General features: G+C 41.2%; 109 protein-coding genes, 1 pseudogene, 1 riboswitch and 2 other annotated features (2 of these 113 running past the window's edge). Of the genes and pseudogenes, 35 read left to right on the forward strand and 75 right to left on the reverse strand.

Annotated elements, in window-relative coordinates:
- Positions 1–463 carry the beginning of a DHH family phosphoesterase gene (locus ACSVDJ_RS13325; protein WP_439169869.1) on the reverse strand. Its footprint begins 482 nt before the window's first position, so 463 of the gene's 945 nt are visible here — the first part of the coding sequence; its start codon is at positions 461–463; its stop codon lies off the left edge, out of view.
- Between the two features lie 100 nt (positions 464–563).
- Between ACSVDJ_RS13325 and ACSVDJ_RS13330 the strand changes: the two genes are divergently transcribed.
- A complete protein-coding gene (locus ACSVDJ_RS13330; RefSeq protein ID WP_439169868.1) occupies positions 564–866 on the forward strand; it encodes a YtpI family protein in 303 nt (100 codons plus the stop codon).
- A gap of 35 nt (positions 867–901) precedes the next feature.
- Here the strand turns inward: ACSVDJ_RS13330 and ACSVDJ_RS13335 are convergent, their stop codons facing one another.
- Both ACSVDJ_RS13335 and ACSVDJ_RS13340 read right to left on the reverse strand, forming a co-directional pair.
- Positions 902–2,212 (reverse strand): DRTGG domain-containing protein, encoded by a 1,311-nt coding sequence (locus ACSVDJ_RS13335; protein WP_439169867.1) that lies wholly within the window; start codon positions 2,210–2,212, stop codon positions 902–904.
- Between the two features lie 308 nt (positions 2,213–2,520).
- Positions 2,521–3,201 (reverse strand): metal-dependent hydrolase, encoded by a 681-nt coding sequence (locus tag ACSVDJ_RS13340; RefSeq protein WP_439169866.1) that lies wholly within the window; start codon positions 3,199–3,201, stop codon positions 2,521–2,523.
- Between the two features lie 142 nt (positions 3,202–3,343).
- On the opposite strand from ACSVDJ_RS13340, the gene ACSVDJ_RS13345 reads away from it, so the two are divergent.
- The 3 genes from ACSVDJ_RS13345 (at position 3,344) to ACSVDJ_RS13355 (ending at position 7,576) form a co-directional block, all read left to right on the forward strand.
- Positions 3,344–4,438, forward strand: a complete 1,095-nt coding sequence (locus ACSVDJ_RS13345) for a M24 family metallopeptidase (RefSeq protein ID WP_439169865.1) — start codon at positions 3,344–3,346, stop codon at positions 4,436–4,438.
- 83 nt (positions 4,439–4,521) lie between these two features.
- Complete coding sequence (locus ACSVDJ_RS13350; protein WP_439169864.1) at positions 4,522–4,971, forward strand: universal stress protein; 450 nt, start codon at positions 4,522–4,524, stop codon at positions 4,969–4,971.
- Between the two features lie 409 nt (positions 4,972–5,380).
- The gene (locus tag ACSVDJ_RS13355) at positions 5,381–7,576 is read left to right on the forward strand and encodes a choice-of-anchor I family protein (RefSeq protein ID WP_439169863.1); all 2,196 of its coding nucleotides are present in this window, start codon (positions 5,381–5,383) and stop codon (positions 7,574–7,576) included.
- 18 nt (positions 7,577–7,594) lie between these two features.
- Here the strand turns inward: ACSVDJ_RS13355 and argH are convergent, their stop codons facing one another.
- Positions 7,595–8,989: an argininosuccinate lyase gene (argH, locus tag ACSVDJ_RS13360; RefSeq protein WP_439169862.1), complete on the reverse strand. Its 1,395-nt coding sequence runs from the start codon at positions 8,987–8,989 to the stop codon at positions 7,595–7,597.
- Positions 8,986–10,194 carry an argininosuccinate synthase gene (locus tag ACSVDJ_RS13365; RefSeq protein WP_439169861.1) on the reverse strand — a complete coding sequence of 403 codons (1,209 nt, stop codon included), beginning with the start codon at positions 10,192–10,194 and terminating at the stop codon, positions 8,986–8,988. Before ACSVDJ_RS13365 ends, argH begins: the two co-directional genes overlap by 4 nt.
- A 228-nt stretch (positions 10,195–10,422) precedes the next feature.
- Between ACSVDJ_RS13365 and ACSVDJ_RS13370 the strand changes: the two genes are divergently transcribed.
- Positions 10,423–10,719 carry a hypothetical protein gene (locus ACSVDJ_RS13370; RefSeq protein WP_439169860.1) on the forward strand — a complete coding sequence of 99 codons (297 nt, stop codon included), beginning with the start codon at positions 10,423–10,425 and terminating at the stop codon, positions 10,717–10,719.
- A gap of 64 nt (positions 10,720–10,783) precedes the next feature.
- Here the strand turns inward: ACSVDJ_RS13370 and ACSVDJ_RS13375 are convergent, their stop codons facing one another.
- The 3 genes from ACSVDJ_RS13375 to phaQ all read right to left on the reverse strand — a co-directional run bounded on the left by ACSVDJ_RS13375 (position 10,784) and on the right by phaQ (position 12,818).
- Positions 10,784–11,626, reverse strand: coding sequence for an EcsC family protein (locus ACSVDJ_RS13375; protein ID WP_439169859.1), 843 nt, complete (start codon positions 11,624–11,626; stop codon positions 10,784–10,786).
- Positions 11,627–11,747: 121 nt separating this feature from the next.
- Positions 11,748–12,263 carry a polyhydroxyalkanoic acid inclusion protein PhaP gene (gene phaP, locus ACSVDJ_RS13380; RefSeq protein WP_439169858.1) on the reverse strand — a complete coding sequence of 172 codons (516 nt, stop codon included), beginning with the start codon at positions 12,261–12,263 and terminating at the stop codon, positions 11,748–11,750.
- 132 nt (positions 12,264–12,395) lie between these two features.
- Entirely contained in the window at positions 12,396–12,818 is a 423-nt protein-coding gene (gene phaQ / locus ACSVDJ_RS13385; protein WP_439169857.1) for a poly-beta-hydroxybutyrate-responsive repressor, read from the reverse strand.
- A gap of 269 nt (positions 12,819–13,087) precedes the next feature.
- On the opposite strand from phaQ, the gene ACSVDJ_RS13390 reads away from it, so the two are divergent.
- From ACSVDJ_RS13390 to phaC, 3 genes are all read left to right on the forward strand, one after another.
- Complete coding sequence (locus ACSVDJ_RS13390; RefSeq protein WP_439169856.1) at positions 13,088–13,585, forward strand: poly(R)-hydroxyalkanoic acid synthase subunit PhaE; 498 nt, start codon at positions 13,088–13,090, stop codon at positions 13,583–13,585.
- Between the two features lie 94 nt (positions 13,586–13,679).
- The gene (gene fabG / locus ACSVDJ_RS13395; RefSeq protein ID WP_439170034.1) at positions 13,680–14,420 is read left to right on the forward strand and encodes a 3-oxoacyl-[acyl-carrier-protein] reductase; all 741 of its coding nucleotides are present in this window, start codon (positions 13,680–13,682) and stop codon (positions 14,418–14,420) included.
- 70 nt (positions 14,421–14,490) lie between these two features.
- Positions 14,491–15,555, forward strand: a complete 1,065-nt coding sequence (gene phaC / locus ACSVDJ_RS13400) for a class III poly(R)-hydroxyalkanoic acid synthase subunit PhaC (protein ID WP_439170033.1) — start codon at positions 14,491–14,493, stop codon at positions 15,553–15,555.
- A 2-nt stretch (positions 15,556–15,557) separates the two neighbouring features.
- Here phaC and ACSVDJ_RS13405 read toward each other — a convergent pair.
- The 16 genes and pseudogenes from ACSVDJ_RS13405 to ACSVDJ_RS13480 all read right to left on the reverse strand — a co-directional run.
- A pseudogene (locus tag ACSVDJ_RS13405) lies at positions 15,558–15,707 on the reverse strand (IS3 family transposase); the annotation flags it as partial.
- 422 nt (positions 15,708–16,129) lie between these two features.
- Positions 16,130–16,381 carry a copper ion binding protein gene (locus tag ACSVDJ_RS13410; RefSeq protein WP_439169855.1) on the reverse strand — a complete coding sequence of 84 codons (252 nt, stop codon included), beginning with the start codon at positions 16,379–16,381 and terminating at the stop codon, positions 16,130–16,132.
- Between the two features lie 102 nt (positions 16,382–16,483).
- A complete protein-coding gene (locus ACSVDJ_RS13415; RefSeq protein ID WP_439169854.1) occupies positions 16,484–18,916 on the reverse strand; it encodes a heavy metal translocating P-type ATPase in 2,433 nt (810 codons plus the stop codon).
- 72 nt (positions 18,917–18,988) lie between these two features.
- A complete protein-coding gene (gene copZ, locus ACSVDJ_RS13420; protein ID WP_439169853.1) occupies positions 18,989–19,195 on the reverse strand; it encodes a copper chaperone CopZ in 207 nt (68 codons plus the stop codon).
- A 104-nt stretch (positions 19,196–19,299) separates the two neighbouring features.
- Positions 19,300–19,632: a metal-sensitive transcriptional regulator gene (locus ACSVDJ_RS13425; protein WP_439169852.1), complete on the reverse strand. Its 333-nt coding sequence runs from the start codon at positions 19,630–19,632 to the stop codon at positions 19,300–19,302.
- A complete protein-coding gene (locus ACSVDJ_RS13430) occupies positions 19,632–19,817 on the reverse strand; it encodes a hypothetical protein (protein ID WP_518619067.1) in 186 nt (61 codons plus the stop codon). The genes ACSVDJ_RS13425 and ACSVDJ_RS13430 overlap by 1 nt, the downstream gene beginning before the upstream one ends.
- A 202-nt stretch (positions 19,818–20,019) precedes the next feature.
- The gene (locus tag ACSVDJ_RS13435) at positions 20,020–21,012 is read right to left on the reverse strand and encodes a class I SAM-dependent methyltransferase (RefSeq protein ID WP_439169851.1); all 993 of its coding nucleotides are present in this window, start codon (positions 21,010–21,012) and stop codon (positions 20,020–20,022) included.
- A gap of 63 nt (positions 21,013–21,075) precedes the next feature.
- Positions 21,076–21,576, reverse strand: coding sequence for a thiol peroxidase (tpx, locus tag ACSVDJ_RS13440; protein ID WP_439169850.1), 501 nt, complete (start codon positions 21,574–21,576; stop codon positions 21,076–21,078).
- Positions 21,577–21,685: 109 nt separating this feature from the next.
- Entirely contained in the window at positions 21,686–22,141 is a 456-nt protein-coding gene (ytfJ, locus tag ACSVDJ_RS13445; RefSeq protein WP_439169849.1) for a GerW family sporulation protein, read from the reverse strand.
- 21 nt (positions 22,142–22,162) lie between these two features.
- Positions 22,163–22,819 carry a DUF2953 domain-containing protein gene (locus ACSVDJ_RS13450; RefSeq protein ID WP_439169848.1) on the reverse strand — a complete coding sequence of 219 codons (657 nt, stop codon included), beginning with the start codon at positions 22,817–22,819 and terminating at the stop codon, positions 22,163–22,165.
- A gap of 102 nt (positions 22,820–22,921) precedes the next feature.
- On the reverse strand, positions 22,922–23,449 hold the full coding sequence (locus tag ACSVDJ_RS13455; RefSeq protein ID WP_439169847.1) for an RDD family protein: 528 nt from the start codon (positions 23,447–23,449) through the stop codon (positions 22,922–22,924).
- A 15-nt stretch (positions 23,450–23,464) separates the two neighbouring features.
- Entirely contained in the window at positions 23,465–24,463 is a 999-nt protein-coding gene (gene sppA / locus ACSVDJ_RS13460; protein ID WP_439169846.1) for a signal peptide peptidase SppA, read from the reverse strand.
- Between the two features lie 120 nt (positions 24,464–24,583).
- On the reverse strand, positions 24,584–25,504 hold the full coding sequence (rarD, locus tag ACSVDJ_RS13465) for an EamA family transporter RarD (RefSeq protein ID WP_439169845.1): 921 nt from the start codon (positions 25,502–25,504) through the stop codon (positions 24,584–24,586).
- Between the two features lie 95 nt (positions 25,505–25,599).
- The gene (mbcS, locus tag ACSVDJ_RS13470; protein ID WP_439169844.1) at positions 25,600–27,180 is read right to left on the reverse strand and encodes an acyl-CoA synthetase MbcS; all 1,581 of its coding nucleotides are present in this window, start codon (positions 27,178–27,180) and stop codon (positions 25,600–25,602) included.
- Positions 27,181–27,330: 150 nt separating this feature from the next.
- Positions 27,331–28,530 (reverse strand): tRNA uracil 4-sulfurtransferase ThiI, encoded by a 1,200-nt coding sequence (gene thiI, locus ACSVDJ_RS13475; RefSeq protein WP_439170032.1) that lies wholly within the window; start codon positions 28,528–28,530, stop codon positions 27,331–27,333.
- A 5-nt stretch (positions 28,531–28,535) separates the two neighbouring features.
- Positions 28,536–29,672 (reverse strand): cysteine desulfurase family protein, encoded by a 1,137-nt coding sequence (locus ACSVDJ_RS13480; RefSeq protein ID WP_439169843.1) that lies wholly within the window; start codon positions 29,670–29,672, stop codon positions 28,536–28,538.
- Positions 29,673–29,838: 166 nt separating this feature from the next.
- Between ACSVDJ_RS13480 and brnQ the strand changes: the two genes are divergently transcribed.
- Complete coding sequence (gene brnQ / locus ACSVDJ_RS13485; RefSeq protein ID WP_439169842.1) at positions 29,839–31,188, forward strand: branched-chain amino acid transport system II carrier protein; 1,350 nt, start codon at positions 29,839–29,841, stop codon at positions 31,186–31,188.
- A gap of 39 nt (positions 31,189–31,227) precedes the next feature.
- On the opposite strand, the gene ezrA is transcribed toward brnQ, so the two are convergent.
- On the reverse strand, positions 31,228–32,913 hold the full coding sequence (gene ezrA, locus ACSVDJ_RS13490; RefSeq protein WP_439169841.1) for a septation ring formation regulator EzrA: 1,686 nt from the start codon (positions 32,911–32,913) through the stop codon (positions 31,228–31,230).
- Between the two features lie 192 nt (positions 32,914–33,105).
- Between ezrA and hisJ the strand changes: the two genes are divergently transcribed.
- Positions 33,106–33,897 (forward strand): histidinol-phosphatase HisJ, encoded by a 792-nt coding sequence (hisJ, locus tag ACSVDJ_RS13495; RefSeq protein WP_439169840.1) that lies wholly within the window; start codon positions 33,106–33,108, stop codon positions 33,895–33,897.
- A 91-nt stretch (positions 33,898–33,988) separates the two neighbouring features.
- Here hisJ and ACSVDJ_RS13500 read toward each other — a convergent pair whose 3' ends face one another.
- The gene (locus ACSVDJ_RS13500) at positions 33,989–35,812 is read right to left on the reverse strand and encodes a sensor domain-containing diguanylate cyclase (protein WP_439169839.1); all 1,824 of its coding nucleotides are present in this window, start codon (positions 35,810–35,812) and stop codon (positions 33,989–33,991) included.
- 368 nt (positions 35,813–36,180) lie between these two features.
- Between ACSVDJ_RS13500 and rpsD the strand changes: the two genes are divergently transcribed.
- Positions 36,181–36,783 (forward strand): 30S ribosomal protein S4, encoded by a 603-nt coding sequence (rpsD, locus tag ACSVDJ_RS13505; protein ID WP_439169838.1) that lies wholly within the window; start codon positions 36,181–36,183, stop codon positions 36,781–36,783.
- A 302-nt stretch (positions 36,784–37,085) separates the two neighbouring features.
- Positions 37,086–37,292 (forward strand): aspartyl-phosphate phosphatase Spo0E family protein, encoded by a 207-nt coding sequence (locus ACSVDJ_RS13510; protein ID WP_439169837.1) that lies wholly within the window; start codon positions 37,086–37,088, stop codon positions 37,290–37,292.
- A 68-nt stretch (positions 37,293–37,360) separates the two neighbouring features.
- On the opposite strand, the gene tyrS is transcribed toward ACSVDJ_RS13510, so the two are convergent.
- From tyrS to acsA, 3 genes are all read right to left on the reverse strand, one after another.
- On the reverse strand, positions 37,361–38,620 hold the full coding sequence (tyrS, locus tag ACSVDJ_RS13515) for a tyrosine--tRNA ligase (RefSeq protein ID WP_439169836.1): 1,260 nt from the start codon (positions 38,618–38,620) through the stop codon (positions 37,361–37,363).
- A gap of 63 nt (positions 38,621–38,683) precedes the next feature.
- Positions 38,684–38,901 (reverse strand) — a binding site (T-box leader).
- Positions 38,902–39,322: 421 nt separating this feature from the next.
- A complete protein-coding gene (locus tag ACSVDJ_RS13520; protein ID WP_439170031.1) occupies positions 39,323–39,835 on the reverse strand; it encodes a GNAT family N-acetyltransferase in 513 nt (170 codons plus the stop codon).
- Positions 39,836–40,112: 277 nt separating this feature from the next.
- Positions 40,113–41,831, reverse strand: a complete 1,719-nt coding sequence (gene acsA, locus ACSVDJ_RS13525) for an acetate--CoA ligase (protein ID WP_439169835.1) — start codon at positions 41,829–41,831, stop codon at positions 40,113–40,115.
- A gap of 193 nt (positions 41,832–42,024) precedes the next feature.
- Between acsA and ACSVDJ_RS13530 the strand changes: the two genes are divergently transcribed.
- From ACSVDJ_RS13530 to ACSVDJ_RS13540, 3 genes are read left to right on the forward strand one after another with little or no spacing between them, the layout of a single operon-like run.
- Positions 42,025–42,657, forward strand: coding sequence for a GNAT family N-acetyltransferase (locus ACSVDJ_RS13530; RefSeq protein ID WP_439169834.1), 633 nt, complete (start codon positions 42,025–42,027; stop codon positions 42,655–42,657).
- Positions 42,658–42,677: 20 nt separating this feature from the next.
- Positions 42,678–43,325 carry an acetoin utilization AcuB family protein gene (locus tag ACSVDJ_RS13535; protein WP_439169833.1) on the forward strand — a complete coding sequence of 216 codons (648 nt, stop codon included), beginning with the start codon at positions 42,678–42,680 and terminating at the stop codon, positions 43,323–43,325.
- Entirely contained in the window at positions 43,322–44,479 is a 1,158-nt protein-coding gene (locus ACSVDJ_RS13540) for an acetoin utilization protein AcuC (RefSeq protein WP_439169832.1), read from the forward strand. Before ACSVDJ_RS13535 ends, ACSVDJ_RS13540 begins: the two co-directional genes overlap by 4 nt.
- A gap of 73 nt (positions 44,480–44,552) precedes the next feature.
- Here ACSVDJ_RS13540 and motS read toward each other — a convergent pair whose 3' ends face one another.
- From motS to ACSVDJ_RS13560, 4 genes are all read right to left on the reverse strand, one after another.
- Entirely contained in the window at positions 44,553–45,272 is a 720-nt protein-coding gene (gene motS / locus ACSVDJ_RS13545) for a flagellar motor protein MotS (RefSeq protein WP_439169831.1), read from the reverse strand.
- Positions 45,269–46,078: a flagellar motor protein MotP gene (motP, locus tag ACSVDJ_RS13550; RefSeq protein WP_439169830.1), complete on the reverse strand. Its 810-nt coding sequence runs from the start codon at positions 46,076–46,078 to the stop codon at positions 45,269–45,271. Before motP ends, motS begins: the two co-directional genes overlap by 4 nt.
- 59 nt (positions 46,079–46,137) lie before the next feature.
- The gene (ccpA, locus tag ACSVDJ_RS13555) at positions 46,138–47,136 is read right to left on the reverse strand and encodes a catabolite control protein A (RefSeq protein ID WP_439170030.1); all 999 of its coding nucleotides are present in this window, start codon (positions 47,134–47,136) and stop codon (positions 46,138–46,140) included.
- A gap of 75 nt (positions 47,137–47,211) precedes the next feature.
- Positions 47,212–48,288 carry a bifunctional 3-deoxy-7-phosphoheptulonate synthase/chorismate mutase gene (locus ACSVDJ_RS13560; RefSeq protein WP_439169829.1) on the reverse strand — a complete coding sequence of 359 codons (1,077 nt, stop codon included), beginning with the start codon at positions 48,286–48,288 and terminating at the stop codon, positions 47,212–47,214.
- Positions 48,289–48,550: 262 nt separating this feature from the next.
- On the opposite strand from ACSVDJ_RS13560, the gene ACSVDJ_RS13565 reads away from it, so the two are divergent.
- Positions 48,551–50,701, forward strand: coding sequence for a cell division protein FtsA (locus ACSVDJ_RS13565; RefSeq protein ID WP_439169828.1), 2,151 nt, complete (start codon positions 48,551–48,553; stop codon positions 50,699–50,701).
- Between the two features lie 288 nt (positions 50,702–50,989).
- On the opposite strand, the gene ytxJ is transcribed toward ACSVDJ_RS13565, so the two are convergent.
- From ytxJ to ACSVDJ_RS13615, 10 genes are all read right to left on the reverse strand, one after another.
- Complete coding sequence (ytxJ, locus tag ACSVDJ_RS13570) at positions 50,990–51,304, reverse strand: bacillithiol system redox-active protein YtxJ (protein WP_518619080.1); 315 nt, start codon at positions 51,302–51,304, stop codon at positions 50,990–50,992.
- A gap of 95 nt (positions 51,305–51,399) precedes the next feature.
- Positions 51,400–51,924, reverse strand: coding sequence for a YtxH domain-containing protein (locus ACSVDJ_RS13575; RefSeq protein ID WP_439169826.1), 525 nt, complete (start codon positions 51,922–51,924; stop codon positions 51,400–51,402).
- A gap of 19 nt (positions 51,925–51,943) precedes the next feature.
- Entirely contained in the window at positions 51,944–52,423 is a 480-nt protein-coding gene (locus tag ACSVDJ_RS13580; RefSeq protein WP_439169825.1) for a DUF948 domain-containing protein, read from the reverse strand.
- 221 nt (positions 52,424–52,644) lie between these two features.
- Complete coding sequence (gene murC, locus ACSVDJ_RS13585; protein WP_439169824.1) at positions 52,645–53,949, reverse strand: UDP-N-acetylmuramate--L-alanine ligase; 1,305 nt, start codon at positions 53,947–53,949, stop codon at positions 52,645–52,647.
- Between the two features lie 155 nt (positions 53,950–54,104).
- The gene (locus ACSVDJ_RS13590; protein WP_439169823.1) at positions 54,105–55,205 is read right to left on the reverse strand and encodes a nicotinate phosphoribosyltransferase; all 1,101 of its coding nucleotides are present in this window, start codon (positions 55,203–55,205) and stop codon (positions 54,105–54,107) included.
- A 124-nt stretch (positions 55,206–55,329) separates the two neighbouring features.
- A complete protein-coding gene (locus ACSVDJ_RS13595) occupies positions 55,330–57,837 on the reverse strand; it encodes a DNA translocase FtsK (RefSeq protein ID WP_518619084.1) in 2,508 nt (835 codons plus the stop codon).
- 111 nt (positions 57,838–57,948) lie between these two features.
- Positions 57,949–58,746: a DUF1444 domain-containing protein gene (locus ACSVDJ_RS13600; RefSeq protein ID WP_439169822.1), complete on the reverse strand. Its 798-nt coding sequence runs from the start codon at positions 58,744–58,746 to the stop codon at positions 57,949–57,951.
- Positions 58,747–58,810: 64 nt separating this feature from the next.
- Positions 58,811–59,122 carry a thioredoxin family protein gene (locus ACSVDJ_RS13605; protein ID WP_439169821.1) on the reverse strand — a complete coding sequence of 104 codons (312 nt, stop codon included), beginning with the start codon at positions 59,120–59,122 and terminating at the stop codon, positions 58,811–58,813.
- Positions 59,119–60,141: a PTS sugar transporter subunit IIC gene (locus ACSVDJ_RS13610; protein WP_439169820.1), complete on the reverse strand. Its 1,023-nt coding sequence runs from the start codon at positions 60,139–60,141 to the stop codon at positions 59,119–59,121. The genes ACSVDJ_RS13605 and ACSVDJ_RS13610 overlap by 4 nt, the downstream gene beginning before the upstream one ends.
- Positions 60,142–60,326: 185 nt before the next feature.
- Positions 60,327–61,400 (reverse strand): M42 family metallopeptidase, encoded by a 1,074-nt coding sequence (locus ACSVDJ_RS13615; protein WP_439169819.1) that lies wholly within the window; start codon positions 61,398–61,400, stop codon positions 60,327–60,329.
- A gap of 213 nt (positions 61,401–61,613) precedes the next feature.
- On the opposite strand from ACSVDJ_RS13615, the gene ACSVDJ_RS13620 reads away from it, so the two are divergent.
- Positions 61,614–61,934, forward strand: coding sequence for a PepSY domain-containing protein (locus ACSVDJ_RS13620; RefSeq protein WP_094834304.1), 321 nt, complete (start codon positions 61,614–61,616; stop codon positions 61,932–61,934).
- A 42-nt stretch (positions 61,935–61,976) separates the two neighbouring features.
- Here the strand turns inward: ACSVDJ_RS13620 and ACSVDJ_RS13625 are convergent, their stop codons facing one another.
- The 6 genes from ACSVDJ_RS13625 to thpR all read right to left on the reverse strand — a co-directional run bounded on the left by ACSVDJ_RS13625 (position 61,977) and on the right by thpR (position 68,597).
- The gene (locus tag ACSVDJ_RS13625) at positions 61,977–62,828 is read right to left on the reverse strand and encodes a YtnP family quorum-quenching lactonase (RefSeq protein WP_439169818.1); all 852 of its coding nucleotides are present in this window, start codon (positions 62,826–62,828) and stop codon (positions 61,977–61,979) included.
- Between the two features lie 145 nt (positions 62,829–62,973).
- A complete protein-coding gene (gene trmB, locus ACSVDJ_RS13630) occupies positions 62,974–63,612 on the reverse strand; it encodes a tRNA (guanosine(46)-N7)-methyltransferase TrmB (RefSeq protein WP_439169817.1) in 639 nt (212 codons plus the stop codon).
- A gap of 120 nt (positions 63,613–63,732) precedes the next feature.
- Positions 63,733–64,509, reverse strand: a complete 777-nt coding sequence (locus tag ACSVDJ_RS13635; protein WP_439169816.1) for a phosphotransferase — start codon at positions 64,507–64,509, stop codon at positions 63,733–63,735.
- 396 nt (positions 64,510–64,905) lie between these two features.
- Positions 64,906–67,050, reverse strand: coding sequence for a type I pullulanase (pulA, locus tag ACSVDJ_RS13640; protein WP_439169815.1), 2,145 nt, complete (start codon positions 67,048–67,050; stop codon positions 64,906–64,908).
- Positions 67,051–67,064: 14 nt separating this feature from the next.
- On the reverse strand, positions 67,065–68,045 hold the full coding sequence (locus tag ACSVDJ_RS13645) for an NERD domain-containing protein (RefSeq protein ID WP_439169814.1): 981 nt from the start codon (positions 68,043–68,045) through the stop codon (positions 67,065–67,067).
- A 15-nt stretch (positions 68,046–68,060) separates the two neighbouring features.
- A complete protein-coding gene (gene thpR / locus ACSVDJ_RS13650) occupies positions 68,061–68,597 on the reverse strand; it encodes an RNA 2',3'-cyclic phosphodiesterase (protein WP_439169813.1) in 537 nt (178 codons plus the stop codon).
- A 176-nt stretch (positions 68,598–68,773) separates the two neighbouring features.
- On the opposite strand from thpR, the gene cysK reads away from it, so the two are divergent.
- Positions 68,774–69,700, forward strand: coding sequence for a cysteine synthase A (gene cysK / locus ACSVDJ_RS13655; RefSeq protein ID WP_439169812.1), 927 nt, complete (start codon positions 68,774–68,776; stop codon positions 69,698–69,700).
- Between the two features lie 49 nt (positions 69,701–69,749).
- Here the strand turns inward: cysK and pepV are convergent, their stop codons facing one another.
- Positions 69,750–71,174: a dipeptidase PepV gene (gene pepV, locus ACSVDJ_RS13660; protein ID WP_439169811.1), complete on the reverse strand. Its 1,425-nt coding sequence runs from the start codon at positions 71,172–71,174 to the stop codon at positions 69,750–69,752.
- A 318-nt stretch (positions 71,175–71,492) separates the two neighbouring features.
- Here pepV and ACSVDJ_RS13665 point away from each other — a divergent pair, with 318 nt between their 5' ends.
- Positions 71,493–71,714, forward strand: coding sequence for a DeoR family transcriptional regulator (locus tag ACSVDJ_RS13665; protein WP_439169810.1), 222 nt, complete (start codon positions 71,493–71,495; stop codon positions 71,712–71,714).
- Positions 71,715–71,774: 60 nt separating this feature from the next.
- On the opposite strand, the gene ACSVDJ_RS13670 is transcribed toward ACSVDJ_RS13665, so the two are convergent.
- The 3 genes from ACSVDJ_RS13670 to ACSVDJ_RS13680 all read right to left on the reverse strand — a co-directional run bounded on the left by ACSVDJ_RS13670 (position 71,775) and on the right by ACSVDJ_RS13680 (position 75,087).
- Entirely contained in the window at positions 71,775–72,485 is a 711-nt protein-coding gene (locus ACSVDJ_RS13670) for a pseudouridine synthase (protein WP_439169809.1), read from the reverse strand.
- 27 nt (positions 72,486–72,512) lie between these two features.
- Complete coding sequence (locus ACSVDJ_RS13675) at positions 72,513–73,406, reverse strand: DMT family transporter (protein ID WP_439169808.1); 894 nt, start codon at positions 73,404–73,406, stop codon at positions 72,513–72,515.
- Between the two features lie 61 nt (positions 73,407–73,467).
- Positions 73,468–75,087, reverse strand: coding sequence for a putative polysaccharide biosynthesis protein (locus tag ACSVDJ_RS13680; RefSeq protein WP_439169807.1), 1,620 nt, complete (start codon positions 75,085–75,087; stop codon positions 73,468–73,470).
- A 247-nt stretch (positions 75,088–75,334) separates the two neighbouring features.
- On the opposite strand from ACSVDJ_RS13680, the gene ACSVDJ_RS13685 reads away from it, so the two are divergent.
- The 7 genes from ACSVDJ_RS13685 to ACSVDJ_RS13715 all read left to right on the forward strand — a co-directional run bounded on the left by ACSVDJ_RS13685 (position 75,335) and on the right by ACSVDJ_RS13715 (position 83,661).
- On the forward strand, positions 75,335–76,591 hold the full coding sequence (locus ACSVDJ_RS13685; RefSeq protein WP_439169806.1) for a hypothetical protein: 1,257 nt from the start codon (positions 75,335–75,337) through the stop codon (positions 76,589–76,591).
- A gap of 2 nt (positions 76,592–76,593) precedes the next feature.
- The gene (locus ACSVDJ_RS13690; RefSeq protein WP_439169805.1) at positions 76,594–77,640 is read left to right on the forward strand and encodes a HEAT repeat domain-containing protein; all 1,047 of its coding nucleotides are present in this window, start codon (positions 76,594–76,596) and stop codon (positions 77,638–77,640) included.
- Positions 77,640–79,061, forward strand: a complete 1,422-nt coding sequence (locus ACSVDJ_RS13695) for a glycosyltransferase family 2 protein (RefSeq protein ID WP_439169804.1) — start codon at positions 77,640–77,642, stop codon at positions 79,059–79,061. The genes ACSVDJ_RS13690 and ACSVDJ_RS13695 overlap by 1 nt, the downstream gene beginning before the upstream one ends.
- A gap of 30 nt (positions 79,062–79,091) precedes the next feature.
- On the forward strand, positions 79,092–80,165 hold the full coding sequence (locus tag ACSVDJ_RS13700; protein ID WP_439169803.1) for a hypothetical protein: 1,074 nt from the start codon (positions 79,092–79,094) through the stop codon (positions 80,163–80,165).
- Positions 80,162–81,865, forward strand: a complete 1,704-nt coding sequence (locus ACSVDJ_RS13705) for a hypothetical protein (RefSeq protein ID WP_439169802.1) — start codon at positions 80,162–80,164, stop codon at positions 81,863–81,865. The genes ACSVDJ_RS13700 and ACSVDJ_RS13705 overlap by 4 nt, the downstream gene beginning before the upstream one ends.
- A 70-nt stretch (positions 81,866–81,935) precedes the next feature.
- A complete protein-coding gene (locus ACSVDJ_RS13710) occupies positions 81,936–82,142 on the forward strand; it encodes a hypothetical protein (protein ID WP_439169801.1) in 207 nt (68 codons plus the stop codon).
- A 268-nt stretch (positions 82,143–82,410) separates the two neighbouring features.
- Positions 82,411–83,661: a BaiN/RdsA family NAD(P)/FAD-dependent oxidoreductase gene (locus ACSVDJ_RS13715; protein ID WP_439169800.1), complete on the forward strand. Its 1,251-nt coding sequence runs from the start codon at positions 82,411–82,413 to the stop codon at positions 83,659–83,661.
- A gap of 41 nt (positions 83,662–83,702) precedes the next feature.
- Here ACSVDJ_RS13715 and ACSVDJ_RS13720 read toward each other — a convergent pair whose 3' ends face one another.
- The 4 genes from ACSVDJ_RS13720 to ACSVDJ_RS13735 all read right to left on the reverse strand — a co-directional run bounded on the left by ACSVDJ_RS13720 (position 83,703) and on the right by ACSVDJ_RS13735 (position 88,367).
- Positions 83,703–83,858, reverse strand: coding sequence for a YpzG family protein (locus tag ACSVDJ_RS13720; RefSeq protein WP_094835982.1), 156 nt, complete (start codon positions 83,856–83,858; stop codon positions 83,703–83,705).
- Positions 83,859–84,118: 260 nt separating this feature from the next.
- Positions 84,119–84,424: a rhodanese-like domain-containing protein gene (locus tag ACSVDJ_RS13725; RefSeq protein WP_439169799.1), complete on the reverse strand. Its 306-nt coding sequence runs from the start codon at positions 84,422–84,424 to the stop codon at positions 84,119–84,121.
- A 16-nt stretch (positions 84,425–84,440) separates the two neighbouring features.
- Complete coding sequence (leuS, locus tag ACSVDJ_RS13730) at positions 84,441–86,852, reverse strand: leucine--tRNA ligase (RefSeq protein WP_439169798.1); 2,412 nt, start codon at positions 86,850–86,852, stop codon at positions 84,441–84,443.
- Positions 86,853–86,908: 56 nt separating this feature from the next.
- Positions 86,909–87,124 (reverse strand) — a binding site (T-box leader).
- 52 nt (positions 87,125–87,176) lie between these two features.
- The gene (locus ACSVDJ_RS13735; protein ID WP_439169797.1) at positions 87,177–88,367 is read right to left on the reverse strand and encodes an MDR family MFS transporter; all 1,191 of its coding nucleotides are present in this window, start codon (positions 88,365–88,367) and stop codon (positions 87,177–87,179) included.
- Positions 88,368–88,537: 170 nt separating this feature from the next.
- Here ACSVDJ_RS13735 and mnmL point away from each other — a divergent pair, with 170 nt between their 5' ends.
- Positions 88,538–89,497 (forward strand): tRNA modification radical SAM protein MnmL/YtqA, encoded by a 960-nt coding sequence (gene mnmL, locus ACSVDJ_RS13740; protein WP_439169796.1) that lies wholly within the window; start codon positions 88,538–88,540, stop codon positions 89,495–89,497.
- Between the two features lie 30 nt (positions 89,498–89,527).
- Here mnmL and ACSVDJ_RS13745 read toward each other — a convergent pair whose 3' ends face one another.
- Together ACSVDJ_RS13745 and ACSVDJ_RS13750 are read right to left on the reverse strand one after the other, a co-directional pair.
- Entirely contained in the window at positions 89,528–90,133 is a 606-nt protein-coding gene (locus ACSVDJ_RS13745) for a DUF4241 domain-containing protein (RefSeq protein WP_439169795.1), read from the reverse strand.
- 29 nt (positions 90,134–90,162) lie between these two features.
- Positions 90,163–94,113, reverse strand: coding sequence for a C39 family peptidase (locus ACSVDJ_RS13750; protein ID WP_439169794.1), 3,951 nt, complete (start codon positions 94,111–94,113; stop codon positions 90,163–90,165).
- 162 nt (positions 94,114–94,275) lie between these two features.
- On the opposite strand from ACSVDJ_RS13750, the gene mnmM reads away from it, so the two are divergent.
- Entirely contained in the window at positions 94,276–94,848 is a 573-nt protein-coding gene (gene mnmM, locus ACSVDJ_RS13755; protein WP_439169793.1) for a tRNA 5-(aminomethyl)-2-thiouridylate-methyltransferase MnmM, read from the forward strand.
- A gap of 219 nt (positions 94,849–95,067) precedes the next feature.
- Positions 95,068–95,670 carry a DUF6366 family protein gene (locus ACSVDJ_RS13760; RefSeq protein ID WP_439169792.1) on the forward strand — a complete coding sequence of 201 codons (603 nt, stop codon included), beginning with the start codon at positions 95,068–95,070 and terminating at the stop codon, positions 95,668–95,670.
- Positions 95,671–95,896: 226 nt separating this feature from the next.
- Here the strand turns inward: ACSVDJ_RS13760 and tbcS are convergent, their stop codons facing one another.
- Both tbcS and ACSVDJ_RS13770 read right to left on the reverse strand, forming a co-directional pair.
- Positions 95,897–96,985 (reverse strand): tetraprenyl-beta-curcumene synthase, encoded by a 1,089-nt coding sequence (gene tbcS, locus ACSVDJ_RS13765; RefSeq protein WP_439169791.1) that lies wholly within the window; start codon positions 96,983–96,985, stop codon positions 95,897–95,899.
- A 9-nt stretch (positions 96,986–96,994) separates the two neighbouring features.
- Entirely contained in the window at positions 96,995–97,804 is an 810-nt protein-coding gene (locus ACSVDJ_RS13770; RefSeq protein ID WP_439169790.1) for an alpha/beta fold hydrolase, read from the reverse strand.
- A gap of 132 nt (positions 97,805–97,936) precedes the next feature.
- On the opposite strand from ACSVDJ_RS13770, the gene ACSVDJ_RS13775 reads away from it, so the two are divergent.
- Positions 97,937–98,452: a gamma carbonic anhydrase gene (locus ACSVDJ_RS13775; protein WP_439169789.1), complete on the forward strand. Its 516-nt coding sequence runs from the start codon at positions 97,937–97,939 to the stop codon at positions 98,450–98,452.
- 36 nt (positions 98,453–98,488) lie between these two features.
- Here ACSVDJ_RS13775 and metK read toward each other — a convergent pair whose 3' ends face one another.
- On the reverse strand, positions 98,489–99,688 hold the full coding sequence (gene metK / locus ACSVDJ_RS13780; RefSeq protein ID WP_439169788.1) for a methionine adenosyltransferase: 1,200 nt from the start codon (positions 99,686–99,688) through the stop codon (positions 98,489–98,491).
- A gap of 140 nt (positions 99,689–99,828) precedes the next feature.
- A riboswitch (SAM riboswitch) is annotated at positions 99,829–99,954 on the reverse strand.
- Positions 99,955–100,206: 252 nt separating this feature from the next.
- On the opposite strand from metK, the gene pckA reads away from it, so the two are divergent.
- Positions 100,207–101,793, forward strand: coding sequence for a phosphoenolpyruvate carboxykinase (ATP) (pckA, locus tag ACSVDJ_RS13785; protein ID WP_439169787.1), 1,587 nt, complete (start codon positions 100,207–100,209; stop codon positions 101,791–101,793).
- Between the two features lie 67 nt (positions 101,794–101,860).
- Here the strand turns inward: pckA and ACSVDJ_RS13790 are convergent, their stop codons facing one another.
- The 4 genes from ACSVDJ_RS13790 to ACSVDJ_RS13805 all read right to left on the reverse strand — a co-directional run bounded on the left by ACSVDJ_RS13790 (position 101,861) and on the right by ACSVDJ_RS13805 (position 103,763).
- Positions 101,861–102,103, reverse strand: coding sequence for a DUF2584 domain-containing protein (locus ACSVDJ_RS13790; protein WP_439169786.1), 243 nt, complete (start codon positions 102,101–102,103; stop codon positions 101,861–101,863).
- Positions 102,082–102,894, reverse strand: a complete 813-nt coding sequence (locus ACSVDJ_RS13795; RefSeq protein WP_439169785.1) for an alpha/beta hydrolase family protein — start codon at positions 102,892–102,894, stop codon at positions 102,082–102,084. The genes ACSVDJ_RS13790 and ACSVDJ_RS13795 overlap by 22 nt, the downstream gene beginning before the upstream one ends.
- Complete coding sequence (gene ytkD / locus ACSVDJ_RS13800) at positions 102,891–103,364, reverse strand: RNA deprotection pyrophosphohydrolase (RefSeq protein ID WP_439169784.1); 474 nt, start codon at positions 103,362–103,364, stop codon at positions 102,891–102,893. Before ytkD ends, ACSVDJ_RS13795 begins: the two co-directional genes overlap by 4 nt.
- A gap of 84 nt (positions 103,365–103,448) precedes the next feature.
- Entirely contained in the window at positions 103,449–103,763 is a 315-nt protein-coding gene (locus ACSVDJ_RS13805; protein ID WP_439169783.1) for a hydrolase, read from the reverse strand.
- A 160-nt stretch (positions 103,764–103,923) separates the two neighbouring features.
- Between ACSVDJ_RS13805 and ACSVDJ_RS13810 the strand changes: the two genes are divergently transcribed.
- Positions 103,924–104,172: a DUF6154 family protein gene (locus ACSVDJ_RS13810; RefSeq protein WP_439169782.1), complete on the forward strand. Its 249-nt coding sequence runs from the start codon at positions 103,924–103,926 to the stop codon at positions 104,170–104,172.
- 71 nt (positions 104,173–104,243) lie between these two features.
- Here the strand turns inward: ACSVDJ_RS13810 and ACSVDJ_RS13815 are convergent, their stop codons facing one another.
- A complete protein-coding gene (locus tag ACSVDJ_RS13815; protein ID WP_094836577.1) occupies positions 104,244–104,426 on the reverse strand; it encodes a putative motility protein in 183 nt (60 codons plus the stop codon).
- Between the two features lie 24 nt (positions 104,427–104,450).
- Positions 104,451–104,891: a Dps family protein gene (locus tag ACSVDJ_RS13820; protein ID WP_439169781.1), complete on the reverse strand. Its 441-nt coding sequence runs from the start codon at positions 104,889–104,891 to the stop codon at positions 104,451–104,453.
- A 154-nt stretch (positions 104,892–105,045) separates the two neighbouring features.
- On the opposite strand from ACSVDJ_RS13820, the gene ytzI reads away from it, so the two are divergent.
- Positions 105,046–105,204 (forward strand): YtzI protein, encoded by a 159-nt coding sequence (gene ytzI, locus ACSVDJ_RS13825; RefSeq protein WP_439169780.1) that lies wholly within the window; start codon positions 105,046–105,048, stop codon positions 105,202–105,204.
- 6 nt (positions 105,205–105,210) lie between these two features.
- The gene (gene yidD / locus ACSVDJ_RS13830) at positions 105,211–105,450 is read left to right on the forward strand and encodes a membrane protein insertion efficiency factor YidD (RefSeq protein ID WP_439169779.1); all 240 of its coding nucleotides are present in this window, start codon (positions 105,211–105,213) and stop codon (positions 105,448–105,450) included.
- 4 nt (positions 105,451–105,454) lie between these two features.
- Here yidD and menC read toward each other — a convergent pair whose 3' ends face one another.
- The 6 genes from menC to ACSVDJ_RS13860 form a co-directional block, all read right to left on the reverse strand.
- On the reverse strand, positions 105,455–106,564 hold the full coding sequence (menC, locus tag ACSVDJ_RS13835) for an o-succinylbenzoate synthase (protein ID WP_439169778.1): 1,110 nt from the start codon (positions 106,562–106,564) through the stop codon (positions 105,455–105,457).
- Positions 106,561–107,994, reverse strand: a complete 1,434-nt coding sequence (locus tag ACSVDJ_RS13840; RefSeq protein WP_439170028.1) for an o-succinylbenzoate--CoA ligase — start codon at positions 107,992–107,994, stop codon at positions 106,561–106,563. Before ACSVDJ_RS13840 ends, menC begins: the two co-directional genes overlap by 4 nt.
- A gap of 403 nt (positions 107,995–108,397) precedes the next feature.
- Complete coding sequence (gene menB, locus ACSVDJ_RS13845) at positions 108,398–109,216, reverse strand: 1,4-dihydroxy-2-naphthoyl-CoA synthase (protein ID WP_094836583.1); 819 nt, start codon at positions 109,214–109,216, stop codon at positions 108,398–108,400.
- Positions 109,217–109,231: 15 nt separating this feature from the next.
- The gene (gene menH / locus ACSVDJ_RS13850; protein WP_439169777.1) at positions 109,232–110,041 is read right to left on the reverse strand and encodes a 2-succinyl-6-hydroxy-2,4-cyclohexadiene-1-carboxylate synthase; all 810 of its coding nucleotides are present in this window, start codon (positions 110,039–110,041) and stop codon (positions 109,232–109,234) included.
- Positions 110,032–111,792, reverse strand: a complete 1,761-nt coding sequence (gene menD / locus ACSVDJ_RS13855) for a 2-succinyl-5-enolpyruvyl-6-hydroxy-3-cyclohexene-1-carboxylic-acid synthase (protein ID WP_439169776.1) — start codon at positions 111,790–111,792, stop codon at positions 110,032–110,034. The genes menH and menD overlap by 10 nt, the downstream gene beginning before the upstream one ends.
- The gene (locus ACSVDJ_RS13860) at positions 111,785–113,194 is read right to left on the reverse strand and encodes an isochorismate synthase (protein WP_439169775.1); all 1,410 of its coding nucleotides are present in this window, start codon (positions 113,192–113,194) and stop codon (positions 111,785–111,787) included. The genes menD and ACSVDJ_RS13860 overlap by 8 nt, the downstream gene beginning before the upstream one ends.
- Positions 113,195–113,490: 296 nt before the next feature.
- Between ACSVDJ_RS13860 and ACSVDJ_RS13865 the strand changes: the two genes are divergently transcribed.
- The gene (locus ACSVDJ_RS13865; protein WP_439169774.1) at positions 113,491–114,414 is read left to right on the forward strand and encodes a 1,4-dihydroxy-2-naphthoate polyprenyltransferase; all 924 of its coding nucleotides are present in this window, start codon (positions 113,491–113,493) and stop codon (positions 114,412–114,414) included.
- Positions 114,415–114,465: 51 nt separating this feature from the next.
- On the opposite strand, the gene ACSVDJ_RS13870 is transcribed toward ACSVDJ_RS13865, so the two are convergent.
- Positions 114,466–115,343, reverse strand: the 3' portion of a protein-coding gene (locus ACSVDJ_RS13870) for a glycogen/starch/alpha-glucan phosphorylase (protein WP_439169773.1). Its footprint extends 1,540 nt past the window's final position; 878 of the gene's 2,418 nt are visible here — the last part of the coding sequence; the start codon falls outside the window, past its right edge; the stop codon is at positions 114,466–114,468.

The following is a 115,343-nucleotide window of genomic DNA, read 5'->3' on the forward strand; positions in this document are numbered from 1 at the left end:
CGACAATACCCGCAAACAATAAGCGAGCCGCCTCCTCACTCATTTTCAAGCCATCCTCTTGACCGCTTTTGTATAACTCATAAATCATTTCACTAGCGGAGCTTGCTGATGTATTAACCCAAAGTAAGTCCCCGTAAGCATCTTCATTCGGATGATGGTCAATTTTGATCCATTCTTTTCCTAGCTTATAGCGATCATCACAAATTCTCTCCTCGTTGGCTGTATCACAGACGATGACAAGCGCTCCTTCAAACACTTGATCATCAATGACATCCAATGTGCGTAAAAAGCGAAGCGTTGGTTCTTCCTTTCCGACTGTATATACCTTTTTCTCCGGAAAGGATGCTTTAATAATTTCTGCTAATCCTCCTTGTGATCCATAAGCATCTGGATCTGGGCGAACATGTCGGTGAATAATAATCGTGTCATATTGTTTAATCTTTTCAATGATTTGTTTTTTCATCTGCTTTTCTCCTTTGCACTAGACAAGCTTTTGAGGTGGAATTTCTCTCCTTTTCTCGGTACAATGAAAAGTAGCCAAAGAATTATATGGAGGAAATCACATGCCTGTTTTAGTGTTTGTTATTGTTGTATCGTTCTCTTTCTATATCATGTATAAAGTGCAATATGTGAGAAGCCGACGACCGATGGAAAGAAAATGGGTATCAGCTAAATCTAGTATGGCTCTCGGCCTTTGTGTCGGATGCTTCGGAATGAACACACTGTTCATTCAACAAACGACGGTTTCTTATATCGTAGCCGCTATATTTATGCTTGTCGGTTTTGGTAGCGTTTGGGCCGGTGCGAAAGCCTATCGACATTTCCTGCCGTATGCTCGCAAAGAAGCGGAAGAGCTTAATCATTAATCACTCCGACATCGCTCCTAGATTAGAGCGGTGTTTTAATTGCGTTCAATCACTTGACACATCATTAACGCCTTTCCGACAAGAGTACCATTATTGAATACTTCTACATCGACCTTTCCAAACTTCCGACCGACTTCTAGTACTTTCGGATGAATTTCTAACATACTTTCCATTTGAACAGGCTTAATAAAGTAAATCGTGATATTTTCAATGACTAAATCCCCTTTTTTCTGCGCCCGCATCGCTTGATTGGCCGCTTCCGTCACAAGTGTAGTGAACACGCCGTAAGAAATCGTTCCCAGTTGATTCGTCATTTGTGGCGTCACTTCGAATGTATATACATTTCGGCCTTTACCTGATAAATCGATCTGGTTCGTGATCGTGTCATTTAATGTTTCGCCCATCTGTGGTTGACGTTGCGTCATTTGTAACGCCTTTAACACATCTTGTCTACTGATAATTCCTTGAATACGATTATGGTCATCAACAACTGGCAAGAGTTCAATCCCTTCCCAAATCATGATATGGGAAGCAGACGCAACACTTGTTTTCAAACTAACAGTGATCGGGTTCTTCGTCATCACCTTTTCAATCAGCCCGTCTTTTTCCTGTCCCATAATATCCTTTGCTGTAACCATCCCCTGTACCTTCAACTGCTCATCAATGACCGGAAAACGGCTATGCAACGTTTCTCTATTTTTTTCTAGCCAATCACTGACTGTATCATGAACAGATAAGGCGACTGTTTGATCAAAAACAGTCAAAATATCACCGACAAGGACAATCTCTTTCTTAATCAATTGATCATAAATCGCTCGGTTAATCATCGTTGCAACTGTGAATGTATCATAACTAGTGGAGATGACAGGAAGTTCAAGCTCATCAGCTAGCCTCTTTACGTCCTCTTCCGTATCAAACCCGCCGGTAATTAACACTGCCGCACCTGCTTGCAAGGCGTGTTCGTGAGCTTGCGTTCGATTGCCGACGATTAATAGATTACCTGGACCGGTGTATCTCATCATCGCTTCAAGCTTCATCGCACCGATCACAAATTTATTTAACGTTTTATGAAGCCCTGCTCGACCACCGAGTACCTGTCCGTCGATAATTTTCACGACTTCTGCAAATGTCAGCTTTTCAATATTTTCTTTTTTCTTCTGCTCGATCCGAATCGTGCCCACTCGTTCAATCGCCGACACTAACCCTTTCGTTTCCGCATCTTTAATGGCTCGATAAGCTGTGCCTTCACTTACGGAAAGTGCTTTCGCAATTTGCCTAACCGAGATTTTTTCACCAATTGGCAAACCTTCAATATATTGTAAAATCTGTTCGTGTTTCGTTATCAACTGTTTCACCTGTTCCTTTCCGATCCTCTAATACAGTTATTATAAGATGAAAAGGGGCTGGATTCAATTTTCGGGAGAATATTTAGAAGAAAGAAAAAAATCGCCTCGTAAAGTGAAACTTCACTCAGTGGGGGTTTTCTTCATCCCCCACTGAGTGTTAGTTGAACCAATCGGGCATTTACGGGCTGTTGATCCCCCCACCTACATATCTGCGCTTCTTTCTGCCATGTTGAGGTAGGGGTCTTACAGCCCGTTAATGCGGGATAAATGGACTCATCTCCTTTATGAGACGATTTTCTTCTAGATAACTACAACTCGACCACTTCACCTGGCTCTAATACGAGACCATTGTTCGCTTCAAGCTGGTCAATAAAAGCGTGAGGATTTTGCTTAATAGGTGGGAACGTGTTGAAATGGATCGGAACGACTTGCTTCGCCTGTAGAAACTGAGCAGCAACTGCGGCGTCTTCCGGTCCCATTGTGAAATTATCACCAATCGGCAAGAAAGCAAGGTCAATCGGATGACGTTCGCCAATTAATTTCATATCAGAAAATAGCGCCGTATCTCCCGCATGATAAATCGTTTTTCCTTCAATCATTAATAACACACCGGCTGGCATGCCCATATAAAGAAATGTGCCGTCTGGCTGTTGCAACCCAGACCCGTGAAATGCTGGTGTGAATTTCACCTTCCCGAAGTCAAATTCAAAGCTACCACCGATATGCATCGGATGCGTGTTCACTCCTTGGTGAGCTAAATATACAGCCAATTCATTCACCGCAATCACTAAAGCCCCGCTCTTCTTCGCTAACTCGACCGTATCGCCGACATGATCACCGTGACCATGCGTTAAAACGATGACATCTGGCTGCTCCTCTTCGACCTTTAAATCGGTTAATCCATTTCCGGTAATAAACGGATCGATTAAGATCACTTTTCCTTTCGTCTCTACTTTTACAATGGAATGTCCATGATAAGATACTTTCACTAGTACAAACCCCTTTCACACAAAATATCACCTTACTAACTATCTATTCGCCTCCACAATCCCTTTTCCTTTTTTCCTTTGAGGTTAAATGATAAACTTTTATTGAAATAATTTTCTCACGCTTGCTAGGAGGCAATTAACCATGAATGAACGATTAACAAAGTTAATGGATTGGATGAAAACAGAGGATATTCCTTTCTCCTTTATTACTTCTACTGAAAATGTTTTTTATTTAACAGGCTTTAGAAGCAATCCCCACGAGCGCCTGCTCGGTGTCGCTGTCTTTCAAGAGGCAGAGCCCTTTCTAGTGTGTCCTAAAATGGAAGTGACTGATGCCAAAAACAGCGGCTGGGCATACGAAGTCGTTGGCTATACCGATATCGAAAATCCGTGGGAAATGATTCAATCTCGAGTAAACAATCGAATCAATGAAGTTTCACGTATAGCGGTCGAAAAGCAGCACTTGAATGTGGAGCGCTATGAAGAATTGGCTACACGCTTCCCTGCTGTCGTCTTCGTTTCAGCAGAAGCTAAACTGGAACAACTACGAATGATTAAAGATGAACAAGAGTTAGCTCATTTGAAAAAAGCAGCCGAGTACGCTGACTATGCGATTCAAGTCGGAACTGAAGCGATTCAAGAAGGAAAATCGGAGCTTGAAATTTTAGCAGAAATTGAATTTGAAATGAAGAAAAAAGGCATTTCGGAAATGTCCTTTTCGACGATGGTGCTAACCGGAGTAAATGCCGCTTCCCCGCACGGCATTCCTGGAGCGACGAAAGTTCAAAAAGGCGATTTAGTATTATTCGACCTTGGGGTTGTTTATGAAGGCTATTGTTCAGACATTACGAGAACGGTCGCTTTCGGAGAGATTAACGACCAACAGCGTGATATTTACGAAACAGTGCTTAAAGCAGAACAAGCGGCGATCGCTGCCGTTAAACCTGGCGTAACAGCAAAAGAAATCGACCTTATTGCAAGATCCATCATTGCGGATGCTGGCTATGGCGACTACTTCCCGCATCGCCTCGGTCATGGACTCGGTATTAGCGTACATGAGTTCCCGAGCATCACTGAAACAAACGAACTCGTTCTTCAAGAAGGCATGGTGTTCACGATTGAGCCAGGCATTTATGTTCCCGATGTCGCTGGCGTTCGCATTGAAGACGATATTTATGTAACAAGTAACGGAAGCCAAATTTTAACTTCATTTCCTAAAAACTTATTATTTGTTTAGGAAAACTTCACATTTACAAGTAAAATTTTACTGATAGAATGCTATAATTGTTGTACAATACAATTATTAAGGGGGAATGACAAATGGGTATGAAATATGAACATATTCTTGTAGCTGTTGACGGTTCTAAAGAAGCAGAATGGTGCTTTAAAAAATCCATCGAGATTGCGAAACGAAATGGGGCAACATTAAACTTAGTACACGTGATTGATACTCGTTCATTTGCAGCAATTGAAGCTTATGATCGTTCAATCGCTGAACGTGCTTCTAAATACGGTAACGACCTATTAGCAGAGTACAAAACTGAAGCTGACAAAGCTGGAGTGAAAACGGTTAACACATTTGTTGAATACGGCTCACCTAAAGTCATCATTCCTAAAGATATGGCGAAGAAAGTTGAAGCTGACTTAATCGTTTGTGGAGCGACTGGACTAAATGCAATGGAGCGCTTCTTAATCGGAAGTGTATCTGAACACATCACTCGTGCCGCTAATTGCGACGTACTAGTTGTTCGTACAGACAAAGGCGAATAAGATTGAAAACTGTCCTCAAACTTTGGGGACAGTTTTTTCTTTTCTTTAATAGAATGCCTCTGGCGGGATTCGAACCCGCACTCACAATCGTTAAGCATAGGCTAAGGGAGAACACGCTTCCCTACGGAATTTCACCTGCCTCAGCTAATTTGCTTTTCGGTGCTTCTGAAACCTTTGCCTTGCGACCCGGTAGCTACAATGTTTTCCGGCGCTCTTCCCTTCTAAAGCTACAAAGGCAAATATGATGATTAAGCATAACAGAGTCAGGCGCATCCTTGCAAAATATATACTTAACTCTCCCCTCATTACTTCCTTCATTTTTACACTTATTAACACCCTCTTAATTATCCTTTTACAATCTACAAGTAAAATTAAAGATTGATATATTATTCCACAAGGGGGATTTTTTGTGAACTTTAAAAAGACGATCATCGCTGGAATCACTGCCACAGGACTATTATTCACTAGCAACGCTCCGTACAACGCCATGGCAGAAGCACCACCCTTTTATCAATATGAAGAAAAAGATTTTCCGGTACAACAAATTGCTCAATATGACAGTCTTGCAGGTGCTGGCGGAACTGAAATACTCGCTTATGACACTACGTCTAAACAAGCATTTGTCACAAACGGCGCCAAATCTGGTTTAGATATTCTTGCTTTTGATAATCTCAAATCGGGTTCATTTCAAAATGTTCCATCCAAGAAAAGAATTTTGGTGAAAGACTTTGGAATTGAGCAAGCGAAGGATATTACGAGTGTTGCTGTCCACCCTACGAAAGATATAGTCGCTTTATCGGTTGTTAGCGATCCGAAAACCGACCCGGGATTTATCGTTTTCTTAACGAAACAAGGCGAATTTTTAACGAAAGTTCAAGTCGGTGCTTTGCCGGATATGGTGACATTTACACCAGACGGTCAAAAGGTGCTCGTTGCTAATGAAGGCGAGCCGAACGATGATTATTCGGTTGATCCTGAAGGCTCGATTTCCATGATTGATATTTCTAAAGCTGTAAAAAAGAACGAAACATTGACAGCCAAAACGTTAACATTTACTAACGTGCCATTGGATGATAACGTTCGTGTCACCTCGAAAGGGACGGTCCTTCAACAGTTAGAACCAGAATACATTTCGGTGACAGCAGATAGCAAAAAAGCGTTCGTTTCCCTCCAAGAAAACAACGCCATTGCTACGATCGACCTTGAAGCGAATAAAATCGTTAATGTAAAGGGACTCGGTGTGAAAGATCACTCGATAGCGGGAAATGAACTCGATGGAAAAAAAGATAAAAAAATCAACATCGAGAAGCTTCCATTGTTAGGTTACTATATGCCGGATGCGATTGATGTCTACACAACGGGCGGAAAAACATATATTTTAACTCCAAATGAAGGCGATGCTCGCGACTATGAAGCGTACTCAGAGGAAGCGAAAATTAAAGATATTCAAAAAGAAATCAAACTAGATGCCAAGCATTATCAAGGCTATACACAGGAAGAATTAGACAAACTCACTGCTGATGGATTACTTGATCAGTTAGCGGATACGAATATTACGATAGAGAACGGAAAAGTCAATGAAACGTATGAAGCTCTTCATACATATGGAGCTCGTAGCTTCTCCATTTTTGACGCCGAAACGATGGAGCTCGTATTTGACAGCGGCTCTCAGTTTGAAACGATCATTGCTCAAGCGCAACCTGAATACTTTAACACAACAAATGATGAAATCGCTTTTGACAAACGAAGCTCTGCCAAAGGGCCTGAGCCAGAAACTGTCGTAAAAGGAAGGATCGACGGCAAAAATTATGCTTTCGTCGCTCTTGAACGTCAAAGTGCTATTATGGTTTATGATATTACTAATCCAAAACAATCTAAGTTTGTGACGATGATTTCAAGCCGCGACTTTAGCGCAGATGTGAAAGGTGATGTCTCGCCTGAAGGACTTCAATTTATTGCCGCGGACAAAAGTCCAACCGGTCACCCTTTATTAATGGCGACTCATGAAGTATCAGGTACAGTGGCTGTTTATGAATTCGGAACAAAGCAAACGAATAAGCTACTTCCTTTTAAAGATGTCGATCAAAATCATTGGTCTTACTCTTACATCCTTGATTTATACGAAAAGAATGTCATTCAAGGAAAAACCGAAACAACCTTTGCGCCAGGAGAAACGGTCACTCGCATTCAATATGTTGCGATGTTAAGTAGAGCGCTAGACTTAAAGCCTTCATCCAACAAGATGACATTCAAAGATGTTCCTGCTTGGGCAGCAAAAGATGTTCAAGCCGCTTTTGAAGCAGGGATCATCAACGGAGAAACAGCTACTACCTTTGCACCATATGAGCTGATCACTCGTGAACAAATGGCGGCAATGTCTATTCGAGCTTATGAATCTAAAGGTGGGGAACCAATAAATGGCCCATTTGAAGATTTCAAGGATGCTGAAAAAGTTAACACCTACGCTAAAGCGTTCGTTCAGAAAGCTTCGCGTCTAGGAATCATGGAAGGAAAAACAAACGGTGAATTCGGACCGAAAGAAGCTTCTACTCGTGCACAATCAGCGAAAGTTCTTTCCATTATGCTTGATCAATTAGAAAAATAAGAGCAAAAAAACAAGCCCTTACTTCTTAAGGGCTTGCTTAGCATTGATCAAGTCTTTTGCTACACCGATTTGGAGCTGGACTTGGTCGAATCCAGTACCGCCTAAAGACTTCCTTCTTTTGACGGCTTCATATGGTGACAGCACTTGATAAATGTCTTCTTCAATGACCTCAGACGCAGCCTTTAGCTCCTCTAAAGGCAGGTCAGCGAGATAGCATTGATTTTGAATGCAGTGAAGCACTAGTTTTCCAACTATTTCGTGTGCTTCGCGGAATGGAATGCCTTTTGATGCTAAGTAATCAGCCAGCTCCGTAGCATTGGAGAAATCATTGTGGACAGCTTCTCCTAAGCGGTCCTCATTCACCTTCATTGTTTGAACCATCCCTGCAAAAATTTTCAAGGAACCAATAATCGTATGTACGGTATCAAACATACCTTCCTTGTCCTCTTGCATATCTTTGTTATAAGCAAGCGGTAAACCTTTTAATACCGTTAACAAGCTGAACAAATTGCCATACACTCGGCCTGTTTTTCCACGGATCAACTCTGCCATATCAGGATTTTTCTTCTGAGGCATAATGCTTGATCCGGTAGAGAACGCATCATCCATTTCAATAAACTGAAATTCTTGACTCGACCAAAGAATCATCTCTTCTGCCAAGCGAGACATATGCATCATTAAAATGGAAGAAGCACTTAAAAACTCAAGAATGAAATCCCGGTCACTGACCGCATCCATACTGTTGGCATATACGCCTGAAAAACCGAGCAGCTTAGCGGATAATTCACGATCAATCGGGAAAGTCGTTCCGGCAAGGGCGCCCGCACCTAAAGGCGAAACGTCCGTCCGTTTTAATCCCTCTTGAAAACGCTCTTTATCTCTTTGCAGCATCCAGAAATACGCCATTAAGTGGTGTCCGAATGAAATCGGCTGTGCTCTTTGCAAATGGGTGTAGCCAGGAGCGAGTGTTTCCACATGTGCCTCGGCTTTCTCCACAATTGCTGCTTGAAACGCTTCAATTAAACCAATGATTAGCTTGACTTGCTTCTTCAAGTACAAATGCATATCAGTGGCTACTTGATCGTTACGGCTACGGCCAGTGTGAAGCTTACCACCAACCGCTCCGATTTCCTCGATCAAGAATTTCTCTAAATTTAAATGGATGTCCTCTTGGGCAACCGAAAAAGCTAATTCACCTTTTGAAGCTTTCTCCTTTAAAGCTTCAAGGCCGCCCGTGATTTGATCCGCTTCCTCTTTCATTAAAATGCCTGTTTCACCAAGCATTGTGACGTGAGCAATACTTCCTTCTAAGTCTTCAAACACTAGCTCTTGATCAAAGTGGATGGATGCTCCAAACTCATCTACCCATTGTTCAGCTGACTTTTGGAAGCGCCCTCCCCATAATTTTTTCATACTTGAACCTTCTCTTTCTCCTGCTGCACCATTGAATTTACTTTCGTCGGAAGACCCCATAGTTGGATAAATCCTACAGCTGCATCATGGTCGAATTCATCTTCTGTTGTGTAAGTTGCTAATTTTTCGTTGTATAAGGAATACTCAGATTTTCTTCCTTCGACAATCGCATGACCTTTAAATAATTTAACGCGAACCGTTCCAGTGACAAACTTCTGCGTTTCTTTTAAGAACGCTTCAAGTGGTGCTCTTAATGGGGAGAACCATAGTCCATCATAGATCAGCTCAGTTATTTTCTTTTCAATGATTGGTTTAAAGTGAGCGACTTCTTTCACTAACGTTAAATCTTCCAGCTCTTTATGCGCCTTGATTAATGTCATCGCACCTGGGCACTCGTACACTTCTCTTGATTTAATTCCAACAAGACGGTTTTCTACATGGTCAATTCTTCCCACGCCATGCTTACCAGCTACTTCATTTAAATGAAGGATCAGTTCAGCGACAGAATACTGTACGCCATTTACTGCCACTGGCACACCTTCTTTAAAATCAATTTCGATGATTTCAGGTGTATCTGGCGTGTTTTCTAAAGCGGACGTTAATTCGTAAGCTGCTTCTGGCGGTGCCGCCCAAGGATCTTCTAAAATACCGCACTCATTGCTTCTGCCCCAAAGGTTTTGGTCGATGGAGAATGGGCTATCTAAATTAATCGGAATTGGAATATTGTTTTGTTTTGCGTATTCAATTTCCTCTTCCCGTGACCATTTCCACTCACGTACTGGAGCAAGAACTTCAAGATCTGGATTTAACGCTTTAATCGATACTTCAAAACGAACTTGGTCATTTCCTTTTCCGGTACATCCGTGAGCTACCGCGACAGCATTTTCTTTTTCAGCTACCTCTACTAACTTTTTCGAAATAAGCGGACGTGATAACGCGGATACTAGTGGATATTTACCCTCATATAACGTATGAGCTTGAAGAGCGATTAATGCATATTCTTTTGCATATTCTTCTTTCGCATCGATCATGTAGCTCGCTACCGCTCCAACTTGAAGCGCCTTTTCTTTTACAAACTCTAAATCCTTTCCTTCGCCAACATCTAAGCAACAAGCGACGACATCATAGCCTTTATCCTTTAACCACGGAATCGCCACCGATGTATCTAATCCCCCTGAATACGCAAGAACTACTTTTTTACCCATGATTTATTTCCTCCTCTAAGATGATATCTATTAGTATAAATATTCATTTTTATTAATTTTTATTCTCTTAACATGAATAAAGAATAACATGTTCTTTAGGAGCTTTCAAGTAGTTTATTCAAAAAAAGTGTATTTTTTTTCTTTTGTATGAATAAATAATCACTCATCGTTGGATTTTTGCAGAAAACAACGGAAAAAGGTAAGATGGAGAAAAAAGAGAGGTAGCTTATGTACTTTCAAACAAACGAACGTCTTGGAATCGATGTGCCTCATTTACCGAAAGAGTGGAGCCTTTATTCGATGAACGAGCAAGCCACCATCCTCCACCAATGGGAATCGATTCGCGGCAGCATTCCCGATCGAATTCAAGAGATAGAAGAAAAAATTAACGAACGCCAAACACAACTAGATCATGAAGAAAGCTTTGATCGCTCTTGCTTACTTAATGAAGAAATTAGTGAGCTTGCTTCTATTATTAATGATCTTTGGCTATGGTTTCGAACTTCTCCTTCTGTGGAGCAATAGACCTGTACATCATTTTTAGCATTCACAAAAACCGCCGCATACTTTTTTCGTATGCGGCGGTTTTTTATTCACTGTCGGCTTTCTTCTCTTGTAACAAGCGATATTGATAATATTTTTCTGCAAAGGTCGTAACCGTTTTCGTTAAACGATAATTCATACCCGCTCCAATCGCTAAGCTAACGAGCGGTAAATTGGACATTTTTTTATTTTTGAATACCGTAATGGCCATCAGTTTAAACAGTTGCTTAATCGGCCCCTCCAGCCAAGTCGTGTCTGTTAATTGAGCCGACTCCTGATAAAAGAAGGGGTGCTCCTGTTCTTCAAGTTCCAATAGAAGCTCTTGCCAGCCGATTACTTTCAGACGATCCGGCATTGTCGCCGCATGAAACACTTTCAAGGAAGCCATCATTTCAAATGGCGTTTGCGGATCATAACCATAAGACATCGCTGTTATCTGAACCGCTCGCAAATTAATTAGGATCATAGCGAGAAAATCGGTGCTAACCGGCACCGCTCCACCCGTTCCTGTGACTCCTCCTTGAATGAGAGAATACAGCCGCTGTCTAGATGCTTGCTGATGATTCAAATAAGCTAACTGGTCGAGCGTCAGCTTTTTCATATCAGAAATGGTATGGACTTCTTCATTAAACACTCGAGCAGAAGTTAAAATTCTCTCACGCGCTTCATTTTGAAATTGCGATCCTTGTAGTAGAGAATGCATTTGAAAAAGCGCATTATCCAGCTGATTAAAAAAAGTAGCCGTCGTCTCCTCCGGTATGGCCTCAAACGCCGTATGTAACCACTTGGAATATGTATATTGCAAATCATTTCCTTCAATACTTGCGAGCGATTCCTCCCAAGCTATAATCTCGTCCCACATCGCTGCATCCCGCTCTGTCCAAGCCATGCCAAGTCCCTCCTCATTTCACTGCTTCTTGTCTTTTTATTCTCTATGATCCTTTTGAAATTGTCAAAGAGAAAGCCAAAAAGCCAACTCAGTCATCCTGAGTTGGCCCAATCATCATTTATTACTTCGCGATTAATTCAAATGATTGAAGCATTCCTTTTTGTGTTTGCTTCAATTGATTAATTAAATCCTCACAAGCTTTTAATACTTCCGCACGGTTTTGCTGCTGTGCTTCAAGTGCATTTTTATATGTTTCTTCTAAATGAGCTTGAGATTTAGATAGCATTTCAACAGAAGCTTTCCCTGGACTCATTGCTAGTTCTTGAGTCGTATAGCTAATTTCCTCTAACTGATCCACCCATTCAGCTAAGTTTTTGCCACCAAGTTCTTGTTGATTCCAGGAAGAGTTCATCATACCCGTCTTCCATTCTGAAGACAACTTTTTAGAGTTTTCTTCTAACTTAGAGATTTGCGCACGACTAGAATTGATCCAATCCTTTTGTCTTTCAAACACTTGTAATGTTCTTTGCTCTAATCCATCTTGAGAAGAGTAGAATGTCTTAAATCCATTAAACCAACCGTCCCAAAACACATCGATTACGTCAATAGACTTGTTTGTTTCTTTTTTATTTGTCACTTTAAAGCCCTCCATTTAATTGAATTAAGGTCAAGTAGACCTTATATAAAAACTTATACAATCGCCAAATTATTCCTTTGTCAATTGCAAAGCTTTACAAAAATTATGCTGTCTGCACTGAAGAGGTCTCGTCTATTTTTTCGATTGATCGTCTTTATTCGTTGTGAATCCTGGTGGCATAAAAAACTGGCTGTATACATTGAAAAACTGATCAAGCATTTTTTGATACTGCTCTAGTGAAGCGGCCCACATCTGTAAATATTGCTCCCCTGCCGATGTAATCGAATAAATTCGCTTAGCAGGGCCTCCTGATGATGTATCCCACTCAGAAGTGACAAACTCATCCTTTTCCAATTGCCTCAATGTTCTATAAAAATTCCCTTGATCAATGGAATGAAACCCAAATTGAATAAGTTTTTGCATTAATTCATATCCGTGGGCATTCCAATCTCGTAAAAGAAGCAAAAGGACAGGAACCATAAAATTTTTCGGTGCGCCTGCTACATTTTTTTTCCCGTCTTTATCTTCTTTAGAGCTACGTCGGTTGGCAACCATCGCTATCACCTACTATATCTTTAATATTGCTTATATGTGTAATTTACACCTATATGCATTTTAAGTCAAGCGTTTCATTACCTACAAATATTGACAAAACCCATCTAAATCGACAACATCTGTAAAAAATATTGTCAGAATTATGGGATTATGAGTAGAATTTCACGTTTTTTTTTGGAACAAAAGATGGCTCATGTGTATTATCCTAAATATATAGCAATAGTTTTAAGATTTTCAAAAAACAAAAAATTAAAAGGAGTTAACGCGTAATGACCCAACAAACATTGCCAGACCCATTTACTGTGTGGAAAAGTTTTTACGAAAAAACAGAAGCTAGTTGGAATGATGTTCTCCACGAAACGATGCAGCAAGAGGCTTATGCTGAATGGATGGGCCAAACGCAAAACGCTTATTTGCAATTTCAGGAACTCATCCAAAAGACAACAGATGCATATTTAAAGCAAATGAATATGCCAACTCGTGAAGAAATTTCTAGCGTAGCCTCTTTAATTATTAATGTAGAAGAAAAAGTAGAAGAGCTGGATCAAAAAGTGGAAGATGAACTTTTAAACAGCCCTACTTTAGCTGAAATTAGCAAATTAAAAACAACGGTGGCTAGACTAGATAAAAAGATGGATCGAGTTTTAAAAGCATTGCAGCAAGTAGAGGAAGCAGCAACTGCACCGGAGCAACCGGAAAAAACTTCTGCTTCAACGGAAGCGGCTCCACCAAAAACAACACCACCCGCTTCACAACAAAAGAAATAAAGCGCTTAATCACACGTTATCTTCTAAAAACCTACATAAGGAGTGTATATAAATGGCAATCATTGAAAAGGAACTCATCCAAAAGAATGAAGATTTGTTAAGTTTAAAAGGGAAAGTTGTTATTGTAACAGGCGGCTCTCGCGGAATCGGTGCTACAATCGCGAAAGAACTAGCAAAAAAAGGGGCTAATGTTGTCATTAACTATAACTCAAGTTCAGATGCAGCTAAAGCTGTCGTAGAAGATATTGAAGGCTTTGGCGGGTCAGCAGTAGCTTTCAAAGCAAACGTTGCAAGCTTAGAAGAATCTCAACAATTAATTGAAGAAACGAAAAAGCAATTTGGCAAAATTGACATTCTTGTCAATAATGCTGGAATTACAAAAGATCGTTCATTCAAAAAGCTTAGTGAAGAAGAGTGGTACGATGTTATTAACATCAATTTAAATAGCATTTATCACACAACGTCTGCTGTTATCCATACAATGCTTGAGCAAAAATATGGTCGCATTATTAACATTAGCTCCATCGTTGGACAAGCAGGCGCCTTCGGTCAAACAAACTACTCTGCTTCAAAAGCAGGAATGATCGGCTTTACTAAATCTTTAGCTTTAGAAACAGCTAAAAATGGAATTACAGTGAATGCGATTTGCCCTGGCTATATCGAAACGGAAATGTCTGCAGCCATTCCAGATAATATTCTAGAGCAAATCGTGTCAAAGATTCCTATGAAACGCTTAGGGAAAACTTCCGAAGTAGCAGAAGCGGTTCTATTCCTCGCAAACAGCGATTACATTACAGGTCAATGCATCAACGTAAACGGTGGCGCATATATGTAATCAAAGCAAAATCGTTTGCTTGTAACATTTAAAAAGGGGGAATGCGATCGTGTACGCTACGACGAAAGAAATGGAAGCTTGGGTTAATACGTTACCGGAAAATATCCAAAAAAGCTATTATCGCTTTAAACGAGTATCCGAGGTGTTAACAAAAGAACCGGAACCACAAGTCGGTCTAACACCTAAAGAAGTCATTTGGACAAAAAATAAAGCCAAGCTATACCGTTACCAACCGGCAAAAGAAAAGACAAATAAAGTGCCGCTATTAATGATTTATGCGCTGATTAATAAGCCATATATATTAGACTTAACGCCCGGCAGTAGCTTAATCGAATATTTAACGGATCAGGGCCATGACGTTTACTTATTAGATTGGGGTACGCCTGGTTATGAAGATCGTCATATGAAATTAGATGATTACATGTTAGATTACATCCCTCGTGCCATTCAAAAAGTATTGCGAACTTCCGGTGCCAATGAAGTAAGCCTACTAGGCTATTGTATGGGTGGAACGATGACAGCTATTTCTGTCGCTCTTCATCCTGATTTACCTATTCGTAATTTAATCTTCTTAACGAGTCCTTTTGACTTCAAGGATACTGGCTTATTTACAAATTGGCTAGATGATCGTTATTTCAATTTGGACAAGATGGTTGACACGCTTGGAATTATTCCACCGGAGACGATTGACCTTGGCAATAAATTATTAAAGCCGCTCGTTAACTATATTGGACCTTTTGTCACGTTAGCGGATCGCGTCGATAATGATCAATTTGTGAAAAGCTGGTCGTTAATGCAAAAGTGGGTACACGACGGTATTCCATTCCCTGGTGAAGCCTTCAGACAATGGATTGGTGAGTTTTATCAACAAAACAAACTCATTAATGATGAACTGGTGATTCGTGGTCAACATGTGCAACTAAGTAATATTAAAGCAAACCTTTTAAATATTGCCGCTCAACGTGACCATATTGCTGCACCAGAGCAAGTAAAACCGTTAATGCAAAAAGTATCTAGCCAAGATAAAACGTATCATGTCATGCCTACTGGTCACGTGTCAGTAGTCGTTGGTGGAAATGCGGTAAAACGTACGTATCCAACGATTGATCAATGGTTAGTTGAACATTCAAAATAATTTTAGGCAACTATTAAGACTTGAGTTCGGTATTCTACTGGGCTCAAGTCTTTTAATTTTGCTTTCATTCGTTTGTGGTTGTAATACTCAATATAGTCTTCCAACTCTATTTCAAAATGCGCCATACTCTCAAACTTTTGTAAGTAAGGAAAATGCAATACAAAAAAAATCCCAACCTCTCAATTTAATGCTGAGGTTTGGGATTTAGTTACTCCAGATAAGCGTCCGATTGCTGCGTATTGACTAACTTCTTTGCTTTTCGCTGAATTTTGAGGTAAGGATCTTACTGCCCGTTAATACGGGATAAAGTGAAACTTCAATCAGTGGGGGGGTTCTTCATCCCCCACTGATTGAAAGAGGAACAAAGGCTAAAATCGCAACGTCCTGTTGCAACGCCTTTGTAACCTGCATCGTGCAGGCCCGAACCAATTGGGTTTTTACGGGCTGTTGATCTCCCACCTACACGTCTGCGCTTTTTCTGCCCTGTTGAGGTGGGAGTCTTACAGCCCGTTAATGCGGGATAAAGATACAAAATCACCCAATCACCCCAAAATTAACACGATCCTTTTCTAAATTAATGGCAGCATGAGCACCCGGGACCATCTTCTTTAGCAGATTCCTCCATAACCTCATACCCTGTAGCTTTAATAGCAGCTTTAATTTCTCCCAAATCAACTGCACTTTCATTAAATGTTACATCTACTTTACCTTCAGAAAATTGAACTTTGACAGATTCAACTCCATTTAATTTACCTACATTTCCCTCGATTTTATTCACGCAAGATCCACATGACATTCCTTGTACATTAAGTGTTACTTGTTTCATATAAATTCCTCCTTTTTAATTATCCACCCTACATCAGTAGGGTATATGTTTTACTGATATGAGACCTGCCACTAAGTATAGTGACAGGTGATATCGACTATTTTATTTTTCTAATTTCACTCTTTGTAAACGCAATGCGTTTAACACGACTGAAATGGAGCTAAATGCCATTGCCGCGCCAGCTACCCATGGTGCAAGTAACCCTACTGCAGCAATTGGAATCCCAATCGTATTATAGGCAAATGCCCAGAATAAGTTTTGTTTAATATTACGCATCGTTTTGCGACTCATTAAAATCGCATCAGCAATACTATTTAAGTCGCCGCGAATCAGTGTAATATCTGCAGCTTCCATGGCAACATCTGTACCTGTACCAATGGCCATACCAATATTAGCTGTTGCAAGTGCAGGTGCATCATTAATACCGTCACCAACCATTGCCACTTTTTTGCCCTGTTGTTGCAGCTTTTTCACTTCTTCTGCTTTCCCTTCAGGAAGCACTTCCGCAATAACTGCATCAACGCCTACCTCTTTACCAATTGCTTGAGCTGTACGTTCATTATCACCTGTCATCATGATCACCTTGATGCCCATTTCTTGTAATCGATGTACAGCTTCACTAGAGGTATCTTTAATCGTATCTGCTACTGCAACTAGACCTGCATATTGGCCGTTAATTCCAGCTATCATCGCCGTTTTTCCATTTCGCTCTAATTCCTCCATTTTAGGAAGGATGGACTGAATATCAATCCCATATTGTTGCATGAGTTTCCGTGTTCCAATGACAACCCCTTGACCTGAAACTGTTGCTTGCACCCCATAACCTGGGATCGCTTCGAAGAATTGGACGTCACCTAGTTCGATCCCTTTCTCTTGAATCCCTTGAACGATAGCTTCTGCTAATGGGTGCTCAGACTGTTTTTCTGCAGCACCGATCAATGATAAAAATACATCTTCATGTTGACCTTCTGCTAATAAAACATCTGTTAATACAGGTTTACCATGTGTGACAGTACCTGTTTTATCCACTACGACTGTGTCAATGCTTTGTGTTTGTTCTAAATGCTCGCCACCTTTGAACAAAATACCAAATTCCGCTGCACGACCTGAACCAGCCATAATGGAAGTTGGTGTCGCTAAACCAAGTGCACATGGACAAGCAATCACAAGAACGGCAATTAACACTTCAAGTGCTGGTGTAAACTCACCCGGTCTGACCCAGATGATCCATACTAGGAAGGTAAGGACAGCAATCCCTACTACGATAGGGACAAAAACACCTGAAATTTGATCCGCCATCCGTTGGATCGGTGCTTTTGAACCTTGTGCATCTTCTACTACTTTAATAATTTGAGCTAACGCTGTGTCGCGCCCAACTTTTGTCGCTGTCATTTTGATGAAACCATTTTTGTTAATCGTTGAGCCGTATAATACGTCACCTGCTTTTTTATCCACTGGTAAACTTTCACCTGTTAACATCGATTCATCAACAGCTGTTGTTCCTTCTAATACTTCACCATCAACAGGAATTTTTTCACCCGGTTTCACTAAAATAATGTCACCAATGACGACTTCTTCTAATGGGACTTCTTTTTCAACTCCATCACGTACGACAATAGCTGTTTTTGCTTGAAGACCCATTAATTTTTTTATCGCTTCTGATGAACGACCTTTTGCCTTCACTTCAAATAATTTACCTAAAAGAATAAGTGTAATCAGTACCGCACTAGTTTCAAAATATAAATGTGGACCGTGGTGTGTTCCAACTGTAACAATCGCTTGATATACGCTATAGAAATAGGCTGCTGAAGTACCCATAGCAACGAGTACATCCATGTTTGCACTACCATTCCGAAGTGCTTTATAGGCACCTACATAAAACTGTTTCCCGATTATAAATTGTACTGGTGTTGCCAATAACATTTGGAACCATGGATTCATTAAGATATCTGGTACATATAAAAACGATGTAAATGAAAAGTGCGCGACCATTGTCCACAATAATGGTAATGATAAAATTGCTGAAATAATGAATTTACGTTGTTGATCTTTAATGTGCTTTTCACGGTGATCTACTTCTTCCTTTTCGTCTTGCTTTTGGTGAGCACCGTAACCTAGCTTCTCTACCTTTGTAATAATGTCTCCAATCGATATTTCTGAAGGATTAAAGTCGATCGTTGCCTTTTCAAGCGCTAAATTAACGTTCGCATTTGCAACACCTTCCATTTTGTTTAACCCTTTTTCAATACGTGTCGCACACGCTGCACAAGTCATTCCGGTAATATCAAATTCCGCCTTTTGTTTTACAACCCCGTAGCCAAGTGCTTCAATTTTCTTTTCAACATCAGCTTCACTCAGTTTTGACGGATCATATTTAATCGTAGACTTTTCAAGTGCTAAATTGACGGTTGCCTGTTCGACACCTTCCATTTTATTTAGCCCTTTTTCAATACGTGTCGCACACGCCGCACAAGTCATTCCAGTAATTCCAATACTCGCTTCTTTAGAAGCTGCACTTTGCGCTGCTGTACTCATGAACTTTCCACCTCTCTTATACCTATAAGGGGTATATTTATTTGAAAATGAGAGAGTGCCACGATAGCACTCTTATTCTACATCATATCCTTGGTCTTCAATCGTTTCTTTAATTCGATCAAGGGATACTTGGGATTCATTAAATGTTACTTCAACTTGAGCCTCATCTAATTTTACATTTACTCCATTGACACCTTCTAATTGACCAACGTTACTTTCGATTGCATTTACGCAATGCCCACATGACATGCCTTGTACGTTTAATGTTATATTTTTCATGTTTTTTCTCTCCTTTAAATGAAATGTTATCTACTGTAATATACAATATAGGGGTATAAAAAAGATAAAAAATTCTTTTATTCCCTATCAAGCTATATAGTTTTTTATTTTTTCATTAGCTTATGAATCGTCACAACTAATTCATCTAACACTTCTTCATCACCTTCTGAAAGGCGATCTACGACACAGCCCTTTAGATGACCTTCTAAAAGAATTTTGGCTACGCTATTTAAAGCAGATTGTGTGGCAGAAAGTTGTGTAATTACATCATCACAGTAAACGTCTTTGTCTATCATTCCTTTAATGCCTCGAATTTGGCCTTCGATACGATTTAATCGAGTTGTTAAATCTTTCTTTACACGTTCTGGATGGTGGCTTTTACGACAAGACGTAACCTCCTCTGTATGGCAAGCTACTTCTTCCACTTTGTTTTCCATCAGCTCAACCTCCTATCTTGATTGTATATTACCATACCCACACTAGGTATGTAAAGGGATAAACTAATTTTTTTATCAGTATGGCTAAAAAGGGCATTTAAACCACTTATAATTGACCAAATGTGTACATCCTGAACACTTTGAACACTTGCCGTTTTTTTAATTGTTTGAATGACATCGTTCATATCTATATTTTGCAGTGTATCTTCCATTAATACATGTACCTCAGATTTTGTTCAGTACAGCGACGATCATACTTACTAATGGATCTGCCCATCCTTAGCCAAAAAACATGATTAGCAATGGTCATAGTTTACTTTGCCACTGACTGGAATTACCTCAATAAGCATAAAACAATCCCCTCACACGTATGTGGAGGGGATTGTTTTATGCTTTGCTTTCTTTAAACCATTGATTCATTTTCATCATCATCGATTGCATCGCTTTCGGGTCTTTCATCGATGGCAAATTCGCTAGGAAGACTTGTTTCGGTGGTTGAGTGTCTTCTGCTTGCTTTTGTAAAATTAAAATGCTTTTGGCTGCTTGTTTATTTTTAAACAAAGAGGATGGCAACTCGATCACTCCTTGAATATGGACGTGTTGCTGGAAGAAGCGGTGTAGTTTGTCCGCACCAGTAGCTTCAAACAAACCATTCGGTATAAGGAAAAATAAATAGCCACCTGGCTTTGTATGTTTAATGCTTTGCTCCATAAATAAGAAATGAGCATAAGAATGACCCTCTTCCGCACACAGCTCATACTCGACGGCACGGACATCATTCGGATAATAACCAACCGGTAAATCACAAACAATGACATCGGATGGATCGATTAACAACGGCTCTAATGAATCTTGGCTATACAATTGTACAGGATGCTCAAGTAAGTTCGCTCCGCACCAAGCAAGCTTCAACAGCAAATCGTCAATATCAACCCCAACAGCCGATAGCTTCTTGTCCGATAAATGATTTAGCACCGTAAATAATAAGTTTCCTGTTCCAATAGCCGGGTCCATAATCGTAAATTCGTTTTTGTCCTTCATAAACTGGCCAAGCAAATAGCCGATAAATAGCCCCATCGAGTCTGGTGTCATTTGATGATTTGGCTGGACATTTTGCTGCATCCCTTTTAAAATCGCCAGCTGATACGCTTTACGAATGTCTTCTTTCGAAAATTGATCGAGCTGAATGTCTTCATACTTCTTGGATATATTCTTTTTCGCCACATCACTTAATTCCTCTTGCAAGATTTCATTTTGGAATAAGTTTTCAGCCGTTTCTGCCAAAGCATCTAAATAAGTACATGACAATTCATTTTGAAGAATAGCCGCTGTTTCATCGAAGGTTTTGAAAAGTTTTTCGATCGGGGAAAATTCATTCATATGTGGTTCCTCCTTAAATATTACTAAAAAAGCTGACCCTTTCGTTAAGGGTCAGCCTACTGATTATAAAGCAGCTTTTACAGCTTCAATTGCTTTTTCATAGTCTGGATGATTTGTTCCCTCACTTACATACTCAACGTAAGTAATTTTATCATGACTGTCAATGACAAATACCGCACGCGCTAATAAACGTAGCTCTTTCATGTGAACGCCGTATGCTTCAGCGAAAGAAAGGTTGCGATGGTCCGAGTATGTTTTCACGTTTTCTAAGCCATTAGCTGCACACCAACGCTTTTGGGCAAATGGTAAGTCCGCAGAGATCGTTAATACTTCGACATTTCCCACTTTAGATGCTTCTTCGTTAAAGCGACGTGTTTGTGCATCACATACACCCGTGTCAATAGAAGGGACGACACTAACTAAGCGAACTTTCCCTTTAGAATCAGCTAGCGTCACTTCTGACAAATCATTAGCTAGCACAGTAAAATCCGGTGCTTGATCCCCTACTTTCACTTCGTTTCCTAGTACAGTCATTGGATTTCCTTTAAACGTTACTTGAACCATTCCGAATCCCTCCTTGATATCATTACACTTCCTATTTTACTGAAAAAATTAGCAAAAAAGCAAAGAAAAACCCCTGCCGAATTTCAGCAAGGAAGATATGACAGCTTTCTTAAATAGAAGGGTCTTGTGCCGCTCCACAACTATCTGTCTTAGGTTGATCATTTTTTTTCATCATACTTTGAATTTTATCAACAACACCTGGTGCCATGTCGAGCACTTTATCAATTAAATGAGTATTTTCATCTAAATGAAGCATTCGAACGTCATTACCTTTCACAATTAAAAAAGCGATCGGTGTGATCGAAACTCCTCCACCGCTTCCGCCACCAAATGGACTTTTCTCCTGCTTCGACTGGGAATTTCCCGTTGTTCCACCACTTGGCGGCTTGTCAATTGAAAATTCACTTCCGCCTGCCGCAAAACCAAAGCCCACTTTCGATACGGTCATAATGACGCTTCCATCAGGTGTTTCTACCGGATCACCAATGATTGTATTGACATCAATCATTTCTTTCAAATTTTCCATTGCCGTTGTCATTAAGCCTTCAATTGGATGTTCACTCATTTTTTTGCCTCCCGATTATACTTATTTATTAATCGCTGACGCCCTCCACTTTCTTTTGTGGCCGCGCCAACGAGAAAGAATTTGAATAACAGCAACTATAGCTTGCCCGGGACGGAAGGCAATCATACATGAAAATTTTATTTGTAAAACAGATTGACCAAACACAGGCTGGATGACGATTTCCGGTTCTGATGTCATCCTCATTAAAAAGCTTGTAACAGATATGGCACTACTTTTTACAGCCCAAAGAGAGCCTGTCGCCATTCCAGTCCAAGCAGCATCCTTCATTCCAATAATGGTCTCCCAATGAATATCATCAATCTCCACTTTTTTCAAAAAGGAGCGGACGACTGTTTGCAATGATTCGACTTGTTGGATCAACCTCTTAGTATCCTCTAGTATCTGCTCAAACTCGGAGTAGCTAATTTCTTTTTCAACAGCCTTATTCGTCTTTTGCTCAAACAAAAGACTCGGCGGTTTTTTCCCCCGGTTCGTCAGCAGCTTAACAAACGGAACTTTCACTGTATAAGAGATGAGTCCTTTCCATAACTCCAATCGAACGGTAAAATCTACATTCCCTTTTTCAACAAAAGAATCAATAAAAATGCGTAGCTTAGATAAACAAACGATCACTACTAAAAAAAACAATAAGCCGAGTATCCACCAAACATATACCATTATTTCCCGCCCTTTCCGTTAGCATTGTACCCGAAAGAAACGAAGCCTATTCATATGGAGGTTGAAAAAAGCCATCGGACAATGCCCGATGGCTACTTACGCTTATGAATAAGCAGGTGTTTGTTGGATCGTAAGTGTATTTTCGTGAATTACAGTCGTATCAGCAAACAGATCATGTACACCTTGTTTTTTTGATAAAAAGGCAGCGAGTATATATGGAATGAAAAGCGTTGCAGCGATATAACGCCCTAGCAACTCCCTCACTAATACCGTTTGCCAAGAGAGCTGAGGATCGTTTAAGGACACTACCTTTAACCCTAAGACCATTTTGCCAACGGTTTGCCCCAAATACTTCGTGAAAATAATAAAATATAGATAGAAAACAGCTGCTGTTGCCACATTGATTGGGGCAAACATGCCACTCGCATGAATGTCTACCTCAAGCAACCGAAAGACCGGATAAATGACCAGCCTTGAAATACTGCCAATGACGATTAAGTCAATTACATACGCCCAAACTCTCATCCAGAAGCCCGCATAATGAGGTGTTGTGACGTAAGGAGGCTTTTCTTCTATTAGTGGCTCAGTAACTAACTGTTCTTCTGTTTCTTTATTGAACTCATCGTTCATTTCGCCATCCCTCCTTTATTCTGCATATAAGTACATTAATCGCGGAGAATTTGGATGTGACAATAGCTTCATTAAAGTACTAACATCATCGTTGCCACCAAACATTTGCTGTGCTTTCATTGAGAAATATGAAGGCCATCCTAAGTCCGATTCATACGTAACGACTTGAGCACCTTTTAATTTAGCATCCTTTTTCAGCTGTGCAATCACATCATCTAAATAGCCAAAATCGTCAATTAAATTATTCTCTTTCGCTTGTCGGCCATCGTAAATACGACCATCTGCAATTTTTCTGACCTCAGCATCTGACATGCCTCGTCCTTCAGCAATGACTTTGACAAAACCATCATAAGAATTGTCGATCATCTCTTGCATAATTTTCTTTTCTTCGTCTGTCATTTTTCGAGTTGGACTCATAATGTCTTTATGCGGACCGCTTTTAATTGTGACAAAATCCACGCCGTATTTTTTAGCGAGTTCCGAATAATTGACGCTTTGCATAATAACACCTAAGGAACCCGTTAATGTTTCCGCACTCGCAAAGATTTTGTCTGCTGGTGCCGATATGTAATAACCACCTGAAGCCGCAATCGATCCCATCGATACATACACGGGCTTTTTCGTTTCTTCCTTAATTTCAATAATTTTTTTATGAATTTGGGCGCTTTCGACTACGCCTCCACCTGGAGAATTAACTTGAAGAATGATTGCTTTCACCGCATCATCCTCTTTTGCTTTATCCATTTTTTCCATAAATTCTTGATGATTGTAGCCTGGTGAAGCCATGAACGGTTGCGCTGCTCCCGTATCTTGAATGACTCCATCTACTGGAAGAATCGCAATTTTCTCCAATGGGTTTCCATCTTCTTTCACGTTCTCAGTGAATCCTTCTGTTCCTAATGCTGTCTTCCAGTTGGAACTAGAATCTTTAGCTGAAGACGAAAAGTTAATAATTACCGATACAATAAATAAAGCAGCCGCAGCCGCAAGGGCGATACTTCTTTTTGCGTTCACGATTTCCTCTCCTCTCATGTTAAAAACTAGTTGCTCATAGTATGCATATTATAAGCTATCCCTATTTTACCAAAAATCCGCTTTTCTACCTACCAATAAATGAAATGATGAAATTTTCGGTTAATGATGATCGTTTTTCAACATGAATGGCTTCTGTTGATACCACTTTGTTTGCGACAAAGAGAATAGTAGTAAGGCTGTCCAAATAAAGGAGAAGGCGGTCAGTTGTACGGACGTAAATGGTTCATTATAAACAAAAATTCCAAGCAACAAGGTCATGGTTGGAGTCACATACTGTAAAAAGCCGATCATATAAAGCGGAATTTTTTGCGCTCCTTGAGCAAATAATAATAACGGAATCGCTGTCACCGTTCCACCAATTATAAGTAATAAATCCGTTGATACAGAATAAGAAAAAAGAGATACATCCCCATTTACATAAGTAAAAACTAAAAATACTAATGCGATCGGTGTTACAACAGCAGTTTCTAACGTTAAACCAACCGCTGCGTCCACTTGGATCATTTTCTTTGCCAGCCCATATAACGCAAACGTGACAGCTAGACCGAGAGAGATCCATGGAAATTGCCCATAGGAAACGGTCAACACAAGTACGCCGCCCATCGCTAACATAAAAGAGAAAATTTGTGCTTTTGATAGCGATTCTTTTAAAATAAACACACCTAATAACACGGTCATAAGCGGATTAATGTAATAACCGAGACTCGTTTCAATAATGCGATCGTGATTGACGGCCCAAATAAATAAGAACCAATTGAGGCTGACTAATAAAGAAGCGACGATTAAAATGACGGCTTGTTTCGGCTTCCTTCGCATCGCTTGTAAAGTTGCTTTCAACCGTCCTATTTTTCTTGTAAATAATAGAAATAACACCATCGAAACAAATGACCAAAATATTCGATTCGCTAAAATTTCATCCGCTGCAACATGCTCCAGCCATTTCCAATAGATCGGAAACAATCCCCATACTAAATAGGCGCTACCTGTATACATAATGCCTACTTTCGTTGACTCTTTCATATGCTCCCCCACTTCCTTCTAGTCACGAAATACTTTCATTATATCGCTCTTTTCAAAAAAAGAAACCCGCCTATTGAACGGGTTCCTAACATGCGTTAGTTTTTCACTTCTAATTCTGCTTGGCGTAATTCTATGCGCCGAATCTTTCCTGAAGTCGTTTTCGGTAATTCTTTAATAAATTCGATTTTACGAGGGTATTTATATGGTGCTGTCATGTCTTTCACATGATCTTGTAATTTTTCTACAAGACCCGCTTCATTCTCATCGACACTATCTTGAAGAACGATGAAGGCTTTCACGATATGTCCGCGAATTTCATCTGGACTAGCGACGACCGCACATTCTTTCACATCCGGATGCTTCACTAACGCATCTTCTACTTCGAACGGCCCGATCGTATAGCCGGAGCTAATAATAATATCATCGCCACGCCCTTCAAACCAGAAATAGCCATCTTCATCTTTTTTCGCTTTATCCCCTGTGAGGTAATAATCTCCACGGAATTGCATCGCTGTTCGTTCTGGATCTTTATAGTAATTTTTAAATAAAGCCGGCGTATCAATACGGACAGCGATATCACCTACTTCTCCAGCACCAACCGGCTCTCCATCTTCATTAATGATTTCTACACAATTGCCAGGTGTTGGTTTCCCCATCGATCCTGGCTTTACTTCCATTCCTTTTAATATACCGATCACGAGCGTGCTTTCTGTTTGACCATAGCCATCGCGTACTTCTACATTAAAATGCTTTTTAAACGTGTCGATAACTTCGCGATTTAATGGTTCTCCAGCTGATACAGCGGAATGTAAATGCTCCAAATTATATTCATCAAGATTGTCTACTTTCACCATTAAGCGGTATTCAGTTGGCGTACAGCATAATACGTTAATTTGATTACGATCAAGCAGCTCCAAATATTTTTTCGGCTCAAATTTGCCGTTATAAACGAATCCTGTCGCTCCTGAACCAAGGACAGATAAGAACGGGCTCCATATCCACTTTTGCCAGCCTGGTCCGGCCGTTGCCCATACGACATCCCCATCTTCAATTGCAAGCCAGTTTGGAGCCGCTGTTTTCAAATGAGCGTACCCCCAAGCATGCGTATGAACAACCCCTTTTGGATTGCCTGTTGTACCAGATGTATATGGCAAGAAGGCGATATCATCTTTAGACGTATCGGCGATTTCTAGCTCATCTGACGCTGTCTCCATTTTTTCTTCTAAGTCCATCCATCCCTCGACTTGACCACTAAAGGAAAATTTAATCATGTCATTAATCTTATCTGCTCGATTAAACTCTTCTGTAAAAGGAGCATAAGAAACGATTCCTTTCACTCCTGCATGTTCAATACGATAATTTAAATCTTTCGTTCTTAATAACTCCGAACTCGGGATGATGACTAAGCCTACTTTTAACGCCGCTAAAAATACTTCGTATGCTTCAATAAGCCGCGGCACCATGATTAAGATCGGGTCTCCCTGTTTTAACCCCGCCTCAAGGAAAGCGTTTCCAATCTTGTTCGTTGCTTTCATTAGCTCCGAATATGTAACCTCTTTTTGTTCCCCTACTTCGTTCTCCCATTTCAAAGCGACACGATTCGGATCTTTCGCAAATTTCTCCACTTCCATCACGATATTATACTTTTCTGGTGCTAATAAATCTTCACGCTTCATCCTAATTCCCCCCTTGTCCGATTTAATCTGATTATACTAAATTATTAAAACTTTTAAAATATTTATCTGAAAAAAATTTCCTTTCACGTCGTAAATGTGAACATTTTTTCAGAATAAAGAGGAACCCTTCTTGAGCTCCTCTGTAAATCCTTATAATAACTCGGCTAAGCGAGCATCTGTTTTTTCTTCTGGTAAGCGAATTGTGACGGTATTGTCTACCGCTTCTTCCATCAATTGTTCAAAATCAACAAAGCTTTCGAAAAACTCCACTTTATCGAGTTTCGGGCGAGTTTTCGGAGCAGGTGGTGTAAAGATTGTACAGCAATCTTCATAAGGTAAAATCGAAATATCATGAGTGCCAATTTTTTGAGCTACACTAATAATATCTAATTTATCCATAGCGATCAGCGGACGTAAAATTGGCGTCGCTGTCACCGCATTGATCGCAAGCATACTTTCAAGCGTTTGACTCGCTACTTGCCCTAAGCTTTCTCCCGTAACAAGGGCTAATCCTCCCTTTTTTTGACGGATTTTATCAGCGATGACGAGCATCATCCGACGAGTTGATGTCATCGTATAGTTTTCTGGTACTTGCTCTTGAATCTTTTGCTGAATCGCTGTGAATGGGACAATATGAACGTTAATCGGTGTACCAAGTTCCGTTAATTTCGTTGCTAAGTCGAGTACCTTTTGCTTCGCTCGTTCACTCGTATACGGCGGGCTATGGAAATGAATCGCTTCAATAGCTACTCCTCGCTTCAGCATGAAATAGCCGGCAACTGGGCTGTCAATTCCGCCAGATAGCAACAGCATCGCCTTGCCGCTCGCACCGATTGGCAACCCTCCTGCTCCCTCATACTTTTCGCAAGATAAAAAGACGCCTTCCTTCCGCACTTCCACTAGCAAATTAACATCAGGCTGTTTAACATCTACCTTTAATTCCTGAATGTTTCTTAATACGTGAGCGCCAATTTCATAGTTGATTTCATTTGTTTCTAGTTCAAAGCTTTTATCTGAACGTCTCGTAGATACTTTAAACGTACAGCTTTCCGTCACATTTTTTTGAACAAGGGCGAGCGCCGCTTCTTTCATTTCTGGAAGCTCTTTCGCTGTTCGTACAACGGGACTGAACGATTGAATACCGAATATTTGCGTCAGTCGTTCCTTCACTTTTTCAAAAGGAGTCTCATTTAAATGAATGTACATCCGGTCACGCCCGGTCTCGATTCGAATATCATATTCTCTTAAAGCTGTTCGAATATTGTTTTTTACTTTATTAATAAATTGATTACGGTTTCGTCCTTTTGTCGATAATTCTCCGTAACGGACGAGTACACGATCATAGTTCATCATCGTCACCTCTGGACTTTCGTTAATTTTGGTAAAACATGCGCTAGCTGTTTAATAAATGTTTTCGCTTCTTCTAAAGAATTATCGTAAGCAAGACTTAGACGGATGCTGCTATCGGCTTCCGCTTGTGAGATTCCCATCGCGCTCAGCACGGTGCTCGTTTTCTTCTGCTTCGAGGAGCAAGCGCTTGTTGTGGAAATGAAACAATCCTTTTCTTCTAGGGCATGAACGAGCACTTCGCCTTTGACGCCTTGAATAGAAAGGTTCAGTATATGGGGCGCACAGCCTGTTAATGGGGTATGAATGGTCACCTCGTTCATTTTCTCTAGTTCTGTTCGTAAAAATGTTTGGATGCTTTTCATACTTGAACTTGCTTGCGCTCGTTTCTCCTCGGTCATTCGCAACGCTTTCGCCATCGCCACGATGCCACCTGTATTTTCGGTTCCGCTTCGGACTTTATCCTCTTGCTCACCACCGGATAACAGTGGAGATAACTGGACACCTGTTCTTTTATATAGTACTCCTGTTCCTTTCATCCCATGAAATTTATGAGCAGAGAAAGAACATAGATCTATATTTCGTAAGTCGAGCGGCACCTTTCCAATCCCCTGTACATCATCTACATGAAACAGCACTTTCGGATAGCGAGTAAGTAGCTTGCCGATCTCTTCAATCGGTTGAATCGTTCCCGTTTCATTGTTAACATGCATAATAGAAACTAAAATCGTTTCATCGGTTAATGCTTGCTGAAGAGTGGGAACCGATACACGTCCTTCATGATCGACTGGCAAATAAGTGACTTGAAAGCCATACTCCTCTAGCTGTCTGCAAGCTTGCAAAACAGATGGATGCTCCGTTTGCTCGGTAATGATATGCCTTCCTCTGCCTTTATAGGCGAGTGCCGCTCCTTTAATCGCTAAATTATTCGATTCGGTTCCTCCAGATGTGAACAGAACCTCTTCTAGCTTGACCCCTATTAAAGAAGCAACTTGGCGACGAGCGCCCGTCAATAGCTGTTCTGCCTCTAATCCAAGCTGATGAAGGGAAGAGGGATTTCCAAAAAACTGTTCATTCACCTTCAAAAAAGTAGCTAAAGCTTCTTTATATGGTTTTGTCGTAGCACTATTATCAAAATATATCATGTAGGCACCTGCTTTTTTCCGTTTGTTCAACAGCTATCATAACATAGCCGCTTTTTGATGAAAACTTCATCTGAATTTTCAAATTTTTAATTTTATTAACATAAGGTTTATTTTTTATGATATGATTTTTCCTTGTGAATAGATTTAGATTTCAAGGAGGTTCTTTATGGCTAATAAAGCCTTAACGGCGAAAGAAATATTTGCTGTTGGATTGATGCTTTTCGCTCTATTTCTCGGAGCAGGAAATATGATTTTCCCCCCTTATCTCGGTCAGCAAGCAGGAGAGAATGCTTGGTTAGGTACCGCAGGATTTTTAATTACAGGAGTCGGTTTGCCTTTACTTGGTGTCATTGCCATTGCGCGAGCTGGAGGTAGTGTACAAGCGATTGCTGGGCGAGTTTCACCATTATTCGGTGTCATATTTACGGTCGTAATGTACTTAGCGATCGGACCTTTTTTTGGTATCCCAAGAACCGGTACTGTAGCTTATGAAATTTCTATATCGCCATTTTTATCAGAAAATTTAAACAAGAGTCCGTATGCCTTGTTCATTTTTACGGCATTGTTTTTTTCTTTCACAGGGTGGCTCGCATTAAACCCGACGAAGCTTGTTGATCGAATCGGTAAAATTTTGACTCCATTGCTTCTACTAGTATTAGCGATCCTTGTCGGTAAAAGTGTGATTACTCCGATGGGAGAGATTCAGCCACCTCATACAAATTATGCATCTGCCCCTCTCTTTAAAGGGTTTATTGAAGGATATTTAACGATGGATACCATTGCGGCTCTTATCTTTGGGATCGTTGTCATTTCAGCGATTATGAATAAGGGGGTAACGGAAGAAAAACAGGTAGCGAAAGTGTGTATTCAAGCAGGCTTTATTGCTGCTATCGGATTAGCTCTTGTCTACTTATCGCTTTCTTTTATCGGCGCAACGAGCACAGAAGCGATTGGCATTCAAGAAAACGGTGGCGCCATTTTATCCAAGTCCGCCACTCATTTATATGGTGAGGCCGGGACGATTATTTTAGCGCTAGCGATTTTCTTCGCTTGTATTACGACATCGGTAGGGCTCGTGTCAGCGACAGCTCAATATTTCAGTCGGTTATCATCTAAGTTATCCTATCCGATGTTAGTAATGATTATGTCGCTATTTAGTATGGCCATCGCCAACGCTGGTTTAACGAAATTAATCTCCATCTCTTTACCAGTATTGATCATGATCTACCCATTAGCGATTGTGATATTATTGTTATCCTTTGTTGATCCGCTATTTAAAGGGTATTCAGCGGTCTATATCGGTGCATTGTTACCTACTGCTTTAATTAGCCTGCTCGATGCTCTTCACGTAGCTGGTGTCGATGTGTCGGCTGTTGTTGATGCATTAAAGTTCATCCCTTTCCTCTCTGCTGGGCTCGGATGGCTAGTTCCTGCGATACTAGGAGCGATGATCGGTTTTCTATCCGCTTCCTTACTAGGCTGGAAAAAAGTGCATCATCCTCATGTTAAATCATAAATAAAAGGGGCGTCCTTAACGGATACGCCCCTTTTATTATTAACTATTCATCATTTTTTCAAGCTTTTTTAACCCTTTTGGATCGACTTTATCAATAGCCGTCGCCGCTTCTTCTAACGCTGCCCGATAATCATAATTTCTAAAAGCGAGCTCCGCTTGATTAAGCTGCGAGCTAATCGCAGGATGTGAACGTTTATAACGATTTCCATATTGAATAATTCTCTCAGCTAGTTCGGCTTGTTCAATTATTTCTTCTGTCTTCTTCTCTAGATGCTCTACTGATTGTAGCGCTTCGCGTAGCTTGTCCTGAACCTGCTTCATGTTTAAAGGCTTTTCATTCAAACAATCCACAACTTCATCGACTCGTCCCTTCGCTTCTTCCGTTAAAGATTGATAAAAATCTGGTACACCTGGCATATTGCTTTTTTGAATCGTCCGGAAAATATCATTCACCTTTCTCCGAAGTTCCAGCAGTTGATCACGTGCCTCCATCTCATCTTTGCGTAGCGTCTGCAAAAAGTGAGTAAAGCTCGTTTGTTCTTTTTGCAATTCTTTTAGCTGATCATGGATTTCTTTTAACTCATCATGTAAAAAGGAGTAAGTGGTTTTTTGCTGAACGATTCTTGATTCAAGGTTGTCATATTTTTTGACCACTCGAAAAAGTTCTTCCTCAATCTTACGAGGGAGACCCGCTTCTTCCTCAACTAGCTGATAGCTTTGGCGAACAGTATCTGTTTCATCTTGTAATTGTTCATTCGCTTGTTGTAGTTGTTCAATCTTCTCTCTCGTTGATTCGTTATGTTCGATAATAAAAAGTTTTGCATCGACTTCTTTTTCTAGCAAATCGTAGAAAAAGTCAATGCTATCTTTCACATCACGAATCGCTTCTTCTACTTCATGTGTATCTGTTTTAATAATGTAGCCCTTAAACTGCTCAAGCTGTTCGCGCAAATCAGTAATTTCTTTCTCAATATGTAAATGATCAAGTAAATAACCGCTTCTTTTCATCTCTCGATAGCCTGACTGAATTTCATCAAGTTGCGAAGGTAACAAGTTCGTCGTTTCCGATAGCAACACAGGAACTCGCTCCATTTTATGTAGAATTAGATCCATATCTTCTTGCAGCTTAAGAATCGTCTCTCTTGCTTCTAAATAATTTCCTTCATTTGTTAACTCTTCAAATTTATCAAATTGTGAAGATAAGGCATCTAATTGCACTTCAAATATTGGGGCTGCTTTTCCAAATGTGTGACGGTGAGCAAGTAGCTGCTTTCTTGCTGCTCGTTGCTTCTCTTTCATGTCTTCACTTTCTTTTCTGTTTTGTTCTTCACTACCGATCAGCACTTTCAGCTCAGCTAAAATCGTATTCACTTTCTCTTCCGATTGCTCCAATTGATACGAAACCTCTTCATTGATCTCTCTCGTTTTACCAAAACGATATTTATTTAACCATTCCTCGGCTTCGAACAATTTTTCGTCCACGTTCGGAAGTTCTTCCGCTAACACTTCATCCCACATTGCACGCCAGCGGTCAAATAATTCTTCCGTCTGACCAGTCATGTTTAATTGCTTCACTTGTGTCAATTCATCGGATATAGGTCGATTCATTAACTCGATTTTCTTTTGTTCAAGCTCATCAATTTGCTTGAATAGCTTCCTTCTATTTATGTAGGCAATAATTAAAAGTATGGCTACTAATAATATTCCGCCAATTACATATTTCATGTTAAGCCCCCTGTTCTTCTATCAAAAAATCAATCTATACATTCTCTACGATCCATTTAAACAATTCGCTCTCAATACTACTAATGATATCATGTATTTGACTTTTTTTAATGACAAAATTCGTTTTTTTCGCCTAGTTTCAAAAAAATTTGTTACACTTATTTAGCAAGTAGATAATCTGGAGGAATAATAATGAAAAGAGATGGGCATATTCACACACCCTTTTGTCCGCATGGGTCAAAGGATGCTTTAAACGATTATGTAGAAACCGCTATCCGTCAAGGCTTTCGTGAAATGACCTTCACTGAGCACGCACCGCTGCCAGAAGGATTTATCGATACAACTCCGACAAAGGATAGTGCTATGGAACTTTCTGTTATGGAGGAATATTTCCATACTATTCAACAGCTACAAAAAGAATACAAACAAGATGTGACCCTCCACCTCGGATTAGAAGTGGATTATATTGAAGGCTTCGAGAAGGAGACGACACAATTCTTAAATGAATACGGCCCCTATCTCGACGACTCAATTCTTTCCGTTCATTTCTTAAACCATAAGCAAAATTGGTACTGCCTCGACTATAGTGCTGACGTATTTGAAGAGATGATCGCCATGTTCGGCTCGGTGTCAGCCGTTTATCAAGCCTATTTTCACACCGTATACCAATCGATTTTAGCGGATCTTGGTGCGTATAAACCGAAACGCATCGGACATATGACGCTTGTCCATAAATTCCAACAGAAATTCCCTTGTACGAAAGATTTCAGCGCTGAAATTAATGAAATTTTACAAAAAATGAAACTTAATCACTATGAACTTGATTATAACGGAGCTGGTGTCGTCAAGCCTTTATGCGGTGAAACGTATCCGCCAGCCGAAATAGCTGCCAAAGCAACAGCGTTAGGAATTCCATTAGTCTATGGATCAGATGCTCACTCCGCTAAAGGAATCGGTCAAGGAAGCGAACAGATTCAACTGTAACTTCTGACTAAACATACGAAAAAAACCTATCCTTACCATCAAATGAGCCCTAAAAGGTAGCATTCATTTGATGGAAGGTAGGCTTTTCACGTTATTGATCATTTGAACAAATGATCACTTTGTTCTTCCCGGTTTTTTTTGCTTTATAGAGCGCTTCATCCGCTTGATTAAATAAAACCTTCACGCTGCTTGTCTGTTCTTTAGACCAATAAGCTACACCACAGGAAATCGTCACCCTTGGGTTCGTTGAATGAGCGACACTTTCTACTAATTTCTCAGCAATCACCACTCCTTCTTCCAAAGACTTCTCCGGAAAATAAAGGGCAAGCTCCTCCCCTCCCCAACGAGCGGCAATATCGTTCTCTCCTGTTGTTTTTCTAATGAGATTGGCCACTTGAATAATTGTTTCATCGCCTGTTTGATGACCATATGTATCATTAACAGCTTTGAAATCGTCAATATCTATCAATAAAAATGTTCCTTCTTCATCTTGTGCAATCGATTCGGAAATAGAACGATCTAAATAATTTCGAGAAAACAACTTCGTCAAATGATCGGTAATAACAAGCTTCTCTAACTCCTCTCGTAACATCGCATTCGTTAAGCCGAGGGTTGAGTGATGAATTAACGATTGTAACAACTTGTACATATCAAACGTGAATCCATAAGCTTCCTGTTTCAAAACGATACAAAAGCCTTTCAACACACTTCCGTGAACCATCGGCACAACCATGAGGGAATGGTAAGGAAGATGCTCTTCTAACTTCCCTGCTAACTCTCCAACAAAAAAAGAATCCTTTTCTTTTTGAATTCGTTTCCAAGCATAGTCAATGTATCGTTGTCCTTCATGCTCATAGAAAAATCTACTGCTACCTGGAAGTATTTCCATCTTTTCATCATCTATAAACATAAACCCAACCGCCGAAGCTTGAAAGAAACGCGCGATTTGATCATTCAAGTATTGGGTCGTATCAGTAAAGCGAAATGTCGAATTCAGTTGGTGCGACGTTGCATTAATTAACTGTAAATCAGCAATCAATTTCCGTGACTGCTCATACAATTTCGCTTTTTCGATTGCACTCCCACCTGTATTTGCCAAAATCCGAATAAAATCTTTTTCACTTTCCAATATCTGTCTTTCGGCTGGGATCTTCACTTGTAAAACCCCATACACACCTTGCTTGCCCATCAATGGAGCATAAAGAATAGAAGCTTTTCTTCCTGGACGTTGCTCTAGCTGTACTTTTCCGTTGATATAAGCGGACATCGCTTCTTCACTGGCCCGTTCAAAGTTAAAATGCTCCGTCGGTAATTCTTTGTACCGGTCATCAATCGCTAATAGGAAGTGATACGTGTATTGAGGAAACACCCGTTCAAGTGTCGATAATATTTCGCCAAGTACGTATTCAATATCTAAAGACGAATGAAACTTCTCCGTCACATTAAATAATTCTTTATATCTTTTTTCATTATTTGTTCCAAAATTCATTTGTTTGATAAAGGTGATAAATTCATTCGTTGCTTGCACAAAGGAACTCAATTGCTCATCGGTGAATTCTTCAAGTAATTCTTCCGGTACTTGCAGAAATAAATATAGCTCACTACCATCCGAAAGTTGAAAGCTAAGATTTCCTTTCTTAGGCAAGTTTCTCCCTTTGAGGAATGGAACCGTAAATGCTTGATAAATGGTGTCATACTCCTCGTTTGCTATTTTTTCTACGTCAATCCATCCGGAATATAGGCGTTCTCCCCGATATAACGCGAGCTGGTCTGTTTTAAATAGCAAACGAACGAGATCGAGCCACTCCTGCACAAGCTGATCTGGAGTTATTAAACTTTTTTGACTTTGAATGATTAACTGAAATAGCATCGCTTTATAGTTCACTAACCATTCAACTTTATCATTACTATCCATCTTAATCCCACCTACATTTCTTTTCGGATAGAGACCTTCTCATATTTAATCGGTGAATCACCAGCCACCCTTGATGATTATAACATATTTACTCCGACTAAAGTTTTATAAAACGGTTTTATTCTCAAGACAATAGATATTGACATGTATAGAATAAAATTATATACTATTCTTTGTGTAAAATAAATGCAGCCTAAGTGAACACTTTTACGAATTTATTTTGTTCCTTGATCTAAAGTGATCTAAGGGGCATCGCGTAACCCTCTGCTGCTGGGGCGATGGTGCATGAAAACAAAATGACCGAATTGCTGTCTCACCCGGTTTTTATTTTACAACAAAATAAAAACATTTAAAGGAGGAGCTATATTATGGCTCGTTATACTGGCTCAACATGGAAATTATCCCGCCGCCTAGGAATCTCTCTTAGCGGAACAGGAAAAGAATTAGAAAAGCGTCCTTACGCACCTGGACAACATGGTCCAAACCAACGTAAAAAGCTTTCTGAATACGGTTTACAATTACAAGAGAAGCAAAAGCTTCGTCATATGTATGGAGTAAATGAGCGTCAATTCCGTAACCTATTCGTAAAAGCTGGTAAAATGAAAGGTGTATACGGCGAAAACTTCATGATCCTTCTTGAAGCTCGCTTAGATAACCTAGTTTACCGTCTTGGTTTAGCTCGTACTCGTCGTCAAGCTCGTCAGCTTGTTAACCACGGTCATGTAACGGTTGATGGTCAACGCGTTGATATCCCATCTTACCAAGTAAAACCAAACCAAGTGATTTCTATTCGTGAGAAATCAAGAAGCCTTGAAATCGTTAAGGAAGCAATCGAAGTAAACAACTTCGTTCCTGAATACTTAACTTTCGATGCTGACAAATTAGAAGGTACATTCACTCGCCTTCCTGAGCGTGCTGAATTATCAGCTGAAATCAACGAATCTCTAATCGTAGAGTACTACTCTCGTTAATAAATCGGGTTGTAAACTCGACTTCAAAACCCGCAAAACATTGTTCATTCAATGCTTTGCGGGTTTTTTGTTTGTTTTAAGATTGGACTCTTTTCACAAAAAAAGGACTGATGATCCCATCAGCCCCGACTGCAAATGACCAGTCAATGTGACCTAAGGTGCTACCTCCAGTCTTATATATAATATGAAAAGCGAAAGACAAGTGCTCCTCATCCAGTCTAGTTCTTAAAACCTACGAAAAAACACTTCCATTTACTCTCAAAATTGTGTATATTATTACCTGTTGGGTTTTCAAGTTAAAAATGATTAATGGGAGAGATTGTAAGTTGGAAACACAAAAGACTTGTCACCATTTATTGAGCCAAATAGATTCTAAGCGAGATTTAATGATTTCAACAGGAATAATGAAAGGTCTGGGGAATTCAGAAACGATACGATATAGCCAAGAACTCGACCAACTCATTGTTCACTTCCAAAAGAATTGTAATTGTTGGAATAAATGTTTATGAATAAACTAATTCATATCGAAAAAAACAGGCTAATGAGAAATGCTCGATAGCCTGTTTTGATTTTGCCATTAGTATTTAATTAAGAAATATTTCTTTTTCCCGCGACGAATGATCGTGAATTTGCCTTCCATTTTATCGGCTTCAGATAAAACGTAGCTTGTATCTGTCACTTTGTCACCGTTAATGGATACCGCTCCATTTTGAATGTCTTCACGCGCTTGACGCTTCGATGGCGAAATACGAGCAGAGACAAGCAGTTCAACAAGTGCTAACTCTTCTTCGTTCGCCGGTTCATAGGATGGCACATCTTTAAAGCCTTGTGCGATTTCAGCCGCCGTTAAGTTTTTCACATCGCCGCTAAATAGTGCCGCGGAGATTTTGATCGCTTGTTCTAGCGCCTCTTGGCCATGAATTAAGCGTGTCATCTCTTCCGCTAATGCTTTTTGTGCTTTTCTTAAATGTGCTTCTTCTTGCATCGACGCTTCTAGTGCTTCAATTGTTTCCGGTGTTAAGAAGGTGAAAATTTTCAAGTATTTCACGACATCGGCATCCGCTGCGTTAATCCAGAATTGGTAAAACTCATACGGAGATGTTTTTTCCGGGTCCAACCAAATCGCGCCGCTCTCTGTTTTACCAAATTTCGTTCCATCTGCTTTTGTCACAAGTGGAATTGTCATGCCGAATGCCTTTTCTCCTTCAGGATTCATTTTGCGAATCATTTCTAAGCCAGTCGTAATGTTACCCCATTGGTCACTTCCGCCAATTTGCATTTTGCAGTTATGGTTTTCGTATAAATGATAGAAATCCATCGCTTGTAAAATCGTGTAAGCAAACTCGGTGAAAGAAATACCAGAGTCTAATCGTGAAGAAACAATGTCTTTCGCCAGCATGTAGTTAACGCCGATGTTCTTACCAAAGTCGCGTAAGAATGTCACCACATCCATTGAGCCAACCCAATCATTGTTATTAACTAACTTCGCTCCATTCTCACCTGAGAAATCGAAAATCTTCTCTAATTGCTTTTTAATGCATGATACATTGTGCTCCACCATTTCAGTCGTTTGCAGCTTTCTTTCTTCACGCTTCCCGCTCGGGTCACCAATCATCCCTGTCGCTCCACCAACTAATACAATTGGACGATGGCCATGATTTTGAAAACGACGAAGCGTTAAAAATGGCAGTAAATGTCCGATATGCATACTATCTGCGGTCGGGTCCACTCCACAGTATAGGGAAACACTTTCTTTGTTTAACAGTTCTTTCATACCTTCTTCATCCGTTTGTTGGTAAACAATCCCACGCCATTCTAATTCCTGCATTAAATCCATTGATCATCTTCCCTTCTTTTTTATTAGCGTTTTTCACAAATACAAAAAACGCCCCTGCAATTATGCAGGGACGCTATATGTATGCGCGGTACCACCCAAGCTTGAGAACATCTATTTCTCCACTTCATTGAAATAACGGCCAGGCCGTTTGCTGCTACTAAAAGGTTCGCAACAAAAGCTACAGGGGGTAATTCATTCAACTATTTGTACTGGTTCTCACCAACCACCAGCTCTCTGAACAACAGGGATAGTGAACTACTAAATCCTATCAACGCTTTAAGTATATTTAAATGTTATAAGTCATATTGTAAACAAATAACGGAGAGAATGTCAATTAAGTTTTTTTAAAGTGTCAAATCAGGCGTTTTGATTATCCATATTTATACAGATTCACCCTATGAAAATTAAAGTGCGCATACAAAAAGCCCGCCATCCCGGAAGCCTAGTCCGGCGGCAGTTCACCTTCCGGGAGCCGGCGCTGAAATGAAAGACAGCTGTGTAAACATGTTCTACTTCGTGCAATCAAACAGCCATTTTTCTTATGTCTATTTACGGAGTTTTTTGGCTAATCAACACGCGTGATATTATTTTTCAACTGACTTTATTGTGAATTAAACAAGTTTATTAGCTTTGTACACTTGAAACTAGTCCCTTTAATCGTAACATCTATAAAAAGGTGTTTCTGAAGAGCTTCCATAAATTTCATTCCCACTCTTCTTTCAGGATAGCGTAATAATACTCGTCCCACCAATCATTTCCATCAGGAATACATTTCTTGAAAAACCCTTCTCTTCTCATTCCGATCTTCTCCATTACTTGGTATGATGGTATGTTTTCAGGTTGACAGGTGGCAACAATCCTATGTAAGTTTAGTTTATTGAAACCATATTCTAAGACGCCCTTAGCTGCTTCGGGAGCATATCCTCTTCTTTGAAAAGAGGGATTGAATACCCATCCAATTTCATATGTGTGATTACCAAAGTATTTATGAAAAGCTATATGTCCAATTAGGATATTTGTTTCTATCTCTACAACAGGAAAGTGTTCAGCGTGAGCACCTATGTTTTTGTTTATAAATTTTTTCGTTTCCTCTCGCGTGTGTACACCACCGGGTATATACTTCATAACGTCTTGCTTCGAGGTGTATTCATATACTGCTTCCAAATCGTCCACTTGAAATTCACGCATCAATAATCTATTTGTTCTTATATTCATTGTAAATTCTCCTTTGTAAAATCGCCGAAATGGAGCATTGGGAGCTACCTTTAATGCTGTTAATTCTTCATCGGAAATAAACTTTTGAATCAAATTCGGGAACATGGTATTCTCTTTCATAAGGACGCCTCTTCTCGTTAATGTTTGGTGGTACTTACATTTTACAAGCAGGCGGCCCTTTTTGTTGTCTGTTTATGGAAGATTATACATAATCAATACGCGTGGTGTAAAATAACACCTAAAAAAGCGACCCAATTAAGGTCGCTTTCTTCTACTGTCAATCTTCCATTGTCGATAAATCACCTGTTGGGAGGTCGAGTTCCCAAGCTTTTAACACGCGACGCATAATTTTTCCGCTACGAGTTTTCGGGAGCTTGTCACGGAATTCGATTTCGCGCGGTGCCGCATGCGCCGCTAATCCTGTTTTCACGAATTGACGAATTTCTTCCTTCAATTCATCAGAAGGCTCGTAGCCGTCCAGTAATGCGACAAACGCTTTAATGATTTCCCCACGGACAGGATCAGGTTTCCCGATGACTCCTGCTTCGGCGATCGCCGGATGCTCAAGAAGCTTGCTTTCTACTTCAAACGGACCGACACGCTCCCCCGCTGTCATAATGACATCATCGACACGCCCTTGGAACCAGAAGTAGCCGTCTTCATCCATATAAGCAGAATCTCCAGATACATACCAATCACCTGGCATAAAATAAGATTCATATTTTTCACGGTTGTTCCACACGGAAACCATCATAGATGGCCAGCCTTTTTTAATCGCTAAGTTGCCCATACGATTTGGTGGAAGTTCATTACCTTGGTCATCAACAATCGCCGCTTTCACTCCTGGAATTGGTTTCCCCATTGATCCCGGTCTAATTTCCATACAAGAGTAGTTACAAATCAGTTGTGCGCCTGTTTCCGTCATCCACCACGTATCATGAATGCGCAAATCAAACACTTTTGCTCCCCAACGAACTACTTCTGGATTCAACGGTTCTCCGACGCTTAAAATGTGGCGAAGAGCGCTTAAATCGAATTTCTTCACTAATTCATCGCCAGCACCCATCAGCATCCGAAATGCCGTTGGTGCACTATACCACACCGTTACACCATACTCCTCAAGCGTTTTGTACCAATTTTCCGGGCTAAAACGACCACCAACGACGACGTTCGTCGTCCCCGTTAACCATGGTCCGAAAATACCATAGGCTGTACCTGTCACCCAGCCCGGATCGGCTGTGCACCAATATACATCGTTCTCTTGTAAATCAAGCACCCATCTAGCTGTTTGGTATTGTTGAATCATTGCCCGATGCACATGCAAAATCCCTTTAGGCTTTCCTGTAGAACCTGATGTATAATGTAAAATCACGCCATCATCAAGATCCATCCATTCTATCTCAAAAGAACGATCTGCATTTTTCATTTTGGCGTTAAAATCAACAAACTTCCCTTCTGTTTGTACATTGTCCCCAACAAGAAAAATAGTTTCTAAAGCTGGAAGCTCGGCCACAGGGACACGCTCTAATAATTCAGGTGTTGTCACAAGCACTTTCGCTTCACTATCCTCTAAGCGATCACGAACAGCTCCTTCCATAAAGGCTTCGAATAATGGACCAACGATAGCTCCGGCTTTCATTGCCCCCAGCACAGCAAAGTAAAGCTCCGGCGATCGTGGCATAAAGACAAACACGCGCTCCCCTTTTTCAACACCGCCAAATTGCTTTAGAACATTCGCTGCCTGATTCGAGTAGTCTCTCATATGTTCAAACGTATAGCTTTCCTGACGTTCCGCATCACGATAATATAAAGCTACTTGATCTTTGCGCTCGGATATTGCATGACGGTCAATCGCTTCATAGGCAATGTTTACTTTCCCTGTTTCCGCCCAAGAAAAGTGCTGTTCTGCTTCCTTCCAATCAAAAGACGAATACACCTCATCATAGTTTTTCAGATTAAAATGCCCTGATTTCACTGTTAGCGCTTCCAACTTCATTGACCGACTCTCCTTTTTATGTAAGAATTTGTTTCTATGATACTATCATATTTGTATTTTCTCAATTTTTCAACAATTTTATTCCAAAAAAAGAAATCCCTTTTCCCACGATGTGAAAAATTAGATGAAAACGCTTTACATATCCAATTTTTATGTATAATGAAGATAGGGAAATAATCAAGGCGGTGACTAAATGGAGCATATAAAAAGGTTTCATTCAAAAGAATTAGAGACGAAAGAAGGAACGTTAATCATCGAAGGGCCTGTTTCTTCAGAATCGTTGGCAGGCATGACTTTTCATGAAGGACTCGTTGCCTTTAGACAGCCTGAACAACAACATCAAGCCATTGTAGAAATTGCTGCATTACCTGAAGGACGAATTATTATTGCTAGAGAAGGAAGCGTTATTGTTGGATATGTCACATTTCTATACCCTGATCCGTTAGAGCGCTGGTCAGAGGCCAACCTTGAAAATATGATTGAGCTAGGAGCTATTGAAGTCATTCAAAAATACCGCGGCGCTCATGTCGGGAAAAATTTATTACGCCTTTCTATGCTTGATGACGCGATGGAAGACTATATCATTATCACGACAGAATATTACTGGCACTGGGACTTGAAAGGAACAGGCCTGAATGTATGGGAATATCGAAAAATTATGGAAAAAATGATGAACGCTGGGGGATTGGAATGGTACGCAACCGATGATCCTGAAATTAGCTCTCATCCAGCTAACTGTTTGATGGTACGGATCGGCCAAAGAATCGACCAAGCATCTATTCAAAAGTTTGATCAAATTCGCTTTATGAATCGCTTTATGTATTAAATTTAAAGGAGGACGTGACTATGTTATTAGAAGAGATTATGAAATCGGAAGTACATACACTATCTCCAAACGACCAAATTGGCACCGCTTTAAACCTTTTAAGAAAACAGAAAATCCGCCATATTCCTATCGTAGATGAAACAGGGCTTCTTGTTGGTCTAGTAACGGATCGTGATGTGAAAGAAGCCACTCCATCTATTTTACAAAAAGAGACGAGTGAAAGTGAACTAAATAAACCATTAAGTCTCATTATGGAGAAAGATGTCATCACTGGTCATCCCCTTGACTTTGTTGAGGATGCAGCCGCTACATTGTATGAATATAACATTAGTTGCTTGCCTATTGTCCAAGGAGAAGAACTCGTCGGCATCATTACTGAAACAGACGTGTTACATACGTTTGTTGAGCTAACGGGAGCCAATCAAATAGGCTCAAGAATTGAGGTTAAAATACCAAACAAGACGGGCATGCTATTTGAAGTCGTCAACGTACTGAAAAAAAGACGAGCAAACATTCACAGCGTACTTGTTTATCCAGATAAACAAGACGATCAATTCAAAATTGTCGTCCTTCGTGTACGAACCATGAATCCAATCGGGGTGATTGATGATCTGAAAAAGGAAGGACATATTGTTCTATGGCCTAATATGCCCGGAGTCTCTCTATGACGAAACAAGCTGTATTTGTGCACTCGGACCAATCATTAGCTTATCGCTTTTCAGAAAGTCACCCCTTTAATCAGTTTAGACTGACGTTAACGATTGACCTATTAAAACAAATCAACGCCCTTCAAGATGAGGATATCATTCCTCCTCGTATGGCCACCGTTGAAGAACTAGAACTAGTTCATGACCCAGCATATGTGAAAGCTGTCCAACAAGCTGGACAAGGCCAGTTGTCGCTTGATGTCGCTGAAGGATACGGACTTGGCACAGAGGACACCCCCATGTTCGAAGGAATGCACGAAGCAAGTGCTTACCTTGTCGGTGGGACATTAACTGCAGCTGATGCAGTCATGCAAGGGATGGCGAAATATGCCCTTCACTTAGGAGGAGGGCTACATCATGGATTCCGTGGCAAAGCTTCAGGCTTTTGTATTTACAATGACAGCTCAGTTGCGATTAAATATTTACAAGAGAAATATAATGCGAGAGTTCTTTATATCGATACAGATGCTCATCACGGAGACGGTGTTCAATGGTCCTTTTACGATGACCCCAATGTTTGCACACTCTCGATCCATGAAACAGGTCGCTATCTTTTCCCAGGAACGGGAAATGTCAATGAACGTGGGCACGGAAAAGGCTACGGCTATTCATTCAACATCCCGCTAGATGCCTTTACCGAAGATGAATCTTGGCTAGAGGCCTATGAAACATCCATTTGGGAAGTCGCTGATTTTTTTAAACCCGATGTTATTTTAACGCAAAATGGAGCTGATTCTCATTATTTTGATCCGTTGACACATTTATCTGCTACTATGGAGATTTATCGTCAGATTCCACGAATTTCAAGAGAAATCGCGGATAAGTATTGCGAAGGACGCTGGATTGCCGTTGGTGGTGGTGGTTATGACATTTGGCGTGTCGTTCCTCGAGCTTGGTCAAGAATCTGGTTAGAAATGACTGAAAAGTCCCATTTTTCAGGCCCCTTACCAGCACAATGGCTAGAGCATTGGCAGCCGAAAGCTCCTGCTCCGCTTCCTCTTTCATGGGAAGATCCAAAAGATCTATATCCACCGATTCCGCGTAAACCGGAGATCGAAGAAAAAAACCGAATTACGTTAACTAAAGCGCTGTATCCATTACGCAAACATCCCTAGTTTCTCCCCTACAAAAAAAGCTGACTTCCCACACTTTAGCCTCTAGCATGAGTGTTAGGAAGTCAACTCTTTATTATTGACTTTCTGTATACTTCGGGTCTGTAATAATGATTTCGACTCGTCGATTTTTTTGCATATTATCAGAATTTGTATTCGGCACGAGCGGTCTTGTATCCCCGTAACCAACCGCAATAAAGCGCTTGGCGTCAATCTCGTGATTAGCGCTTAAAAAGCGAATCACACTACTAGCTCGCGCGCTAGAAAGTTCCCAGTTTGAAGGGTAATAATTATTTTTAATCGGACGATTGTCCGTATGTCCCTCTACTTTAATAATATTCGGCTTCGATTCAAGCATTTTACCGATTTGATTTAAAAAGGAATGGGCTTCATCTACCACGACAGCATCTGCCGTATTAAAAAGAATTTTCTCTTGCAAGACAAGAACGACGCCTCGTTCTGTTCGATTAGCCGTTGCGACATCCTCTAGCCCATTCTCTTTTAAATACTGTTGAACTTCTTTTGCTAGCTTATTGAGTGACTCTTCTTCTTTTTGTCCTTGCTCTTTTTTCATTTCCTCCGATGGATATTCTCCAGGAACGATGGAGGACTGATTTTCAAATGCTGCTTGTTGTCTAAATGACTGAGCTATCGCTTTAAATTTAACAATATCAATTTGCGACATCGAAAATAATAAAATAAAGAACACGAGCACGAGTGTGACAAGATCGGCAAATGTCACCATCCACTTCGGAGCACCCTTTGGCTTTTTGCGCGGACGACGTTTGGTGATCATGCTTCAACCGCCTCGCTTGAGCCTGCATTTCCACTAGCTCTTCTTTCTTCAGTTGATAAGAAGGCTGCTAACTTTTCTTGTAAAATTTTCGGGTTTTGTCCTGCTTGTACGCCGACAACTCCTTCTATGATGATCTGACGATAAAATACTTCATTTTCTGTTTTCAGTTCTAATTTCGCCGCCATCGGTAGAAACACAAGGTTAGCAAGTAGCGAGCCGTAGAAAGTAGTCAGTAGTGCCACTGCCATATTGGGTCCTAATGTTGTCGGATCATTTAAATTTTTCAACATTAAAACTAACCCAATTAACGTACCAATCATTCCCCAAGCCGGAGCATATTCTCCAGCTTTCTCCAATAAGCTTCTTCCTTTACGATGACGCTCCTCAAGAGCGACGATTTCCGCATTCATAATATCTACTAACATTTCCTGCTCAATTCCGTCTACCGCTAGTAGGATACCTTTTTTCAAAAATTCATCTTGCCCATCATTCAAGCTTGTCTCAAGTGATAATAACCCTTCACGTCGTGCCTTTTCAGACAGTTTCACGAACTGTTGAATTAATCCTTCTATATCCGTTTCCTGTTGCTGAAAAGACTGTCTCATCACCGTAAACATATGTTTAATGTCTTTCAACGGAAAATTGATTAATAAAGCAGCGGTTAATCCACCAAACACAATTAGTATAGAGGGTAAGTGCATAAAAGATGAAAACCCCTCGACACCTCCGCTTGTAATGATCGCAAAGGCTAATAAAATGAATCCGATAACAATTCCTATTGGTGTCAATGCATCAAGCTTTTTCATGGTTCCTCCCCTATTTCAAGAAAACATACTCGTATTTATCTTTAATATCGGTGGAAAACTTACTTTGTTGACCCTCTTTTTTCAATTCGATGCGGTAAAACGACAATGGAGCTTTCTACTTCTTCTTTATTCATATATTTTGTTAATAATCTCATCGCTACAGCACCGATATCATACAATGGCTGAATGACAGACGTGAGCTGCGGTCGTACCATTAAAGACAAGCGCGAGCTATCAAAGCTAATGATTTCAATATCCTCTGGAATATTCACTCCACTATCCTGTGCTCCATGAACAACCCCTAGTGCCATTTCATCATTATTAACGAATACAGCTGTTGGTTGAGACGACAACTGCTGAATCTTGTTCCATGCTTCCAATCCAGAATCGTACGTATAATCACCTTCAATGATGAAGCCTTCTTCCACCGGCAGGCCGGCTTCTAGGAGCGCCTTCTTATACCCTTTCATAACATACTCTTTGTTAATCGTATCATTTAAAGGACTCGCAACGTAGGCGATCTGCTTATGCCCTTCATCAATGAGTAGCTTCACCGCATCATAAGCAGCTTCTTCGTAATTCGTATTGACAGAAGGGATCTGTCCAGACATTTCAACCGACCCAGCTAATACAACCGGCACAGGTGAGCGTTTAAATTCTTCTACATGCTCCTCTGTAATTTGGCCTCCCATAAATACAAGACCATCCACTTGCTTGCCTAACATCGTATTAATTAAGTGCAACTCTTTATCTTTATTTTGATCGGAATTACTTAAAATAATATTGTACTTATACATTGTGGCAATATCTTCAATTCCCCTCGCTAATTCCGCATAAAAAATATTCGAAATATCAGGGATGATGACCCCAACCGTCGTCGTTTTCTTGCTAGCGAGTCCGCGCGCGACCGCATTCGGGCGATAACCAAGTCGCTCAATCACATCAAGTACTTTCTTTCTTGTTGCAGGTTTCACATTCGGGTTCCCGTTAACTACCCGAGAAACTGTCGCCATTGATACATTGGCCTCTCTTGCTACATCGTATATAGTCACATTCATAATTTTCAACATTCTCCTTTAAACATTCTATCTTCTCTATATTAACGAAAAAAAACTCCTGTGAAAACACAGGAGTTACGCTTTTACAGGAATTGCTCTCATAATTTCCTTATAAAATTCATCAAATTGTTGCAAATTCATTTGTTGAGCAGAGTCAGACAATGCTACAGCTGGGTCTGGATGCACCTCTGCCATCACACCATCAGCACCGATCGCAAGGGCTGCTTTAGCTGTTGGAATGAGCAAATCACGTCTACCTGTTGAATGAGTCACATCAACAAACACTGGTAAATGCGTTTCTTGCTTCAAAATTGGTACCGCTGAAATATCCAACGTATTTCTCGTTGCACGCTCGTACGTACGAATACCACGTTCACAAAGCATAATTTGATCGTTTCCGCGAGAGATAATGTACTCTGCTGCGTTAATAAATTCTTCAATCGTTGCCGCTAAACCACGTTTTAATAATACCGGCTTTTTCACTTCTCCAGCCGCTTTCAACAATTCAAAGTTTTGCATGTTGCGGGCACCGATTTGAATGACGTCAATGTAGTCACAAGCAAGCTCAATATCGGCCGGGTTGACGATTTCACTAACAACCGCTAAATCGAATTCATCTGCGACTCTCTTCAAAATTTTCAAACCTTCTACACCAAGACCTTGGAAGTCATAAGGAGAAGTACGTGGTTTGAAAGCACCTCCGCGAATGAGCTTCAACCCTTTATCTTTAATCGATTGCGCCACTTGCGCCACTTGCTCATACGATTCTACCGCACAAGGACCAAACACAAACGTTGGTGCTCCTTTACCAACCTCTTCTCCACGAATTTCCACGATTGTATCTTCCGGTTTCTTTTTACGAGACACAAGCAGTGCTTTGCGGTGGTCATCTTGTTGTAGCTCAAGCCCTGCTTTAAAGATTTGCTTGAACAAATGCTCAACTGTAGATGTTTCAAACGGTCCCTCGTTGCTTTCAATGATCGTATTTAACATCGCTCGCTCGCGAACGGGATCATAACGATTAACTCCCTGCTTTTCTTTCACACGGCCAATCTCTTGAACTAGCTTAGCACGTTCACTAATTAATTTTAGTAGCTCCACATTCATCTCATCTACACGTTGTCTCAACTGATCTAACTCTTGGTTACTCATTTTTTCTCATCCTTCCCTCTAGCTGATTTCTCAATTTTCAAATAACTAACATTTAAATGATCCTATCAACCAATCACAGCTCCTTTTTATGAAAGAATCGTAAAAGATCGTATTAGAATGGATCGTTTTGTTATATATTTTATATATTAGGGACTATTATAAAACAAAGATATTAAAATGTCACGAAAAAGTTGCTTCAATTGTTAAACGCTTTTAAGCATTAAAGTGAAAAAGTAAAAATTTAAAAAGCAGGTGATTCATTTTGGTTCAATCCAATCGTATATTTTCTTTAGATATCGGTACGCGATCCGTTGTCGGCATGATTCTCGAACAAGAGGGAGATCAATTTCATGTTCTTGATATGATAATGTATGAGCATAAAAAACGTTCCATGCTCGATGGCCAAATTCAAGACATTCCCTCCGTCGCAGCGATCATTACCAAAATTAAAGTAGAGTTGGAAGAAAAGCATGGTCCATTAACGAAAGCTTGTGTGGCCGCTGCTGGGCGAGCGTTACAAACGGAAACATCTCAAACGACCATTCAAGTAGCCGGGAAACCGATGACACATGACGATGTGCTTCACCTCGAACTATCTGCCGTTCAAGAAGCACAAGTAAAAGCCGCAAAAAACCAGCAACTTGACCAGCATCGCCACTACTACTGCGTCGGCTATTCCGTTCTTTATTATCGATTAGACGGAGATGAAATTGCCAGTTTAATAGATCAACAAGGTACGGAAGCCTCCGTCGAAATCATTGCGACCTTTTTGCCGCGTGTCGTCGTCGAATCATTAATTGCTGCGTTAGGGAGAGCAGATTTAGAAATAGAAGCATTGACGTTAGAACCAATCGCCGCTATTCACGTTCTCGTTCCGCCATCGATGCGCCGCTTAAATATTGCTCTTGTAGATATTGGAGCCGGCACCTCTGATATCGCTATCACTAATTCTGGAACGGTTATTTCTTATGGGATGGTACCGATTGCTGGGGATGAAATTACCGAAGCGTTAAGCGATCATTTTTTACTTGATTTCCCAATCGCTGAACGAGTGAAACGAGAGTTAGAAACAGAAGAGACGATTAAAATAACAGATATATTAGGCTTTGAAACATCATTCGCAAAAAACGAAGTATTAGATCAAATTCATGAAGCAGTCAACCGATTAGCGGATGCAATTCATCAAGAAATCATTCGATTAAATAACGGAAATGCACCACAAGCGGTGATGATGGTTGGAGGTGGAAGTTTAACTCCGGGGCTACGTCAGCTATTAGCGGAAAAGCTCGGACTAGCGAACAATCGTGTGGCCATTAGAGGCACGGATGCGATTAATGAGCTAACAATGGCTGACGAAATTGTTCACGCTCCAACACTCGTTACACCGATTGGAATCGCGATTACATCGAAACAACGACCGCTGCAATACAAAACAATTTATGTGAATGAACAGCCCGTTCGCCTGTTTGAGTTAAACAAGCTAACAGCCGGAGATTGTTTATTAGCAGCTGGATTAAAGATCAATCAATTGTATGGAAAGCCTGGTCTTGCGATGATGGTGACGTACAACGGTCAATTATTAACGATTCCGGGAAAATATGGTCAACCACCTATTTTAACAAAAAATGGACAACCGTGCCGATTTGATGAAATCGTCCATCACCATGATAAGCTTGAGATTACGAAAGGAGAAGATGGACAATCCGCAAGTGTACAACTCAAGGAATTGCTAGAGAGCACGACGAGCATTCAAGTCACTTTAAACGATGAAACGGTCGAAGTTCCTTTATCTATTGTTGTTAACGAAAAAGAAGCAAGCTTATCTTCGGACCTTGTTGATGGTGATCTCATCGAAGCTCGCTATCCATCCATCGCTGAATGGCTACCTTCACAACAGAAACAGCCTTGGCTTGATGAATTGTCGCCATTTTCTGTTGTGATTAATCATAAAAAAACATATTTCCCCTCTCTATCTGCCAAAATCCGAGTAAACGGACGAGAGGAAAAGCTATCTCAGCCTCTTCAAGACGGCTCGACGATCGAATGGGTCCCTGCCCCGAAACGAACAGTAGCTAATATTGCTGCCTTAAAACAAATGTCATTCGAGCAATCGATTACTGTTTTCTTTAACGGCAAAGAAATGACGCTTACAAAGGAAGCATCACGTTTTTATCGGAATGGGGACCTTCTACAGCCAGATGATGTAGTCCATGCTGGAGATGAATTGATCGTGGAAACCGCTCAAACGCAAGGATTTATTTTTCAAGATTTGTTCCGTCATGTCGATATCGCCATCCCTAAGCAAGAGGGAAAAACGTTTCATATTTTAAAAAATAATGAAGCAACCACTTTTTACGAACCGATTCTTCCTGGAGATCAGCTTGAAATTAAATGGGAGATGATTAAGCAATAAAGTGAAACTTCAATCAGTGGGGGTTTTCTTCATCCCCCACTGATTGTTAGTTGAACCAATCGGGCTTTTACGGGCTGTTGATCTCCCACCCACACGTCTCCGCTTTTTCTGCCCTGTTGAGGTGGGAGTCTTACAGCCCGTTAATGCGGGGTAAAGTGAACGTCTGTTTATTCTAAAAAACGGCGATGGAGCTGTCCAGAAAGTCCGGTTTCACTGATTTTCTGGATGCTTTTTTCACCTTATGAGCAATTTCTTCGACTTTTTGGACATCCTGATCGCCGTTTTTACTTATATTTGCTTCAATTGCTGCTTTGTAATTCTCCAATGGGACTCATTCCAAACTGGTTTTCCATCTTGAAAGAGAAATGCTTGTGGAGATTGATGAGTAATCATACATTTGTCCGCAATATAGTTTGAAAGCTCCCTTGCCTCCTGCACGACTAAATAATAACCATTCTCTTCAGGTGTCTCCGTTAAAAATGATTGAAATTCATCATAGGCTTTACTGCTAACTGGACATGTTATGCTGTGTTTTAACAAGAAAAAGCGCTTATTCTCTTTGAGCAATTTTTCAAACTCTGTAATTTCTACTATATGATCCATTTTTGTCACCTTTCTTTCCATCGAAGTCATTGACTTTTATTATACTTGTTACAATAAAAAAATAAAAACAGCGAGGAGAACTCGCCGTTTTCATTTTATTGATCTGCTTTATTTTCATTATCAGCTGAAGTTGTTTGCTGAACTGTTTTTTCTGTATTGTCAAAGGCTTTTTTCGTTTCTTCTAGCTTTTCTGTAACAGTAGCTGCTGCTTCCTGCAACGCCTCTTGTGGCTCGCTCACTTCTGCTACTTCATCAGCTTCTTTTACTTGTTGATTGCTTGTTGGAGATAAATTTTTCACTTTTTCCATCACGACGTTCGATTGCTCTTGAACAACCTTCGTTAAACCCGCTGTTTTGTCCTTTACCTCAGCCGCCATGTCGTAGCCCTTCACTCGCGCGATATCTTTCCAATCACTTGCACGCTCTTTTAAGAAGTCAGTTTGAACATTAAGGTCTTCACGAAGTTCCTTACCAGATTTCGGTGCTAAAAATAAAGCAGTAGCCGCACCGACCATTCCTCCGATTAACGCCCCGATTAAAAAGTCTTTCGTATTCATGCTACCATCGTCATAATTCGGGTTTGCTTCATAATTTTCATAGTTTAGATTCTTCTTGTTCATGACCGTCATCTCCTTTTAATTAATGGCTTACTTGGCGCTCTTTAGTAGCCTTCACCAAGGCCTCATTTTTCATTGACACAGGTGATTGTTCTTTTCTTTCTTTAAACTTATCAACCATTTGTTTAACGACACTTCCCCATTGTACCGCTTGAGAAATTTTGTGTTGATTCTTCTCTAGTCCAGAAGCCACATTGGTCGTCACATTTTTAACTGATTGATTTAATTGTTGTACCGATGAACCAACATCCTTCACTGCATAAAAAACCGTATTTAATTGTTCCGTTTTTTTCTGGATATCTTCAGCTAACACGTTTGTTTTATGTAGTAATTCTGTTGTTTCTGACGTCACACCTTGCATTTGCCCCTCTAAACGATCCACCGTTCTAGACAGGCTATCCAAAGTTTTGTCCACCGATTTCAATGTTTTTGACACATTCAAAACAAGAATGAAAAAAGCAATTGCCGCCACCGCAGCACTTAAATATAAAATAATTTCCATTCCGTGACACCTCCTACGATTGTTATATTCATGAAGTTACCCCACTGAAAAAAGAATAAACCTACTCCACAAAAACTACTTCGACACCACCAACAAAAAATCCTTCTAGAAATAAAGAAAAGCGGAAGACGCTGTTTAGCGACGTATGGACTGAAACGATCCCGCACGAAAAAACGAAAAAGGCTACTAGAATCAATCTAGCAGCCTTTAACAACTTCTCTTTACGCTTTAGCTATCGAGCTTTCATAAGCCGCTTGGAATTTTTGAATATCTCCCGCTCCCATAAAGATGAGCACACTTTCTTGATGCTCATTCAATAGAGAAATCGTTTCTTCTTTAATTAACTTAGCACCTGAGATTTTCTGCTGTAAATCTTCAATCGATAGCTTCCCGTGATTCTCACGAGCAGAACCAAAAATATCGCATAAATAAACAGCATCCGCTCCACTCAAGCTATCAGCGAAGTCCGCTAAAAACGTCTGAGTTCTTGAGAATGTATGCGGTTGGAAAACCGCTACAATTTCTCGGTCAGGATATTTTTGTCTAGCCGAATTGATCGTCGCTTTAATTTCTGTCGGGTGATGAGCATAATCATCGATTAAAACTTGAGTACCGATCTTTTTTTCCGAAAAGCGACGCTTCACTCCTTCAAACGTTAACAAGCGAGCCTTGACGATCTCTGTATCAATTTCTTCATACTGACAAAGAGCAATCACAGCTAAAGCATTTAAAATATTATGGTCACCAAACATCGGAATTTTAAACGTAGCATAGAACGTATTGCGAACAAACACATCAAACGTCGTCCCTGCTGCATCACGCTCTACATTTCGCGCTTGGAAATCATTCTCCTCGGCGAACCCATAAAATACGACCGGCACTTTCGCTTGAATCCCTTGCAAATGCTCATCATCGCCACAAGCAAAAATCGCTTTCTTGACCTGCATAGCCATCTCTTGGAAGGCTGAACAAACATCAGCCACATCGGCAAAGTAATCAGGGTGATCAAAATCAATATTTGTCATAATCGCATAATCTGGATAATAGGATAAAAAGTGACGACGATATTCGCATGCTTCAAACACAAAATATTGCTCGTCGTTTTCTCCTCTTCCCGTACCATCCCCGATCAAAAACGAAGTGGGCTTCGCTCCGCTGACGACATGAGATAGCAAACCTGTTGTCGATGTTTTGCCATGCGCTCCTGTAATCGCCACGCTAATGCTTTGCTCCATGAATTCGCCTAAAAATTGGTGATAGCGAATTACGGGAATACCTAATTCATTTGCTCTAGCCACTTCTTCATGGTCATCCGGAAATGCATTCCCTACAATCACCTTCATACCTAGCTGAATATTATCAGCATGAAAAGGAAAAATAGGGATGCCTGCTTCTTCTAGAGCTTGTTGTGTAAAAAAATATTTATCTACATCTGAACCTTGCACTCGCTCTCCTTTATCATGAAGCACTTGTGCTAGGGCGCTCATACCTGAGCCTTTAATTCCTACAAAATGATAGGTTGTCATAATAGAACCTCCAACATTCGTCTATCCGTAAGCATTATATGTTAATAGCGCCTTTTTGCTCTATATAGACGACGGACAGTAAACTTTCACAGTAAATTATTATATCACTTTTTTCTGTTGATGACTATGCACAGGAAAAACAAATAATGTAAATATTAAAACTCTACCTTCTCTAGGCGAGGATTTGGACGATAACGTCGACCGGCCTTCGCCTGTGCTTTTCCGTTCAACATTACAAGATCGCCGGTAAAGCCAATATGTATTTTCAATAAACTGCTTCCTACACCATACATATCAACAGGAACACCTTGCTTTTCAAATTCCAGAATGCGACTTTCATTGAATCCACCAGAAACAACAATTTTCACGTGATGGAACCCTTCTTCGTCTAATGCACGGCGCAACGCAAAAATCAATTCAGCGTTGACCCCGCGTGGGTCAAACGTTCCTAACATCTCTTGATTTCTAAGGAAGTATTGATCGATCAATGTTCTTGACGTATCAACACGAACACCTTTTAACTTCGCACCGAACTCCCTAGCAACTTTCAGCGAGTCAGTAATCACATCATTATTATAATCCACAAGAGTAATTAACTCATCCTCAGGGAATGTTTCTTCATAAGCTCTCGTTGCCGCCACAATATCGCCATTAAACAATTGAATTAAGGCGTGCGGCATCGTCCCCATGCCTTCTTTGCCCCACCATTCATTCATCGCGTGTGTCGCTTGAGCCGTAGAGCCGCCAATGTAAGCAGCATAGCCATCTCCAGCCTGCTGCATGAAATGATCGTCACGGTCGCCCATAAAAATAACCGGCTTTTGTTTACCTGAAAGCTCGGCTGCTTTTTTCACATTATACACACTTGTTGCTACGGACGTTCTGCGCGCCAAAATGCCGTCGATCATCCCTTCTAAATAACCAAATTCTTGATAAGGGCCTGTGATCGTTAAAACGGTTTCAAATGGACGAATTTTATCGCCATCTTTTAATGAATGAATCTCTAACGTTTCTGGATGATCGGAAAATTCATGAATTAAAGCAATGACTTCATCCGTCCCGCAAAGAACGGCCTCACTCTTTTGAAAAAACTGCATAGTGACAATATTGTCTTTATGATATTTATTGGCAAGTTCACGCGTTTTTAAAAAATAAACAGCAGAAAACCAACCTTCCTTGACTCGCTCGTCAAATTTAAACGTACGATTTGTTAATCGTTTAATCTTCCCTTGCATCTTCCACTCGATTTCTTTCATTTGCTAAAAGCTCCCTCGTATTCACTAGTTCTCTCTTTTCTAATTCATACTGCTGAAAGACAGAGTGAACCTTGGTTCACTCTGTTATAGTCTGTTAGATACAAGTAAAGAATACCATGTATTATCATATTGTACTAGTGTCATTTATTGTTTGTAATTCTTCTTCCGATACGAGGACTTCTCGCGGTTTTCCGGCCCGTTGTTCAGATACAAACCCTTGTGTTTCCATCATCTCCATTAAACGTGCTGCACGATTGTAGCCGATTTTAAAATGCCTTTGTAAAAGCGAAGTCGATGCGCCCCCTTGATGAACGATAAACTCACACGCTTCCGGGAACAGCTCATCTTCCGTCTCTTGCACTTGCGCTTTCTTCAACAACTCTTCCTGCTTAAATAAATAGTTTGGTTGCTGTTCTTTACGCACATGCTCAACGACCGCATCAATTTCATCATCGGATACGAACGTCCCTTGCAGACGAACGGTTTCTGAAGAGCCGTTGTTTAAAAATAGCATATCGCCGCGACCTAATAATTTTTCCGCTCCACCGCTGTCAATAATGGTACGTGAATCGACTTGAGAAGAAACAGAAAAAGCGATGCGCGTCGGGATATTCGCTTTAATCAGTCCTGTGATCACATCTACACTCGGTCGCTGCGTCGCAACAATTAAATGAATCCCACAGGCGCGAGCTTTTTGAGCAATACGACAAATCGCTTCTTCGACATCGACTGGCGACATCATCATTAAATCTGCCAACTCATCAATAATGATCACGATAAACGGAAGATGCTCACTTTTGTTTCCTAGCTTCTCGGCTTTTTCATTAAACTTAGTGATATCACGAACACCAGCATGAACAAATAATTCATAGCGGCGCTCCATTTCTTCCACTGCCCATTTTAATGCTGCCGTTGCCGCTTTGACATCGGTAATAACCGGACTCACTAAATGAGGGATACCGTTATATGGAGCTAACTCAACCATTTTCGGGTCGATTAACAATAGCTTTAACTCATGTGGGGCTGCTTTATACAGCAAGCTCACAAGAATCGAGTTAATACATACACTTTTTCCTGAGCCTGTTGCTCCAGCAATCAAGCCATGTGGCATCTTCTTCAAGTCCAGTACGACTGGGTCACCGGAAATGTTTAATCCAAGCACCGAGGTAAGCGGAGAAGGATTGTCATTAAACTCCTCGCTTTTAATGATTTCACTAATTAACACCGGACGGCTTTCCTTGTTCGGTACTTCGATCCCAATCACTTGAGTGCCTGGGATCGGTGCTTCAATCCGAAGATTACGAGCAGCTAAGCTTAGTTTAATATCATCGGATAGATTGGTAATTTTACTCACTTTCACGCCTGGCTCTGGCTCAACCTCAAATCGAGTAACCGATGGGCCAACAGTAACATTGACGACGGAGGCTTTCACATTGAAGTTTTTAAACGTTTCATTCAGCACATGACTTTGATGTTCAACCCATTCATGACTCACCTCTTGATACGAAGGCGGCTGTAAATAAGAAACCTTTGGAAAAACATAATGCTCTGCCGTTGTCTCTACTTCTATTTGTTCAACTTCTTCTTGCGGTTTAACAGGCTGAACAGGGGCCAATGGTGGCGCCTCCTCAACTTCAGAAGTAACTGGAGGTGCAGTGACAGCTACTTTTGCCTGTTCCTGTTTATCTCTCCACAAATCGCGGTCTTGCTTGGACATAATGACATTAAACGGCGTTTGTCTTCGGCGCTGTTTTCGTTCCTCAGCACGAGACTGAGCTTTCTCACTTGGTAATTTTCCTTCTTTGTTAGAGCTAGGGGCCGGTAACTCGGCTTGTTCTTCTTGACTTACTTCAGGCTCTTCCAACACAGGAGCAGGAGTTTCATCATTTGAGACAAGTGGTGGCGCTGGTTGCTCTACCTCAACTTGTGACCGATCTTTTTCTACTTTTAGCGGCTCCTCTATGCGAGTATCAACTTCCTCATTGGCGATAACTTCAGATGGTGGTCGCTCCTCCATTTTTATTTCTTCTTGCTTAACAGGTGGTGCTGGTGGTAAGAAATCTCTCTTCGCTTCGATATCAAATGCTTTTTTCTTGTCTTCCTCTTTAAACAACAGCAATGGCTCTTCTTTCGCTACTTGCTGTTGCATCGGCTCCTGCTGAGTAACAGGCTCGATGATTTCTTCTTCTTTGCTAGGCCGTTCTTTAAATCCATAAATCGGCGATGGAATCTCTGTTGGTCTAAACGGTCGATTAGACACTCGACTCTCATAATTGGTCGATTCACCTACTGAATAAGACGGCCTTGCCTTTGCTTTTGGCGTCTCCTCTCGAAACGGCTCTCGTGACACTCGCTCTCGTTTCGGACGAGGCCATTCATTGGAGTATGCTGGAAAACGAAACTCCCTCGACGGGTATTGATATGTCACCTTTGTCACCATTTCAGGCCCGTCTGTTTGTTTCAGCTTAAGCGGAACGAACGCTCGCTTCTCTTCCTTTTTCGGCGGTTCTGGCGCTTTTTCTTTAACTTCTTCTTTCGGATCTTCTTTTGTCTCTTCTATCGTTTCTTCTTCATCTATTTCAATTTCAATTTCTTCTCGGAACAATCCCATAAATTTTTTAAACAAACTCAAGCTCATCACTCTTTCTATGTAAAGAATCACTTTATATTTTAACAGTTTTCTTTTCTTTTTCGATAGAGAATTTAGAGCCATTGAGTCTTTTAGCCTACTAAAACAACTCGCTTATTGCTTCGTGCGACCTTTCGCCATAATAAAGATCGGCTCCAATTGACCATTCTCATACAGAAAAGAAAGAGCTGTTACTGGTATATGACCATTCGTGAAGAAGCTCATCGTCATTTGCGCTAACACATCATAACCTGTTTCATTGCGGATATCGCCAATAATGAGCACATCTCCGTGAGGAACTGACACCGTCATCTCCCCTTCGATTTGCTCACTCATACCCTTCAAGAATTTATCATTTAACAACCGACTCGCATCGTACCCATCATTTGTATTTAAAAAATAAAACACATTTCCAGCTACTGTATCTTTTTTCATCTCTGTTGATAACGAGCGTAAATTAAAGCGAGCCATTTCGCGAATGCTGTCTGCGCTCCAATTTTCTTTTTTCATTAAGCTTTCATCAATTAGACGATACGTATTGCCAAGATCGAGTGCGTAATAAATTCTCGTCTCTGCTGTGTGATCATCCATCAAGAACGGCATTCCCTCCGCCGCTTCTTTCGGAAATGAAGTCGAACGAATCACTGGAAAAATTCGCTTTTCCTGCTGTGCTAAAGAGGGGATTTTCCCCATAACAGCTAGCGCTTCTTCTACGTAATAGACGACTTCGTCAATCGCTTTTTCTTGATGCTGCTTCCACTTCGCTACAATGCCTGGCAAAGAGATCGTGATCCCTTTCTTCGTATCTACGTTTTCAATTCTTAATTCGTCCTTTTCTCGATCGTAAGAGAAAGAACGCTCCTTCCCTTGAAGTCTCTCTTCAAGCATTCGTTTTAATTTGATTGAATCCATATTTGACTCCCTCCTAATGAAAGAGGTCTGGTGCCATCATCGATGAGGAACCAGACCTTGTGTATTATAGCTTTTCAATAAACTGTTCAATTTCCTCTTTCGTTTTCCGGTCTTTACTAACGAAGCGACCTAGCTCTTGTCCTTGGTCAAAAGCGACAAAACTAGGAATACCGAAAACGTCCAATTCTACGCAAAGATCGATAAATTGATCACGATCGACATAAACAAATGTAAACTCACTATATTTCGCTTCAATTTCTGGCAAAATCGGTTCAATCACTCGACAATCTGGACACCAGTCAGCAGAGAATAAAAAGAGATGCTTGCCTGATTGTTTCATTTCTTGAAATTGCTCCATTGATGTTAATTGTTTCATTTCGCTTTCCCTCCCGTTGAGATCGTCATCTGGCCAGGTAGTATCCAGCCTTTCTTTCTCATAAATTCAGATATCGTTAAGCTTATCACAAACGGACCGACGAAATGAAGTAGAAAGACTTGCAAAAAGACAACTGCTTCAAAGCCCATCACCGAAAAGGTCATAATCTGGCCGACAAAACCCGACGTCCCCATTCCTGCACCAGCAGCATTGTTCATCATCGGCCAAATCGTTGTGCCAATCGGGGCTAAAATCGCACCAGCGACTGTCGGCGGAATTAGTATTAGTGGATGCTGAATAATGTTCGGCACTTGCAGCATCGATGTGCCAAGCCCTTGCGCGATAAAACCGCCAAATTTATTTTCTCGATAACTAGCAACCGCAAAGCCAATCATTTGCGCACTGCACCCAATCGTCGCCGCTCCTGCAGCCAATCCATTTAAGTCGAGCATTAAAGCGATCGCCGCACTTGAAATCGGAGCGGTTAAAGCTAGTCCCATCAGCACCGCCACTAAAATCCCCATCGTGATCGGGCGTTGCAACGTCGCCCATTCAATCCAACCGCCAAAAAACTTCATAAACTGATCAATTCCCGGTCCTAAAAAAGCGGCCACGGAATAACCTGTTAAAATCGTGACAAAAGGCGCGACAATAATATCCACTTTCGTCGTTTGACTAACAGCCTTGCCTACTTCCGTCGCAAGAAGCGCCGCCACATAACTACCAGCAGGACCGCCGAGTGCTGCACCTGCTGCTCCTGCAATAACACTGGAAAACAAAACAAGAGGAGGCGCTTTTAAGCCATAAGCCACAGCTGCACCAATAGCTGGTCCCATTAAGCTCATCGCCAATTTACCCATGTCGACAAAGAACGGAAGGCTTAACTGTTCACCAACCGTTTTCATAATCAGTCCAATAATCAACGAGCTAAATAGCCCTAGCGCCATAAAGCTGAGCGCATCAATAAAATAAACTTTTGGAGATAAAGAAATTCCTTTCTTTTGCAAAAATGTTTTCATGAGGTCACCTTCCTTACACTTCATTTACTAGTGTAAAGACAATTATATACTGGATTGTCAACTTAATCAGCATTTATTTTTCTGAGGATGGATCATCTCCACGATTATTTTGCCACCTCAAACATATTTCATACTTTTCTTTCCAACGAAAAAAAGAGCGCCAAAAAACGGCGCTCTCTTCGTCATTAACTTCCTGCTTTAATACTGTCAACAGTTGCTTGATCACATGCTTTCACAAGGCGAACAATCAACTCTTTCGCTGCCGCATAATCATCAACATGAATGATGGACGCGTGGGTATGAATATAGCGTGAGCAAATGCCAATGACAGCACTTGGTACACCCTGATTCGATGTATGGACGCGCCCGGCATCGGTTCCCCCTTGAGAAATAAAGTATTGGTACGGAATGTGATGGGTTTCAGCTGTATCAAGCACGAATTCTCTCATGCCTCGGTGAGTGACCATCGTGCGATCAAAAATACGCAACAGCGTCCCTTTGCCGATTTGTCCAAACTGAGTCTTGTCTCCTGACATATCATTAGCCGGGCTAGCATCAAGCGCAAAGAAAATATCCGGTTGGATCATTTCCGCCGCCGTCTGAGCTCCTCTAAGACCGACTTCTTCTTGAACGGTCGCTCCTGAATAGAGCATATTTGGCAGCTTCTCATCCTTTAATTCTTTTAACAATTCAATCGCCAGTCCACAGCCGTAGCGATTATCCCATGCTTTAGCGAGGATTTTCTTCTCATTCGCCATCGGGGTAAACGCAGAAACAGGGACAATTTGCTGACCGGGTTTAATGCCAATTTTCTTCGCGTCCTCACGATCATCTGCCCCGATATCAATCAGCATATTTTTAATTTCCATTGGCTTTTGGCGCAATGCCTCACTTAATAAATGCGGTGGAATCGAGCCAATCACTCCAACAACCGGGCCGTGATCGGTAATAATTTCCACACGTTGAGCGAGCAGCACTTGATTCCACCAGCCTCCAAGTGTTTGAAAACGAATCATCCCATTCTCGGTAATATCGGTGACCATAAAGCCAACCTCGTCCATATGTCCTGCGACCATCACGGTTGGACCGGCTTCATTCCCTTTTTTCAATCCAAAGATACTCCCAAGACCATCTTGAATGATTTCATCCGCATAAGGCGTTAACATTTTTCGCATAAACGCTCGTACTTGATGCTCATTTCCAGAAGCACCAGGCAGCTCTGTTAAAGTTTTAAACAGCTCCATCGTTTCTTGATTCATCACTAACTCCCCTTTGAAATAGATTCCCCAATGAAAAGAGGCTTGTCCTTTTATCTTACAGAAAATTTCCCTTTCCCGCTACTTAATGGATAGAAGCATCCTGATGTAATTATTTCTTTTTTCAAAAAAACAGTATTTTTATTGCAGAAATTTCAATTAATTTGCGATTTGCTGTATAATAATTAGTAATCTATTAAAATAGGAGTGAAATCAATGAAATTTAGTTGGAGCACATTCATTTTAGGAGCGGCGGCTGGAGCGGCTGGCGCACTGCTTGTACAACAAAATGTAACAAACACAGCTTCTGCTTCTGCGGAAAAAGCATTGAAAGAAGTCAAGGAAGCATTTAAAGGCGAAGGCACGATTGATGGCTCTTGGGTGAAAATGAAGCCTGAGCCGATGAAGAAAACAGGTATGGATAAAATGGTCTATAAAGGCGGCGTTTCCCGTACCATCGACCAAAATCGTGAGCAATTTGAGTTTGTTGCTGACTCTCGCACAGGCACGATTATGGATGTTTATAAAACAAACTAATATGAAAGAGGCGATCCTTTTTAGAGAATCGCCTCTTTTATATTAAACGACTACTTTCTCTCTTTTCACACAATCGATCAATTCTCCGTTCTCGTTCCACTTGATGGCACGATAGAGCGCATCATGATAAAAAATAAACCAAGCGCCTTTTTCCATTCCTACTGGCAAATATTTTTGTTTCATCGCAATCGAGTCCATCGGATAATCATCAAACGCCATCACCCATAACACATTTTTGTGCGCATGTGTCGGCATTAAGTCCGCCATATGAATCAATGTTTCTCCGCTGTGCTCAATGATAATGATCGAATGACCGTCACTATGACCGCCAGAATGAATCATTTTCACCCCTGGAACGACCTCTAACTCTTCTTGGAACGTTTCGACTTGATCAGCAATCGCTTCCCAATTTTCTTTCCAATATGTGTTTTTCGAGCGGATGTTTGGCTCTCTCATTTCTTTCCATTCCGTTTCCGAAGTGTAAATAACCGCATTCGGAAACGCAGGTGTCAGCTCGCCATCGACTACCTTCGTCAATCCTAACACATGATCAAAATGCATATGTGTCATCAAAACGATATCAATATCTTCAGGTGTCCATCCTAACTGCTTCAATGAATCCTCTACTTGAGACTCCTCGGCCACCCCATAATTTCTTTTTTGCTTGTCCGATAGCCGATCATTCCCAATTCCCGCTTCAATTAAAATATTCTTTCCCTCTAGCTGAAAAAAAATCGGATCTGTTCGTAACTCGATTTGATTTTTTTCATTGACAGGGTATTTACGTGACCATAACGGCTTCGGCACAACGCCAAACATCGTTCCCCCATCTAAATTCGTCGCTCCCCCATTCAGCCACGTCAATGTCAGCTCCCCAACTTTCATTGTTTCCATCGCAATTCCTCCCTTTGTTCGACTACCACTTAATTGTAACACTTTTTCGATAATTGTACTATGTAGTCTGTTTTACTTAAATGAGACAAAAAAATGCCCGAACTTCTCGCTTATAGCGAAAAATCCGAGCACCTACTTCTATCTATTAGCGATATCTCGCTTCCGAACGATAAATTCTTTGACCTTTGGCTGAAAATTTCTCTTCGTATTCAGTCATGATGTTGCCTTCGAAATCACTGTTATGAAGATCCAAGCTAACATACGTTAACAATAGTCCGTAATCAGAAAAGCTTTTCAATGAGTATTCAAACAGTCCTTGGTTATCGGTCTTGAAATGAATCTCACCATGATCAGGCATAAGGTCTTCATATAATTTTAAAAATGTTTTATACGTTAAGCGACGCTTTTCATGGCGCGCTTTCGGCCACGGATCAGAAAAATTCAAATAGACGCGAGCGACGTCGCCTTTTGCAAAATAATCCGCCAAATCTCTGGCATCGACATCCATCAGCCTCAAATTTGGTAACTCCGCTTCAATTAAATGATCTAACGCGGAGACAATCACGCTTTCATATAGCTCAATACCGATGAAATTAATATCTGGATTCGCTTTCGCCATTCCTGTAATAAATTGACCTTTTCCCGTTCCTACTTCAATGTAGATCGGATTGTTGTTGCCAAATACTTCTGCCCACTGTCCTTTATGCTCCTCTGGATGAGCAACGACATACTGTGGATGAGCGTCTAGTTTCTCACGCGCCCATGGTTTATGTCTTAATCGCATAATCACACCTCATTCACTTTTTCACACCATAATATAACACAACTGACTAATCAATGATTGTTACCAGACCAAAAAAGAGCCCACGGCCGGACTCCATTATTTAAAAAAATGAAGGATTTTTCACACTAGAAATTTTTTCAAATCCGCTAAGCTCTCTTCCATTTCTAGTAAGCGATTCGTTTCTTTATCCCATTGAATAGATAGTAGCATTTGTGCAATCACATACCACTTCATTCTCAATTGCAAATGTGGAGTAAACGTCAGTCCATACTCTGAAAGCCATGCCTGCCATTCACTTTCATCAATATATTTATATAATAACATACCGAGATCAATCGCCGGGTCGCCGATCATCGCCCCATCCCAATCAATTAAAAACAACTCGTTCTCATTCGACAATAACCAGTTGTTATGATTGATATCTCCGTGGCAAACGACGTAATGACCGTGATTAATCTTTGTCATATTGTCTCGCAAAAATTGCAAACTCGAGAGGACTTCCTTATGTGTCAAGATGTCCTCATCTAACCGTATTTGAATCTCCTTCATAATCATCTCAGGAGAAGAAGGCTTCATCCCGATCCTCTCTAGCATAGAAAGCAGTGGCTGTGAAGAATGGATTTTACACATAAGCTGGGCCACTCGATTGCTCACCATTTCATGCGGCTTTAATTCCCGGCCTTCAAGCCAATGTTGAGCTGAGACGACATCTCCATTTTCTAACCGTTTCGTCCAGATGAGCTTTGGAACAATGCCCTCAGCAGACAATACGGCCAAAAAAGGGGAAGAGTTTTTCTTTAAAAATAATTGTTGTCCACCGCACCTAGCAAAGTAAGCCTTTCCTGTGACTCCACCAGCAGGAGTGATTTCCCATTCTTGTCCAAATAAATGTTCCAACTGCATTCACCTTCATTTTCGTTTAGCTGTCCGTATAATATGAACAAAAAAGACAGCTATCGAACATCTATGCAATAGCTATCTTTTCTTGATAAACCCGTTACCATCACCTGGCCATCATTATAGGTAGATTATATTTTACCACGAAATCACCGATTCGGCTACGGGACGAATAGAAAGAAAAGCGACGAGGATCTTTATCGGCTTATCTTGTGTGAATCAATCTTATTTTATACTATATGTTGATATTTTTTAGCGATAAACATTCTACTTATTGTCTTTCACTCTGTTTATTATCAAAGAAATTTAAAGTAAGATGAGAAATTAAGAGCTGTCCAGAAAGTCAGTTTCCACTGATTTTCTGGATACTTTTTTGACTTTCTAGCGATTTCTTCATCACTTCGCCTGCACACACACGACGACACTAATCGGCTCCAACTCTAAATAATCACTCGCTTCTCGCAAAACATCCACACCAGCCGTTTCATTCTCAACAATGATCTTCCAAGATGCTGGCCGGCTCGGCAATGTCACTTTGCCTTTAGCTGCTGAAGAGTGAAAAATGAGCAAAATTTCTTCCCATTCCCCATATTCCGCTACCTTGCTTAATAGCAGCACTAACGAGCCTCCATCTGAAGCTCCTTTAATTAAATGACGACGAATCGCTTGCGCATTTTTCAATCGAAAAGCACCGTGATGCTTTCTAATTTGAATCAGCCCTTTAACAAATTCAACCGTTGATCGATTTTCATATTGGCGATTCCAATCTAGTTGATTGATCGTATCTGAACTTGTATAGCTGTTCTCGACCCCGAACTTTGTGCGAAAAAATTCTTGCCCACTATGCAAAAAGGGAATGCCTTGTGATAATAGCACCATCGCTGTCGCGAGACGCTGTCGCTTTTTATTAAACTCTACTTCACCAGGAAAACAAGCTTCTAACTTATCCCATAGTGTGTAGTTGTCGTGAGATTCGACGTAATTGACGGATTGCTCTGGTTCCAAAAATAGTCCTTGTCTGTTGCCAAAGCCGATGCTTCCACCGATTACTTGAAAAGCTTCATGATGCAGACTTTCCCGCCCGAGTACAAAACCATGATCATATAAATTAAAGGTGCTACCTTTAATCGTGTCACGAAACCAATCGTTAAATTGAGCAATGCCAGGGAGATTTGCTTGATTAGCGATATTTGCTTTTAATTCTTTTGCAAGTGCCGTGTTCAGCTGCCAGCCTTCCCCGAGTAAAATGCAGCCCGGTTTTAGACGGTCCACCATCTTCCTTGCTTCATTCATCGTTTCAATATCGAGAATCCCCATTAAATCAAAACGGAACCCATCGACATTGTATTCTGTTAACCAATATTGTAGCGAGTCGAGAATGAATTTCCGCGCCATTTTCCGCTCCGAAGCAAAATCATTGCCGACTCCGGTTCCATTCGATGGACGGCCAAATTCATCTTGTCGAAAGAAATAACCCGGAACGATTCGCTCAAAAGACGAGGTTTCACGAATATACACATGGTTATACACGACATCCATAATGACCCGAATCCCTTCTTCATGAAGCGATTCAATCATTTGCTTCAATTCAATCACTCGCGTCTGCGGATCTTGCGGCTTAGAGCTATAACTTCCTTCTGGCACATTAAAATAGAGCGGATTATAGCCCCAATTATAATTTGCATATGGCTGTGTATCTGATACACCGAAAAAATCATTAAAAGGCAACAGCTCTAAATGGGTAATGCCTAGCTCCTTTAAATAATCGACACCTGTTGCTTGACCGAAACGGCCGCTCGTCTGCCTTTCCAAAAGCGAGCTATACTTCCCCTTATGTTGCATCCCGCTATCTGGATGCATCGAAAAATCACGAATCGATGCTTCATAAATAATGGCATCTAGCGGTGAAGAGAAAGGCGGTAGTTGATGCGTCGAAATGGACACTTTTTCTTCATCTAACACGCATGACCACTCACTATGCAATGAAACCGCCTTTGCGTATGGGTCGCCTGCTTCTTTCCATTGATTGTTGACACGTAAATGATATTGATAATAGATGCCTGCTAAATCACCTGGAATAATTGCCTCGTATATGCCTCGTTCACGACGGAACATTTTCACATACACGACATCTTCACTATCAATCGGTCGATATTTGACAAACACTTCTGTGGCTGTCGGCGCCCATAAACGAAAATGAGTCGCCTCCTTCGTATAAGAAGCTCCTAAATCCGAACTGTCATAATAAAAAAGGTCATCGAATTCCTTCGTCCGAATCACCCCACCAATTTGCAGATCCGTCCGCATCAATCGCTCATCTAACACGATATGAGGCCGACCGAATTCCGGTACGACTGGCGCGTAACAAGTATACTTTACGCTATCCTCTATCTGTACTTTATCGATGATCTTCAGCTCTACCATGTCTGCATCCTGTTCAAGAAAAAAACGCTCAGACTGCCCATTATAATAATAAGTAGGCACAATCATCGTAATCACATTCAACTGATCTAAATAGGCTTCAAAGGGTCGGTTCGCCATCGTTTACACCTCTTTTATTCACTGTCTTCTTCCTTGAAAATAAAGCCCTCATCCTCTTCCCACTCCGGACGTCGAAAGCTTGTCGTTTGCCCTACATCTAACAAGCTTTTTGCTGCCCTTAACTGCATATTTTTCAACGGAGAGCTCATATGGCGAAGTCTAGTAAACCATTCCTCAAACTTCCGCTCATCAATCACCTCTAGATCATAAGGTCCATTAGGATAATCGATAAACCCATTGCGAGAAATAATCGCTTTCCGAATCGGAAAGTCGACGTCGCATTGAAGAAATAATTGCTTCATCACGACTTCCATTCGGTTTAAAGAAAGAACAGGACTTAATACTTTCGCTTCCTTCTCTCCATATCTCTTCATCCAAAATCGTTCGGCTGAACCGATATAGACGGCCTGATCCTCTTCCTCTAAAAAAGTTAAGCACCACGCTTCCGTCGGTGTAAGCAAAATAATATCTAATTCCATTGGAGCATTTTTCAATCGAAGGATCGGCTGATAGAGTAGCATAAATGAATCTGGAAACCGCTGCAAAAAGAACTTCAAGCGCTCATCATGAAAGTATTTAAAATCAATATATGATTTTTCACGAATGGTCGAGCTTGCCCATTTCACTTGAAAATGAAAAAGCTGGTCTAAAAACTTTTTCTTTAACTCATCCATGTGCTGTACATCATACAGTTTTTCCATATCAAATAAGGACTCTTCTTCCTGCCTTTGAACGTCAGCTTCCTCTTCAATTTCCTCTTCCTCTTTTTGTCGCTTTAACATCGATTTGATTTTATATAGCATGCCGGCTTGAGCAACATCCTCTTCAACTTCTTCCACCATATCGTCCTCGATGCCTTCTAAGCGGCTATGTTCCCATTGTCCCCTTGTTTTTTGCCATTGCTGCTTTTTTAAGCGAACGAAATGGGAAGGGTACTTGTATAAGTCCATTTCATATCTCGAAATATAATCTTGTAGCTTAATTAATTGCGCCATTGGTCATGATTCCTTTCATTCAGTGACTTTAAAAATATCGTATTCTTCATATTTCGGACTGCGATCAAGATGCGTTTTATATAGCACTACTTTTTCACTAACGAATTGCATAGTAACTGGGGCTAATGGGGGAACATAAGCCTCTTCCCCTCGCCATTTTCTTGCCAATGTAATATGAGGACGAAACGGTCGACTCTCTAATTGAAAGCCAGCTTCATGACAAGCGGTACTGACAGCCTGCTGCAATTGCTGAAGTTTCGGTTCTTCCTGCACTCCTGCCCAAAAAATCCGCGGCTGCTCTTGCTTACCAAATGTACCAAACGAATCTATCGTCAAAGAAAAAGGAGAGAGGGTTTGTAGTACTTTCGCCACATTCATCTTTGCCTTTTCTAATTTTTCTTCTTCCGCCTCCCCTAAAAAGGCTAACGTCAAATGTAAATCCTGCTCATGAACCGCACGAGCAAAAGGAAGGTTTCGCTCACGAAATACTTGATGTAATTGCTTCTTAACGGATTCTGGTAAAGCGAGTGCAAAGAAATAATGATGACCCATACTTATACTCCTTTATCGTACATTTTACTCATATTTTAACAAAGAATCTGTGTTTGCGACAGATTTCGAAGTGGGGTAACGTGACGACTCTTTCTCTAATTCAATAAAAACAAATTGGATTTGTATGATTAATATGTTATTAATAAAAGAAACGATTGTAGAAAGGAAGAGCCTGAATGAAAATTGTTCAAAATATCGCCGAATTGATTGGAGATACTCCTCTCGTTAAATTAAATCGACTCAATCCAGAAAACGGGGCGGACGTGTATATGAAGCTAGAGTTTTTCAATCCGAGTAAAAGCGTGAAAGACCGAGCAGCTTTCAATATGATCGTGGAAGCGGAAAAAGCAGGTGTCTTAAAACCGGACTCAACGATTATTGAACCAACGAGCGGAAATACAGGAATCGGTTTAGCGATGAATGCCGCCGCTAGAGGTTACAAAGCGATTCTTGTAATGCCGGATACGATGACGAAGGAACGGATCAATTTACTGAAAGCATACGGGGCCGACGTTGTACTTACTCCAGGACATGAAAAAATGCCTGGCGCGATCAAAAAGGCGGAAGAGCTAGCAAAGGAAATTCCGAACAGCTTCATTCCGATGCAATTTGATAATGCCGCCAATCCAAATGCCCATCGAAACACAACCGCTCTTGAAATTGTCGAGAGTGTTCAACAAATAGGCAAAAAACTTGGTGCCTTTGTGGCGACAGCCGGCACGGGCGGTACAATCACTGGTACAGGCGAAGTGTTAAAAGAGCATTATCCAGACTTACTCGTCCATGTCGTGGAACCGGCAGGCTCTCCTGTCCTTTCCGGTGGGAAGCCTGGTAAACATAAGCTTGTCGGCACAAGCCCCGGCTTTATCCCAAACATACTAAATGAAGATGTGTATGATTATATTTATCAAATTAAAGACGAAGATGCATACGACATGACGCGTCGACTCGCTTGCGAAGAAGGGATTCTCGTTGGACCATCCTCAGGTGCCGCTTGCTATGCTGCCATTCAAACAGCCAAAACATTAACGAAGGATGAAATCGTCATTTGCATCGCCTGCGACACAGGTGAGCGCTATTTATCGAGCGATCTTTTTGTATAAAGTACTTCCCAAAAAAAAGCATGCAGAACCCCTCTGCATGCTTTTTACTTTATTTCTCCACTGCTAGCTCCCAAATGGCTTGGGCATAAATAGCCGTTGCTTTCAGTAAATCCTCTATAAACATATGTTCATCTTTTTGATGAGCGACATCCGCTCGACCCGGGAACAGCGCTCCATAAGCCACACCTGTTTTTAACGAGCGTGCATACGTCCCTCCACCGATGGATAATAATTCGGCTTTCTCACCTGTTTGCTCTTCATACACTTTCGCAAGCGTTTGAATAAATGGATGATCTTGTTCGACATGATGAGGCTCGCTATTGGAAAAATTCTCGATCGCGATATTTTCTTGCTGCAAACGCTCTGTTAGTTCTGCCTTTTTCTCTGCGAATGGGAATGTGACAGGATAGCGCATATTTACCCCTAAACGAGCACCCATTTGTTCGTCATATGAAAACTTGCCAACATTAATGGTTAAATCACCTGTGATGTCGTCTTGATAATCGACTCCTAACGTCTTCCCGCGCGAATCTTGGAAGAAAGAGCGGCTCGTCCATTGGAAAAAGTGAGCAGATTTTGCATCAAGTACTCGATTCGCCAAAAATTCCACTAAATATAAGCCAGCACTTTTTCCAAGGTCAGGCTCCATCCCATGAGCAGAGACACCCTTCATTTCCAATACAAGCAATCCACGATCAATATAATATTGCCCCTCTAAGCCATTGTCTTTCGCAAAGTCACTATAGCTTTGTAACAGCTCTGTTTGCCCATTATTGACGGTTAATACCGCTTTCGCATAATCAGGCACCATATTGTAACGTCGACCAGATTCAAACGAATGAACGACCAAATTCACCGATTGATCCGGCTTTGAAGCGACAGGTGAAAACACAAGGTCGAAATCGGCAATCCCTTTTTCCGCAAAAATAATCGGAAAATCAGCATCCGGGGCAAAACCAATCGACGGCATTTCTTCCGTAGCAAAATAGCGATCTACACAACGCCAATCGCTCTCTTCATCCGTTCCAATGATCATCCGCACTCGTTTGTTAAACGTTTGTCCCAGCTCCTTCACGATTTTCATCGCATAATAAGCAGCCATCGTTGGCCCTTTATCATCGATCGCCCCGCGACCAAAAATTTTGCCGTCTCTCATTTCTCCACCAAACGGATCGGTCGTCCAATCATCCCCTTCTGGAACGACATCAACATGACATAAAATCCCGAGTAGATCTTCACCAGCACCAAATTCTAAATGTCCTGCAAGATTGTCGACATTCTTGCCCGTAAATCCATCCTGTTCACCAAGCGCCAGCATAAAATCAAGCGCTTCTTTCACTTGCTCTCCAAGCGGAGCATCAGCCGTTGCTCCTTCCTCATCTAATACGCTTTTGATCGCAATTAACGACTGTAAATCCTGAAGTAAATCATCCTTTCGCTTCTCCACTTCCAACATCCAATCAATGGCTGTCATCACTAAATACTCCCTTCAAAAAACAAATATATTCCTATTTTACCCTTGATCCCCTAGAAAAGAAATCATTTGAGAAGGACAAAATGGTTTCATCTATTATTAAAAATGGGTAAAGATCATGTAAATAATCATTAAATCAATCATTTTTCTAGAAAATTTGAATAAAATGAGGTAAACTGTAAGTGTCAGACATCTTAAACTATTTTGTAAAGGAGCTGTCTGTGGCAAAAGAATTACATATTTTTTGAGAAGCATCAACTTCTCTATTAACCGTCGTCTGTTGGATTGCCTCTGGAAAAAAGATGAGGGAGTGGTTTTTTGAAACCTTCAACGAATCGGATGCTAAATCGAATTAAATCAGTCTATATGTTTATTAAAGAAAACGGGACTGTTTCAACTCAAGAAATAGTAGATGAATTTGGCATCACTCCTCGCACCATTCAACGCGATTTGAATGTGTTAGCCTACAACGACTTAGTCGTTAGTCCAAGTCGTGGCAAGTGGACAACAACGGAAAAGAAAGTTCGAGTTAGTTCTTAAAAAAATGAATATTGTACATGTCAATCCCCCGCCTCATCGACGGGGGATTCTTTAATTTCTTTATCTATCTACTAACAGCTTGATTTCTTCTTCTGTTAACTCTCGGTATTCTCCAAGCTCTAGCTCTTCATCAAGCACGAGCGGTCCCATCGACATGCGTTGCAAATAAACAACCTTTTTGCCAACCGCTTCAAACATCCTCTTCACTTGATGGAACTTCCCTTCTGTAATCGTTAGTTCAATATCTGATCGCAGCCCGCTTTTTACAATCACTAACTCTCCCGGCTTCGTTTCATAACCATCATCTAACGTAACCCCCTGACGAAAGACTTCTACATCACTCTCGGTTACTTCACCATCAATGACGGCAAAATATGTTTTCGGCACATGTTTTTTCGGCGAGAGCAGCTGATGGGCAAGCTGTCCATCATTCGTAATTAACAACAAACCTTCCGTATCCTTATCAAGCCTACCGACTGGAAATGGCTCAAATACGACGTGTTCTAGGTCTAATAAATCAATCACCGTTTCATCGCGCGTATCCTCTGTCGCTGAAATGACTCCTGGTGGCTTATTCATCATTAAATAAATAAACTCCCGATAATGCACCTCTTCTCCGTGAATAACGACCTGATCTTTGTAAGGGTCAACGTGCTGCTTAGCGTCTTTCACTAGCTCTCCATTCACGGTCACAGCACCGGATTTCAAGATTTTCTTCACATCTTTCCGACTGCCGTAGCCAAGATTAGCTAAAATTTTATCGACTCTCATGACCTTCCTCCATTCTTTCTCATACCTTTATTTTTTCGCTCGTGATAGCATTAAAACGGTTGTAATAATGCAAAGCGTTCCGATCCATTCACCGATGCCGAAATCAACGTGCAAGACGATGACGGATAAAAACACCGCAGATAACGGCTCCACACAAGCGAGCAAGCTCGTTTCTGACGGCTTTAAATAATGCAAGCTCTCTGAATATAAATAAAAAGCGATCAACGTGCCAAAAATGATGACAAACAGCACGCCAGCCACTGTCGGCACATTAAGCAGCCCTTCATATTTCCACGGCGGATGAACAAAGCTAAATCCAAGTCCCCCAAGTGTCATTCCCCAGCCAATCACCACGACTGCTCCCCATCTTTTCAGCAACTCAATCGGATAAACGGTGTAAAAGGCAAGAGCAACCGCTGAGCTAAGTCCCCAAAACACAGAGTGACTTGAAATCGTTAACGCAAACGGATTACCACCCGTCACAAGGAAGAATGTTCCTAGCACTGATAGTAAGACCGCTACTGTCTCCTTCGTCGATGGCTTTGACTTCGAACGAAAGGTAATGTAAAGCACTATCAATACCGGCGCCAAATATTGCAGCACCGTCGCTGTCGCCGCATTGCCGCTTTCAATCGCCGCAAAGAATGTATACTGCACGCCGATCATCCCGATGATACTCAATAAAAGCAGCGGTAGTCTACTAAATCGGTCTTTCCAAATAGCGAACACTAAGCTCGGCTCTTTCAGCGCAGCTAAGCAAAGTAAGATTAATCCAGAAAACAACAGCCGCACCGCCACAAGCCATTCTACACTAACTCCTTGCTGTTGAAACAAAAATTGGGCGACCACTCCTGATCCTCCCCAAAATGTCGCACTAGAAAGCACCATGATCATACCTTTAGAACGCGCGCTCAAAGCCATTGCTCTCCCTCCTCAATAAAAAAGAGGCAGCCCCTCTTTAGATGAGCGCCTCTTCTTATTTCTAAGCTTTAGATCGTTGTAATTTTTTCTTTAAGCGATCAAGCTTCGAGCCAACTAACACATCTGCCAATCCTGCTCGAAGACTTAAGACAAAGTAAATAGCTGCTCCAATGACCGCACATATGCCAATTAATATAGTTGCCTGTACTTTGCTTGTCAAATCAAATAACGGCGAAATAAGTGAATACACACTAATAACCGCTACTGCCATAATCACATTAAACATCACTATTTGAGCAATCTTCCTTGAAATCGAGCGCAATGAATAGTTCGCATAATATTTAATGACTAGTAAGTTAATAATAATCGACGCACTATATCCAATCGCCGTTGCATAAATAGCTCCCTCTGTTTGGAATAGTTTAATGAGAGGGATATTTAAAGCGAACTTCAACAAAATCCCCACCAATAAACTAAACACAGTGAAACGCTGCTCATTAATCCCTTGCAAAACCGCTGCCGTTACTGTGAACAGCGCAAACAGAATCGCTACAGGTGCATAGGCACGTAAAATTTCAGCCCCAATTTCACTACGTTCGTAGAATACAGCATAAAAAGGATCAGCCAGTAACATAATCCCAACGATTGCTGGAACCGTTAAAAACAACAGCACTTGGAATGTTTGATCTAGTTGCTTTTTCACATGCTTTAAATCTCCCGCAACAAACGAAGTCGTAATATGGGGAATGAGTGACATCGAAAAGGCTGTTGCCAAAGACACAGGAATAATAACAATTTTCTGCGTGCTAAAATTTAAAATGCCAAACAATATATCCGATACTTTCGCTTGGCCGATCGCTGCCATCGCCCGGTTAAAGGTGACCGTATCAATGAGTTGATACAGCGGAATCGCGACACCGACAAAGACGAATGGAATCGCATAGATCAAGATTTCGCGATAAATTTCTCTAAGTGATACTTGTACCTCGCCTTTGTCTTGCTCCAGTAATTCATCTAAATATTTCTTCCGCTTTCTCCAATACCAAAATAGAACAAATAGGCCAAATGCTGCACCGATAAAGGCCGCAAAGGTAGCGACACCAACCGCTGTGACGACGTCTCCATTCAACACATTTAATACGGCATAAGCCCCGACGAGTAGGAAGATAATGCGAGCAATTTGCTCCACTACTGTGGACACGGCCGATGGTCCCATCGACTGATGTCCTTGAAAAAAGCCGCGCATTAAACTCATAAAAGGAACGATAATTAACGCAAAGCTGACGGCACGAATGACGTACGTCACATCTTGTAAAGAATATAGTTGTTCTTTATTTAACACAACCAGCTTCGCAAAAAATGGCGCAAATAGATACATGATCGCAAAAGCAACGACCCCTGTAATCGACATGACCAACAAGCCTGACTTAAATAACCTACGCCCAACGGCATACTCCTCTAACGAATTATACTTCGCAATAAATTTCGACACAGCTAGTGGAACACCAGCCGTTGCAATACTAATAAAGATCGTATAAGGAACATATCCATACTGATAAAGTGCGACTGACTCTTTTCCAATAATTGAATAAAACGGGATCACATAAAATAATCCTAGAAATTTAGAAATAAACGTCCCGAGTGTTAAAATAAATGTTCCTCTAATTAACTTTGACGACATACAAATCCCTTTCTCCGTTCATCAAATAAAATATAAACACAAAAATAAGTTTACCTCTTTCCATAGTATCTGACAATTTTTTAATGAAAAATGATATCATTAAAATGATTCGACATTTTTTTCAATTCGCTTAAATTTTTTATATTTATTTACAATTGATGAAAATTACACTATATTCATATGGTTGAGAATGTGTAAAGAGAGGTATGCTATTCTACTTTAGGTTTTTTTAGGTAAGGAGGTGGAGATGCATACAGATCTTAAGTTGTATGCAAGGATAAATATGAAGCAAATTAGAGAGATATTATGGTTAAATGATCCCTTTTCTTACCAAGTACTATCATCTCTTCAATTAACTGATGAAGCTGTGTCAACCGTTGACCCTTCTGAATTAGCTGATCAGGAAGTCATCAAACAGACTCTTGCTGTCTGTTATGCTTATGAAGCTATGCCGATGGAACTACGATCCGATCAACTATGGAACCAATTAGCTAAAGCAAATGATATAGAGCTAGTTGCTTTTGTTTCTTCTGTTCAAGAGGAAGTGGACGCACTCGCTAACGGTGCCACAACAACGATCACGATCAATGAACCCGCATTAATGACTGAAAAGTTAAACAAGATCCTCGACGTAAGACGAGCGTTACGGTCGCAGATATTTGACGCTGCCACTTCTGCTTATTCGCGCTCAATGCTACCGTTTATTATTCAGCAATGTTTATCGGATGAACGACAAAAAAACTATCTATTTTCTGTCGTTTTCTGTCAAGTTGATCATTTAACAACAGAATCGGAGCAAGCATTTGTCCAGTTTTTCCAACGCCAGCTACGCAAGAAGGATTTAATCATTCGCTGGAGTCATGGGCAATTTATTTTCATTTTATTTAATTTGAACCAGGACATGCTCTCAAGCGTCTTTGATCGAATTTTGTCATCGTACGAGAAAAACTTTTCTGCTAGAATGATTGGATCAGAAATGGTGTCACCAGCCGGTTCACTAGAAGCATTTGTAGAGAAGTTACAGCTAGAGCTAGCAAATATGGCAGTAAGTGATGAGCCAACAGTGCGTTTTCAACCGTTTGTACATACACTAAGTGAGGAGGAAAAAGAAACGTACCGGATAGCTATTGTTCAAAACGATGCCTTTACGAAAAGTTTGCTCGTCAAATATGTTGAACGCTTAGCTAGTAAACGATATAAGTTTGAAACTCAGACATTTGATAATGGGCAACAATTTTTTCAGTCCGCTTGGAGTCGCAGCTATGACCCTTATTTACTTATTATTGATACAAAAGCCGCGCAAATAGGCGCCGTTGAATTTGTGAAGAAACTGAGAGCATCTTATCCGAAACATCAATATGCCGTTTTCTCATTAATGAATCGGGTGAATGATATTGAGTTAATTGAATTGTTGGCACACGACATTTCTGACCATATCGTCAAACCGTTTTCAATCGATGAACTGTTGACAAAGTTAAAACGAATCATTGAAGGAGAGCGTTGATCATGGTGTCTATACCACTTCATATATTGTTTTACATCATTGTGATCTTGTTATTCGCACTCCTTATCTTTTTTTTCTTTCTTATTTACATCAAACAGAAACGTTCGATAAAAGAAAGGAAACAAGCAGATTGGTTAAAAGAACATGAAGAATATTTACTTACCCTTCTGTCTACTGGTGAATGGTCTGTGCGAGCGAATTTATCTAGCAAATTTGTTTATGAAGCGATTGAACGATTCTTTTTAAATTTTTTAAAGACTGTGAAAGACGATGAATCACAGCATCATATTCAACAATGGGTAGAAACTCATTTCGCCGAACGATATCGTACGCAATTGAATAGTCGAACGATGGCGATTCGGCTAAATACACTCTATCGGATTGAAAAATTCCATTGTACGAGCTTCCAAGCTCCTTTATATCATCGTTATTTGTTAAATCAAGCGACTACAGAAGAAAAAATACTCATTTTGCAAATTTTAGCGAACTTCCAAGATGAGCGAGTGATTGAACTTCTTAATAAAGAAGAAATTGATTATCCTTATTTTTACTATTATGATATTTTAACAAGATTTTCTACTACTATAAATGTTGAAAACGTGATAGGCTCTTTTCAACATTTAACAACACCCCTTCAATATGCCGTCATTGAGTATATTGGCGCTCAAGGCTGGAGCGAATATGAACCTTTGTTACTAAAACTGATTGACCATGATAACGAAGAAATGAATATTCGAGCGATGAAGGCGCTCTATCAGCTTCATTACTTATCCGATATGGCCCCATTGCTGCCTCATTTTGAAACTGAGCATTGGCCTAAAAAAATGTGGCTAGCGAAGCTCAGTATGTTACATCATCACGAAGCATGTATTCCCTATTTAAAACAATGGTTAGCCGATTCATCATGGTATGTGCGCCGAGCGGCAGCTAACGCTTTATTAAGCTATCCAACAGGGGAATGGGAATTAAGACAAATTGCTCAATTTAGTGAGGATGCCTATGCGAGAGATGCAGCGAAAGAGCGTTTAGAAAGGGGGATTGGTTTTTAATGTATACAGTTTTACAATCGCTTCGTACAGTAGTGGAGATCTTTTCGCAAATCATTTTCTTCTATACGATCGCGATTATTTTGATCATGATCATACTAATGTTCTTTGCGATTAAACAAATACGAAAAACGCACCTACTCGATTTCGAAGAGCCTTATGATAAGCATTTACGCTCTGAATTTACGAAGCCGATTTCGATTTTAGTACCAGGAAAAAATGAAGAAACGGGCATTGTCAGTACGGTTCGGTCATTGCTAACGGTCGATTACCCAGAATTTGAAATTATCGTTATTAATGATGGTTCGACTGACTCCACCTTGCAGACGATGATAGATACATTCGACCTACAACCGATCACAAGCTATTATCGCAAACGCTTAGCTTCTAAACCGGTAAAACAAGTGTATCAATCGAGGATCTACCCCCATTTATTTTTAATGGATAAGAAGTCCGGCGGAAAAGCGGATGCATTAAATGCGGGAATGAATCTCGCTCAATACCCTTTCTTCTGCTCATTAGATGCTGACTCAATCATTGAACGAACAGCCTTTATTAAAATTATGAAGCCGATTATTGATTCTGATGATAACATTATAGCGAGCGGCGGTAGCGTTCGAATTGCGAACGACTGCGTCATCGAACGTGGAGAGTTAAAAAGTGTTTCATTAAGTAAAAATAAAGTCGTTGTTCATCAAGTCATTGAGTATTTACGCGACTTCTTATTTGGTCGAATCGGCTTTGGCTCTCGTAACCTATTATTAATTGTCTCCGGGGCATTTGGCGTGTTTTCCAAAGAGTATTGCATCGCGATCGGAGGCTATCGCACAAATACGGTCGGTGAAGATATGGACTTAGTCGTTCGCCTTCATCGATATATCAAGGAAAATAAATTAAATAAGAAAATCGCTTATATACCAGAGCCCGTTTGCTGGACAGAAGCTCCTGAAACACTTAATGTATTACGGCGTCAGCGAAATCGCTGGTATCGCGGATTATTTGAAAGCCTTTGGCATAACAAGCGGATGTTTCTCAATCCTAAATATGGAAAAATCGGTTTCGTCAGTTTTCCATATTATTTATTGATCGAGCTATTAGGACCTCTCGTCGAAATGATTGGATATATTATTATCTTACTAGGCCCATTTCTAGGAGGGGTTCATATCGTATATTCTTTAGCTCTCTTCTTCTGTATTTTATTATTAGGCTCGATGCTATCAATGTTTTCAATTTTATTAGAAGAATGGAGTTTTCGCAGATATGAAAAGCTAGGAGATTTTATCCGTTTGTTTCTATCTAGCCTGCTTGAATCCTTTTGGTATCGACCATTAATGACCTTCTATCGTGTCGAAGGTTTCTTCCAAATCATTTTTAAAAAGAAAGCTTGGGGAGACATGAAACGTAAAGGCCTGTCCCAATCATAAATGACTATATATCAATAAGGAGGTGGAACGATGAAACGAATTCTCATATTAATCGCGGTACTATTACTCATCCTCTCTCCTAGAATCCTTTGGAGTTTGAAAACACCAACTCCTTTAGACATAGCCGTTATCGATAAAACAGTCCCAAAAACGGATTACCGAGAGCATAACGGGTTATTTTGGATGTTAGATAATGAAAAAATTTTCAACGATCGCGGAGACACATACGATATTGGGCGGGATTATTTCGGATACGACCCATATGATCAAAAACCATTTCCGCCATTTAGTGAGTCTGGACCATTTGATCTTATTTATATCGCCGATACGTATGGTGTCTACAGTAATGATTTAAAAGAAAAGCCTGATGGAGAACGCTCTAAGCATGTGTATGGCGGAATGGATTTATTAGAGTGGAATCAAATTATGAATAGCCGTGATCAACAATCCACTTTAATCGCTGAGTTCAATTCCTTCGCTACTCCGACCGATTCGACGACTCGATCGGTCATGGAAGAAAACTTAAATGTCGAGTGGACAGGCTGGAGCGGACGCTATTTCTCAGATTTAAATAGCGAAGAAATTCCGCCATGGCTGATCCGCAATTATGAAAACCAATATAAAAAGAAATGGAGCTTTGAGGGGTCAGGGATTGCTTTTGTTCACTTATCTGATCAAGTTGTCGTCCTCGGTAACCAAGAGAAGCGACCATTTGTACAGTTTCAACTAACGAAAGCAGGCGCGAAACACTACGAACATGTCAACGACTCTCATTATATGTATTGGTTTGATATCGTTCGTCCGCAAGAGGGGGCGATCGTGGAAGCAGAATATGATCTACATTTGTCTAAAAAAGAAAAAGAACAGCTCAAAGATGCCGAAATTCCAATGAACTTTCCAGCGATCATTCATCATGAACAGGAAAAAACATATTATTTTGCTGGAGACTATGCTGATTTTCCGAAACAATCGCTTGCCAAATGGATCGGTTCCCCTTATCTATTTTGGCTATTCTCTGATGATGAAAGCCAGTTTTATTGGCGGTCTTATGTACCTTTAATGCGTCACATTTTAACAGATATTACTGAAGAGAAAGCGGAGTGAGAACAGTGAAAAAAGCAAAAAACAAACAGAAATATCTTCATTTTTCCATGTGGTTCATTCTGCTAAGTACCTTTGGTGTCGGCGGCGGCATTTTATTCTTATTATTTGCTGTCGTCCCTATTGAGCAATGGTACGTCGATCGTGGATGGTCACAATATAGAATCGATAACGTTATGAAGTATTACGTCATCGGCTGGGTCGTGTTCGGATTCTTCATTTCATTTCTTTATTACCGCTATATCGTGAAAGTGAAGCGTTATAAATGGGCGTATACGTTAGTTATTAGCTCGATTTTATTGTGTGGCGTGTCTTTTTACTATTTTATGAATACTGGTAGCGGCGTCATCCAAGGTTCGCAAGGAGAAGTAGAAAAAGGTGATCGCTTTACATTTGGACCATACCCAGAAGAAAATGATTTGGCCGCCTTAAAAGAGGAAGGATATGACGGCGTGATCACCTTACTAAATCCTACCCTCCCAATCGAAAAACCGTTGCTCGACAAGGAAAAAAAGAATGCAAAAAATGTCGACATTGAACTACATTCCATTCCGATGCTCCCATGGGTTGGAAATAATAGCGACTCGATTAAAACAGTGAAGCAGCTTATTAAACAAGATGACAAAAAGTATTATGTTCACTGTTATTTAGGAAAGCATCGTGTTGATGTCATTAAACAAGTCATTAACCAAGAGTTAGACGAAACGTATAAAGTCAATTTTATGCAGCCGACAACTTTTGAACGTGGAAATCTATATCATGCGAACAAGCAAAACATCCTTTTTGGTCCCTTCCCTACCGATGAAGAGTGGTTTACTCGCATTAAACGGGCGGAAGTAAAAGAAGTCGTCTCTTTATTACGTCCGGACCAAACGAAATGGCTCGATCAAGAGAAACAAGTAACGAAAGAAATGCAAATTCAATTTACTCATATTCCAATGAGCAAGAATCCATCCGTACAAGAAATCAAAAAAATAGGCGATGAGCTTTTATCGCGCAAGCAAAAAGTGTTCGTCCATAACTTTAACGATACGGTGCCAATCGAAAAGCTACATGCGTATGTGAGCTGGGGGAAATTTCTTTCTACCACTCCAAATCATGAGCGGATGCGCACCATTGGCGCACGTGTGATTGTTGGCTTCTCTCCTACAGCTAGTGAACGAAACGCGCTAGTGACGAGCGGAATTGAATCTTTTGTTTCTATTGACCCGAAAGCCAATGTAACCGAACTGTACAAGCAAGCACTAGCAATTAGCCAAAGCAAACAATTAACCTATATTAGCATTTCTGATCAAGCAACAATGAATCCCTTAGAAAAAATGGTCACAGGGCTTTTACTAGGTTCCATTAACGGTAGAGAGACATTGAAAAATCAAACATTAACCAATGGAACAACAATCTTTTTAGATCGAAATATGGTCATCGGCCCGATATTGTCGAAGGAAGAATACAGCTCCTTTGCTTTAAGTAATGGAGTCGCTCAACTCATTTTCCTTTATTCACCTAGCGTGATGTCAGAAGCGGATATGCAAGAAGTGAAAAGCATCGCCGAGCAACACGCGATCCCATTGCAAATCATTCCGATGTACCCAGGCTACGAAGAACAACTAGTCCCTGCATTAAACAACGAAAACGGTCTGAACTACATCATGACCGCACCAGACCTCATCCCGCACGTCAACGAATTTCTCGGGCATTTTTGATGACTAATGCGGAAGGCGCTGCCTAGCGACGTATGGACTGGAACGAGCCGATCGAGATAAAGGAAACACGATGAACGACAGTGAATCGATGTTGACTTATCGCAAGGAGGAACGTGGAAGTCCACTAGTCGCTAGCGCCTGGAGCTGGATGATGCTAAAGCGGAAGGCGCTTGGTCATCGGCGACAAGCAAAAGACGAGCCGGCTGAAAGGTTGCTCTTTAACCTTTTGGACGGATTGGCTTTTGACCTCGAGCCGATAGCGCCTGGAGCTGGATGACGCTAAAGCGGAGCCGACTGCTCAGACACGACAAGCAAATGTTCTGGCGCTGAAAAGACGACAGTCTTGTAAGCGACAGGTTATTTGACTCGAGTGTCTAGGAGGCGCAGCTGGATGATACTAATGCGGAAGGCGCTGGTCCAGCGACGTATGGACTGGAACAAACAGAGAGAAGCACACCGCTTCTCTCTTTTGCTTTTATTGACAAGATGAAAGTCTATCCACTACTATGAAAAGAATGGTTTGATTAAAAAGAAGGTGTGAAAAAATGACGTATGATGTAATTGTAATCGGGGGAGGTCCCTCTGGTTTAATGGCAGCGATTGCCGCTGGCGAACAAGGAGCGCGCGTGCTGTTGTTAGATAAAGGCAGTAAATTAGGGAAAAAGCTCGCCATTTCTGGAGGCGGCCGTTGCAATGTAACGAATCGATTGCCAGTAGATGAAATCATTAAGCACATTCCTGGCAATGGACGTTTTTTATATAGTGCATTTTCGATTTTTAACAATGAGGATATTATCCGCTTTTTTGAAGATCTCGGTATCGAGTTAAAAGAAGAGGATCATGGACGAATGTTCCCTGTGACAGATCAAGCCCAATCGGTCGTGGATGCCTTGCTTCGCCGAATTGATGAATTGAATGTCACAGTTCGTGTGAATACAGCCGTTGCGAACCTATTGTATGAAAATGGACGAACAGCTGGTGTCGAGTTACGAGATGGACAAACCATTTTGAGTGAAGCGATCGTTGTCGCTGCTGGTGGTTGTTCCGTTCCACAAACAGGCTCAACTGGTGATGGCTATCCTTGGGCTGAACAAGCAGGCCACAAAATTACTGAGCTTTATCCAACGGAAGTGCCAGTCACATCTAATGAAGCTTTTATTAAAGAGAAAACACTTCAAGGCTTGTCGTTAAGAAATATCGCGCTCAGCGTACTCAATCCAAAAGGAAAAGCAATCATTACCCATCAAATGGATATGATCTTCACTCATTTTGGTGTGTCCGGCCCTGCCGTTTTGCGCTGTAGTCAATTTGTTGTCAAAGCATTTAAAAAATCTCCCGAAGTCGTAATGACGATCGATAGCTTGCCAGAAAAAAATGAAGAGCAGCTGTTTCAAGAAATTCATCGTTTAATGAAGGCAAATCCGAAAAAAGCGGTCAAGAATTGTTTAAAAGGAATCGTTCCTGAACGATATTTATTGTTTTTACTGAAGCAAACGGACATCGAAGAAGAAATGATTTGTAACGGCGTCGCAACCGAGAAAATTCGACAATTGGCTCATCTTTGCAAAGAGTTCCGCTTTACCGTCAACGGAACCCTTCCACTTGAAAAAGCATTCGTAACAGGCGGTGGCGTGTCGATTAAAGAAATCGAACCGAAAACGATGGCGTCGAAAAAAATGGCTGGCCTGTATTTTTGCGGAGAAGTATTAGATATCCACGGATACACAGGTGGCTACAACATCACTTCTGCCCTTGTGACCGGGAGATTAGCTGGCATGAATGCAGGACAAAGTTAACAGCAGGAAAGAGACTCATCTCTTTCCTGCTGTTTCGCTGTTTAAGAAAAACGATGACTTTTTACTGTTCGCTTTAAAATGATCGTTTTTTGCGATTCTTCCGTATGCCCGTTCACTTGTGATTTCGCTCGCTTTGGCCTCGTCCAGTTATGATGAAACAATTGTGAGTGTGGATCTAACCCGTCTTTATGACTCATGTCCTCACCTCAAAGGAATGGATTGTCGATATTCCACAATGAATATCTTTTATAGAATGCTTCAAATGACGGGTGAGTATACTTAATGGGGGTGACCGATTCTTCAGCTGTTCCGACCAATTCGAGCAAATTCGCGCCCAATTCCTCAGCCACTCCGACCGATTCGACCAAATTCGCGCCCGATTCGATTCCTCAACTAAAATAAACCTCACGCCAAAAAACAGCCTCCCAAGTATCCCCGGGAGGCTGTTTCAACTATATTATTTTGTTTTTCCTGTCCATTCGAGCATGCCGCCGACCATGTTGCGGACTTTGAAGCCTTGGTCGCGCAAATAGTAGCAGACGTTTTCACTGCGGCGTCCAGAGCGGCAGACGAAAATGTATTCTTTGTCTTTATCAAATTCATCGAGGCGCTCAGGGATTGTTCCCATGACGATATGCTTCGCTTCTACAATCATGCCAGCAGCTACTTCTTCATCTTCACGAACATCGATGATTTCTAGCTGTTCCCCGTTTTCTAGCTTTTGTTTCAGTTCTTCTGGAGTAATGATTTCGATTGGTTCCATGTGAAACATCCTTTCTTTAGTTAGCTACGATATTAACGAGTTTGCCTGGTACAGCAATCACTTTACGTACCGTTTTGCCTTCGATTTGTTCTTTAACTTTCTCATCGTTCATCGCGATTTGTTCCATTTCTTCACGAGTGGCTTCTTTTGAAATCATTAGTTTTGTTTTTAATTTACCGTTCACTTGAACAACGATTTCGACTTCATCGTCTACTAACTTTGTTTCATCAAATGTTGGCCATGGTTGATAGCTAATCGTTTCATTGTGACCTAGTTTTTCCCACAGTTCTTCTGTCATATGTGGGGCGATTGGAGAAAGCAATTGGACTAAGCCTTCAATAAATGGTTTTGGCAACGTGTCTGCTTTGTACGCTTCATTGACGAACACCATCATTTGTGAAATCGCTGTGTTAAAGCGAAGGTGGTCATAATCTTCTGTTACCTTCTTCACTGTTTGATGATACACTTTTTCTAATTCTGTGCCAGCATCCGTGATTTTCTCGCTTAATTCGCCGTTTTCTTGAACGATTAAACGCCATACGCGGTCTAAGAAGCGACGTGCACCGTCGACACCTGTTGTTGACCAAGCGATTGATGCATCTAATGGACCCATGAACATTTCGTATAGACGAAGCGTATCTGCTCCATGACTACCTACGATTTCGTCAGGGTTGACGACATTTCCTTTAGATTTACTCATTTTTTCATTATTTTCGCCTAAAATCATTCCTTGGTTAAATAACTTTTGGAATGGCTCTTTCGTATGCACTACACCTAAATCGTATAATACTTTATGCCAGAAACGGGCATACAATAAGTGAAGAACGGCATGCTCGGCTCCACCGATATAAATATCAACTGGTAGCCATTGTTTTAATTTATCTGGGTCAGCTAATGCTTCGCTGTTGTTCGGATCGATAAAGCGTAAATAGTACCAGCAGCTACCTGCCCATTGTGGCATTGTATTCGTTTCACGACGACCTTTTTTACCTGTGACTGGATCAACAACATTTACCCATTCGTCAATGTTCGCTAATGGTGATTCCCCTGTTCCGCTCGGTTTAATTTCTGTTGTGACTGGCAAGACAAGCGGTAGTTCTTCTTCAGGAACAGCGCTCATTGTGCCATCTTCCCAATGGATGATCGGAATCGGTTCGCCCCAATAGCGTTGACGGCTAAATAACCAGTCGCGTAGACGATACGTTACTTTCTTCGTACCAAGGTCTTTTTCCTCTAACCAAGCGATCATTTTCGCAATCGCTTCTTCTTTATTTAAGCCATTTAAAAAGTCCGAGTTAATATGCTCGCCATCACCTGTGTAAGCCTCTTGCTCGATCTCTCCACCAGCAACGACCGCTTTGATCGGTAACTCGAATTTTTTCGCGAATTCATAGTCGCGCTCATCATGCGCCGGAACCGCCATAATCGCACCTGTTCCGTAGCTCATTAATACGTAATCAGCGATCCAGATTGGCATTTTTTCACCGTTTGCTGGGTTGATCGCATACGCTCCTGTGAATACACCTGTTTTATGCTTTGCGAGATCGGTACGCTCTAAATCACTTTTCGATTTAATTTCATCGATGTAATTAGCGACCGCTTGTTTGTGCTCAGCTGTTGTAATTTTTTCAACAAATGGATGCTCTGGAGCCAATACTGCGTATGTAGCGCCGAACAGCGTGTCTGGACGTGTCGTGAACACCGTAAATGTTTCTTCGTGATCAGCAATCGAAAACGTCACTTCCGCTCCTTCTGAACGACCGATCCAGTTACGTTGCATATCTTTAATGCTTTCCGGCCAGTCAAGCTCGTCTAAGTCTTCTAGCAAGCGATCGGCATACTCGGTAATTTTCAAAATCCATTGCTTCATTGGGCGGCGTTCGACTGGATGATCGCCACGCTCACTTTTGCCGTCGATCACTTCTTCATTTGCTAATACCGTTCCAAGAGCTGGACACCAGTTCACAGCGACTTCATCAACGTAAGCTAGTCCTTTTTTATAAAGCTGCAAGAAAATCCATTGCGTCCACTTATAGTATTCAGGATCAGTTGTATTGATTTCGCGATCCCAATCGTAAGAAAAGCCTAATGACTTAATTTGACGACGGAAGTTATTAATATTTTGCTCCGTAAATTCGGCTGGATCATTTCCTGTGTCAAGTGCATATTGCTCAGCTGGTAAACCGAAAGCATCCCAGCCCATCGGATGAAGCACATTGTAACCATTCATGCGCTTATAGCGTGATAAAATATCCGTTGCTGTGTAGCCTTCTGGATGTCCAACATGCAAGCCTGCTCCTGATGGATAAGGAAACATATCTAGCGCATAAAACTTCGGCTTCTCTTTATCTTCTGTTGTTTTAAATGTTTTATTTTCTTCCCAAACCTTTTGCCATTTCTTCTCAATAAGCTGATGATCAAAACTCATCTGTAACATCCTCCTTGTTGAAACTGTATACAAAAATAAAAAACTCCCGCCCCTACAATTGGGACGAGAGTATAGTTCCCGCGGTACCACCCAGATTAGCGCCTATTTCGGCACTCGGCTTATGTCTATAACGCAGATCGGCGGCAGATGCTACTATCCTTTCACACCTGCGACTCAAAAGGCGAGTTCATGGACCCTCTGACTAGCTTTCACCACCCGCTAGCTCTCTTGTTCAGAAGAACCCCACTACTACTCCTTGTCATCGTCTTTTTTGATATGGTTGATCACCATCTATTTTAGACAAAATTTCTGACAGTTGCAAGCTTAATAAGAGGACATCGAAGTAGATGGCGCTTCTTTTTTCAGCGGTCGATCATACACAAGCGCTAATACGAAAGCGAATATTAATAAAGCGATTAACACCATAAACAAGGCAGTCATACCGTACACATCGACCAGCACCCCGCCAAGGACAGGACCAAACATCCGCCCTGCCGTCGCCATACTGTTGACGATCCCTTGGTAAAAGCCTTCTCTCCCTTTCGGTGAAAGCTGATCAGCAATTGTTGGTACAGCCGGCCAGACAAGCATTTCCCCAATAGTCAAAATAAGCATGGCCGCTATAAAACCTTTAAAATCTTCGGCAAAAGCTGTCACGCCAAAGGACGCCATAAAGATGACGATCCCAACAACGATTTGCTTTTTCATATTGTGTTGTAATGGTCGAAGCAAGTAATTGACGAGTGGTTGTCCAAATACAATTAACGCTCCGTTCATCGTCCATAATAAGCTATATTGCTTTAAGCTAATATTCACTTCTTGCGTATAACTTGCAATCGTAGACTGCCACTGTACATATCCGATCCAACACAGCATATAAGCGACACAAAGAATAAGCAAGGCAGTTAGCTTACTGCGGCTTTTCACTGCACTATGCTCAGCCAACACATTCGTCTGCGCCCCTTTAACGGAAGTCATCCGGCGGTAACTAAAGGTAGCTAATAGTAAGAAAACCGCAAACATCGCTAAATTCGCGATGAAAATATAATTAAACGAATAGGAAGCAACAAATCCGCCAAGTGCTGATCCGATCGCTACACCAGCGTTTTGTGCGACATACACTGCGTTAAACGCTCGTCGTCCACCTTTTGGCCATACTGCACCAGCTAACGCATACATAGCCGGAAAAATGATCCCTGTTCCAAAGCCGACCATCGTTAAAAAGATGACGTAATGCGGCCAACCATGCCATAGTGTCATCCCTACCATAGAAACGACATTAATGAATGTTCCTAAAAGAATCGAACGATAACCACCAAATCGATCGAAAAGCGTTCCACCAAGAAGATTTCCTACAACTGAGGCTCCTGCATTCAACATTAATACAACGCCCGCCACCGATAATGATTTCCCGAGATGTTCATGAATATAAATCGTGTTCAGCGGCCATAAAAAAGAGGCCCCTGTCACGTTGATCACCATTCCAATGACTAACAACCAAACTGCTTTTGGCATTTTTGCTCCCCCTTTCCTTTGACAAACTATTTCGTGTACCTAAGTTATTTTAGGGGTTTTATTTTCCGCTTTCAACAACTTTCCTAAACTTAAAATTCTGACTTATTCCCGCTGTTTTTTCTACCTGAATTTCGTGATAGACTTTTGTTACATAGAGGAGGAAAACAAACATGAATGCCAACCCATTTCCTTATGCTAGCGATAACAAACGCTATCATACATGGAATTATCATTTACGCCATACATTCGGTCATAAAGTGTTTAAAGTCGCACTAGACGGCGGCTTCGATTGTCCTAATCGTGACGGCACCGTTGCCTTTGGTGGCTGTACCTTTTGCAGTGCGGCTGGTTCCGGTGACTTTGCTGGAAGCCGGGCGGATGATTTAGAAAAACAATTTCATGACATTAAAGAAAAAATGCATCATAAATGGAAAGACGGCAAGTATATGGCCTACTTTCAAGCGTATACCAATACTCATGCGCCAGTTGATGTGCTACGAGAGAAATATGAATCGGTGCTTAAGCAAGAGGATGTCGTTGCTTTATCGATTGCGACACGACCGGATTGCTTGCCAGATGATGTCGTTGAATATTTAGCGGAACTGAATGAACGCACCTATCTATGGGTCGAGCTCGGCTTGCAAACCGTTCATGAAAAAACGGCGCACATCATTAATCGCGCCCATGATTTTAACACCTATGTAGAAGGTGTCGAAAAACTAAGAAAGCATAACATTCGCGTCTGTTCTCACATTATTAACGGCTTGCCGCTCGAAACACCAGAAATGATGATGGAAACAGCGAAAGTCGTTAGCCAACTAGACGTGCAAGGGATTAAAATTCATTTATTGCATTTACTCAAAGGCACGCCAATGGTGAAGCAATATGAAAAAGGATTATTAGAATTTTTATCATTTGAAGATTATGTCCAGCTCGTCTGCGATCAGTTAGAAATTTTACCGCCGGAAATGATTATTCATCGAATCACAGGCGATGGACCGATTGATTTAATGGTTGGACCGATGTGGAGTGTGAATAAATGGGCGGTGTTGAATGCGATTGATGCGGAATTGAAGCGGCGCGGTAGTTGGCAGGGGAAGGTTTTTGAAATCGAAAAGAGTCTTTCATAGTGTGGCTATGAAAGACTCTTCTATTATCCGTTACAATACATTAAAATCAGTAACAAGCGAAACGAGCTGTCCATCCTCATCAAATCCCCAATAAGATGCATAAAATCCATCGCCGTAACCTGTACGGAATAAAATAGCGTTTAATCCGTTCTCCTTAGACACGAGGAGATTGCCCCATCCATCGTCATGTTCCATCAACACATCATCCAAGACATCATCATAGAAGCTAATAAAATCATCTCCAAGTTCCCGTACCAATCTAGCTTCTATTTCTGACATTTGACAAATGGCTTCCTGATCCGCAAAACACCCTAGCCCTGTATCTACAGGATAACCAAAGATATGTCCCTCTTCTAGCTCATCCATGTTTTGTCCTAGTTTTGTGGCCATCTCCCAACGAACCGGCACACTTTCAGCTAACTTCAGTTCAGCGGCAGCAATCAGCTGAGTCTCCTCATACCACCAAATAATGACTGGATAGGAACCTGGTTGAATCTTTTGTTCAAACATCTGTTGCTCAAACACACCTGGCTCACAGGCTACGACCTTTCCCGAAACAATCTTTAATGGTTCCAACACTTCCGAACGAAGCGATGTCTCATTCATTTTCGATAACTCTTGCAATACTTTTGGCATCCTTGATCTTCCTTTCATTTTATGAATCATCACTGCAATAATTGTTCAATTAACGGCTGTTCCTCGACCATCTCTGCTAATTGTTCCAATACACGTTGACGAACGGAATCAGGTATAGCTGTTACATACCTTTTCGCTTCTTGTACTTGATCGAGATCAAGATAAATCATCAGTAAGCCAATATATCCCGCGATGTGGTAAGGTGACATTCGAATGAGTGCTTGGTACTCAACGATCGCTTGTTCTGGGTGATCTAGGAGTAAAAACGTATCCGCAAGCATTTCACGGACTTCTGGATCGGTTGAACGTCGCTCCTTCAATAAGAAGAGCTGTTCCTGTGCTTCTGTTACATATCTTTCTTTTCCTGTTTCAGAAGCGTAGCTGAGCGCAGCAGCAGCGGCTCTAAAACGGAATGAATCATCATCTTGGCGTGCTAAGTAGCGCTTCAATACTTTAAAAGCATCATCCGCTACGTCTTGCACCATATAAAAAGCGGCTAATTCACTATATCCTTCCTGATGATCCGGCGCTAACTTGATTGCTTTTTCATAAAAGGCAACTACTGCTCCAAATAGAGAAACAAATTTAATACCACCAGTCAGTTTTCTAAAAAGGCCGCGCTTCTCTTTTTCCCTTTCTTCATGGACGAACGGGATCAAGCCATCCGCACTATTTCGGTAAACGAGCGCCATTTCCTCTGAAGATAATTTCATCTTGTCTACGATTTTTTCTAACTTCAACAACTTCTTCATCTTTAAAAGCACAGCGATCCATGGCTCATACAACACTTCATTGTCAGGTTCTTCTTGTATAAGCTCTTGTAGCAATGCAAAGGCTTGCTTCTCTTGACCGTTGCGAATATATAAAGTGGCAAGCTGTGCGTTTAATTCAAGAGACTTTTCTGCTTCCAACAAGCGAATAGCTTCTTCTAGTGGAAGCACGTCACTTAATGCATGCAAACGCCAGTCTTCATCGACCTTTCCTTCTAACTGCTTCAAATGAGTCAGTAAGGTCTTCTGCTCTTTTTCAGTTGACATCCAATCTATTAATCTCTTCATGTCACAGGCTTGCGGCATTTGTTCAAATAGATGAAACAAATGTTTTTTCGCTTTGTCTACTTGGTCTATTTCTTCATACAAATCAACCAATTCCTCATAGGCAGCTGTGAACTCACTATTGATCGCAATGCAATTCTGCAAATGTTTTTCCGCTTCTTCATACCGTTCAAGCGCCAAGTATAGCTTGCCGAGACGATAATGTGGGAAGGTGCTTGAAGAATCGAGCTCCACCGCTTCTAGTAATAATCTTTCAGCAAAAATAGGATTGTCGAGCTGTTCATGTAAAATCGCTTCATAACAATAGAGCTCACTCACTGGATGCTTGCCACGAAGCTTTTGCAAGAAGGTCAGCCCGCGATGAACAAACGGTGATTCTTCCACATAATCGATATAAAGCGAAATGTTCTCCCGCCAATCATCATCTGCGATTAATCCTGCTTCCATGAAATCAAGACCAATCATCTGCCTCTCTTCATCTTCCGCTTCCTCAAACATCATTCCTCCAGCCCGTACGTAAACCTCTGGATGATCTGACGGAGTGAGCGTTTGTTGGATGATCTGCTGCGCTCGCTCCCAATCTCCTTGTTGGATAATGGCTTGTCCTTTATAGACAAGAGCCAATAATTCACCATCCTCATCGAGTTGTGCAGCCCGATGATACGCTTCTTCTGCCAGATCATACAACTCTCGACTCATACGTGTATGACCAATGTACAGCCAAAGAATTCCCGTCTCCTCTTCAGGCACAAACTCTTCCGCTCCTACCCGCAAATAAGCTTCAGCCCGCTCCCATTTCTCCTCATTCATTCGAATTTCCGCTATTCGCAAATAAGGGTAGGAGCTCGCCGGGTTCATATCAATCACCTGTTTAAACCATTTCACTGCTTGCTTGTCTTCCATCTCCATATAACAGTGACCGATCTCATATACATAATAATCATCATTCGGATAGTCCTTAGCTAATTGCTCGAACTGCTTTAACGCTGCTTGTACTGCCCCCGACTCAAATAACACAAGAGCATACGTCAATCGAATGAATTCATCTGTTTCGTCCATTTCAAGCGCAACCTTTGTCCATTGCTGCGCCAATGAAAATTGGGAAAAATCAGCATAACAACGCGCTAAATAAGCGTAAGCATTTGGTTGAAAGGCATCCTTTTCAAGCGAGCGTTTCAAATGAAAAATAGCCTGTTCTGTACGATCCTTTTGATAATCAACAATTCCTTGAAGAAAATGACCATAAGCTCCTTTTTGCTTCACATAGCTCATCGCCAACTGAAATTCTTTACCTGTCAAATTGTGCATGTAATAAGCATGAGCGATTAACAGCTGTACTTCTTCATCCTCTTCTCCCCAACGTTCCTTCAGATGCTCGACCCATTTTTCCAAAAACGGCTTTGCTTTTGGATCTTGAATGATTCTCAACCCAATCACAGAGGAAAAAATTTCACTATCGTGATTCGCTAAATATAGCAATAGTTCATCAACAGCGGACTCTATTCCTTCACCTAGCTTGTCTACATATTCATACATCTGGTAAAAAAATTGATGATCCTTTTCATTTAACTGCTCCAATATTTCTTGTTGGCCATCATGGACAAATACAAGAGATAATTGATCCTTTAATCTGTAAACTTTAGCTACTTCCTCATAAGGCACTAACGTCGGATCGAGTTCATTCGGGTCTTGGACAAGAAGCACATTTAAGCGATCATCGTAACCGACCACTAGCTGCACATGTGACGCATTTTCAAAAAGCATATCCAGCATCACCGGATAGCCTGCATCAATCAGCTGTTTATAAAGCTCTACTGTTCCCTTAAAAAACTTCGATGAAAAACCGAGAGAATTCATGTAATCCATTGCTTTGCGTAGCTTAGAACCTGTTGTTTCAAACACATGCTCAGCAATTTCGTCCTGTGTTTTTTGCTTTCCAGCGGTTTGCAAAAGCATCGATAATGTAGCAGGTACACAATAGTTCATTTTTTGTTCTATTGGCTGAATTGCTAATTCTCGATGAGCACCTTTTGGATTGATCCTTCGTTCACCAAATACGGTCTTTTTTAAAATGGAATGATTTTTTTCAACCCAGCACTGTAGTTCCTCCCATTTTTCTAATTTATATAAAGCTTCGGCCTTTAAATAAATAAAATAATCCCTATCAGTGTGGAATGGATTATCTTCAAATAGTGAATCAAATGCATTCAACAAGGCTGTGTAATTCCCGAGAATGCGAAAATGACGTACTTGAGCAAGTTGAAATACAGGATGTCCCGAGAAAAGCTCAGCTCCTTTTTGCAGCGCAGCAAGTGCTTCTTCATGCCATCCTTGTTTCGATAAAACATCTGCATAAATGAGCCAGCATACATTACCTCGCTGTTCGAACGGCAAATCAAGCCCTTTTTGCACCTCTTGTTCCGCACGAGTCCAATCATTTTTATCAAGATAAAAGTCAGCCAACTGATCGGGTAACAGCGTACCGCCTTCCGCTTGAATCTGCTTCATATATTGTTCCGCTTCTTGGTAGCGATGCAGCTGACAAAGCGCTCTTACTAACAAGAGATAAGCCGATGTACGCTCCACGATTGTCAATGACTCCACATCTTCATTAAATAACCGCTGCTTCATTTTCATTTCTGCTTCCATGCTTTTCCCTTGCTCTAACAAATTGTATCCATACCAAGCAAGCGTGCGGACAGAACGAAAACGCCGATTGGCCATAGCCGCTAAAAAGCCGCTATATTGATACATAGCTCCAGCATCCGCCAGTCGAATTAACCGATAATACTCCTCTTCTGTCTCTATTTGTACAAGCCAGTTTTTTAACGCTTTATATGATTTTAATTCCCATAGTTGTCGGATGGCTTCAATCAATTGCGAAATTTCTTTAATTTGTGATGGGTGAGTAACTGCCGTATGCAAACTAACACTCCCTTTTCTATCTCATTGTTTCCAACCATTATAATCAAGTTATGAACGATTGAACACAACAACCCGTGATTTTGCTTGAGGAAATAGTTTTCAATTAGCGGATGTATAGATATAATCAGCAAAGATAATCGATTAACAATGAGGAGGTTCAATATGAATCTGGATGGAATCCTACCATTTGCAAGAAAACTATTAGAAAAAACCGTCACAGACGGTAGCATCGCGATTGATGCGACACTCGGCAACGGTAACGACACGTTATTTCTTGCCAAACTTGTTGGCGATAACGGACATGTATTTGGTTTTGACGTGCAAGAACTCGCCTTAACTAATACGAAGGCTCGATTAGAAGAACAGCAATTAAGTGACCGAGCTACACTTTTTAGCCGCGGCCACGAACAAGCAGCCGCTTCTATTCCAGAAAAATGGCATGGCCAAATTAGCGGCGCGATCTTTAATCTTGGTTATTTGCCAAAAGGGGATAAAACAATCGTTACTAAACCAGACACAACGATTACGGCAGTAGAACAAATCTTTTCGATGTTGCAGTCCGGTGGCATCATCGTTCTTGTCATCTACCATGGACATGAAGAAGGAGCGGTCGAAAAAGAAGAACTACTGAAGTATGTGGCAAATCTTGATCAGCAGCAAGCTCATGTACTGCAATATCAATTCATTAACCAAGCGAACCAACCGCCGTTTATTATTGCGATTGAAAAAAGATAACAGAAAAGGCTGTCCGCAAAAAGGGGACCGGTTCAGTTATTGAGGAGAAAACATTAAATAACAGAAGAATGGTTAAGCAACTCGAAATTGGAAATTTAGTGGGTGACGAAAAGATTGACTACCAAAGATAAACCAATATACTATAAACTTACAGGAACATCCAATCATAAATAAATTCAAGTCATTAGGGATGACGATTTAATTTATAGGGGGATTAACATGGGTAAAGATAAAGAAACTCCTGAAATGAGAAGAGAAAATATGCGACAAGAAGAGTTAAAAAATCCTTCTAGCAGTATTCACGGGAGTAATCTTGCAGATTTAGTAGGCGGTTTAGGTTGGAAAGGTGCCGGAATACTAATTCTTTTAATAATAATAGGCGGCACGTATCTGTCTTTGAAATTTAATCCACCATTGGAGATTGGTACTATTGCTTCAAGTGAAGATCATAAATCAGTAGTTGTTGGTATTGGTAATAATGGCTTTCGTGAAATAAAAATATTAGATATTTCAGTAAATAATAATGAAAAGCCTTTAAAAACAAGATTGCAAGTTAGTAATGCGTTACAAGGTTTCATTATAACGGATGATTATAACGGTGAAGAAGCGAAAAAATATGGTTTTATCAATATAGATGAGATATCCATAAAAACAGGAACTTCCCCTTCCTTTAATTACGAAAAATTAGATGATGGGACTGCTTCAAAAGATGATAAGATTTACGGGGTAAGTGTTATTCATAATGAAGAAATAAATAATGTCCATATACAATATACTCATTTTGGAATGACATTTGATGATACTGTGTACTTTAATAAGTAATATACGACGACCTCCGCATTTTAAGTTAAAGCAGGAACTTCCATTCGATTAAATTGGTAAAATATTTACTCACACCCAAAAACGCTCAGAAAAATCTGAGCGTTTTTACTTGTCATTTATATCGCTAATAAGGTTGTTATTTGCAATGGTTTTAGCATTTCTCCCCTTCAACGAACCCGTTACGAAAAAAGGACAGCTTTTTCTTTGACCTTACTAGCACTTTCTTCTACCTTCTTTTCATAAACAACTGCGGAAACGCTCGTTGCACGCGGCGATACGTCCGACCGTTTAAATAAAAGAAGAAGCTGCTCCCACCACTTTTACGAATCATTTTTTTCGACATCGAGCGGATGTTCTTTTGTTGGAGTGCTTTATTATCCGATAAATACACACCTAGTAGCCCATAATTAATGAGCTGATGAAAGCGAGCATGCGGCAGCCGCTGTGCCTGTTTATCAGCTTCTTCCACAAAATGAATCAATCGCTCAAACAATTGTTGTTCATCTGGATAGTAAAAGCAAAAATTCAAGTCGCCACCTTCAACGTCTTCTGCCTGATCGATGAAATAATCTAATAAAATGTGGAGACCTTGAATGTAAGGAAAATAACTATCTCTAACAAGCTGTGCCTGTTCGAGTTGAAACTCGTCATTAAGACTGTATGACAGTAAGCAAAAAATCCCTAACGTAGAGCCCGCACAAGCCGAAAATTCATACCACTCCATTTTCGGCAATGACGCTTGATGCTGCTGAAACCATGTTTTTAACCGTTCTTCTCGCTCTTCTTGTCGAACATGTTTATGTATTTGCAGATCGCAATAATAACGACATAACTCGTGAAAATAAGGAGCGATCGCTTCATATGAAGCAATTGTTGAAATGACCGACTGACACGTTTGAACGAGCTGCCATAAATAGCCGCCGTCCTCGCAATCTTCTCGAAAGCGGTAGTACTCTCTCATCGGAGCGCCGATCGTGAGTGAATCTTCCATCGCCTCATGAAGAGCCGCAAAATCTCGCGGATCTAACGAAGTACTCCGATCACAAAGATTGTCTAAATAATCACTAATCGTTTGGTACGCCACAATAAAGCGTACGGCTTCTTCTTTGTTCTTCCCTGATAACAACGCTAGCACCGATCCACCTTCACAATGAAACGTTTTATGTTCAATGCTAGCAAGCGCCTGTTGTCTCAACTCACTATTTGGAATGTTTTCCGCTTGTGCCTTCCAAAAGGTTAATTGCTCATGAACAATCGGAAACACTTCTTTATAAATGCTATGCATTAATCGTAGTGGTGTCACAGGTATAGCCATTCCTTCACCTCATTTGTCAATGACATATCCTAAAAGACGAAGCTGATTCTCGACAAATCCCTTGGCATAGTGAAATACATCTTCCCGTTCTGGTTCATTAAAAATGTCATGATATAGCCTAGGCCATTCTTTATAATGCATATCAGATAGATCAATTTGGTGGAACCATTTTCTTACTACTTTGCGATCGACCATCTGATCCTCTCCCGCCTGCATGACCAGCAACGGAACGTCCGGTAGCTCATTTACTTTTAACGAAGCTACTTTGATCGCTTGCAGCAATTCACGATACCACCGAACCGATACTTTATTGAGCAACAGCGAATCTTCCTTGTCTGCTTCAATCACCTGTTGATTTCGAGTTAACATGTCAGCTGTTACTCCATAAGAAAATTTAAATGACGGAGCGAATGAATTCAGACTATGTGACATCACATTAATCATTTTAGCTGGTGTATAAACCATTCCTAAATAAGGAGAAGAGACGATCACACCCGCCACTTCGAAATCCCACTCCTGCAATAGACGAATCGAAATTAATCCGCCCACCCCATGTCCGAGTAAGAATACAGGTAGATCAAATTGATAGGCGGCTTCCACCCATTCCTGCACAGCTGTTAAATAATCATTAAATGTTGAAATATGTCCTCGTTGGGTGCGTGAAGTAATTCCTTGACCAGGAAGATCCCCCATCACCACATGAAACCCGGCCTTACGCCACATTTCAATCAACCAGCCATATCGACCGTGATGCTCTAGTGCACCATGAACGATGACAATAACTCCTCTAGGCTGTTGCTCTGTTTCCCATTTCCACATATGCGCACCCCCAACTTACCTTTCTTACAATAAAAAAATTTCTTTTTCTTTATTATACAAATGTTTATCTTTTAGATAAAATGAAAAGCAAGTATTTCAAATTTGTTAATAGTCAGAAAGGGGCTTGTGTTCATGATTTATCCATATAAAGAAAAAACACCGACCATCGCAGATTCCGCTTATATCGCCGACTACGTAACTATTTCTGGTGATGTAACAATCGGAGAAGAATCAAGTGTTTGGTTTAATACAGTCATCCGCGGTGATGTCGCACCTACTATTATTGGCAATAAAACGAATATTCAAGACAACTCGGTTTTACATCAAAGTCCAAATAATCCGCTAATTATTGAAGATGAAGTGACTGTTGGTCATCAAGTCATTCTTCACAGCTGTAAAATTAGAAAAAAAGCATTGATCGGTATGGGTTCGATTATTTTAGACAATGCCGAAATCGGCGAGGGGGCATTTATCGGTGCAGGGAGCCTCGTCCCACCCGGAAAGGTGATTCCACCGAATACGATGGCATTTGGACGACCGGCTAAAGTCATTAGAGAAATTAATGAGGACGATCGGAAAGATATGGAGCGCATCGTGCGTGAATACGCTGAGAAAGCTCAATATTATAAAAGTATACAGAAAAAATAAAAACAAGCCTTCCCAACAAAGGAAGGCTTACTTTTATTAGTTATTTGCTTGTTGTTTTAAAGCGTCTGCTTTATCTGTTTGTTCCCAAGGAAGTTCAATGTCTGTACGGCCGAAATGACCATAAGCTGCTGTTTGTTTGTAAATCGGACGACGAAGATCTAACATTTTAATGATTCCTGCTGGACGAAGATCAAAGTTCGAGCGAACAAGCTCTACTAATACATCTTCAGATACTTGGCCCGTACCGAACGTATCAACCGCGATAGAAACAGGCTGAGCAACACCAATCGCATAAGCAAGCTGTACTTCACATTTATCCGCAAGACCAGATGCAACGATGTTTTTCGCTACATAACGAGCTGCGTATGCCGCAGAACGGTCTACTTTTGTCGGATCCTTACCAGAGAAAGCACCGCCGCCATGACGAGCGTAACCGCCATACGTATCAACGATAATTTTACGACCTGTTAAACCAGCATCCCCTTGAGGACCACCGATGACGAAACGGCCAGTTGGGTTGATGAAGAATTTCGTTTCTGCATCAATTAACTCAACAGGGACTACCGGATTAATGACTTGTTCACGAATGTCACGTTGAATTTGCTCAAGCGTGACTTCTGGGTGATGTTGCGTAGAAATAACGATCGTGTCAATGCGAACTGGCTTGTCATTTTCATCATATTCTACTGTTACTTGCGTTTTTCCATCCGGACGCAAATAATCAAGTGTTTCATCTTTGCGTACTTCTGTTAAACGACGAGATAATTTATGCGCTACAGCAATTGGAAGCGGCATTAACTCTTCTGTTTCATTACAAGCAAAACCGAACATTAGACCTTGGTCACCTGCACCGATCGCTTCAATTTCTTCCTCGCTCATTTGTCCTTCACGTGCTTCAAGAGCTTGGTCGACACCTGCTGCGATATCTACAGATTGCTCATCGATAGAAGTCAACACGCCACATGTATCGGCATCGAAACCATATTTCGCACGGTCATAGCCGATCTCTTTGATTGTTTCGCGAACAAGTTTATTAATATCTACATAAGAAGATGTTGTAATTTCCCCCGCTACTAATACAAGGCCGGTTGTTACAGAAGTTTCCGCAGCTACACGAGCATTAGGATCCTGTGATAAAATTTCATCCAGAATTGCATCAGAAATCTGATCGCAAATCTTATCTGGATGGCCTTCAGTTACTGACTCTGAAGTAAAAAGACGACGCTTTTTTGTCATGAAACTTCCTCCTTAAACGGATCAAAATTGATCTTTATTTTCACGGTACTCATTTCCCTAAGTTTATCCTTTTAAAAATAAAAAAACCTCTCCAATTCATAAAGAGAGGAAAGGTTGGTTGATTCAACATAGGCCTTTCACTCTTATCGCCCAAGGTTTGGACCTTGCACAGGTTTAAGCACCTTCGTCTTAAATAGGTAATATACCTATTTAAACAGGTTGCCGGGCTTCATCGGGCCTGTCCCTCCGCCAGCTCAGGATAAGAGTATCCGTTCAAAGATAAATCTTACGAAATTCGATGGATAATGTCAATCATATTTTTATCCGCTCATCTGCCTTTTTCCGCCTTCTTTCATATTTATATTTATAAAAAAATTTTGGGGAAAAATAAAAAATGAAATTCACGAAAAAAATTAGCTATATAGTATAGACTATTCATTCAAATGTGCTATACTGTTTTGTGAGTAAACGAGTAGATAAATACATTTCAAATTTTTATAAAGGATGGTTATTAATTTATGAACTCTGTAAGCGTTTCAAGCAAAATTGTGGAACTTCTAAACGGTTCAAATATAACAATGCAACCTTCTGTACCTACGCTTGTTGAAAAGGTACTTACTCGCAAAGAGGGCGTGTTAACTGCGTCAGGTGCTGTACGTGCAGAAACAGGCAAATATACAGGACGTTCTCCTAAAGATAAATTTATCGTTGAAGAAGCTTCTGTGAAGGATAAGATCGATTGGGGTTCAGTTAACCAACCGATTTCCGAAGAAGTCTTTGATCAATTATACACAAAAGTAGTCGATCATTTAAAACAAAAAGATGAACTTTTTGTTTTTAAAGGATTTGCAGGAGCGGATACGACTCATCGCCTTCCAATCCAAGTCATCAATGAATACGCTTGGCATAACCTATTTGCTCATCAATTATTCATCCGCCCAACAGCAGAAGAGTTGAAAGACCATCAAGCGGGCTTCACAATCGTCTCTGCTCCGAACTTTAAAGCAGATCCAGCAGTGGATGGCACACAATCTGAAACATTCATTATCGTTTCGTTCGAGCGCCGTATCGTGTTAATCGGTGGAACAGAATACGCAGGTGAAATGAAGAAGTCCATCTTCTCTATCATGAACTACCTTCTTCCTGAAAATGATGTGTTCCCTATGCACTGCTCAGCAAACGTTGGCTACGAAGGTGACGTTGCTTTATTCTTCGGTCTTTCTGGAACAGGTAAAACAACATTATCCGCTGATCCGAACCGTCGTTTAATCGGTGATGATGAGCACGGCTGGTCTGCAAACGGCGTCTTTAATGTTGAAGGTGGATGCTATGCGAAATGTATCGGTCTTTCTCGCGAAAAAGAACCACAAATTTTCGATGCGATCCGTTTCGGTTCTGTATTAGAAAATGTTGTATTAGACGAGGACACTCGCCTTCCTGATTACAACGATAACTCTTTAACAGAAAATACACGTGCCGCTTACCCATTACAAGCGATTGACAACATCGTTGATCCAAGCGTAGCTGGCCATCCAAATACAATTATTTTCTTAACAGCTGATGCATTCGGAGTTTTACCTCCAATCAGTAAATTAACGAAAGAGCAAGCAATGTACCACTTCCTAAGCGGTTACACATCTAAGCTTGCAGGAACAGAGCGCGGAATCACTTCTCCGGAAGCAACATTCTCAACATGTTTCGGTTCTCCTTTCCTACCATTAGAAGCTACTCGCTATGCGGAAATGCTAGGTAAGAAAATCGACGAACATAACGCTCAAGTCTTCTTAGTCAACACTGGCTGGACTGGTGGAGAATACGGCGTTGGAAGCCGTATGAAACTTGCTTACACTCGTGCGATGGTGCAAGCAGCTCTTGAAGGCGAATTAAACAATGTAGAAACATACACAACGAAAACATTTGGTTTACAAATTCCTCTTCATGTTCCTGGTGTACCTGATGATGTACTCATCCCACGTAAAGCATGGGCAGATCAAGAAGCATTCATGAAGAAAGCGGCTGAGCTTGCTGGCAAGTTCCGTGAAAACTTCAAAAAGTTCTCTAACGTTCCAAGCGAAATCTCAGAACTTGGTGGACCACAAATCTAATGTCAAAAAAGGAAGGCCTCGATGGCCTTCCTTTTTTGATTGTCGAGAAGCTCAAACCGCTTTTCGTTTAGTTCGTTGAATTTAATGAGATCAGTTTGTATGTAAGAATCGTGCTTTCTTGTTGCCACTCTACTTTTTCAATGATAGCGGTTCCACTAATGTCGCTATCCATTGTTTTATAGACGTGGATCGGAATATCGATCGGATATAAGCGGTATCCAGATTTCTTTAACGAGAAACTATTTTCTTCTATCCGTTTCTCTTTCCCCTTTGTGACGATCATCGTATTTAATTCCATTGGCATACCCATTTTTTCTCCTCCTCCATATGAGTATTATTTTTCATCCAATCGCAAAGCTGCTGAACAACTTGTCGGTTCACAGCCGGCGGAAAGTAATGATCATATTGATCAAAATACCATGTTTCCAACGGCTTTTCCAGTTGTTTTAACGTCCTTTCTAATTGATAAGCATGTTCAATGTTAACATTCTGATCTTTCTTTCCGTGAATGATCAAAACAGGAGCTGTTATTTGATCTAAATCGCGCAGTGGCGTTCGCCATTGATAAAGCTCCTCATGCTTATAAGGACTTCCACCGATGACGCGCTTCATCATGCGGCGCATATCTTTTCTTTCTTCATAGGTAAGAATCATATTAGAGACGCCTCCCCATGTCACAACAGATGCCACCTCTTTCTCAATCGCCGTCAATAATGCCATGACTCCACCTCGTGAAAAGCCAAACAGATGAACCTTCCCCGTCACTTGAGGATGGGCTTGCAATAAGTCAAAGGCTGAAAAGGCATCTTCTCGATCTGCTCCTGCAAAGTCTTCCTGCCCTTCTCCCCCTCGATTTCCTCGATAAAAAGGGGCAAACACAATGAAGCCTTCTGAGGCAAATTGGGTAATTCTTGCGGGGCGTACCATGCCGACATTTTTTATGCCACCTCGCAAATAAAGAAAACCATCGAAGCTTCCTTCTGCTTTTGGTTCCGCCAATAGCCCCTTTACCTTCAGCCCGCTCGACATATACGTCACCATCCATAAGCGCACACTCGGGTGGGGAGATGGAAAACGGATCTTCTCAACGATTGACGTCATTGGATCACCGCATGTAAATAGTCTAGCGTTCGCTCGACGACTTCATCTTTCATTAAAAAACTAAACTCACGATTCATTCGCTCTTGGCGTAAATCTCGCTGAAATAGTACCGGTCCGTCTGTTTCTAAATAATCGTTCTTCTTTTCTATATACCCGATTTGAGCGAAAAAAATCGCTTTCACAAACGGTTTTTCTGGATGCTGAACATAATACTCTCCAACGAATGTCATCTCGTCAATGACCCCTCCCGTTTCTTCATACACCTCTCTTTTAGCGGCTTCCTCTAGCGTTTCCCCAAGCTCTACTTTCCCGCCAGGACACTCTAACCCTCGTTTCGGATGTCTCGTCAATAGCCACTGACCATTGTGTCGGCAAAACACAAGTACATGCTGAGCAGATAACGAAAAGCTGTCAGATTGAAAAGAAAGCGTCACCTGACAGCCATGTTGATCGGCGAATTTGAACATCATTCTCCCCTACCTCTATCCCATTCCTCGCATAAGACTGATAGCGACAGTTATGCTTAGAAGCTTTTCTTTTTATTATACCGTATTTCACATTTCCCACATATCTTTTATGTGCGCCTTCGCTTCCTCATCACCAAGCTCATAAATCATTTCATAAACCTTTTTCAAATTATCGTCATAGCGATCATTCGGGCGATCGAAATGATATTGAACGTACGGTACATGGGCGCGAAAAAAACCTTCCCATTCCACCGCATAATTAGCATCAAATAATTCCCTGAGCTGAATAATCTCTGCATCTGTCGCATATATTCTAAAATTCCATGGAGAAGCTGTCGATGTTCTCATAATTTCTCCATTAGCCAATTGAATATAATAAGCTGTTTTTTCCTCTTTCATCATCGTCACCTCCTGTTCTTATCATTCCCTGGCTGTTATAAATCATGATTGTGAAAAAATATGTCTATTTTGTTACAATAGACTGGTTTATTTACTGCAGTTAGGGTATAAAAGAAATAAGGGGATCAAGAGAAATCATCACAAAATAAAGGAGTGTATACACATGAAGCTAGTCGATGAACTATATGAGATTTATCGTGGGAGGCTCCAAGGTTCGGACGAAGACCTCGATATGATTACTCTCGCTGTCGTAGAACAGCTATCTAATAAAGAAATATTCTCGATCATAAAAGAAATGAATGAAGAGGAATTGCAATATTTCTTCCGCGTCTACTTGTTTGAAGCATTGAGAGAGAAATTCAATAACGATGCACTAGAAGAAGGTTGGCAAGAGAAAAATCTTTATCACTAATACATATTAGCAGCGTTTAGCCAGCATATAAAAAGGATGCCCTCAGAAAAGAGGACATCCTTTTTATTATATCAGCCTTTAATATCTATAGCTGCTCCTTTATGCGGGTGTGGCGCTGCTTGCACTTTCGGTAACGTCTCCATCATTTGGATCGCTTGAGCCGTTTGGGTCGCCATTTGGCTTTTTAATAAGTTCAAACTTAATGTTTGTTGCAGCTCAGCCACTTGCTTGCCCATCATTGCAGACAATTCCATCGCTCTTCCTCCTACTCTCGGTGCTTATTTTCCTAAGAAGGATTTCAGCATCCATGCGTGCTTTTCTAGTCCTTGGTGAATCGCAAGAAGCATATCACCTGTCGTTTCATCATCCACTTCCCCAGCTAAGTCCATCGCTGCTTTCAGCTCAGCGATGATCGTTGTGAAATCATCGACCACTGATTGCACCATTTGCTCTGCTGTTTCTTTTCCTTCTGCTTCGCCAATCGTCGCCATGGCCAATGATTCTTTTAGTGTCGCTACCGGCTCGCCGCCAAGAGCTAACAAACGTTCTGCTAATTCATCAATATGAAGGGATGCTTCCGTGTATAGTTCCTCAAACTTATCATGTAAAGCAAAAAATTGTGGCCCCTTCACAAACCAATGATAGTTATGTAACTTTGTATAAAGCACCGTCCAGTTAGCAATTTGCTGATTCACACTTTGAACTAATTTTTCTGACATAAACATTCTCCTCCTCATTTGTGATTCTTTTGTTTTATTCCCATTCCTTTTCATTTTAAAACATCTTCACCACTTTGTCCAAAGAACTGCCACAAGCAAACGGCATACACCGACATCAGAAAACATGGTAAAATACGTATAGGAGGGATAGCTAATGACTACTGTATTAATTATTTCGATCGTCATCGTCATTACCGTACTTATTTTCACTATTATCTCTATTACTAAAGGCTATCAATATAAACATACGATTGATCCAATTGAAAACAACCCTCATTTGCAGCAAAATGAATCTGAAAAAAACAAGGAATAACCAACGATGAAAATACTATTTATGAGCTTTATTCGCTTTTATCAAAAATTCATTTCACCACTAAAGCCACCGACGTGCCGCTTTTATCCGACATGCTCTCATTATGGCTTAGAAGCCGTTCAACGATTTGGTGCAATCAAAGGTGGATATTTAACGATCGTTCGCATTTTAAAATGTCACCCATTTCATCCAGGTGGCTTTGATCTTGTCCCTGAAACGTGGAAGGATCGCAAAAAGAAGAACTAACACATCATGATCGTGTCAGTTCTTCTTTTCGTATCGTCACTTCTTTTAGCCGTCTTTTATTTATTTGATAACCGATTCCTGCCTCAGGCGATAACGCAATTCGGCCATTCACCACTTCAATTTCCGGCTCAATGATGTCCTCATGCCAATAATGATTAGAGGAAGATAAGTCTCCTGGAATCGAAAAGCCTTCGAGTGAGGCGAGAGCGACGTTGTGAGCACGAGAGACGCCAAATTCAATCATGCCACCAGCCCAAACAGGTAGGTCTCGCTTTAAACAAAGGTCGTGAATCTTCCTTGCTTCTTCCAATCCACCGACACGCCCGATTTTAATATTGATCACTCCGCAACTTCCAAGCTCTAGGGCATTTTCCGCATCGCGAATCGAACGAATACTTTCATCGAGACAAATCGGTGTCTCGATCATTTTTTGCAACTTAGCATGTTGAACGAGATCATCCACCGCTAACGGCTGTTCAATCATCAATAGCTGAAACTCATTTAACGCTTTTAGTCGCTCGATATCTTGCAAAGAATAGGCAGAATTAGCATCGGCCATTAGAGGGATGGTTGGAAATTCACGGCGAATACTTCGTAATAGCTCTCGATCATTTTGTGGGCTAATTTTCACCTTAATACGCTCATATCCTTGCGTGACGAGCTTATCGATTCGTTGTAGCGTTTCGATCATTGATGAGCCTGCCGCTACGGCACCTGCCCTTATTTCGTTTCTAACACCGCCTAGTGACGTGGCAAGCAGCTGACCTTGGCGTTTACTATATAAATCCCAAATCGCCGTTTCCACCCCTGCTTTCGCCATCGGATTGCCTCGAACGACGTTGAACCATTGGTTAATATCAGAAGGGTGATTGATTTCGCGATCGAGTACTAGTGGCGCTAATATATCCTTGACCATATGGTAGCTCGTCCGTACCGTTTCCTCTGTATACCACGGAGTTGAAAAAGCAACGGCCTCCCCGTAGCCAGTTACTCCATCAGCATCTATCGCCTCGACAATGATACTACGTCGCTTGTTCACCGTTTCTAAATGTGTGACGAACGGCGATTTTAATTCCATTTCAATCACATGCAAAATCAAGCGTTCGACCTTCACTTTGTCCGCCTCTTTTCATACGCTACTTTTAGCTCACGGCGCATTAATTTTTTCGCCGCATTTCTTGGCAATTGATCGATAATAAAAATAGCAGCTGGACATTTATATTTAGCTAGTCGTTGCTCACAAAATACTTTAACCTCCACCTCATCAAGCGGCTTCTTCCCAACAATGAAAGCAACAGGCACTTGTCCCCAGCGATCATCAGCAACACCGACAACACCAGCTTCAGCGATCGCTGGATGGGCAAGCAGCACCGATTCAATTTCTGCTGGATACACATTTTCGCCTCCAGAAATGATTAAATCAGAGCGGCGATCTAATACGTATAAAAACCCTTCTTCATCCACATAACCGATATCACCTGTATGAAACCAGCCGTCTGAAAAAGAGGCTTGATTCGCTTCCTCCCGTCGTAAATACCCGCTCGTCACATTCGGTCCTTTGACAAGAATTTCGCCTTCCTTTTCCTCCCCAGCGATTTTCAATTGACATGGAAACAGCGGCTTTCCAGCAGAACCGAGCTTCGATAAGCTATACTCTGGCGGAAGCGTCACGATTTGTGAAGACGTTTCTGTCATGCCATACGTTTGATATACGGGGATATCCTTTGCTACACAAGCTTCTAATAAAGGTTTAGGGGCTGGCCCACCACCTAGTAGCATACAGCGAAAGGATGGATGATAAGACCCTTCTAATTGATCTAGCATCCGCTTCAGCATCGCGGAGACGACGGAAATAATCGTTCCTTCTCCTGTTTGCAACGCTTCATTGATTTTCTGCTCATCAAATTGCTCATACAATCGAACGGCGATTCCATAAACCACACTACGAATTAAAATCGAATATCCGCTAATATGAAAAAGAGGAACAGCACAAATCCAGCAATCTCGTTCATGAATCCCTAAATTCAACGCTGATCCCGTCGCACTCCACCAATGGTTTCCATACGTTTGCAATACGCCTTTCGGTTGGCCCGTCGTTCCTGATGTATACATGACCGAGCATACTTCCTCAAGATCAAATGTTTCACGGCCTTGTCGTTTTGACAGCTGTTCCTCGTTCGCCATCTCAATCGTATGTATCCCTGCAAACGCTTCAATGAGCGACTGAAAAGCAGAATCATATACTACACACTTCGCCTGTGCATCCTTTAGCTGCCACGCCAATTCCGCACTCGTTAACCGATGATTCAATAAAACAGCGATCGCTCCTATTTGCTGTAGTGCATGAATCAAAAACACCGCTCTCTCTGTATTCTTTACAAGCACGCCCACATAATCGCCAGGCTGAATTCGCTGTTGCTGTAAAAAGGCGGTCTCCATTTGGACTTCCTTATACAATTGTGAAAATGTCCAGCTTCTCTCACCGAAATAAAGAGCCGGACGATCAGGCGTTAAAAAAGCTCTCTGCTTTAACCAATTAGGCATACTCTGTGACACGCTTTTTCCACTCCTTCCTTTCTCCTGCTGGCGGACAAAAAAGCTTGATGGAAAACCATCAAGCTTTTGGACTTTGCCACATCCGCAAGCCGGAGGGCTATATTTGTTTATAGGTGTTGGCTAGCTCCAAGCCCCAGCGACTAGTGGACTTCCATGCTCCTCCTTGCGATAAGTCAACATCGATTCACTATCGTTCATCGTGTTTCCTTTATCTCGTGCGGATCATTCCAGTCCATACGTCGCTAAACGGGGCTCTCCGCTTTTCTTTGGCTAGCTGCAGCGCCTAGCCCCTCGAGGTCAAAAGCCAATCCGTCCAAAAGGTTAAAGAACAACCTTTCAGCCGGCTCATCTTTTGCTTGTCGGGGCTGAACAAGGCGCTTCCGCTTTTCTATTAAGGGAATCTTGGAAACTGACCGAAGTCTGGTTTGCGTTTTTCTTTGAAGGCGTCTCTTCCTTCTTTTGCTTCTTCTGTTGTGTAGTATAGAAGTGTTGCGTCACCAGCTAGTTGTTGTAAACCTGCAAGGCCATCTGTATCTGCGTTCATCGCTGCTTTGATGAAGCGTAGAGCAGTTGGACTCTTCTCAAGCATTTCTTGCGCCCATTGAACTGTTTCTGCTTCTAATTGCTCTAAAGGTACAACTGTGTTAACTAAGCCCATATCCAATGCTTCTTGTGCATTGTATTGACGGCATAGGTACCAAATTTCTCTCGCTTTTTTATGTCCAACAAGGCGAGCTAAGTAGCCAGAGCCATAACCTGCGTCGAAGCTTCCAACGTTCGGTCCCGTTTGTCCGAACACTGCGTTGTCTGCTGCAATCGTCAAGTCACACACGACATGAAGAACGTGACCGCCACCAATCGCATAACCTGCAACCATCGCAATGACTGGTTTTGGAATCACACGAATTAGACGCTGTAAATCTAGTACGTTTAAGCGAGGGATTTGGTCGTCACCAACGTAACCGCCATGTCCACGCACTTTTTGATCGCCACCAGAACAGAATGCTTTTTCGCCTGCTCCTGTTAAAACGATGACACCTACTTTTTCATCGTCACGCGCATAGGCAAACGCGTCGATTAATTCCATTACCGTTTTCGGACGGAATGCGTTGTGCACTTCCGGACGATTGATCGTAATTTTTGCAATTCCATTATACGTTTCATATAAAATATCTTCATATTGACGTTCATTAACCCATTCAAAAGCCATTAAAATTGCCTCCTTTTATGTATGAATCAAAAACTCTCTTATTATTGTACCAAATTCTTCGGAATCTTCCACATGAATTGCATGGCCTTTTCCAACAACTTCTCTCCATGTCGATCGCGAAAGCCTTTGATTCATCTCAAAAGCGATGTTCGTAAATTTCTCATCCAGTGTACCAGTGACGAGGAGAACGGGCATAGAAAGCTCAGAAAGTCGCTCCCACCAAGACGGTTGCGAACCCGTACCCATTCCTTTCAACGAGCGAGAAAGCCCAACGACATCATTTTGGAGCCGCTGCTCGCGAATGGCTTCTTGCTTTGCTAACGAAAGATTTTTCTGTGTCGCAAATAGCGGAATATTCGTCCACCTATCGACAAACTTCTCGATTCCTTCTGTTTCGATTTTCAGCGCTAGCTGTTCATCCGCTAGTCGGCGTGCCGCTCGCTCCTCTTCTGTCTTCAGCCCTGGCGATGCACTTTCTAGCACAAGACTTTGAACGGCCTCTGGAAAAAGAACCGCCAGCGTTAATGCGAGCCTGCCTCCCATCGAATAGCCTAACAGATGAAAACGTTCAAATGAAAGCTGCTCCATTAACTCCTTCAAGTCCCGAGCGATAAGCTGAATATCATATCTGCTCGGATCTTCAGGACAACAGCTCTGTCCATGACCTAACAGATCAACGACTACGCACTGATAATCTTTTTTTAACAAAGATACCGTATCCGCCCATGTCGTATGATCTCCTGTAAACCCATGTAAAAGCAGGAGAGGCTCGCCGCTACCGATGACCTCATAATGATAGCAGCAACTATGAATCGTTAGCTCCATTGTTGATCACCAGCAAGCGATTCATTTATTTCCTGGGAAACATTCGCCCATAGCTGACGATGAGCGGCAACGTTTTTCCGGCGATCAGTCACTGCTTCAATAATAAATAAACCAGCTGCTTCCTCGGCAGTTTTCATCGCCTCATGTAGCATCTGCCTATCTGTCACCTTTGCATAACCGCCCTCATACAGCTTAGCCGCATGGGCAAAGTCAAGATCCGCTGGTGTGCCAAACAATTGTTCAAAATGCTTCGGCTCGGACGCTTGTGGCAAGTAAGAGAAAATGCCACCACCGTTATTATTAATGACAATAACCGTCATTTTCATCCGATTCATTTTCGCCGCTAACAAACCATTTAAATCGTGGAAAAAGGATAAATCACCTAAAATTAAATATGTAGATGCATTAGCCGCTGCGACTCCGAGCGCACTCGAAACGAGGCCATCAATGCCGTTAGCTCCACGATTGGCATAAAGCTGAATACTTTTCGGTTGATTAAAGAAGAACGAATCTAAATCACGAATTGGCATGCTGTTGCCGACAAATAGCGAGGAGCCATCAGGCAAGTTTTGCAACACTTGATAAAAGAGCTTTCCTTCATCTAACTCAGCATGCTGCTCTACTTTTTTCATTTGCGTTTTCGCCCGCTCATTGATTTGCTGCCATTTCGTTAACCATTCACGATCAAGCTTCTTCTCTACACTCTCGCTCACTCTCAAACAGAAATCTGTTTCATCAGCAGCGATCATATGAGAAGAGGCTGTAATTGGATCTCTCCAGCCAGCACCTCCATCAATGACGAGATGCTCTTTATTCACATGCATTTTCAAATATTGAGTTAACGCTTTCGATACAGGCATCGCTCCGAAACGAAGGACGACATCAAAAGCGGCCACCTGTTTCATGGAGTCATTTCGTAAAAAGGCGTCATAGCTATCCATCACTACTGATTCAGCTAACTGGCCACTACGAAGCCCTGACAATGGATCGGCCAAAATGGGATAGCCTAGCTTTTCAGCAAGCTCAATCACCGCTTGTTTAAACCCTTCAGTAGCTAGCTCTCCGCACACAATGATCCCTTTTTCTTTCTCACTTAAAAAGCGAGCGAGCTGCTCGATGCTTTGTTGAGACAACGTCCGTTTTCCTTCTGTTAATAAAAGCGGCGCTTGCTCTACAAACTCCTTCTTAGCGAATGCTCCTTCATAATCTGGAATAAGTGGCTCCCTAAAAGGAAAATTCAAATGAACCGGTCCAGCCGGCGCTTGAGAAGCGACATACACCGATTTGGCAGCAGACGAGCGAACGTAACGAAGCATATTCTCATCGGCATCGGGCAAGGCCATTTCAGCAAACCATTTCACATTGGTGCCATACAACTGATTTTGATCAATCGCCTGTGGCGCACCAATATCTCTTAATTCATGCGGTCGATCCGACGTTAACACAATTAACGGCACGCGCGCATTTTTTGCCTCTACAATAGCTGGGTAATAATTAGCTGCCGCTGTACCTGACGTACAAAGTAAAGCGACTGGTTTGTTAGAAGCCTTCGCCAGTCCTAATGCAAAGAAGGCAGCCGACCGCTCATCAATTTGTAAATAAACTTTTATATCAGGATGCTCAGCCAGTAAAAGAGCCATAGGAGTAGACCGCGAACCCGGACTGATCACGGCGCTGTCTACTCCTGCTTTGGCTAGACCATCGATAAAATGGGCATTATATAACGTTAAATCTCTTTGATGATCATACATCAGTCGTTCCTCCTATTGCCCGTAGCATCGGTCGGAATTTAATACCTGTTTCAATGAATTCGCTTTCCGCTTGTGAATCGGCCACAACTCCGCAACCAGCATAGAGAACCGCTTGTTGTTTATTTAACAAGCCGGAGCGAATTGCCACCGCAAATTCACCATTTTTGCGATAATCCATCCAACCGACAGGAGCCCCATAAAAACCACGGTCCATGATTTCTAATCGGCGAATCTCTCGTAACGCCTTATCATTCGGCAATCCCCCGAGTGCTGGTGTCGGATGAAGCTTTTCCACAAATGGCAAAATCGACCCTTGTTCCGTATAACCAATAACCGGCGTATATAAATGCTGAATATCGCGAACCTTCATTAAAGTAGGTGTTGTCGGAACATCGACCTCATGACATAAATGCGACATTTCTTTACGAATCATTTGCACGACGTAATCATGCTCCACTCGATTTTTACTGTCATTCAGAAGCTCAGACCCAAGTTGCTGATCCTCTGCTTCATCCCGCCCTCGCTTAATCGATCCTGCTAAACAGGTAGATAACGCCACTTGATCGCGCTTGCGTACTAATCGTTCGGGAGAAGCTCCTAAGAAACAGCTTTCCATCGCTTCTAACGAGAAAACAAAGCTCTCTGGCTGTTGATCGAGTAAGCGCTCTAATACAAGATCAGGCGTAATTTCCGACTGAAAATGAGCCGTCAGCTTTCTAGCTAGCACGACTTTTTTCAACTCTGGATCGGCTGTCATACTTTGTACCACTTCGTCGATGGATTGCTTCCACGCCTCTGGATCGTGCTCAGCCATTTTCACAAGATCAACGGTTTTTTGTAGCGAAGGAAGCGCTTCATGCAATAGATGCGTTTTCTTTCGCTCCATCTTATCGATTAGCTCAGCTGAATCGTGAGACGTGCATATCATATTTGTCGTCAAGTAGCTTTCCCCATGATATGTCGTCAGCATAAATTCTGGCACATAAAAGAAAGCCGGAGAGAAATTAGACCATTCCTGTTCCTGTGGTCGTTCCGGATCAAAGGAAAAACCACCAAATAGAAGTGGACCTGTTCCGTAAGCATCAAAGGGATTGTGAATCGATGCACATTCGGTTAGATCATCCCACTTCTGCTCTACCTCTTTATAACGCAGCTCATTTCTTTGCTCACTGCGAATCGTATGAATATTTCCTAAACCAACAATTGTCAATTCTCCATCTCGATCTTTCCAGAAAAATCGTTCCCCAGTATAAGTAGCTCGTCCATTTTGATAAAAAGCTAACGGATCAATCGAATCCACTTTCTCCACATAACTAAAGAGTAATGACTGGAGATGAGTTAACTTATTATTCCTCTCCTGGATAAACACTTCTTTAATCGGATGGCTCTTTATAGTAGACAATGAAATCTCCTCCATTGCACATACAGCAGTATGAATCGTTGTCAAACTTATTTAAAGATACACCTCTTGAACTCGTTATGTCAACGATTCCACTGTGTTTTGTCTTATTCTACCCTTATTATAATGCTTTGCTTCAATTGTTCCTATTATTTGTTTGTTTTGAACTCTCTAAATAAGGTCTTGAACCTGCTTAGAGATGTGAAAAGTGATTGACACTTATCCTTTCCTTTTCTACACTTATAAATGACGAATAGAAGAAGAATTGTTCGTTATTAACTAAAGGGAGAGAATAAACGATGGAAGTCAACACATCCCCTTCCATTAAGCCGGACAAAGGCTGGAAAATTTGGTGGCAACTTACGAGACCGCATACGTTAACAGCTGCTTTTGTTCCTGTGTTTCTCGGAACAGCTTTAGCTGTCGCCGATACGTCGCTTCGAATCGACTTATTTTTAGCGATGCTCATTGCTTGCCTACTGATTCAGGCAGCTACAAATATGTTTAACGAGTATTTCGATTACGTCAGAGGCCTCGACACGGAACAATCTGTAGGGATCGGAGGCGCGATTGTCCGCAATGGTGTACAACCTCGTACCGTGCTTACGATGGGGTTTTCTTTTTTCGGTATCGCATTGTTGCTCGGAATTTATATTTGCGCCAATACAACATGGTGGATTGCTGTCATTGGGATCATTTGTATGGCCGCTGGCTATTTTTATACAGGCGGACCCATTCCGATTGCCTACACACCATTCGGCGAACTAACAGCCGGCTTTTTCATGGGCGTTGTCATTATTTTGCTATCTTTTTATATTCAAACAGGCTTTATTTCCACAGCTAGCATCCTTGTTTCTGTTCCAATCTCGATCTTAGTTGGGTCGATTTTGTTAGCTAACAACATTCGTGATTTAGATGGAGATAAAGAAAATGGCCGAAAAACACTCGCCATTTTAGTCGGACGCAAACGTGCCATTCAAGTGTTAGCTGGCATGTTCATCGTGTCATTTGCTTGGGTAGCGGCTCTTGTCGTGTTTGAGGTTGGATCACCGTGGCTCCTTCTCACGTTTTTAAGCATTCCGAAAGCGGTAAGAGCGACGAAAGGCTTTATCGGCAAAACATTACCGATTCAAATGATGCCTGCAATGAAAGCAACTGCGCAAACAAACACGATCTTTGGCTTCTTGCTATCCATCGGCATTTGTTTAGGCTATCTTTTATAATGATAAAAAACGGTGAGTCCCCACTTTACATGGAGACTCACCGTTTTTATTTTAGCGTTTAACGAGTATTTGACTGTCGCGACTATGAATGTCCCAAATATCTGATGCATACTCTTGAATCGTTCGATCGCTGGAGAAATAGCCTGACTGACTAATGTTACGTGCCGTCATTTGGAACCAACGATTTCGATTCTTTTCATATAATTGCCCCGCCTCTCGCTGCTTATCGCGATACGACGCAAAATCTTTCAATACAAAGTATTGATCATTTTCCATAAGTAATGAATCATAAATCATCTCAAACTGATCCTCTTCATCAAAGAAGCCGTTCACTAGCTGATCCATCACTTGACGAATGTGATCATCATGATGATAATAATCCATCGAACGATAGCCACCTTCACGTTCAAACTTCATCACTTCTTCTGCTTTCAAACCGAAAATGAAAATATTCTCTTTACCTACCTGCTCTAAAATTTCAATATTCGCTCCATCAAGCGTCCCCATCGTCAGGGCGCCGTTCATCATAAATTTCATATTTCCTGTCCCTGACGCTTCCTTACTAGCTGTCGAAATTTGCTCGCTAATATCCGCTGCTGGAATAATATCCTCCGCTAACGATACGCGGTAATTTTCCAAAAAGACGACTTTGATTCGGCCCTTTACGATCGGATCATTGTTCACCATGTTGGCTACAGAATGAATGAGCTTAATGACTTTCTTTGCATAATAATAACCAGGTGAAGCTTTCGCCCCGAATATGAACGTCCGAGGATACATATCAAATGAAGCATCCTCTCTCATGCGGTTATATAAATATAAAATATGCAACACGTTCAATAATTGTCGTTTATATGCATGAAGCCTCTTCACTTGAATGTCAAAGATCGATTGTGGATCGATCTTAATCCCATTTTGCTCTAAAATTC

It is taken from the genome of Bacillus sp. Hm123 (genome assembly GCF_051842975.2).
Taxonomy (GTDB): Bacteria; Bacillota; Bacilli; order Bacillales; family Domibacillaceae; genus Bacillus_CE.

What these genes read in the sequence shown, in the direction of transcription:
- ACSVDJ_RS13510 (WP_439169837.1), top strand. Translation starts at nt 37,086, where the DNA reads ATGATTAATGGGAGAGATTGTAAGTTGGAAACACAAAAGACTTGTCAC.
- copZ (WP_439169853.1), bottom strand. Translation starts at nt 19,195, where the DNA reads ATGAAAAATATAACATTAAACGTACAAGGCATGTCATGTGGGCATTGC.
- ytkD (WP_439169784.1), bottom strand. Translation starts at nt 103,364, where the DNA reads ATGATGTTCAAATTCGCCGATCAACATGGCTGTCAGGTGACGCTTTCT.
- phaC (WP_439170033.1), top strand. Translation starts at nt 14,491, where the DNA reads ATGGAAGCTTGGGTTAATACGTTACCGGAAAATATCCAAAAAAGCTAT.
- thiI (WP_439170032.1), bottom strand. Translation starts at nt 28,530, where the DNA reads ATGAACTATGATCGTGTACTCGTCCGTTACGGAGAATTATCGACAAAA.
- ACSVDJ_RS13350 (WP_439169864.1), top strand. Translation starts at nt 4,522, where the DNA reads ATGGGTATGAAATATGAACATATTCTTGTAGCTGTTGACGGTTCTAAA.
- ACSVDJ_RS13735 (WP_439169797.1), bottom strand. Translation starts at nt 88,367, where the DNA reads ATGCCAAAAGCAGTTTGGTTGTTAGTCATTGGAATGGTGATCAACGTG.
- menB (WP_094836583.1), bottom strand. Translation starts at nt 109,216, where the DNA reads ATGGCTTTTGAATGGGTTAATGAACGTCAATATGAAGATATTTTATAT.
- ACSVDJ_RS13540 (WP_439169832.1), top strand. Translation starts at nt 43,322, where the DNA reads ATGACGAAACAAGCTGTATTTGTGCACTCGGACCAATCATTAGCTTAT.
- ytfJ (WP_439169849.1), bottom strand. Translation starts at nt 22,141, where the DNA reads ATGAGTGAACATCCAATTGAAGGCTTAATGACAACGGCAATGGAAAAT.
- murC (WP_439169824.1), bottom strand. Translation starts at nt 53,949, where the DNA reads ATGACAACCTATCATTTTGTAGGAATTAAAGGCTCAGGTATGAGCGCC.
- ACSVDJ_RS13710 (WP_439169801.1), top strand. Translation starts at nt 81,936, where the DNA reads ATGAACGACAGTGAATCGATGTTGACTTATCGCAAGGAGGAACGTGGA.
- pckA (WP_439169787.1), top strand. Translation starts at nt 100,207, where the DNA reads ATGAACTCTGTAAGCGTTTCAAGCAAAATTGTGGAACTTCTAAACGGT.
- motS (WP_439169831.1), bottom strand. Translation starts at nt 45,272, where the DNA reads ATGATCACCAAACGTCGTCCGCGCAAAAAGCCAAAGGGTGCTCCGAAG.
- ACSVDJ_RS13560 (WP_439169829.1), bottom strand. Translation starts at nt 48,288, where the DNA reads ATGAGTAACCAAGAGTTAGATCAGTTGAGACAACGTGTAGATGAGATG.
- ACSVDJ_RS13840 (WP_439170028.1), bottom strand. Translation starts at nt 107,994, where the DNA reads ATGCCTAATTGGTTAAAGCAGAGAGCTTTTTTAACGCCTGATCGTCCG.
- ACSVDJ_RS13795 (WP_439169785.1), bottom strand. Translation starts at nt 102,894, where the DNA reads ATGACGTCAATCGTTGAGAAGATCCGTTTTCCATCTCCCCACCCGAGT.
- hisJ (WP_439169840.1), top strand. Translation starts at nt 33,106, where the DNA reads ATGAAAAGAGATGGGCATATTCACACACCCTTTTGTCCGCATGGGTCA.
- ACSVDJ_RS13615 (WP_439169819.1), bottom strand. Translation starts at nt 61,400, where the DNA reads ATGAATCAAGAAACGATGGAGCTGTTTAAAACTTTAACAGAGCTGCCT.
- tpx (WP_439169850.1), bottom strand. Translation starts at nt 21,576, where the DNA reads ATGGTTCAAGTAACGTTTAAAGGAAATCCAATGACTGTACTAGGAAAC.
- ACSVDJ_RS13415 (WP_439169854.1), bottom strand. Translation starts at nt 18,916, where the DNA reads ATGAGTACAGCAGCGCAAAGTGCAGCTTCTAAAGAAGCGAGTATTGGA.
- ACSVDJ_RS13670 (WP_439169809.1), bottom strand. Translation starts at nt 72,485, where the DNA reads ATGAGAGTCGATAAAATTTTAGCTAATCTTGGCTACGGCAGTCGGAAA.
- ACSVDJ_RS13605 (WP_439169821.1), bottom strand. Translation starts at nt 59,122, where the DNA reads ATGAAACAATTAACATCAATGGAGCAATTTCAAGAAATGAAACAATCA.
- menH (WP_439169777.1), bottom strand. Translation starts at nt 110,041, where the DNA reads ATGGAGCTAACGATTCATAGTTGCTGCTATCATTATGAGGTCATCGGT.
- menD (WP_439169776.1), bottom strand. Translation starts at nt 111,792, where the DNA reads ATGTATGATCATCAAAGAGATTTAACGTTATATAATGCCCATTTTATC.
- ACSVDJ_RS13715 (WP_439169800.1), top strand. Translation starts at nt 82,411, where the DNA reads ATGACGTATGATGTAATTGTAATCGGGGGAGGTCCCTCTGGTTTAATG.
- ACSVDJ_RS13390 (WP_439169856.1), top strand. Translation starts at nt 13,088, where the DNA reads ATGACCCAACAAACATTGCCAGACCCATTTACTGTGTGGAAAAGTTTT.
- mnmL (WP_439169796.1), top strand. Translation starts at nt 88,538, where the DNA reads ATGAATGCCAACCCATTTCCTTATGCTAGCGATAACAAACGCTATCAT.
- acsA (WP_439169835.1), bottom strand. Translation starts at nt 41,831, where the DNA reads ATGAAGTTGGAAGCGCTAACAGTGAAATCAGGGCATTTTAATCTGAAA.
- motP (WP_439169830.1), bottom strand. Translation starts at nt 46,078, where the DNA reads ATGAAAAAGCTTGATGCATTGACACCAATAGGAATTGTTATCGGATTC.
- ACSVDJ_RS13695 (WP_439169804.1), top strand. Translation starts at nt 77,640, where the DNA reads ATGTATACAGTTTTACAATCGCTTCGTACAGTAGTGGAGATCTTTTCG.
- tbcS (WP_439169791.1), bottom strand. Translation starts at nt 96,985, where the DNA reads ATGGCTATACCTGTGACACCACTACGATTAATGCATAGCATTTATAAA.
- ACSVDJ_RS13480 (WP_439169843.1), bottom strand. Translation starts at nt 29,672, where the DNA reads ATGATATATTTTGATAATAGTGCTACGACAAAACCATATAAAGAAGCT.
- ACSVDJ_RS13410 (WP_439169855.1), bottom strand. Translation starts at nt 16,381, where the DNA reads ATGAAACAAGTAACACTTAATGTACAAGGAATGTCATGTGGATCTTGC.
- yidD (WP_439169779.1), top strand. Translation starts at nt 105,211, where the DNA reads ATGAAAATACTATTTATGAGCTTTATTCGCTTTTATCAAAAATTCATT.
- ezrA (WP_439169841.1), bottom strand. Translation starts at nt 32,913, where the DNA reads ATGAAATATGTAATTGGCGGAATATTATTAGTAGCCATACTTTTAATT.
- ACSVDJ_RS13645 (WP_439169814.1), bottom strand. Translation starts at nt 68,045, where the DNA reads ATGGCGCAATTAATTAAGCTACAAGATTATATTTCGAGATATGAAATG.
- ACSVDJ_RS13625 (WP_439169818.1), bottom strand. Translation starts at nt 62,828, where the DNA reads ATGGAAACAATGAAAGTTGGGGAGCTGACATTGACGTGGCTGAATGGG.
- thpR (WP_439169813.1), bottom strand. Translation starts at nt 68,597, where the DNA reads ATGGGTCATCATTATTTCTTTGCACTCGCTTTACCAGAATCCGTTAAG.
- ACSVDJ_RS13790 (WP_439169786.1), bottom strand. Translation starts at nt 102,103, where the DNA reads ATGGGTATGCCAATGGAATTAAATACGATGATCGTCACAAAGGGGAAA.
- ACSVDJ_RS13520 (WP_439170031.1), bottom strand. Translation starts at nt 39,835, where the DNA reads ATGAATATAAGAACAAATAGATTATTGATGCGTGAATTTCAAGTGGAC.
- ACSVDJ_RS13820 (WP_439169781.1), bottom strand. Translation starts at nt 104,891, where the DNA reads ATGTCAGAAAAATTAGTTCAAAGTGTGAATCAGCAAATTGCTAACTGG.
- ACSVDJ_RS13535 (WP_439169833.1), top strand. Translation starts at nt 42,678, where the DNA reads ATGTTATTAGAAGAGATTATGAAATCGGAAGTACATACACTATCTCCA.
- trmB (WP_439169817.1), bottom strand. Translation starts at nt 63,612, where the DNA reads ATGCGATTAAGACATAAACCATGGGCGCGTGAGAAACTAGACGCTCAT.
- ACSVDJ_RS13530 (WP_439169834.1), top strand. Translation starts at nt 42,025, where the DNA reads ATGGAGCATATAAAAAGGTTTCATTCAAAAGAATTAGAGACGAAAGAA.
- ACSVDJ_RS13725 (WP_439169799.1), bottom strand. Translation starts at nt 84,424, where the DNA reads ATGGAACCAATCGAAATCATTACTCCAGAAGAACTGAAACAAAAGCTA.
- ACSVDJ_RS13685 (WP_439169806.1), top strand. Translation starts at nt 75,335, where the DNA reads ATGCATACAGATCTTAAGTTGTATGCAAGGATAAATATGAAGCAAATT.
- ACSVDJ_RS13805 (WP_439169783.1), bottom strand. Translation starts at nt 103,763, where the DNA reads ATGATGAAAGAGGAAAAAACAGCTTATTATATTCAATTGGCTAATGGA.
- ACSVDJ_RS13370 (WP_439169860.1), top strand. Translation starts at nt 10,423, where the DNA reads ATGTACTTTCAAACAAACGAACGTCTTGGAATCGATGTGCCTCATTTA.
- ACSVDJ_RS13455 (WP_439169847.1), bottom strand. Translation starts at nt 23,449, where the DNA reads ATGAACGATGAGTTCAATAAAGAAACAGAAGAACAGTTAGTTACTGAG.
- mnmM (WP_439169793.1), top strand. Translation starts at nt 94,276, where the DNA reads ATGAATCTGGATGGAATCCTACCATTTGCAAGAAAACTATTAGAAAAA.
- tyrS (WP_439169836.1), bottom strand. Translation starts at nt 38,620, where the DNA reads ATGGATTTAATGCAGGAATTAGAATGGCGTGGGATTGTTTACCAACAA.
- ACSVDJ_RS13430 (WP_518619067.1), bottom strand. Translation starts at nt 19,817, where the DNA reads ATGAACGATGTCATTCAAACAATTAAAAAAACGGCAAGTGTTCAAAGT.
- ACSVDJ_RS13450 (WP_439169848.1), bottom strand. Translation starts at nt 22,819, where the DNA reads ATGGTATATGTTTGGTGGATACTCGGCTTATTGTTTTTTTTAGTAGTG.
- ACSVDJ_RS13680 (WP_439169807.1), bottom strand. Translation starts at nt 75,087, where the DNA reads ATGTCGTCAAAGTTAATTAGAGGAACATTTATTTTAACACTCGGGACG.
- argH (WP_439169862.1), bottom strand. Translation starts at nt 8,989, where the DNA reads ATGAAAAAATTATGGGGAGGGCGCTTCCAAAAGTCAGCTGAACAATGG.
- ACSVDJ_RS13675 (WP_439169808.1), bottom strand. Translation starts at nt 73,406, where the DNA reads ATGGCTTTGAGCGCGCGTTCTAAAGGTATGATCATGGTGCTTTCTAGT.
- ACSVDJ_RS13345 (WP_439169865.1), top strand. Translation starts at nt 3,344, where the DNA reads ATGAATGAACGATTAACAAAGTTAATGGATTGGATGAAAACAGAGGAT.
- ACSVDJ_RS13435 (WP_439169851.1), bottom strand. Translation starts at nt 21,012, where the DNA reads ATGAATGAATTTTCCCCGATCGAAAAACTTTTCAAAACCTTCGATGAA.
- ytzI (WP_439169780.1), top strand. Translation starts at nt 105,046, where the DNA reads ATGACTACTGTATTAATTATTTCGATCGTCATCGTCATTACCGTACTT.
- pulA (WP_439169815.1), bottom strand. Translation starts at nt 67,050, where the DNA reads ATGGCGAACCGACCCTTTGAAGCCTATTTAGATCAGTTGAATGTGATT.
- phaQ (WP_439169857.1), bottom strand. Translation starts at nt 12,818, where the DNA reads ATGGTTGCCAACCGACGTAGCTCTAAAGAAGATAAAGACGGGAAAAAA.
- ACSVDJ_RS13575 (WP_439169826.1), bottom strand. Translation starts at nt 51,924, where the DNA reads ATGAACAAGAAGAATCTAAACTATGAAAATTATGAAGCAAACCCGAAT.
- ACSVDJ_RS13690 (WP_439169805.1), top strand. Translation starts at nt 76,594, where the DNA reads ATGGTGTCTATACCACTTCATATATTGTTTTACATCATTGTGATCTTG.
- ACSVDJ_RS13810 (WP_439169782.1), top strand. Translation starts at nt 103,924, where the DNA reads ATGAAGCTAGTCGATGAACTATATGAGATTTATCGTGGGAGGCTCCAA.
- ACSVDJ_RS13365 (WP_439169861.1), bottom strand. Translation starts at nt 10,194, where the DNA reads ATGGGTAAAAAAGTAGTTCTTGCGTATTCAGGGGGATTAGATACATCG.
- leuS (WP_439169798.1), bottom strand. Translation starts at nt 86,852, where the DNA reads ATGAGTTTTGATCATCAGCTTATTGAGAAGAAATGGCAAAAGGTTTGG.
- brnQ (WP_439169842.1), top strand. Translation starts at nt 29,839, where the DNA reads ATGGCTAATAAAGCCTTAACGGCGAAAGAAATATTTGCTGTTGGATTG.
- ACSVDJ_RS13330 (WP_439169868.1), top strand. Translation starts at nt 564, where the DNA reads ATGCCTGTTTTAGTGTTTGTTATTGTTGTATCGTTCTCTTTCTATATC.
- rpsD (WP_439169838.1), top strand. Translation starts at nt 36,181, where the DNA reads ATGGCTCGTTATACTGGCTCAACATGGAAATTATCCCGCCGCCTAGGA.
- ACSVDJ_RS13610 (WP_439169820.1), bottom strand. Translation starts at nt 60,141, where the DNA reads ATGAAAACATTTTTGCAAAAGAAAGGAATTTCTTTATCTCCAAAAGTT.
- ACSVDJ_RS13865 (WP_439169774.1), top strand. Translation starts at nt 113,491, where the DNA reads ATGGAAGTCAACACATCCCCTTCCATTAAGCCGGACAAAGGCTGGAAA.
- ccpA (WP_439170030.1), bottom strand. Translation starts at nt 47,136, where the DNA reads ATGAATGTGACTATATACGATGTAGCAAGAGAGGCCAATGTATCAATG.
- ACSVDJ_RS13600 (WP_439169822.1), bottom strand. Translation starts at nt 58,746, where the DNA reads ATGGATTCAATCAAATTAAAACGAATGCTTGAAGAGAGACTTCAAGGG.
- ACSVDJ_RS13590 (WP_439169823.1), bottom strand. Translation starts at nt 55,205, where the DNA reads ATGAAAGAAATCGAGTGGAAGATGCAAGGGAAGATTAAACGATTAACA.
- ACSVDJ_RS13620 (WP_094834304.1), top strand. Translation starts at nt 61,614, where the DNA reads ATGAAATTTAGTTGGAGCACATTCATTTTAGGAGCGGCGGCTGGAGCG.
- ACSVDJ_RS13500 (WP_439169839.1), bottom strand. Translation starts at nt 35,812, where the DNA reads ATGGATAGTAATGATAAAGTTGAATGGTTAGTGAACTATAAAGCGATG.
- ACSVDJ_RS13720 (WP_094835982.1), bottom strand. Translation starts at nt 83,858, where the DNA reads ATGAGTCATAAAGACGGGTTAGATCCACACTCACAATTGTTTCATCAT.
- ACSVDJ_RS13760 (WP_439169792.1), top strand. Translation starts at nt 95,068, where the DNA reads ATGGGTAAAGATAAAGAAACTCCTGAAATGAGAAGAGAAAATATGCGA.
- ACSVDJ_RS13375 (WP_439169859.1), bottom strand. Translation starts at nt 11,626, where the DNA reads ATGGCTTGGACAGAGCGGGATGCAGCGATGTGGGACGAGATTATAGCT.
- ytxJ (WP_518619080.1), bottom strand. Translation starts at nt 51,304, where the DNA reads ATGGATCATATAGTAGAAATTACAGAGTTTGAAAAATTGCTCAAAGAG.
- ACSVDJ_RS13775 (WP_439169789.1), top strand. Translation starts at nt 97,937, where the DNA reads ATGATTTATCCATATAAAGAAAAAACACCGACCATCGCAGATTCCGCT.
- ACSVDJ_RS13770 (WP_439169790.1), bottom strand. Translation starts at nt 97,804, where the DNA reads ATGTGGAAATGGGAAACAGAGCAACAGCCTAGAGGAGTTATTGTCATC.
- ACSVDJ_RS13745 (WP_439169795.1), bottom strand. Translation starts at nt 90,133, where the DNA reads ATGCCAAAAGTATTGCAAGAGTTATCGAAAATGAATGAGACATCGCTT.
- cysK (WP_439169812.1), top strand. Translation starts at nt 68,774, where the DNA reads ATGAAAATTGTTCAAAATATCGCCGAATTGATTGGAGATACTCCTCTC.
- ACSVDJ_RS13815 (WP_094836577.1), bottom strand. Translation starts at nt 104,426, where the DNA reads ATGGAATTGTCTGCAATGATGGGCAAGCAAGTGGCTGAGCTGCAACAA.
- ACSVDJ_RS13580 (WP_439169825.1), bottom strand. Translation starts at nt 52,423, where the DNA reads ATGGAAATTATTTTATATTTAAGTGCTGCGGTGGCGGCAATTGCTTTT.
- metK (WP_439169788.1), bottom strand. Translation starts at nt 99,688, where the DNA reads ATGACAAAAAAGCGTCGTCTTTTTACTTCAGAGTCAGTAACTGAAGGC.
- ACSVDJ_RS13700 (WP_439169803.1), top strand. Translation starts at nt 79,092, where the DNA reads ATGAAACGAATTCTCATATTAATCGCGGTACTATTACTCATCCTCTCT.
- rarD (WP_439169845.1), bottom strand. Translation starts at nt 25,504, where the DNA reads ATGAAAGAGTCAACGAAAGTAGGCATTATGTATACAGGTAGCGCCTAT.
- mbcS (WP_439169844.1), bottom strand. Translation starts at nt 27,180, where the DNA reads ATGAAGCGTGAAGATTTATTAGCACCAGAAAAGTATAATATCGTGATG.
- ACSVDJ_RS13425 (WP_439169852.1), bottom strand. Translation starts at nt 19,632, where the DNA reads ATGGAAAACAAAGTGGAAGAAGTAGCTTGCCATACAGAGGAGGTTACG.
- pepV (WP_439169811.1), bottom strand. Translation starts at nt 71,174, where the DNA reads ATGACAGCCATTGATTGGATGTTGGAAGTGGAGAAGCGAAAGGATGAT.